The following is a 92,470-nucleotide window of genomic DNA, read 5'->3' as shown; positions in this document are numbered from 1 at the left end:
TGAAATTCAGCAGTAGCTTGAAGTTCTAAAGAAAATTCAGACATAAAAAATCGGTCCCAGATACATATCTGGGACCGATTATGAAGACTATTAAGGATCGTTCAAGAGTCTTAAACGATCGGCATTAGCACTTAGGCTCGGTTCTTATCCAACAAGGTCACGCTTACAGTTCGGCGTTGTGGTAAACCTGTTGTACGTCGTCACATTCGTCTAGCATGTCCAAGAATTTTTGGAATTTCTCAGCATCTTCACCCGCGACTGGCGTGTGCGTTTGTGGGACAAACGTGATTTCTTCTACATCCAGTGTCAAATCAGGGTAGGCACCCGTCAGAGCCGTCTTTGTTTTGAAGAACTCAGTATGAGGGGCAAATACCGTGATCACACCATCTTCAAGTTCAACGTCGGTTACATCCACATCGTCCATCATGAGTGTTTCTAGGATAGCTTCGTCATCGTCGCCTTTGAACTGGAATACGGCTTGGTGATCGAACATGTGAGAAACAGAACCTTCCACCCCAATTTTTGCACCGGTTTTCACAAAGCATTGTCGAATATCTTGGAAAGTGCGGTTACCGTTATCGGTTAAACAATCTACGATCACGCTAGTCCCGCCCGGTCCGAAACCTTCGTAACGCGCGGGCTGGTAATCTTCACCACCACCGCCACTCGCCTTATCAAGCGCTTTATCGATAACGTGTGCGGGCACTTGGTCTTTTTTCGCTTTCGCAATCAGGTGCTTAAGCGACAGATTCATGTCTGGGTCAGTACCGCCGTTTTTCGCGCATACGTAAATTTCTTTACCGTATTTGGAATAAACTTTAATTTTTGCGCCTGCAGTTTTCGCCATAGAGGCTTTGCGCACTTCAAAACTTCTTCCCATCGGGATGTTCTCTCTAATTCAATAAATGCGAAAGATTGTAGCAAAAACAAAAACCAATTCAATTTGACCTTGATGGATTTTGCTTTAGGGCAGCTAAGCCACCCCCATCACTCTTTTATATTTTGCTACCGATTGTTCGAATAATTCGACTTCTGATTCCAACCTCAGTTTGGATTTGTGCTCAACCAGCACCTCAGGTCCCGCCTGAGCTTGCTTGATTTTCCACACCAAAAACGAAGCTTGCTTGTCGATTTCTATTTCATTTTTCTCTTCGGAAGGAAGGAGCGAAAGGTTAAACGACATCGTAAGACCTGCATCGATAGTTTGAAAGGGCAAGAATATATCACAGCCTAAGCCATTAGGTAGAGAGCTACGGAAGAATTCAAAAAAGAAAAGTGACAGGAATCAAGAATGGTGACGTAAAAGGAATTTCGCGATATGAGTTGCCCCTCAAGCCATTGGTTGACTGCTATTCAGTCGAATCCATGATCTGAAGGGAGAGAACAAGAGGTATAAAGTAGAAAGAAAAGTAAGAGAAGAGAGCCATTTAAATTGCACGCAATTTATTTACTTTTAGATTGTGCGCAATTAATATACGCCTAAAATAAACATTGCGCACAACTTAAATTTAACACATCGAGGACTCCTATGTTTGCTGAACTTTTTTCCCAATACGCTTTCACGCTATGGGGCTTGTGGTTGATTCTATTCACGGTATTCGTTCAAGCCATTGTCGCGTCCGTGGCTCACCGTAAGCAATCTCATTATGTCCCCGGAATTGTCGACAGCAATCTGAGCCACGAATCCTTTGTCTTTCGGAGCCATCGCACCCACCAAAACTCGCTCGACAACGTCACCGTATTTGTTCTCCCTGCGATTTTGGCGATGTTCGCTGGCATGTCTTCAACAACGCTGGCTGTTTTCGTGTGGATTTACGCCATCGCTCGACTCATTCACATGGTGTTGTACTACGTCATTGCTACAGAGCGTAACCCTAGCCCACGCAGTTATTTCTATATGTTGGGTTTGATGGCCAATCTAGGATTGTTCATCGCACTAGGAATAAACGGCTTCTAACAAGCGCGTATAAATTTTGCTACTCTCTGTTTGCTTTCATATGAAAGGAGAAGAAAGTGCGAGCAGAATTTATTGAAGGACAAGTCCGTTTTCGTCCTCACACCTTTGAGTTGCCATTGGATTACCAAAAACCCGATGGCGACACCATTTCCGTTTTTGCCAGAGAGCTGGTGGACATCAGTAAAGACAGCGAATCACTGCCATGGTTGGTGTATTTTCAAGGCGGTCCTGGCTTTGCCTCACCAAGGGTTGACGGCAGTTCAGGTTGGGTGAAACGCGCACTTCAGCAATTTCGGGTTTTACTGCTCGACCAACGCGGTACGGGTAACAGCAGCGTCATTACGTTTCAAACCTTGGAGGGCCAAAGCCCCGAGCAGCAAGCGCAATACTTAAGCCATTTCAGAGCCGACAACATCGTTCGTGATGCGGAAGCGATTCGTGAGCAATTGGGTATTGAGCGCTGGAGCATTCTTGGGCAAAGCTTTGGTGGGTTCTGTTCTCTGACCTACCTATCGATGTTCCCAGAAAGGCTAGAGCGTTCATTAATCACAGGCGGGGTGCCTTCATTAGTTCGTCACGCCGACGACGTTTACCACGCCACTTACAAGCGAGTGACCGACAAAAACAACGCGTTTTTTGCTCAGTTCCCAGCCGCGCAAGCTCAATGCCAGAAAATCGCAGACTTCATTCTAAACAATGATGTGATCTTGCCAAATGGTCAGACATTCTCGGTAGAACAATTCCAGCTCATTGGCGCAAATCTTGGCCGAAGTGGTGCTAACACGCCGATGTACTATTTACTGGAAAATGCGTTTGTCACGGTTAACGGTGAAGAAACCCTGAGTTTTGGCTTTTTGAATGCCATGCTTCAAGAGCAGGTATTCCACACGAACCCAATTTACGCGTTGTTGCATGAATCCATCTACAACCAACATGAAGCCTCTTCTTGGTCGGCACACCGTGTGAGAGAGGAATACCCTGAATTTCACTACAACACCGGCAAACCGTTCCTGTTTACCGGTGAAATGGTGTACCCGTGGATGTTCGACCAATTCCAAGGATTGCGACCACTCAAGCAAGCCGCCGATTTACTGGCGGAGAAAAGCGACTGGGGAAGCCTGTATAATGTGGACAAACTGGCGAGCAATACCGTGCCAATAGCCTGCGCTGTATACGCGGACGACATGTACGTTGAAATGGATTACAGCCGAGAAACTCTGGCGGGCATTCCAAACAGCAAAGCGTGGATCACCAACGAATACGAGCACAACGGCATAGGCGTCGAGGGTGAACGCATTCTCGATAAACTCCTAGAGATGGCTGACGCGATCGCCAATTTACCGCCATCTACTTCAACTACCTCGATCAGCTAAAATGAAAAACCTCCCCTTTGGGAGGTTTTTTCTTTGTTTATCCCGAATTCCGATTATTTAATAAACCGTGTCGGTCCCACTTTTATGCGTTTTTCGACCTCTTCATTCGGCGTTTCAGAGAGTGGCTGTGACTCTGAATGAGCAAGATAACGAACCACAACGGATTCACTCACATCAAAGGGCTCATCCGTTGCAACATCGACATTCTGAGCGCGATCCGCAATAAAAATGTAATCCAGTTGTTTCACGACTTTTTCATTGTGCATTAATCGGAATAAACCCAAATAATGGAAAACGCCCGTCCCTTGAGTCGTCACCGCATAGGGGGCGACAAACGTCATCGCCTCAGAGGGATCACCATAATTCAATGGGGTGATTTTAAGAAAATTGACGATGACTTCGCCACGCTGGCCATCTACCGAGTAAAACCCTTTTGCTCTCGCCTTTTCAAGCTCACCAACCACTTGGCTTAACTGCGCTTTCGACAAACTTTCAGGCACACTCACCAACCACGGCTGTGCATCTTCAAGTGCAAACAACTTGAGCATAACGGGGTCTGTTTCAGCCGTTTGCTCCGATTTTACGGTTCTACCCTGTTTGGCGTAAATCTCTTCATCCGTCAAACTAAAACGATAAACCGCAGCAATGATGACCACACCCAGAAGCAGTATGGGGATCAGCAGAACCAAAGGGATCGGTAAAATTTTTTTCGACATGTCGGCACCCAGAATTGACAACAACAAAGAGCCCGAGGGCTCTCAATTCACTGGACGGCATTTTACCCTGAAAGACCGTTCACACTTAATGATTTAGTTCTTTAATGGCCACTTTCTGTTTATGCACGGTCATTAAGCGAGCTTGATCGACCGAATACCAAGCTTGGCGCTCGCTATCTAATGGCTCGGAAGCCACCACAATGCCCTTTTCCATCATCTTATAAAACAACGTGGGCGCGTGATCATCAGACGCATATCGAAAGGCCCAAATCGTCTCACCATCCGACCAACTCGCACTGATCCGAAGCGGTTCTTCGATTTTTTCGTCCAGCATCAGGGACTCTATCAGTTCCAATGTTTTGCCTATGGCGGCACTGGGTTCCCCTTCCACCAACCCATTCGCAATCAATAACAAAAACAGCAACTCACTGTCGGTTTGCCCTTGCCTGAACCCATAAATAGATTTCGGGATTAGACGTTCAATGTGCCAGCGCAGCTCGGCGTAGCCACCAATTTGACCATTGTGCATAAACAACCAATTTTTATATCGAAATGGATGGCAATTCGTACGCGCCGTTTGTGTCCCCGTTGAAGCACGAACATGAGCAAAAAAGAGGGGAGACACAATATGTTCTGACAGGCTTTTTAAATTGCAGTCACTCCACGCAGGCAGGACTTCTCGATACAATCCAGGATCCTCTTTCACGCCATACCAACCCACACCAAACCCATCCGCGTTAATCGCTGTAATGGATTTCCTTGCACTCATACTTTGTTGTACCAACGAATATTCGGGCGCAAAAATTAAGTCAGATAGGTACGTTTCTTTTCCTTGATAAGCTAGCCAGCGGCACATATTTACTCCTAGTTCAAATATGGCAAGTTAATATATTCTCCTAATAAACATCATAGTAGATATTGGACGCTACCGTCTTCAACAAAGGTAGCAAAGTCTACCCATTTTTTTTGAATATGACGGAATTGAGCTGAGCGCATACGCAAGTTCATGATGTTCATCACGGGTTTGGAAGACTGACCTGAAGCACTCACTGAAATCGATAATCGAAAGTGGGTGCGTTCCAGTGAGCGCTCTCGTACAGGTAACGGAACGGGAGGGCTTCACCCCGACTTGAAAACTGAGTTCAAGGTGGTCATCGCCATATAGCAAGGCGGTAATACCATATAGAAAAGTGGTCATAACCATATAGAATGTACGCGGTTTATCTACGTCATTAGGGTCTGTTATCCTTTGAGGCGTGTAAAAAGAGCCAGTCAAACTGGCTCTTTTGGTCTTCTTATTCAAACAATGGCGGTCTATTTATGAACCTTATCTGTTGATGAACCGTTATCGGCCGTAGTTTTTGACAATGTAGGCTTCAAAAGCATCGCACATTTCCGCGTCAGAACTCGCATTTGAGGCAAGCTCTTTGTCACCATCGACCACTTTTATTGTGGCTTGCAAGGGAGATACGCTGGCGCGTTCTCGCGAGGCCAAGCCTTTGATTTTTTCTTGCTCTTTTTGCCACGCTTCATCCACCGACAAGTTACACTCGTCGGCTAAGTATTTCGCGTTAAAGCCTTCCCCCGTCAGACTGACAATGGTGTCATTGTGAGACGTGCTGTTGCCGCCGTGCCAGTAATGTTTCGCCAGTAACGGACCAATTTCTGGGTTATCCGTTAGATAGCCGAATGTCTTTGTAAAGTGCGCGCGCGTTTGGTACACCGCCATGTGAGCCAACAGGTATCCCTGATACGCACAAGCGGACTCATCGGATAACAAATGAGGGATTGCCAGCAGCGGACGCGGGCTGCACTCTAAGCCAAGAATGTTCTTTTCACAGTCACGAGCTAACTGAGTGATGTTTTCAGGGGTGAGTTCGTCATCGCTTAACTCATAAAGCGCTCTTTCGAAATACGGCACAACAAGAATGCTGCGTTCTTCATACGCTTTAAAAGGCTGACGGCTATTAATCATCGCCTTGATGAGCTCATCTGGGACGGGGTTGCCATCGTTATCGAGTGCATACTGCTTAAGCCAATCGGCGTCCGTCAATAGGCTGTCACAGAACATGGATTGTGTTTCTGCATACGCCATCGATGTAGGGGCGAATTCCTGTGAAAAACACGGAGCATTCAGTTTCACATTGGCAAAATGAGCGGCGTGTCCCCCTTCGTGGAACAAGGTGTTAATGCCATCGTATCCACTGCCGACTTGGTCTGGCTTTGCGTTGCTGGTGAAGTTCACCTGCGCGGGCACCCAGTTGCCCTGATCGTAAAAAGACGGAACCGGCCCGTGGCAGAAACCATTCGGGTATTTGCCTTTTCTATCCAACAAATCCAGCGTGAGCGCGGCATCGGAATATTCAATGTTCAAACGACCAAATGATTCTACCCAGCGACGCAACGACTTAGAGAACGGGACGTACGGATCCAGATCGCGCATCACATCACCCGAAAATGAGTAGATGAAGTTATGGCCCGCCAGCGCCCCTTCCCCTTTCTCTGCCGCCAAATTCTTTAAGCTGCTGAGGTGGGCATCACGCGTACGGGCTTCAAAATCGTCCAAAATACTGAACAGCTCTTGCGTGGTCATTTTCTCCATTTTTAAGATGGAGTAATCAAAAAAGGTCTGGTACCCAAGGGAACGAGCAAACGCATTCCGGCGTTTCACCAGCTCAATGAAACCATTGTTGAGTAACCATTGCTCTAAATCCAGAAAAGCGGAATGAGCCGATTGTCGAACGTTTTCATTCTCGTTCGCGCGAACCGCCGCACCAACCACAGGCAAGGAGCCTTCTACCGATTTGCCATGCTCATCGATATAAGTCAGGGCATGTTTTTGATTGCGTTCAAACAGGTCGAATTCAAACTTAATCAAATCTGCTTTGAGTTGTTGGCTCTTTTCGCCTTCAATCGCGTGAGCTTTGAACATCGCCAGCCAACCTTTAAGACCCGCGATGGTACTGTGTTTTTCTTGCGAGTCGCTGATGTTTTCGGCAGCGTCTAGCTGCTGATTGATGTCATTGATTTGTGAAGCTTGGCTTAGGAATTGAGTCCATTCCGTTTGTGCGTTAGAAGACCCTTCATGGTCATCACTGATACCCATGTAGGTTTCCCAGAAAAAATCTTCTTTCGTACGATGGATAGCCAGATAACGTTGATTTAAGTCGTTTAGATATGCAGTTGCCGACATGTTGATCCTTCAAGCTGTTGTATTTATTGGCGCGGAATTATCGCATGGAGCGCACCGCTAAAATAGTGAGCCAGACGTGTATTTTAACAAAACTTCAACTAAGAACACTGAACTCAACACCATAAATCATTGAATAATAAGTTTTTGTTTTATACTCATTACTTGAAACCGCCCTTATGCAACACCATTGTTTGTTATTCAGAATTCAATGTTTAAGGGATTAGAAACAATGGCTCCATTCTCCATTCGTCATGCTGTGGCTGAAGATTCCACGCTTATCATTCAATTTATTCGTGAGCTTGCCCACTATGAAAAAGCAGAGCACAAAGTTCAAGCCACTGAACAAAGTATCCGAGAAACCCTTTTTGGCGTAGGCTCCACTACCCATGCGCTTATTTGTGAACTTGACGGCAAAGCCGTCGGGTTTGCTGTGTACTTTTTTAACTACTCCACTTGGGTAGGGAAATACGGCTTATACCTAGAAGATCTGTATGTCACACCCGATGCACGTGGCACGGGAGCAGGAAAACACATTCTTAAGCATTTGGCGCAGGTTGCCTTAGCTAAAGATTGCGGTCGATTTGAATGGAATGTATTAGACTGGAATCAACCTGCCATCGATTTCTATGAATCCCTTGGCGCGAAGCCTCAAAGTGAATGGATAAGCTACCGATTAACAGGAAAAGCGTTGCTGGATCTTGCTGAGTCCTAGAACTTAACCAAACTGAACCACTTTTCCAGCTTTAGGGCACATTAACCTTTCACTTGCTACATTTTAGCCCTAAGCAAACACAAAGCACTTGCCTCATAATGCGTGTAAATTCGTTTATGGCATATAGCAAATCTGTGCTTGCTTAGGCAAGGTAGTGAAAAAGTCAGTAAGGGTATTAACGTGCGCATTCAGTCCATCGATATATTACGAGGGATCTCGATTTTAGGGATCCTATTCATGAACATCTATTACCACGGCTTATTTGCCACCGGATACGTTTCTCCCGAATTTCCTCCCATCAGTGACACTTTCATTAATTTGTTCAGCGGTGTTTTTTTTGATGGGCGCTTTCGAACCTTGTTCTGCCTGCTCTTTGGTGTTGGTTTAGCCATTCAATATCGTTCTTATAAAAGAAAAAACATTGCCCCCAAAGAAGCCATAAAGCCAAGGGTGAAATGGCTGATGCTGTTTGGGGTATTACACGGGCTGTTTATTTTTGGTGGTGACGTGTTACTGCTTTATGGGGTATCGGCGCTGTTCGTTCTTAAATCGCTTGATCTTCCGCTCAAAAAGCTTCTTAAGAAATCTTACCGATATTTGATCATCGGTGGAGTGCTGAACTTCAGCATTGCCTTCGCATTTCTTTTCTTAGAAGAGCCACCACTGGTTCAAGGAACGCCAGAGTTCATGGAAGTGTATGACTTATGGTTCAGTTCTTACGGCATACAAATGCTCATTCAGGGTGGGGTGGCACTCGTTATTGTATTCACGTCTCCTCTTTGGGTATTTTGGCAGATAGCTGGCTTGATGATGCTCGGTGCTTTCTTATTTCGAGTCGGTTTTTTCTCCAAAGGTTTCGACAAAAAAACGTTCCGCTTGGTCGCACTGGGGGGCATAGGCTTTACGGCATTAGACTTGGCGCTACGCATATACCTTCCAAATCAGACGGCAGAACTTGGATCGATTGTCGCCAGTGTCTCTGCAATTTTTGTCGCACTGATCTACGCCCATGCCATTGTCAAACTCGTCGCCAACCAAAACACTGTGGTTTCGTTATTTGCGGCACCAGGTAAGCTGGCGTTTAGCCTGTATATTTCGCAGTCCATTGTGATGGCCATACTGCTGCGCTGGACGTTCACTGAGTTCCACTTAACGGCCACCCGATGGGATTACATCCTCATTGCCCTTGCGTACACCGTTGTACAAATTGTTGCCGCTCACCTGTATTTAACAGCCTTTAAACAAGGACCGTTGGAATACATTTGGAGAAAAGCATACACTCGAAGCCAAGTAAAAAAGCAGTTAATCCCTACGCATCGTTAAGGAAGCATCATGAGTTTGAGTTTTTGCCTACCCTAATGATTCTGGCTTTGGAACGATTCCAGCAACGTTGTCGCCATTGAAAAGTCATATCTTTCAATCGCTAAGACTAACGCTTCTAGCGTTTCTTTATTTTGCGGAGAAGCATCTAACAATTGCTGGGCGAGTTGCACAGCGTCGGCATCGTAACCTTCGATGGCTTGCGATAACTGGCTTAATAGCTGATCTATATTGGCATGAGGCTTATCCGCTTTTTTCCCTAAGCTGCGCGTTGACCTATACGCTTCCAACTCTTTTTGAATGCCAGAAATTCGCGCTTTCATGGTATCAATCCACTCTTGAGGTATGGTCTTTCTCTCTTTAGCATTCCACTCCATTCGCTCGGCGATCTCCACCAACGCAGGGACTCTCAGGTTCCCTGCGGAGCCACGAATCGTATGAGCAAACCTTTCCATATACTCCCAGTCTTCCCCCGCCGACTTTTCTTCGAATTCAGCAAGATCTCTCGAAGTGTTTGAAAGCATAGAACCCAATAGCCTGAGATACTTATCTTGCGTTATTCCTATCTCTTCAGATGTATCATTGATATTGATGCCCCCAATGTCATCGGTTTTAGGGACATTTGACGAACTATTACTTTTAGCGGATTGAACGGGAGATTTAGCGGATTGAACCGGAGATTTAGCGGATTGAACAGGGGATTGAGAAGAAGGCAAAACGGACGTTTCTTCGGAAAGTACAGGGGCATCCAAATAGTGCTTAAGCACTTTGTAAAACACGGAAACATCAATCGGTTTGGTGACATGGTCATTCATTCCGGCATTAGAACAGGTTTCAATATCTTGCGCCATCGCGTTGGCGGTCATGGCAATAATCGGTAAAGTATACCCTTCTTTTCGCGCTTGTTTTGTTGCTGTCACACCGTCCATCACTGGCATTTGCATGTCCATTAACACAATGTCGATATTGTTTTTCGAAAGGGCGTCTAAAGCGATTTTACCGTTTCCAGCAATAATGACTTCAGCTCGTGTTTTTTCTAGCAAGCCCATCGCCACTTCCTGATTAATCTCGTTATCCTCGACCAATAGAATGGTCTTACCCGTTAAGTCTGGCGTTTCAATGTTCGCTCGGTTTCGTTTGATGAGGTTCTTGGCTTCAATGCCATACGCATCCATGATGGCATCGAGTAACGTAGAAGGGTTAACGGGTTTGAGTATGAACCCGTCGATTAACGGCGAAACTTCTTCATCTATCCCCACTTCCCGCCCATAAGCGGTAACCAAGAAGCGTTTCAAGTCGGTGAAACGTTCATCTCTCGGCAAACGCTTTAACAGCTCAATTCCGTTAATGCCCGGCATGTTCCAATCGACAAACACCATATTAAATTGGTCGGTATTCAGCTGCTCAATAGCGTCGTACCCATTGGTGACCGACGTGACACTGAACTCCATCGCTCCCAACAAATTTTCCATGATGCTTCTGGCAGTATCGTTATCATCGACCACCAACGCTTTGCGCTCTTTTATGGGTTTCAAAGGGGCGGAGATATCGCGCATCTTGGCACTTTGCAGGCCGCATTGAATGGTGAATATAAAGTGAGAGCCTTCACCTACTTTTGAAGTGACGGTGATGTCACCCCCCATCAATTCAACGAGCTGTTTACTGATATTCAAGCCTAAGCCCGTTCCCCCATGTTTGCGGGTCGTGCTCGCGTCCGCTTGAGTAAAGGCTTCAAATAATTTCGTTAACTTATCTTCTGGAATACCTTCCCCTGTATCGCTCACCACAAAACGAATCTCGGCATGTTGCTCATCCTGTTTATTCAGGCTGGCTTTGACAATGATTTCGCCATCATGAGTAAATTTCACCGCATTCCCACACAAATTAACAATCACCTGCCCAAGCCTTAGCGGATCGCCAATCAAGTTGATCGGCATGGTTGGATCAATGTCTAACACCAGTTCGAGATTTTTCTCTTGTGCTTTAACGGAGACAATAGACACCACATTTTCCAGCACATCGTCCAAACAGAAATCAATGTGTTCAATATCCAGTTTGCCGGCTTCTATCTTTGAGAAGTCCAGAATGTCATTAATGATGCCCAGCAAATTTTTCGCGGAATCATTTATCCGATTCACATATTTTTCTTGAATGCTATCGAGATCGGTATTCAACGTGAGGTGTGCCATGCCCATGATGGCGTTCATTGGCGTACGTATTTCGTGGCTGATGTTGGCAAGAAACTCACCTTTGGCCTGGCTCATCGCATCAGCGGTCTCTTTTGCCTCAACAAGTGCATTCTCCATTTGCTTGCGTTCTGTTTGATCAAGCAAGAGACCCACAATGCCGTTCACATTGCCATGGCTATCCAAGAAAGAGGCTTCATACACCAGCATTTCTAACTGTGTCTGGTTGGCAGGGGTAACCTGAACTTCGTAGTTGGCGTTGCTTTCTTTTTGGAACAAAACTTGGTGATACTTTTCGAATTCTGGCGCGGCTTCTCCAAAAATCAAGCTAGGAGTCGACCCTAATATTTGCTCCTCACTTAACCCCATCAGCATTCTGAACTGGCTATTTATGGTGATAAATTGCCCTTTGTTATTTAGGCAATACATTGGGTTTGGCGTGGCATTTAAAATTTCCTGATTCAGCTGAGACTGTTCCAGTGCTTTCTGCTCGGCTTTGCGTTGCAATTCTAAATTACGACTCAATTGAATACTGATGGAGAGATCATTCAGCATTCGTTTTAACCATTGCAAATGAAGGTCATCGAGGCGATGTACTACCCCAATTTCCATCACGGCAATCACATTTTCCTTCACCAACAGGGGTAAATAGTACATTTCATTCAAAGACAATTGCCCACCATTGTATGGCACCACAAACGCCCCCTTTAGATCTCGTATCACCACCGGCTCTTTACTACGAGTCACCCCCATCAGCGTAGAGCTTTCCTCTTTAATCACCGAATTTTGGCTTTCTCCATAGCCCGCCCCCGATATTCGTGTCAGCGCATCGTTTTCGAATATATATATGCCGACCATTTCAACAGGGAAGTGCTGCATTAAGAAGTGTGTCACGCGGTCGCACAGTAATGAGGTCGATTCATTGTTGCGTAATACAATGTTGAAGTCTTTGACCAACGTATTGTTGCTAAGCTGTTCTGAAATATGATGAAAAACCACATTTAGGCTATCAATAAAATACTGCAAATCTCCGTAAGCGCGTTGGGTTAAAGTGAAGGAGAAATCTTTATTTTCTACTTTTTCGACGACTGTTTGAGAGAGCTTGCTGAGAGGGCTGATATAGAGGCGCCAAAGCAAAATAAACGACAAACCAATCGCTGTAATTAACACCAAAAACAGGATTAGGCTGGCTTGCTCATTGGAACGTATGTTGGCTTCATTTGCGACGATCTCAGAGTTAAGCCGATCAAGAATGGAATGGTGAGCAGAGGATATCGCCGCCATTATTTTCGCTTTTTCAGAAAAATACTGATCGCTGTACAACAATGAACGGGCACGATCTAAGTCCTCGGTTCCTGTTATACCCCATTGCCCATACTGGTCTTCTTCTCGCCCTTCAATCGCGTTAAACGCTTCAACTTCAAGCCCAACCAATGCGTTCGATAACGCCAGCGCATTACTCAATTCGCTGAATTCAAATGCCTCAATACCCGACTCTTTTATCCTTTGTACTAACGTAGGACCACTAAAACCCAACTCGGATGAAGGTAATTGTTCTTCCATGGACACAATATCCCAATACTCGTATTGATTCCCCTCAGGTATAGGGACCTTGCCATTTCGCACGTCTAAGACACGGTTGAAAAGCCGTTTCCACTTCGGATTTCCTGTCGCACCGTAGGCTCTAGCAAACTTGGTTAGGTGATCCGAGCTCCCTTTTAATTCCATTGATAACCGATAAAAGTTTGCCAATTGAGATTGCAAACTTTGCGTTTTTTTATACAAATACGTGTTTTCTTGATTCAATGAAAAAATCGCAACAGATACAGCCCCCATGATAAGAAATAGCATCGAAAATAGGATTTTTATTGATTTCATAGCTCAAGACCTGTCCAATTTTTTTTAAAATATAAGCTACATTTAATGTAGTAGAGTTTGCTAATATTTTGAAAGGTCTGATATGCCATTAAGAAACTTGGATGATCGAACTATCTTGATTGTCGATGACTCACCAGACAACTTATCGTTTATGGCTCAGTCGTTAGGCGGGAAATACATCATAAAAATTGCAAATTCAGGGGCTGTTGCGCTAGAAATTGTCGAAAAATTTCCGATTGATCTGATTCTGCTCGATATCATGATGCCCGAAATGGACGGATACGAGGTCATTCGCCGGTTGAAATCTTCAGAGAAAACCATGGAAATCCCCGTCATATTTCTTACCGCAAAGTGCTCTTCCGAAGACGAAAGACTCGGGTTTGATTTGGGTGCCGCAGATTACATTAATAAGCCTGTTAGCGTCCCAATTTTGGAATCACGCGTTAGAACTCACCTACAAAATAAAGTCTCTCACGATCTTCTTCATGGTAAGAATGACCTTCTAGAAACACTGGTCAGAAGCCGTACAGAGGAATTGGAAGAAGTCAAAGACTCTATCGTTATTGCCATGGCAAGCCTTGCCGAAACTCGGGACAACGAAACAGGTAACCACATTCTTCGAACCCAATACTACGTAAAAGCCCTAGCGGAATATTTGGCCACCACTCCTGAATTTAGTGCTTTGTTAACACCAGAGCTCATTAAAATCTACTACAAAGCAGCGCCACTGCACGATATCGGTAAAGTCGGCATACCCGACAATATCCTACTCAAACCAGGGAAGTTAACAGATTCCGAGTTTCAAATCATGCAAGAGCACACAACACTTGGGCTCCAAACGTTGCAAAAAGCCAAGGAACACTACAACAACCCGAATGGCATCGTCGATGCCGCGATCGATATTGCTTATTGTCATCATGAAAAATGGGATGGTTCAGGCTATCCGCAAAAATTGGCGGGAGAAGACATTCCATTAAGTGCGAGATTAATGGCTGTGGCTGATGTTTATGATGCGCTGATTAGCAAACGTATCTATAAAGATCCTATGGAACATAGCGTTGCCAAACGCATTATTGAGGAAGGTAAAGGGGGACACTTTGATCCCCAAGTCATCGATGCTTTTATAGCATGTGAACAACAGTTTATTGATATAGCGAAAGAGTACTCAGATTAATCAAAAATCTAAAGGATTCAAGGAAGAATACTCATGTTAATAAGTTTATAAGCATTGGCGAACGGATAGTCCGATATACAACTGCCTTCTCCATTTACCCAAACTCTTTTGTTGCTCATTTGAGCCGCTAGCAGCATCGACAATAGAGCCCGATTGTAATCGGTGTCTGGTTTAAAATAGTATCTATTGCCGCAGCTTTGGTTACTCCCGCTAAGAGATACGATAATGTTACCAGCTGTGGCATATAATTGAACCGTTCCACTTGCTTCTCTGCCTGCTGCATGTACAGAAATAGATAAAAACGCGATAAATACAAAAATCAATATTCTCATTGGTGACTCCTAAGTCGATTAAAAGCTAATATTCAGCTCTAGTTAAATTGAGTGCTTATTAACATATTAAAGAAGCTCGGTGGTTAGCTGAGAAACCAGCATTCAACAAGCGATACCAACACTAAAGGGACAGCAACCATCTGGTTTTCGGTTACCTGATAGCTAATGCTCCCTTCAAGCTAGACAACACCCCACAAATTCTTAAACCAATCCCCACTTTAGCGGTTTTACGTACCTAAAAAAAACCATGAAGATAAGGGATATTTGTCAGTTTCTAGACAGATACCTCACATATTGAACCTAATTTTATCGATACGAATAGAGCTTGGTATGAGCGACAAGAAGACACTTCAAGACTTTTCTAAAAGTGCCTGTCCTATTTTTAGATTATAATACTGATAAGCAATTCGCCAAAATGTAAAATACAATTGTAGACATGATAGAATATAATGTGATTTTTTTATTTTTACTGAATTTATTATTTATCTTTAACTTATTTACTCTAGGTAGAAAAACAAAAATAAAGACACCTAAAATAAATAAGTAAAAAGACATATGAAATCCGCTGGTTACATATAAAAAAACCCTTTTAAAGCTGGAAGAAAAACTAGAAAATATTATACAAAAAGAAAATATATGCATAACAAAAATAAAAGAAACCAAAAATCGAGCTTTCCATATGTAATCACTTACTTCTTTATTTTCATAATATCCAACAACTGAAAAAAATATAGTGTGAATAGCTTTAATCAACATAAAAATTATTCTCTATTACGTCAAGCGTTTCTAAAGTGTCTGATGTCCGACTTATTTTTCTTAAGCATTATCACTTAAATAGCTCGAGAAATCTTCATCTTGGTTAAAAGAGAGAGCAACCATGCCAACATCACTATCAAGAGATGCAGTATTGATTGAGGATGATGCTGCAACTAAATACTCACTAGGTATCTCGTAAGACTCACCCCCAACTACAAATTTCTTTTGAGGTTCTGCACAAGCCACTAGACTAAAAGAAAGCAGTAACAATCCAAAACTATTTAACTTTATCATCGAATCCTCTCCCCCGTATGATCACAACCAGTACACCATAATAAGAAGGACAGTCACTGAGGGATCCCCACAAATTCTTAAACCAATACCCACTTTAGCGGTTTTACGTACCTAAAAACCATGAAGATAAGGGATATTTGTCAGTTTCTAGACAGATACCTCACATATTGAACCCAATTTTATCAATACGAATAGAGCTTGGTATGAGCGACAAAAAGACACGTCAAGGTTTTCTAAAAGTGTCCCCTCTTATTGATCTGTATATCGAGCAATACCGAGTTATTGTTGCGCTCTAAAACGCTTGGGGGTTGTGCCTGTATGCTTTTTAAACGTGAGCGTAAAAGCGCGCTCCGATTCATAGCCAACTTGCTCAGCCACGTCATCAATCGACAACAACGATTCACGCAATAGCTCCTGTGCCCTTCCCATTCTGAGATTGGTTAAGTATTCAAACATCGGTTGTCCAACCAAAGCGGAAAAGCGGCTAGCAAACGCAGCGCGAGACATACCAATCTCGCCTGCAACCGACTCCAACGTCCAACTCCTGTCAGGATGGTCATGCAACAGTTGCAGAGCACGAGAAATACGTTTGTCGTTCAGCGCTTCTAAAAACGGGCTTTTTTGCTCTCGCCCAAAGTTAATTCGGATCAGTTCGACCAAGATAATTTCGGTCAGCTTATTGACGATCAGCTCCGAACCTGGTCCTTGAGATAGGTACTCTGAACTCAACTGATCAAAAGTGCTTCGCAACCAAGGATATTGCGCTAAGTCTTGATCACGCACTATCGTCACCCGAGGAAAGATCTCCAATAACGGCGTTGTCACTGTTCGCGTATAGCTAAAAGAACCACAAAGTAACAGCGTTGGTTCTTCTAAGTCTGGCTGGTCTCTATCCGGAGATTGACTCGACAATACGTGGTCTTGTCCTGGCCCTAAGAAGATCAAATCTCCCGCTTCCAATCGTTCCACTTGACCAGCAATAATCGCCCAGCAACCACCGCGTCGAATCAAATGAAAACTGGCGTGCTCTAGGTCGTTAAAGGTTTTACTCCACGGCGCTTCCACCTGACTGCAAAAGTAGACGCTGCCGACGACACGAATCGCACGCAGCATGTCGCTCATCACTTCCATATTTAGCCCCACCCTAAACTAGACGATCTATGTATTAAATCAAGATTATCATGCATAGATGGTATTTTCCGCAACAGTTAAATTAACCCTACAGACAACAAGCGGAGAAACACCATGGCAAAAATCGAAATTTATACCAAACACTACTGCCCGCATTGCAAAGCCGCAAAGCACACTTTAAAGCATTTAGGTTTAACGTATCGAGAAATTGAAGTCAGTGATAACCCAACGCGACTAAACGAGATGAAGAACCGTAGCCAACGACGAACTGTTCCACAGATTTTTGTCGGCAATCACCATGTTGGCGGAAACGATGATTTAGTCGCCAGTATCAGAAGTGGCGATTTTGAACAGATATTAGAGCGCCAAGGCATCACACATACCGCCAATAGCACAAAGAAATGATAAGGAGTAAGACCATGACAACTATCAATAGCAACATCAACCACCGAGTAGCAGGTACACAGTCGCTGACCAACATTTCTGACCAAGCGGTACGTTTTTCTATCATCATCGTCCTAGCATGGATCGGGGCAATGAAGTTTACCAGCTACGAAGCAAATGCAATCCAAGGTCTTGTGGCATCAAGCCCACTGACCAGCTGGTTGTACAGTATCTTCAGCTTACAAGGTGCCTCTAACCTCATCGGATTGGTTGAAGTGGCAACCGCGGTTGCTTTGTTGCTCGCGCCAGTGCATCGATTGTTTGCACTCGTCGGTGCTGCTAGTGCAACGGTTATCTTTGCCGTTACAACAAGCTTTCTGTTTACCGCACCAATCAGCGAAGCAAGCTTAGGTGGCTTCCCTGCAATCTCTGTCGTACCGGGTCAATTCCTCTTAAAAGACATTGTATTGCTTGCGGCGGCGTCATCCTTACTGGCAAAAGTTCTACGACAAGAAGATTAATCACGGTCGTTAAACAGATGTAAGCAACCCAACAATAAAGAGAACTCCGGCTCTAATGCCGTTCACGTGAGATGAGCGGCATTATTTTTTCTAGGATATCGGCTTGGCTTTTTCTTAACGAATCCACGGAAACCGCACGATCATCCACCCTTACTCGGCATTCGTCTTCTCGAAACGCAGTATCTAGCACCCAATGCATCGACTCTATTTGCCAATGAGAACGCGTTAAATCGTGTAACTCTTTCGCACTTAAATCCCAGGAGCTGATATAAAATCTCACCGACCTATCCCGCTCTGTCGCATGCTCCGATTCTTGACGAACATTAACCATTATCCCCATCGTTTTTAAGTCTAGCCACTCATACGCCACATCCCATTCGCTGTCGCAAAGGCATTGACCATATGAATGGCTTCTTACCCTCTCGACTTATCGTAAGAGCCTCGAACCGTCTTTCCATCAATGGCTACCACCTCGCCATCTGTCAGCACATGGCAGGCTTTCATCCAATTAATAAACGCACGTTGGAGTGCATTAGCACTGATCATGCCCACCACTCTCGCCAAGGTATCGGATGAAGGAATACCCTCCTTAAATTCACCGTATTGCTTTAAAAATTCGATTCTTATTCGAACAAAACCTACGATACCTACCAATGATTCATGACCCGACAAAACACCACAAATAGTCAGCAAAATAATGTCTGATAATTTGTGGTTTATTTTCGCTTCTTAGCGATATTTTTTGATCACTTTAAAATGCATAAATGGGTTCGTTAATTCCGCCATAATTAGGCTCTGTTAGGTATAAAGCCATTAGAAAGCAATGAAAGTGCTTTACAAACGGATCCTTTTTGAGTTGCTGGATATGCGATGAGTGTAAAAGAAATATCTGTAGTTAAGCTTACCTAATGCATTTACATAAATTTACAACTGTGAACATTATCAATAAACCTCATGTTCGAGATTTAAAAGATGAGTTTAAACGTTAAAAGAGGTGGTGATAAAAATGTAGCAACAACAATATTTAGTTATATCCAACTTTATGTTTATGTATTAAAAAACGAAGCCATAACGACCCAATCTTATTTTTATTTCTCCTTACTAGATAAAAGAGATATGAAATAAAGTGGGTAGAATGGGGGAATAATATCCATTATGAGTAGCCAAGAATTGGGCTGATTCTCAGGATTTAACGGTGTCAGTTTTATGGTGAATCGGCTCGCCGGACTCACTACCTATTCATTCCTGCTTAAAAAGCCGAGCACTAAAGAGACTCGGCTTGAGAAAGGTGCACTTAGGCAGATCTGAGGTGATATCAGTTCCTCATCAATTTAAAATTGAGCATTTAAATCAATGTCTAGAAACCCATCATCGAAAACAAAATATTCGGTACCCGCGTTAGGCTGGTTAAACCGAGAGAAGGTGTTGCGTTAATTAACAGGGAGCCTGCATCGTGCTTAAAGCGTAAGATGCGGCTCCAGTCCCACAATTAAGATCATAGAGCGTCGAGATCAATTCAACTTCTCAATCGCTTCACTTCATCCATAAATTCCTTCACACGGGCTTGATCGACAAACAGATTGAAATCGCCTTCTTGTTTAAAGGTCGTCCCTACCACTGCACCGTCTGCAATACTCAATTGTTCATTCACGGATTCAAGCCGAACCCCAGTGTTGGCAAACACTGCTGTATCAGGAATCGCATTTTTTACACGGCTTAAGATATTTGTATCTGTCGGCGCTCCAGCATTCATCCCCGACACACACACGGCATCAGGTTTACAGTTAAATACCGTGGTTTTGGCAACGCTTTCAATGTCTCTCGGGGCCATGTAGGCGGCCGCTTCTGGAACAATATTAAACAGTGTTTTCACCTCGGATGCCGATATGCGGTGTTGATGCCTAATCGTTTCCCCACAGTTGGTATTCCAAACACCAAAATCACTGGCGTAGGCTCCGGTAAATATCTCTCGGATAAATTTGGCCCCTGTTGCCGCTGCTAAGTCCAATGACTTTACGGGATCCCAAAGTACGTTTACACCAAAGGGAACATCGATTTCATTCATCAACTCGCCAATAATACGCGCCATAGAGGCCACTGTTTCGGTTTTCACATTGGTTAAGTAAGGTAACGAGAATTCGTTGGAAAACATTACCGCATCCACCCCTCCAACTTGCAGAGCGTGTAAATCTTTACGCGCCATTTCAATCACCCACTTCATTCCTGCTGCTGAATCGTAGTCAGGATCCCCCGGAAGCGCACGTAAATGGCACATCGCAATGATCGGTTTTGTCGTATTTAATGTTTCTTGTATCCAATTCATTTTCATTATTCCTTTTTCATGATTATCTTTATTTGATGCCAGATTTCAGATTCAGCGATGCCCTTCCAAAAAATGGACATTTCTATCAGTCGATATTTTTTATTTGCCTACGTGTAACAGTGATGCGCTATAACTGCTATGTACCAAAACTCTTTGGTCTTTATATTTTTCGGCGTCGAAAACGTCGTATTCTAATTACGTGTCAAAAGGTTCTGGGTCTAAAAACCGTTTCAGTACATTGAATGTCAACTTAGAAACATTATTGTCGTAATGATTCCATGCCAAAGACCCACACCAAGAAATCGAGCCTGTTGAAAATACTGCACCTCCCGAAGGGGTTTCATAAAACGCAAGATCCGCACGAACTTTTTCATTCTCATCCCCACCCAAATTGGGGGGAACAACGCCGAATTCTTCGTTGACTAATCTAACATTCCGGCTGTGTGCTTCCGAGCTGGCAAGGCGTAAGATATTCACTGGCGACCCCAACGAAATATCGATAGCATCTAACTCCAGCCCTGCTGCTCCACCACCAATTAAACCAAAGTCCCCAATTTTTTCGTCATCAATGCCTTCAAAAATAAAGGCAGATCTCGGGTCATATGAATCCGGTCCTCGGCGGTAATAACTACAAATATCAAAACCTTGTGCCATAAAACCCAACCCACACATCGTGTTTGGCGTGCGCCCTATTCGTCGCCACAACCCCCCAAATTCACCCGAGAACGAATTGAAATATTCGCCCGGCTCCGCAGCCCAAGTCCGAATGCCATCTTCGGCACGTCGCACTTCAATGACACCCGGCAATTGAGTGTGAAAAGCAATACGCCAGTAAAACCCATTCGCTCCCAGATACATCAAGCGTCCCCCTTGATCTATCCAAGTCTTGAGCCCATCCCACATTTCTGTCGAATAGTATTCTGGGTGTGTTCCCGTCATGATCACATCGTATTGTTCAAGGTAATCCGCGCCTTGCTCATGAAGATCTTCATCCGTGATCACATCGAACTCAAAATTATGATGATGCAACCAGCCAAACAAGTGGGTGTCTGCGTTGTATTGCCATAGGGCAGAGCCATGCCCCCCCAGCCACGACCGATACCTTGCCGAGAAATTCAGAACAGGCCTCAACCGCGACGAATAGCACACCCCCGATCCGTCTCGGTGGCTGTCATACAGTGACCCCCCCAACTCAGGATGCTGGTACATATATACATCGTGATGACCAAATTCCAGTAAACGACCGATGCTTCGCTCTGCCTCGCGAGCGGTAATGTGCTCACCATGGTTAGCGTACGCAATGTAGGAACAGGTGGGAGCCAGAAACGCCAGCTTGGTCGCTCGCCTTTTGGACTTATCCTTATGGGGGGTCACAAAAAAGGGAACGTAGTCTTCACAGGTCATGTCTGGCGTTGTCTCACCATTCTCGATATGAATGGCATACGCGCCACTTGGCAAAGAATCTGGCACCACAAACGTAAACGTTGTTTCCCAATTGGCGTCATAAATATCGTCGTGATGGAAATGAACGGCACCGTAATGTTGCGGTCCTGAAAGAAAGCTGTGAAAACTGCCATCCCAATTCCACCCCTTCATGCCGCGGGTTGGTAGGTGATGAAAACAGAAATGAACCGAATTAGCCGAAAGATCTTTACCTTCAACCGTATCGATAGCTTGGCTAAAGTCCCAGCAGAATTTGGCTTCTTCTCTGCGCTGCCCCGCTTTTAGATTTTGCAGAAAATCCTCACTCGACATCGATTGAGAGTAGATGGTTAAGCTGTCGACTTTTCCGTCCATATGAAAGTCAACGCGGTCACCTTCTGCTGGCGCACCTGCAAGCCATAAAGGCGCATCCTTAGGAGAAGTCAGCGGTAAATCGAGTTCAAAAACCTGACAAGACGCATCCCGAATGGTGGCGTAATCGATGAGAGGGGTTTGAGATAACACGACTTTTCCCTGTGCGGAATCGATCTCACAGGATATGGCGTACCACTGTCGTTCAAGCATAGAAATCGGTAACTGGTATTCCTGCTTTCCAGAAGCGGTGTAAAGGATCAATGTAAGCCGTCCCGAGTCGGTGAACATTAGGTGGAATCCGTTACCCTGCCCGTCTCTTTGGCACAAGATGGTCTGCTCATCACGGCGGATCAGAGTCGGCCAAATCATGGCAGAAATGGTGAGGGTACTTTCGGAAAGGAGATGAGGAATAGGCTCCGTTACCCCATAGGAACCCGCGTCTATCGTTTGCTTTTTGACTGGGTAAGTTCCGTCAATATCCGACGATACTGGCTTGAACTGAACTCCGGGACCTTCAGGGTTGCAATCGCCATGGCGAACCTCAACCAACTGCGCCGTTACGTCACTGCCATCTTCTGACGATATTTTGAACTCAATACTCTCCCCAGGTGACGCCGAATAGACGCTGGGATAAGCCAGTATATTTAACATGTCTGATTTCCTATCTTTGTTGTTAGGGCGCTCATAACCTATTCGCTTAACTGCGCATCCAGATCCTTTCCGGTCAGCGCTTTCCATCTCATTTTGAACAGCTCAACCTCGGCTTCCTCTATCGAGGAGAATTGAAATTCTTCCATAAACACCAAGGGTTTCTCGCGCTCTGGCGGCATTTCAGCCAAAACAAATTCCTTAAAGGGGACTTTGGTAAAAATAAACAGTTGATGCCCCGTTGGGTCATACCGCAAGCGGTTAAGAACGCGGCTTAAACCCGGGCTGGGCGAGCCCAAAGGTTTGTCCAAGAATTCTCTGGCAAACATAAGATCCTTCTCAGGATCAATTTGATACAGCATGGTCACCTCCGTGATTGACCTCTTGAATGATTGTCAGAATCGAAGACAACTCTTCCACGTGATAACGCGCATTTTGGTGCGCATCGAAAGACGCTGACCTAAGCTGAACGACACGGCCACCAGATTGAAAGCCAGACACAATCCCCGAGTGACTGTCTTCAATGATCAACACTTGATCCGTCGAAATACCCAGTTTTTGAGAGGCTTGAATATAGGGAAGTGGATCGGGTTTGCCTCTTGCTACATCATTTAGGCTAAGTGAAAACTGGATTAAGTGACCAACGCCCAGAGCCTTTAAATTGGCATCCACAACTTCACGGCATGAATTGGATACGCACACCTGCTGAATCCCCAGATTGGCGATGTTTGTTACCACCTCTTTGGCTCCACTCACTGGTGTGAGCGCATCCCAGTGCGCGATGTAATACTCATTGATTTGAGCCAGCCAAATGGAATACGTAACACCCGTAGGAACATAAGGCAGAATGGCTTGCCATACATCTTCCATATGCACGCCGATAAATTCATGTTCATCAAACATGGCAATGTCGATATCCAGCTCAGTACAAACCTGAACCAGCGCTTTGTAGTGCATTGGCTCGCTGTCTATCAGCGTGCCATCAATGTCCCAAGCAATAGCTTTAATCATGTTGCCCCCATGCTGAAAAAATGGGTTGTAACTGCTGATATAACGCCTTGTAAGACTCATAACCTTGTTGGTAAACCAAGTGGTTTTGAGCGTTCGGCTCTATCTTTTTTGAGTAGGAGACGTAATCAGAAACGGCCGTAAAATCCGAGCTCAGTCCACAGCCTACCGCAGCCATCCAAGCCGCCCCTAAGCATGAGCCAGGGTGCCCTTCTAACGTTTGAAGTGGTTGCTGGATAACATCCGATACGATTTGCATCCAAAACTCGCTATTTGAACCGCCATCGGATACCCAAAATCGTTGTGTCGAGAAGCCCATGTCTTGAAAGACTTCAATATGGTGACGAATCGCGTAGGCAAAACTCTCCAATAGCGCACGCCACAGATGAGGTACACCATGGTTTAGACTCAACCCAGAAAAAACGCCCCTAGCCAGCGGATCATGAATCGGTGTCTTTTCCCCTAATAAATACGGTAAGGCGTACACACCTTCGCAGCCTGCGGGCACTTCCTCGCTTAATGAATCCAAAAATGCATGCGGCGTGACTTTTTTTCGTTCCGCCAACTGAGCTTCATATTTTGCGAATTCTCGGACAAACCAGTTAAGGCCTGAACCGCCAGAAGCCATACAGCCATTGGGCATATAAAGACCAGGAAGTAGGTGGTAATCCAGATACATCCTTTCGTCTGGGACGGCGGTATCACTCGAAATAAGAACATCAACAGAGCCGCCAAACTTGAGCAACACGTCTCCGGGCTGATGAACGCCCGCACCATAAGCTGACGCAATATGATCGGCACTGCCGCCGACCACCATTGTTCCTTCGCACAAACCTGTTTGCTCGGCGGCACATCGGCTGATCGTTCCTAACATCTCATGGGACAGAGACAGTTCAGGAACAACATTCGGTTCAACATGCGCTAGCCGAATCAAGTCTGGGCAAAGTTGACCTGTATAGACATCGATAAACCCTGCCTCTAGCGCCCAATTCCGATCAACCGCCTTTTTCTGCGTTAACCGCCAATTGATGTAGTCGTAGGAGCCAAATACGGTATTAATGCGTGAAAAATGATCGGGTTCGTGCTGTTCTAACCATCTGAGCTTGGCGGCAACAAGTTGCTGATTAATGCCATTTCCGGACTTCAAAAGGAAATCTCGTTCGTCTATCTCTTCTTTGATCGCGACCACTTGCTCTTGGCACCGCCCATCGCTTTGCTGAATGGATCGTCGTATTAACTGCTCATTTTGGTCTAACAACACCACAGCAGGTAACATGCCCGTCACCCCAACACTGGTAATTTCACTGCTTCGAATCCCAGACGCTTCAAGCAACTCTTGGCAAATGCTGCAAACATTTTCCCACCATTGCATGGGGTTTTCTTCTGCCCAACCAGAGTGTTCAGAATAGAAACTGACAGCACGAGAAGCGGTATATCGGAAACTAGGCTCTCCAGGTTTAATGAGTAAACCAATCGTTGATGTGGTCCCGATATCCAATCCAATTACGTATGCCATTATTCAATCCTTCCTTGGTTTATTAGCAACTGTGTTTATTAGCAATTATGGTTTTTAGCAATAGTGTTTTTTTTTTACTGGCAACGGTGTTTTTGTTTAACAACGGTGCCGCACTAGCAACGGTGCTGCGTGTCTGTCTGCACGAATACTACTTAGTCTCTGTCTGCACAAATAATATTGACATTGGCGGCTTGCAGCGCTTCTAACAAAGCCCCCGTTGGCATTTTATCCGTCACAATTCCACTGATGTTTTCAAGCGTGCCAATGTGAACGACCGAGATATGACCAAACTTAGATGAATCGCATAGGACGATGACTTCTTGAGCATTCTCCATATAAAGACATTTGGTCTCTGAATCCTCAATGCTGTAATCAAATATCCCTGCTGGGTTTATCCCCGATACCCCGATAAAGGCGATATCAAATCGAAAGTTTCGGATTTGCTGAGTCGCTAATGGCCCATTGATTGAGAGCTCTGGCGTTCTCATTTGCCCCCCTGATAGATAAACGGGGTAAGTCGCTGGCGCTAAGGCAATAGCAGCATGCAAGTTGTTGGTAAACAGCTTAATGCCCTCTAGCGTACTCAACTCTTTAGCCAACAAGCTGGCGGTAGTCCCGACATCCAATGCCACTGTCGCATTAGGAAAAACCAATTCACGTGCCAATTTTGCAATTTTGACTTTTTGAGTTTGGTTCTTGTTCATGCGCAATGAAAAATCCGGCTCGATAATATCAACCGCAACTTGGGACTCCTCTTCTAGCGTCATCGCACCACCGTGTGTACGCATCAACAAACCGTCGTTGTCTAACTGAACCAGATCTCTCCTTACTGTCATGTCAGAGACTTTTAAATGATCAGCGAGATCATTAACCGACACAAAGCCACGCTGCCGAACAATATCTAGAATCTTTTCATGGCGCGTACTCACTGTTTTTCTTTTTTCGTTTTGGCTTGGGGTTGTCAAGCTGATCTCCTGTTCACCTAGCGAACACTCATCATTTAATTAATGTTCGTTTTGTTTGTAATTTAATCAAACCTCGTTCACATATCAACAAATTTATCAAAAAAAAGTTTGATTTGTTGAAAATAATGGTTGAATGTTAATCCTAAGTTTCAAATCAACATAATGCAAATATCGATAAGGAGCACATAAGATGCCTTCATATCACAATGATTTAAAAGGAAAAAAGGCATTAATCACAGGTGGGTGTCACGGAATTGGTTACGCAATTGCACATGAACTTATCGAACAAAATGTCGATGTAATGATTGCAGATATCGATCAATCAACCGCAAAACAAGCTGTAAATCGACTCAACAAGACAAACAAAGGTCGCGCGCACACCTGTTATATGGATGTATCGCAGCGACAATCTGTTGTCTCTGGGTTTGATGAAATGTTTGAAATGTTTGAATCGTTCGATTTTCTAATTGCCAATGCCGGCATATCAACCATGAATCATGCCACCGCGCTCACCGATGAAGAATGGGACGCCAACTTTAACGTTAATACCAAAGGCGTTTTCCTTACCAACCAAATGGCGGCACGCCATTGGATCAGCCAGAAGAAGCCGGGAATCATTGTGAATACGGCTTCATTAGCGGCTAAAGTCGGTGCGCCCTTACTCGCGCATTACTCGGCAAGTAAGTTTGCGGTAGTCGGGTGGACACAGGCAAGTGCACGGGAATGGGCAAAGCACGGCATTCGCGTCAATGCCGTCTGCCCTGGCTTTGTGGAAACAGGAATGCAGGAAAGAGAAATACGTTGGGAAGCAACACTAAGAGAGATGGAACCTAAAGCGGTTATTGATGAATACATTCAACAAACACCTTTAGGTCGATTGGAAAAACCACAAGACGTCTCCAAGGTTGTCGCTTTTCTTCTTTCGGAGGCTTCAGCGTTCATGACAGGTCAGGCAGTCAACGTGACTGGCGGTGTTTACATGGGCTGATTTTCGAAACAATTTCGGAGCACTTTTCCGAACAACATTTCGCAACATAGACGTTACGAGACTAAGTATATAAGGACGAGGTATATCATGATTAGGACAAAAACATGGCTTGCCAGCACACTTCTGGCAATGGCAAGCGGATACAGTATTGCTGATGACGAAACGTATTTCCGAGGTTGGCAATATAAGCCCGAAATTGTTCAAGACAATGTAGATACGTTTAATAAAATCAACAAAGCTAACGTAGATTACGCCACGGTCACGGGTGATTACCCTGCACTTATGGAAAAATCTCTGATCGCAAAAGACAAACTCGACATCCTTTACGCTAACCCTCCGACAGCCGTTCGGTTTTATGAGGCAGGCTGGCTTAAGACCGTGAATGAACTGGATGAGTTTGAAGCCATAAAGAAAGACATTTACCCCAACGTGTTAGACGCATGGACGTACGATGGGAAATTGCTTGGTCTTTCCTACTTCCTTTCCGTTCGTGGGCTTGTTGCCGTTAACAAAATCAAATTGAAAGAGCTTGGCCTAAGCGAAAAAGACTACCCGAAAAATTGGGACGAGTTTTATGACCAAGTGATCTCACTTCATGAAAAAGGGGTGAAAGGGGTTTATTTACCACACTGGTTCAACGAATTTTATGGCATTTCTTGGGCCTTTATTTGGGAAGTATTAAACCGTGGAGAGTACTTGATCGATCCCAAAACAAAGAAACCGAATCTCTCCTCAGATGGGGTCGCGGCAGAAACCTTGCGAGACTGGAAAGCGCTATGGAAATCGGGGGCGGTACCAGAAGAAGTGTTAAGTTATACCGAATCGGGCATTGTGGATGGCTTTGCCTCGGGACGATACCTCTACTCAGCACAAGCTGCCTATAACATCGCGTATTTTAATAATCCTCAATTCTCGTCAATGGCTGGTAACGTGAGCTTCTTACCGTATCAAGGACAAAGCTGGGGCTTGCTTGATAGCGCTCTTTACTTAGCCACCAATCGTGAACGCAGCGCGAAGCAAGAATCACAAACAAAGGATTTTTGGTCGTGGTATGGCTACAAAAACCAAGACGACAAATTCTACGTTGCGCAACGCTGGATGAACGAATCCATGCTGTTTTCTGCTTACAAACCTGTGATGGAAAGCGCTGAAACTCAAGCCGCCATGAAAGGGTTTTTAGCAAGCGAATCCGATTACCAAAACATGGTTGATCTATACGCAAAAACACCCAACCCAAATGGAGTGTGGAAAGTGCTGTGGGCAGAAGAATTTAATTCCTGGCTACGCAAGCGCCTCAGTCAGTTCCTTTTGGATGACCAACCCGTCGACGAAACACTCGCTGACATGCGCAAGCAAATAGAAAAATTAAATAAGAAATACGGAATCTAATATTTTAGTGCGGTCAAGGCTGACCGCACTCTAAGGAACACTTTCATGAACAGCAATAAATCAACAAAAACAACGGAGCTGTCCAACCTGCAATTTGCCTTGTTGCTGACCTTACCCGTATTACTGTTTTTGTTAGTCATTATGGCCTATCCCATGGGGTATGCCGTATGGCTTAGCCTCCACGATGTGCAATTCTTATTTGGAAAAATGCGGTCTCAGTTTGTCGGGCTGGACAATTTTTCTAACGTTTTGCAATCCAGCGAGTTCTGGCATGCTACAGGGGTATCCATTCGGTTTGCTTTAGAAGTCGTGGTGCTCACCCTCGCTGCGGGGCTTGGTCTCGCTATGGTGATGAACTCAGTAAAAAGAATGAGTAACCTGCTTCGCACTTTAATCATGATGCCTTGGGCAGTATCTCTATACGGTACAGGGGTAATGTGGTTTTATTTAGCGCGTGGGCAATCCGGTGTCGCGACCTCCTTGTCCTTTATGTTTGGAGGGGATGAACCCATTAATTTCATCAGCCGAGATTGGGTAATAGAGGTGCTGGCTCTAGGCGCTGCGTGGAACATGGCTCCCCTCGTCGCTTTTTTCCTGCTCGCTAATTTAAAGACTATACCTAAAAGTTTATACGGATTAGCCTCGATTGATCGGTTCAACCCGCTGCAAACGTTCATTCACGTTACGTTACCCCCACTCAGGTTCACGCTGTTTGTGTTTACCTGTATTTGTACCGTGCTGAGCTTAAAGATGTTTGATTTCATTTATATGCTCAGTCGAGGGGGACCAGGGGATACATCAACCGTTTTGCCGTTCTTGCTCTACGACATTAGCTTTAAGCAGCTGCAACTGGGGTACGGAAGCGCCATGTCCTTCTTCTTACTCTTTCTGATTGTGGGTTCAACCCTTCTTTTATATGCCATTTGGGGAGTCAGGGAGGAACGTGCATGAGCCGGTTTTCAATTCATAAATGGATATCGATCGTAATTGCGGTTATCTGGAGCATATTCCCATTATATTGGCTCTTAAAATATGCCTTTTTAACGCCCGCAGAAATTGCTGCGTATCCACCCCCGTTTTTCCCCGAGAGCATCAATGTCGCGTCGTTCTACAATGTGATTGGCTTGGATTACACCATGCCAGACGGAACCGTAATTAAAGCCTCAGGGCAGGCAAATCAAATCTTAGCTGGGCTCTGGAACAGTGCGGTGGTTTCTTTCTGGAGCATGATCATCACACTGATCGTTGTTATCCCTTTAGCGTACGTATTCGCGCGATTGGAATTTCGGTTTAAAACCCCGCTCTTGATGGCCGTATTGCTCTCTGTCGCCATTCCGCCGGTTTCAACCTTGATTCCCTTTTACGTGATGTTCACCAAACTTGGGTTAACAGGCACCAAAACTGGCTTAGTGATTGTTACGCTCACGATCACCATTCCCTTCGTGACTTGGATGCTGATTGGCTATTTCCGCAATTTACCGCAAGTAGAGAAGCTAGCCAGAATCGATGGGTTTTCTCGCTTAGGTACCTTTATAAAAATCATCATTCCTTTGTCAAAAAGCGGGATTGCAGTCGCCGCCGTTATTGCCTTTCTGTTTTCGTGGAACGAATTTGTCTTTGCGACGATTTTAGCCAACGGCACCCCTGCTACCACGCTGCCCGCTGCTGTTTCTGGCTTTCTATTTCAGCAGCCTCAACCCAGCCACATGGCAGCAGCAATATGGATTACGATTTTACCCGCGGTGTTGGTGGTCTATTTTCTACAACGGCATATCACTGAAATGAACATCGTGGACCCAATTTAAGGAAGTACCAATGTCAGGAATTCAATTAAAACAGCTCATCAAGAAATACGATGGTAAAACGGCAGTGAAGGGAATCGACCTCGATATTCCCGATGGTACGTTCTGTGTATTTTTAGGTCCATCAGGGTGTGGAAAATCCACCACTCTCAACTGTATCGCAGGGCTAGAACTGCCTTCGGGGGGCACAATACAGATCCAAGGGCAAGATGTTACACAGCTACCTCCACACCAACGCGACATTGCCATGGTCTTTCAATCGTCTTTGTTATATCCCCATCTTACTGCTCGAGATAACATAAAAATGAGTTTAAGAAACATAGATATAACCGAAAAAACAATGGAAGAGCGCATTGTGCACGCCGTAGACATTCTGGAAATAGGCAAATTATTAGATAAGAAGCCTGCCCAGCTGTCTGGTGGCGAAAGGCAAAGGGTCGCAATGGCAAAAGCCATTGTTCGTAGCCCCGCCGTTTTTTTGATGGACGAACCCTTAGCCGCACTGGACGCATCACTCAGGCAAGTATTGCGCTCAGAATTAGTGCATCTCCAAAAGAAACTTAATGTGACGACTATCTTTGTGACTCACGACCAAGTAGAAGCCATGACCATGGGCGATCTGGTGGTTGTGATGAACGAAGGAAATATAGAGCAAGTGGGCACGCCGACTGAAATCTATAACCACCCTGCATCTCGCTTTGTCGCTCAATTCATTGGTTCGCCCCCCATGAATTTCTTCCAAGGGCAGTTACGAGAGGAAGGGGGGAAACGTTACTTTCATGGCAATCAACTCAAAATTGATGTCACAAATGACACCAAATTTGATCATTTGAGTGACCAATCAAACTGTGAACTCGGTATCAGAGGTCACCATTTGTGCGTCACAGATGATCCCGATGCAATAAAAGGGGAAGTATACGGCGTCGAAAACTTAGGCAGAGAAAAAATCTTAATTGCCAAAGCACCAGATGGCACCAGCATCAACATCGTGACCAACACGTCGAACAACCACCAGATTGGAGACCCGATTTCGATTGGCTTCAGTTTGAACGATGCTTATGTGTTTTAAGATTTCCACTCAATTTTTGAACCGTCCATAAACCATAAGGGGCATTCAAATGCCCCTTATCATTTTCATGCTTCGGGGAATGTTGCCCCTTGATCATTACGGTTGGCAGGTCACCATACGCGCTTCATTAAGGCTTTCCACATACTTAAGGCTTTTTACATACTTAAGACTTTTCGCATACAGAAGGCTTTTCCAATACCGCGAGCACCGATTCAATTTCTTGAGCGGCTTTGCGGAGTTTGTCGACAGAGGAAATCAGATGGTCGAGCGTTTTACGAGCAATCGGGGCATGGCAAAACAAGCAAGCAATAAGGCGACCATCAGAACGTTTAATGGGCACCGATATCGCATTCATACCATCTATAAACTCTTCATTATCAATACCAATCTGGGTTTGATGAATTCCGAGCAAAGATTGCTCTAACGCGTCTGGATCCAAAATGGAGTTTTTCCCCATCGGGTTGAGATCGAACTGCTTGAACATGGCACGGCGACGTGCTTCGGGAAGGCTACTTAGGTAAAGTTTCCCACTGGATGAACACCAAGCAGGTACTCGGGTTCCTACGGGAATGTGCACTCTTAAGGGGTATTCGCATTCCACTCTGTCGAAATAGATCATTTCCGTGCCATCGGGAATGGCGATGCCACAAGTTTCATCCAACTCTTTTGCAACCCGTTCAAGGATGGCGCGCCAATGCGTTTTATGAACACTGGTATGCAGAACGTTCAGAGCGATATTATGAAAATGATCACCGGGTACAAGCTGGCCTTTCAGATCGGTGTATAACCACCCTTCTTTGAGTAACGTATTGACGATTCGGTGAGACGTAGGCTTGGGGATATCCAGCCTTACCCCAACTTCGGTAGGTGATAGCGGTTGCTCGCTGGAAGCCACTTCTTGCAGGATTTCTAACACACGGAGGATGGTAGAACCTTTTTCACGTTTATTACTGGTCGTCATAGTGCCCTGATACGTTTTTTCGTTATAGAAGCAGTATATACACAATCTACCTCAAGATAAAAAGCAGCCCAAGCAGCTGTCACGCCAGAATAATTTTCTGAAGATAACGTCACACTACTTGGGTAGGCTTTCCTTCTTTATTTCTTTATTTCTTTATTTCTTTATTTCTTTATTTCTTTATTTCTTTATTTCTTTATTTCATCGTTGGCATCGAAAACTCTGCACGCAAGCCATCCGATTCAGGCCAACGTGAAGTCACCGTTTTCATTCGGGTAAAGAAGCGAATACCATCCGGACCATGCATATTCAGTGGTCCAAAGATGGAGCGTTTCCAACCACCAAAGCAGTGAAACGCCATCGGAACAGGAATCGGCACGTTCACGCCAATCATGCCAACCAATACGTTTTCTTGGAACAGACGAGCCGCTCTGCCACTTTCAGTAAAGATTGCCGTACCGTTACCGTATTCGTGATCGTTGATCAGTTTAATGGCCTCTTCTAGCGTATCCACACGCACCACCGACAAAACAGGACCGAAGATTTCTTCTTGGTAAATGGTCATATCAGGGGTCACTCGGTCAAACAAAGTCGGCCCGACAAAGAAGCCGCTTTCTGCCCCTTCAACCTGATAATTTCGGCCATCCACAAGCAATGTCGCCCCTTCTTCCACCCCTTTATTGATATACCCAACCACTTTGTCTTTGTGTGCTTGGCTGATCACCGGTCCCATATCCGGCTCATCGGCTCTATCACCAGGGCCCACTTTGAGTTCAGATATGGCCAATAATAACGATTCAATGGTGTTTTGGGCGGCTTCTTCCCCCACACACACGGCAACCGAGATCGCCATACAACGCTCACCGGCAGACCCATACGCCGCCCCCATGAGTGCATTGGTGACTTGCTGGGTGTCTGCATCTGGCATCACCACCATGTGGTTCTTCGCCCCTCCCAGTGCTTGGCTACGTTTCCCATGCGCAGAAGCCGTAGAATAAATGTATTCCGCAATGGGGGTTGAACCAACAAAACTGACCGCCTGTACGTCAGGATGAGTCAGCAGCACATCCACAGCGGTTTTATCGCCATTCACCACATTGAACACACCGTCGGGCAATCCAGCTTGTTTAAGCAATTCCGCCAAAAACATCGCGGGCGTGGGGTTTTTCTCTGATGGTTTCAGCACAAACGTGTTTCCACAGGCGATCGCAATGGGAAACATCCACATCGGTACCATTACGGGGAAGTTGAAGGGCGTAATACCGGCACATACCCCCAATGGCTGCATCATGGAGTGCGAGTCTACCTGACGACCAACATTCAACGAGTGCTCGCCTTTTTGTGCATGCGGAATACCGCAAGCAAATTCGACCACTTCCAGCCCGCGAGTGATCTCCCCTTGCGCATCGCTCAGGACTTTTCCGTGTTGCTCTGTGATGATTTGAGCCAATTCATTACGGTGCGTTTCGACCAGCGCTTTGAATTTAAACATCACACGCGCTCTCACCACCGACGGTGTTTTCGACCACGCAGGGAAGGCTGCGGCCGCGGCTTCAACCGCTTGCTCGGTTGTTTGAACAGAAGCCAGCGCTACGTCAAGTATGTGTTCGCCCGTTGCTGGGTTGGTGACTTTCGCTAAATCTGAACCTTGGGATTCAACAATATTGTTATTAATAAAATGTCCGATACGTTCCATTGGGATCTCCTTATGCCCATAACTGATGATAAAGTCCGACGATTTCTTGCTGGCTTGGTACTCTAGGGTTATTTCCTGGTGATCCAGACGCCAGTGCTTGCTCCGCCATCACCTCGCAAAGTGAAAAATACTGTTCTTTGTCGATACCAAACTCAGACATGGTCGGCACAGACAATTCTTGGTTAATCGCAATAAGTTCTTGCACGAGTGAATGGCATGCCACGTCATCACTGGCTTCTTGCAACACAATGCCCATATGTCGAGCACAATCCGCGTAGCGCGATTTCGCACTAGGGATAGAAAACTGGGTAATGGCAGGCAAAAGCATTGCATTCGATAAGCCATGAGGTACATGGAAAAACGCGCCAATTGGGCGACTCATCCCATGCACGAGTGCCACAGAAGCAGCGGAAAAGGCCATGCCCGCCAGCGTCGAGCCCAGCATCATGGCTTCTCTTGCTTCATGGTTATTCGGCTCGTGATACGCTTTTCTTAAGTTGGGGGCAATCAGCCTCATGGCCGCTGTCGCCTGCGCATCGCTAAACAAATTCGCTTTTTGGCTCACGTACGCTTCGATTGCGTGAGTGAGGGCGTCGATTCCCGTATCCGCCGTCACCCTTGGAGGTACACTGGAGGTCAACTCATAATCCACCAAAGCGGCATCAGGCATAAAACCTAGCCCAAGGCACAACATTTTCTCGTCGGCTTCATCATCGGTGATGATGGTGAATCGTGTCACCTCCGATCCCGTTCCAGCGGTTGTCGGAATCGCAATTAACGGGACACCCGCTTCTGTTACCACGCGAGGAAACTTGTAATCGCGCATCGCGCCGCCGTGTGTGCCCAAAATGTTGATGGCTTTCGCGGAATCAATAGGGCTGCCGCCGCCTAACGCGATAATGGCGTCGTACTGACCCTGTCGAAAAACATCGACACCTTGCGATATAGAAGACACGGTTGGTTCAGGCACGGTATCGGAAAACACCGCGCAGTCCATCCCTGCCTGTGACAGAGACTGAATGATTTTGTCTGGATAACCCAACGACACCATAACGTTGTCCGTCACCAACAAGGGGGCTTTACAACCAAAACCGGTCAAGACCTCCGCTATTTTCTGGCTGGCACCCGCCCCGATCTCCATAACCCTTGGAAGTTGAACCTGATTGCTCATTTTTACATCCTTATCTCTTGCCCTTCGTTTTTAGCCTGCTGAGTTAGTCAAACACAAATACCACTCAGTGATACTTTTTGTATCGTTTTTAATATTAGAGCGAAACAAACGACATTGTAAAGATAAAAATGAGACTAAAAGTATCATTATGATAGTTAAGGATGATTTTGTTCCGCCTTGAAAGATGAAAAGAAAATCTCTAAATTGCCTACTGGAATCCCGAAAGGTATGGTGTTTTTGGGTAGAAATGCAGAATGAGAGAACGACGGTAATGTTCACAAAAAAGATTGACGATGAAATCCAGCTGGCACTGGTACAGCCCTCATTTGCCAAGGATTTTCTAAGAATTCGCAACGATAATTTAGACTATCTCTCTCAATGGCTAGCGTGGCCGCCACATTGCGATAACGAAGACGCTTTTTTGAGTTTTATTCGCACGTCTTTACAGCACTACGCGGAAGGCAAATCGCTGACCTGCGTCATTATTTATAAAGGCAATTTGGTGGGTGCCGCTTCGCTCAATTCGATTGACCACAATTTGAGCCGCGCTGAAATTGGTTATTGGCTTGAAGCGTCTGCTCAAGGAAACGGGATCGTTACCCGTGCATGCCTTGCCCTGTTAGACATCATTTTTGAAGAATTGAAATTAGAGAAAGCCCAACTGCGTGCGGCCGTAGACAATCGAGCAAGCCGCGCGGTTGCAGAAAGACTAGGCATGACATTAGAAGGCGTTATCACGCGCAATGAAAACCTCAATGGGCGAGTCGTTGATCACGCAGTGTATGGCTTACTGAAAAGCCATCAGTAAGCACCCACTCACCGCCGTACAACTCAACGCAACTCAAAGCAAAATGGAAAACGCCCCCTCATTGAAGTGAGGAGGCGTTTTTGTGTTTTTATCTCGTTTTGTTGCTATCTCATTTTATCGCCATGAGATGCCCTAAATTTATTGAGCTTGGGGGAAATCACCATTTGGCAATACCGACCTTCAGGGTGAGCACGGTAATAGTTTTGGTGTTTTTCTTCCGCTTTATAGAACTGCTCATAAGGTACTATTTCAGTCACTATTGGGTGTTCAAATTCCGGTGACAACGTGGTTATCACGGCTCTGGCGGTTGCCTCTTGTTCATCGTCATGAGTCAGAATGATACTGCGGTATTGGGTGCCTCTGTCTGCCCCTTGGCGATTCGGCGTGGTTGGATTATGAGTGGTTAAGTGAATGTCAACTAAGTCTGCAAAGCTGACTTCATCGGAATCAAACTCAATTTGCACCACCTCGGCATGCCCGGTTGTGCCATTGCACACTTCGCGGTATGCAGGGTTTTTGGTGTGCCCGCCGCTGTAGCCACTGGTGACCGACTGAACACCACGGACTTGTTGGAAGAGCGCTTCGGTACACCAAAAGCAGCCACCGCCAAATGTTGCTACTGACCTAGTCATAGTAGTTACCTCTCTTATTCCGCTTTCTTTAACGCGACGGCGTTCATGCAATAACGCAGCCCACTGGGAGGCGGACCATCAGGGAACACATGCCCCAAATGCGCATCACAGGCATTGCAGGTGGTTTCAATGCGGCGCATACCATGAGTTTCATCCATATGATAAGCAATGGCGTTGGCTTTGATTGGCTGAGTAAACGATGGCCAGCCAGAACCCGATTCAAACTTCACGCTGCCATCAAATAGCGCGGTATCGCAGCACACGCAATGGTATATCCCAGGCTCAAACAAACTGCACGATTCACTGCTGAATGCCCTTTCGGTGCCTTTTTGCCGAGTGATCCGAAACTCTTCAGCCGTCAGCTGCGCTTTCCATTCCGATTCCGGTTTGTGGATCACTCTGTCTGGTTTCAGATTGCCGTTGTTTGCATATTCAATCACACTTTGCCAATTCAACATGTTGGATACCTCGTGTCGGAGCTCTGTTTGTTTTGTTATAGCCCATATGAAAGGAATACGATCATAACGCACTCGCACTATGAACGAGAACAAATGAGAGAACTAGGGTTAGGGTCTGCTGACCAAGATAAGGCATTACCCGCCCCGAGATTTGGAGCAGGTAATGGCTATATTATTTGGGAATAAGACCGAGGGGGTTAAGAATACATTTCAGCGGTTTTTTGGATGCTGGCAACCATGGCAGACAACCCTTGAGAACGGGTGGGTGTGATGTGCTTGTGCAGTTCAAGCGCCTCAAACCATTGGTTGATATCGAAGTCTAAAATTTCCTTCGATGTTTTGCCTTCAAACGCAATCACCGTTACGGCGATGAGCCCTTTCACGATGGCGGCGTCGCTGTCGCCAAAAAAATGGAACGCGCCCTTTTCGTCTTGCACTTGATCGAGCCAAACTTGGCTTTGGCACCCTTTAATCACATAGTCGTCTGTGCGTTTGTCGTCCGATAGGGTGTTCAGGCGATCCCCCAGTTCAATAATGTACAGGTAGCGCTCTTCCCAATCCTGACAACGGTGAAAGTTCTTCACGAGCTTTTCTGGCGTCATGTTTTATCCTAACAAAAGATGGATTCGTTTAAGCCCAGCTATGAGGGCATCAATATCGTCGCGTGTTGTATACATGGCAATGGATGCACGGCATACCGCAGATAGATTCATTGACGCGAGAAGGGGCATGGCGCAATGATGACCCGTGCGAATGGCGATGCCATATCGGTCTAAAAACGTCCCCACATCGTAAGCATGATGATGGCCTAAATTGAACGGAATCACCCCTGCACGATGGCTCGGGTTACCGTAAATTTGAATGTTTTCAACGCTTGCCAATTGCGTTAATGCGTAATCCATTAATTCGTTTTCATGCTTGGCAATGGCATCCAACCCCGCCTCTTGAACATAATCAATGGCTTCACCTAACCCCAGAATGCCGGCAATGTTCGGCGTACCCGCTTCCAATTTCCAAGGGGCTTGATTGAACGTCGTCCCCGATGGAAGGCAGACCTTGTCGATCATCGCGCCGCCCCCTTCCCACGGCTCCATCGCATCCAACAACGTCTTCTTGCCGTACAGAACACCAACGCCAGTCGGGCCGTAAAGCTTATGGGCAGAGAAAACGTAGAAGTCACAGCCCAATGCTTCGACGTTCACGGCTTCATGCATGACGGCTTGTGCGCCATCTAGTAACACCGGAATGCCGTTTTTGTGCGCCAACGTCGTGACGGCTTCAATGGGCGTTCTCGAACCGAGTACATTCGAGATGTGTGCCACGGCCACCAGCACAGTGTCTTCCGTCAGCAGCGACTCCAATGCCGCGATGTCGAGCTCTCCGCGTTCATTGGCTTCCCAAACCTTCACGGTTAAATTGAACTGCTCTGCCAACATTTGCCAAGGCACGATGTTGGCGTGATGCTCCAAGTTAGAAATCACAATCTCACTCGGCTGCGTACCCTTGCGGCGCAATAGCGGTTTCAAAAAGCCGTTGGCCACCAAATTAATGGCTTCCGTTGTGCCTTTAGTGAACACGATTTCATCACGAGATTGCGCACCAAGAAAAGCACGAGCTTTGTCGCGAGCCTGTTCCATATTATCTGTGGCATTGGCGCTGAGTTGGTGCACCCCGCGATGAACCGACGCATATTCGTCCCGATAGAATCGAGACATTCGGTCAATCACTTGGTTGGGCGTTTGGGCACTGGCTGCCGAATCAAGATACACCAACGGTTTGCCGTCGATGTTCTGTTCCAGCGTTGGGAAGTCTTTGCGCCATGGGCTGGTATCTTGGGTGAATTCCGTGCTCATGACCGATCCAATTTTTGCTCAATACGACGAATGATGTGTTTGCGAACGTTTTCATTTTCAATGGCATCGGTCAATTCACCTGCAAAGGCAAAGGTGATCATTTTCTCTGCTTTGGCTTTAGGAATGCCGCGAGCCTGAAGGTAAAACACTTGGCTCTGGTCGATTTGCCCCGTGGTGGCACCGTGGCTGCATTTCACGTCATCGGCGTAGATTTCGAGCTGTGGCTTGCTGTTGATCTGCGCTTTTTCACTTAGAAGCAGATTGTGATTGTCCATCTGACCGTCGGTTTTAATGGCGCCTTTATCGACATAAATCATGCCGTTAAAGACGCCAACACCGTTGTCTTTACCAATCACTTTATGGGTTTGATGGCTATTGCAATGCGCTGCTTGGTGGCGAAGATACGTTCTGGTGTCCAACACCTGATCCGCTTTCGGCAAGGTTAAACTGTTCATTTCCACTTCACCGCCTTGCCCTTTCAAGAGGCCACTGGTGTGATGCCTAACCAATTTACCTTCCAGCAAAAAAGTATGGCTCGTCGCACGGCTGTCGCGATACAAGGTGATGTCGTTGTGACCAAAGTGATGCTGCTCGGCACTTTCTTCAATTACCTTAATGTGCTTGAAGTTTGCGCCATCACTGACATTCGCCGTCAGCCTTGAACACGTCACGCCGCCACCTTGCTTCAGAGACACGTGGTGTTCGTACACATGGCATTCCGCTAATCGGCTAATCTCGATGTGGTGTCGGTAGCTGCACAGCTCGCCTTCACCGCCCGAGTTCAGGTGAAACAGATAAATCGGTTTATCAAGCTGAGTATCGTTGCCCACTTGAACATAAATTCCGGCGGTGGCCGTTGCGTCCGTCAGGGCTGAGAAGGCTTCTTGATTGATGTTGCTTGAAAGTAGGTGCTGCGCCGAGTCATCCAGTTCGTTGATCGCTTTTATCACGGTATTCGGGATGTCGTCAGACACTTCCGATACCAACTGTCCATCGAAGAACACCAAACGGTAGCAATCAAAACTCATACTGATGCTTTCAAATGAAAGGCTGTCAATGCTGCTTTGTGCTGGCGCGCGGTGCGATAACGCTAGGAAGTCATCCAAAGGTGTGTACTTCCAGTCTTCATGCTTGGCGTTCGGGATCCCCCAAAGCGCCAAAGACTGCCAGCTATTTTCTTGCCAACAAGACTGACCCGCAAGAGCGCGAAGACGCGTTAACGCCATATCTCTACTCTTCTCCGATAATCCAACCATAACCTTTGTCCTCTAACTCTTTCGCCAAGGTGTGATCGCCAGATTTCACAATTTTGCCTTTGTACAAAACATGGACAAAGTCAGGTTTGATGTAATCCAAAATACGCTGATAGTGGGTCACCACAATGAAAGAACGGTTGCCATCACGTAGGGCATTTACGCCATCCGACACCGCTTTAAGGGCATCAATATCCAGACCCGAATCCGTCTCATCAAGAATGCAAAGCTGTGGCTCTAACACCGCCATTTGTAGGATGTCGTTGCGTTTTTTCTCGCCGCCAGAAAACCCTTCGTTGACAGAACGGTTAAGCAGATCAACCGGCATTTTCAGTAATGCGGCTTTTTCTTCGAGCAAGTCTTCAAAATCGAAGCGATCCAATTCAGGTTCACCACGGTATTCACGAATGCCGTTCAGTGCCGTTTTTAGGAACAACTTGTTGCTCACACCCGGAATTTCTACAGGGTATTGGAACGCTAGAAAGACACCTTCACCGGCACGCTCATCGGGATCGAGCTCCGCGAGATCTTTGCCTTTGAACAGGATTTCGCCATCCGTGATTTCGTAATCGTCTTTTCCTGCCAGCGTCGAAGACAAGGTACTTTTGCCTGAACCGTTAGGACCCATAATGGCGTGTACTTCGCCCGGTTTGATGGAGAGGTTAATGCCGTTAAGGATCTGATTCTCCTCAACACTGGCTTTTAAATTTTTAATTTCTAACATACTGGGTTAGCCCACGCTGTGTTCTAAACTGATGGAAAGGAGTTTTTGCGCTTCAATCGCAAATTCGAGTGGCAGCTCTGAGAAGACGTCTTTACAGAATCCGTTTACGATCATTGAAATGGCGTCATCTTCACTGATGCCTCGCTGCACACAATAAAAAAGCTGATCTTCACCGATTCGAGATGTCGTTGCTTCATGCTCAACCTGTGCGGTCGAATTTTTCACTTCAACGTAAGGGAACGTATGTGCGCCACAATCGGCACCAATCAACATGGAATCACACTGGGTAAAGTTTCGAGCCCCTTCCGCACTTGGCAATACTTTCACCAAACCGCGGTAACTGTTTTCACTTTTACCTGCTGAAATGCCTTTAGAAATGATGGTCGACTTGGTGTTCTTACCAATGTGGATCATCTTGGTGCCCGTATCGGCTTTTTGGTCGCCATTGGTTAAGGCCACCGAGAAAAACTCACCAACAGAGTTGTCCCCTTTCAGAATAACGCTTGGGTATTTCCAAGTGATCGCAGACCCTGTTTCCGACTGCGTCCAAGACATTTTACTGTTTGCGCCTTCGCACACCGCTCGCTTGGTCACGAAGTTCAAGATCCCGCCTTTGGAACCTTCCACCCCAGAGAACCAGTTTTGTACTGTGGAGTATTTCACTTCGGCGTCTTTGTGAATGATGACTTCGACCACCGCTGCATGCAGCTGGTAGGTATCACGCACAGGCGCAGAACACCCTTCGATGTAGCTCACGTACGCGCCTTCATCCGCCACTAGGATGGTGCGCTCGAACTGGCCGGTCTTCGCTTGGTTGATTCTAAAGTACGTCGATAGCTCACGCGGGCAACGCACCCCTGGCGGGATGTAAACAAACGATCCATCAGACGCGACGGCGGCATTCAACGCCGCAAAAAAGTTATCTTTGGGTGGGACAACCGTGCCTAAATACTGGCGAACCAATTCTGGGTAGTCGTGAATCGCTTCACTGAATGAACAGAAAATAATGCCCTGCTCTTTCAGCTCATCACGGTACGTTGTGGTGACCGAAACGGAATCGAAAATGGCATCCACCGCCACTTCGGAGCCTTCACGAACGGGCACGCCTAACTGGTCAAACGCCTCTTCGACTTCTTTGGTCAGAAATTCGTTTGAACCGTCGGATTCAAGATCGCTTCCTTCACACTTGCCACAGCTCGGTGCAGAGTAATAGCTGTAGTTTTGGTAATCCAAAGAGGGGTATTCCGCTTTCAGCCAATGCGGCTCTTCCATCTCTTTCCAAAGCCGATAGGCTTCCAAACGGAACGCTAACATCCACTCTGGTTCATTCCTTTTGGCTGAAATGGCACGAACCACTTCCTCATTAATGCCTTTTTCTAAGGTGTCGTTTTCAAGCTGAGTATAAAACCCTTCTTTGTATCCTTCCTTATTCATTGCCTTTTGGACTTCAGGCTGAATTTCAATTGCCGTCATTTGCTAAATACCAAAGCTCTCACCACAGCCACACTCGGCTTTGACGTTAGGATTTTTATAGGTAAAGGTCTGATTCAACCCCTCGCGAACGTAGTCCACTTCAGTGCCATCCAGAAATGGCATCGCATTCAGCGCAACAAAGAGTGTTGCACCATGAGATTCAAAAGAAAGGTCACCGTCCTGAGGTTCATCAATTTGATCGAGAACGTACGCGTAGCCTGTGCAACCCGAAGATTTCACCGACAAATGAATGGCCTTTCCATCCATTGAAAGCTGCTGTACACGTTTCGCCGCAGCGGGAGTTAATGTAATGCCTTGCCATTGAGCGTCCTCAATTGAGAACGACTCAGTTCCGTCAGTATGAACGGTTCCTTCGGAAGGAGATGCCATAACCACACCTTAATTGTAGTAAAGATGCGCACATGATAATGATTATCATTAGCAGGTCAACCTTACGCAAATAAGGGTTAAGGGGATAAGTATAAGAAATAATAGGTTACGACCAGAAGACGAAACGAAACATTGACGATCATCCAGTGAAAAAGACCATGTTACGCTTCGACTTCTTGTATCGCTCTGATGAGGATCTGTTGACCTTTATAGGCAATGTTTATCATAAGCGACATTTATCACAAGCAACGTTTATAACCGTCACTGAAGACGCACTTTAGCTTTGCTGACCGTACTTGCAAGGCCATTGATGATGTCAATCGGCTTGGTGAGAATCGCTTTGTCTTCTAAGAAAGCACTGACACTTCACCGATCAGCTCAACCACCTCTGTTCCCGTTTTGGCTCACTGGCATTGCCCCTTCAGTCGTAGCGCAATCAAAACAGAGCCCGCTTTTTCCTTCATCTTGGAAAAGCATTTTCAACACAAATAACATTGGCTGGAGTTATTGCATTCCGTTCAGCAAATAGAAAGTGCCATCCTAATGCTAATGGTTCTTGCGGAAATGGGCCGACCAGTAAGATACCCTTGGAAGTAATCTACCCCTAATGCCATCATCCTTGCTTTTTGTTCTTTTGTTTCAATGCCTTCTGCCACCGTTTTGATGTTTCTGGATCGACAATATTCTAATACTTCCAAAAGCTGAGCTCGGTTTTCATCGGCATTTTGAATGAGCGTTTTGTCAATTTTCACAATATCCACTTGTTGCCGTTTCACTCTAGCCATGTCACAGTGCATTGAACCAAAATCATCCAATGCGACACGGATATTGACTTGTTTTAAGTTTTCAATACCTTGTGCCATTAACGACATTTCTGAATTGCTGTCTTCCATAATTTCATACACCACATTTTCTTGTGGGATCCCCAATATTTTTAGGCGTATCAATAATTGTTCGATAGCGCCAGATATGTTCCCTAATGTATTAAACACACTAGGAGGAGCGTTAACGAAAAGGGAGACGTTATCGGAAAAAAACTTAGAGAAATTGATAAAGTGGATCTTGCCTGTAATGAGAAAAAACAGCAGCAAGCTTTTGTGATCTTGTCGAATCGGTCTTAGGTATTCTTCTGGACTGATGGCTGCCCCATTCATATCGGTTATTCGAGCGAGCCCTTCATAGGCGACAATGTACCCCGCTCTGTCAAATATGGGTTGGTATACCCCTCTAAAAACAAACCCATCGTATTTAATGAACGCCCATCCATTGAGGTCCGTCCTGACCAGTTCTTGGACTGAGTCGTCTACCGTGTTGTAAGTTACCTTCATCTAAAGCCTAGAGAGTTAAATTTGTTATAACGCTAACGTTGCCAAACACTGCGATATGTTCTCGCTTTTTCCTATTCAAGTGACTTTTGTGCTCAAACGACCACATTGAGCAACTAACAATCAATATCGAGCAACTATATGCCATGAGGAATCATCTAGCTTGAAGCTCAATTCAAGGAAACATCAGGAAGTGCATCTAGAAACCGTACCAAATAATCAACATGGAGTATCAGAGTCCGATATCCAGTTAATAATGCGAATCATATCAATTTAGATTAGGGATCTGTTTCATATATCGAAGGATTTCCTGTCAAATTTAGTGAAAATCTCTAACCCGTTCCTATTTTTAGACGTTTATATTTGCGCATCCAAAACACCCGTGAATCACTGTCACAAAAGTGAAACGGAAGTCTGCGTGTTTAACCCAAGAAGGATCCTGCGTGGTATTCGATGATGAAGGTCGGGGGATCACTAAATATGAGCCCGATAGCGAGATTGGGGAAAAATGAAAACAAAGCGACATAGAAAAGAACATGAGGACAATCAAAACCAGCGATTAAGGAAACAATGCCAGCACTGTGATGCTGGCATTTTTCAACATCGAAAACCACTAACGGTCATGTAAAAAACAATAAAATCAATAATATAAAACTTAGACATCGACTGTATAACTCTTAACTTTGGTAGATAGATTCTTTATCAAGAGGTAAATTTCATTCATTTTATTTAACGGAGTTGTTATGAGTAAATATATCAGCCAATCAGTTGGAAAAAATGGTGTCAATAAACAAAAAGACGTAGAGTTAATTCAAGTACTTTTAAACCATGTCGCCCAGTTATCTTCTACTCAAGCTCTGAGTCTTGATGGGAAAATAGGAAACAAAACAATTGAAAAGATAAGGTTATTTCAGTCAAAAGTTGTGAAGATGAGCGCACCTGACGCAAGGATAGATCCAAAAGGAAGAACAATAAAAGCACTGTTAAGTAAATCAAACGTTTGTATTATTAATACGCCACCAGCAATAAAGAAAACTCATATATTAAGCCAAAAAGCAGTAACCTTACTAAAAGGAATAGAAGAGCTTGCAACAGAAACGTATGATGACCAAACAGGCAAAAAAATAACACAATGGGTAAAAGGTGCCACAATCGGTTATGGTCACTTGATCAGCAAAGCAGAGTGGGATACGTATAAGAATGGAATAACCAAGTCATCCGCTGAAAAATTATTGAATCAAGACTTAAAACCTTTTGTAAATGCGGTTAATTCTGCGGTTAAAGTCGCTTTATCACAAAATGAATTCGATGCCTTAGTCATTTTTACTTTTAATACTGGTATAGGGGGATTTAGGAACTCATCAGTGCTGAAGCTGATTAACGACCCATCAGCAAAAACACCATATAAAAGTTTAGAGTTAGCATGGAAAGCATGGAACAAATCTCAGGGAAAAGTAATGAGAGGATTGAAGAACCGGAGAAATTCCGAATGGAATATTTTCGAAAATGGATTATATAAAAGATGGTAAAAATGTTTAAAACAACCCTATTCGGATCCGCACTCTTTTTTTCGTTCTGTACATGGGCTTTAGATAACCCCGACAATACAAACAAGGCGGCTGAGTTAGCGTCTAATTCCGCCGTTTACCTCAATAAAATAACCAATGCGACAGGGTACCGCTCGACACTTTTGGCATATACCGAATATCACGAGTTTCTTTCAGATGAGATCAAAAGCACGTACGTCGATATTGCCAAGAAGTTGACGGAGAAAGAAAGAGACGCATTTAAAGCATCACATACCGCATGGGAAAGCTTTCTGCATTCTCAATTCGCTTTCATAGAAGAGGTGTGGTCAAAAGATAATTTTGGTTCAGCCTCTGCAATTGACCGAGGACAGTTCAAAGCCAAGCTACTTAGAGATAGGCTACTTGAACTGCAATATTACCAAATGACTTTCTGATAATAGCTGACTCCTAGAGACGTCCTACCGATCAAGTTGAGTCATTTCGAACCACCAATGCCAGCACTGTGATGCTGGCATTTTTTGTTCTAACTGCCGTGAAAACCTCCACTTACGTTACCTGTGACAAATAATTACTGAAAGATACATATTGTTGCATAACAAAAATAGAACCAATTTGGTAAGTATCAGAAATTTAACGGAATTTAAATAGTAATTCGTCTACTAGGTTCTACCATCAAATCTTATTCATTTGATTAACTTTTGCACAGAACCAAACATGACTCCTAGGCGTTTCGACTTTATTCTTATCCACTTGCTTGTCTCTATTTCAGCATTACTGAATTTGCTTACAGGTTTGCGGATTCATTTGGTCTCAGATCGAACTTTACATTGGCTTTCTCCAATATTACCGCAGGGTAACCTGCACGATCTGCATTACGTAAGCGGGGTTGTCCTTTTTTCTAGCACATTGGGTTACGTTTTCTATGTGCTGCGCCGGAAGAAACGCGCGACCAAACCCTCATCACAATACCATCTCGGGGTTCAATACTTTGGCTATGCCATCACTCTATCGGCTCTGATATCTGGCGCACTCTATTGGTGGCAGCTGGATTTCATAAACCTTCAGGCTTGGCACTTTTGGTCTGCCATTGGCATGTTGGTTTTTTTGATACTGCACAGTTTGGTTTACATCATTCAATATGGGGCAAACGTGTTAAAAAGGGTGGTGCCCTTTCGAACGCTAAAACAAGCACGGCTCTCATTGACGCTGCTTCTCTCACTTGGCGCCACAGGGGCTGGATGGGCATGGATGTATTCCGGTAGCCAGCTTCCTTTAATGGTGAAAAAGATCAGCATTGATGAACTGGTTAATGTGGATGGCGAACCCAATGAAGCCTTTTGGCAAGAAGCAAACGAACTCTCCGTTCTTACCACGGGGGGCGCCAACTTCGATGATGGGGCAACGACTGTCTCGATCAAAGCAGCCGCCAACGCATATGAGACATACTTTCTCTTTCGCTGGAAAGACGCGACCAAAAGCCTCGCCCACTTGCCTTTGTTTAAACAGAACGGAAAGTGGGTGGTCAGGCAAAATGGGTTCCATCACTTTGATGAAACGACCTACTACGAAGACAAGTTTGCCGTGATGATCTCCAGCACCTGCGGCTACGGTGCAGACGGCACGGCATACCTTGGTCGCAACCCCATTAAAGGCAAACCCGAAAACTGGCACGGCAAAGGCTACCACGCCAGCATGGACAATCGGATCCGCGATTTGTGGCATTGGAAAGCGGTTCGCACCAACGATATGTTTCAAGCGGACGATAATTTTTTTGGCCCTGCCAGTACACCCCGATTTGGTGAGCGCCGATACACGGCAGGTTACCTTGCTGACGGCAAAGACAGTGGCGGATACAAAATGAATTGGAAATGGTATTCCCAAGATTCCGTCACCCCCAAACGGCTCCCTAAAGAACCTTCCGTCGTTACTCGCCCTCTCGCTTGGTTTGGCAGCCAACCTTATCAAAAAGCACACGACACCTTACCGGAAGGCAGTGAAATTCCCTCGGTATTATACCGTTCCAACCAGTTTGAGGGCGACAGAGCCAACGTTCGCGCCCGAGGAAAATGGGAAAACGGATATTGGACATTAGAAGTTTCCCGCAAACATGACACGGGCTCCCAACATGATGTTGCACTGGAAAATGGCACCTGTATTTGGGTGTCGGCCTTCGACCATTCTCAGGTTGCGCACACACGCCACCATCGACCCATTCAGTTGGAGTACGCACAATGAAGCTCAGAATACTGGCAACGCTCCTTATGATCGCTGCAACGGCTCTTTATAGCTACCTCAGCTTGAACATATTGCCGGTTCAATTGAGTCACCCTCGCTACGCGAAAGTCACGCAATCAGGTGAGCGATTGATGCCTTGGCAAGGGCCGTGGGCGTGTGTCGCCGATGAAAAAACAGGGCTGCTATGGGAAGTGAAAACCGATGATGAATCCATTCACGATGCCGATTGGACCTACTCTTGGTTCAATGGGCAATTAGGCGCTCCCGATAAAGGGGACTGTTTCTATCAAGACGGGCGATGCGACACGCAAGCGCTGATCAAACGTACCAATGATCAAGGGTTATGCGGCACTCATAATTGGCGATTGCCAACACCAAAAGAGCTCATGTCACTGTTGCAAGACAACGACAGACCGAATCAGGCTCAGATCGCCGCTGACTTCTTTCCGCGCATTAAAAACAGCGATTATTGGACGATAAGCGCCAATAAATCGCTAGCCCAACAGTACCGCCATTTGAAGCACGGAGCGCTGGCAATCAACCTTTTTGAAGGCAAAGAGAACGCTTTGCCTTATCGCAATGCCGCCTTTGTGGTGCTGGTTTCAGAGCCTCACCGCGAGAGGCATACCTCGCAGATGACATTAACGTCAATTAATCAAAGAAGTAATGAATAATAAAGGACTAATAACATGAATTACCTCAGAACAAGCATTCTGATCGGACTGTCCGCTATGGCTTGTCAAAGCTTCGCTGGAAGTGAATACCATCGTTTGGTTTGGGATGGTTCGCCATCATCAAAAGCCACCATCGGATTTTCACCAACAACAAGTACCAATCACCATGTGAAATATGGTTTTACGACCAGCGAACAAGAATGGAAAACGGCCAATGTGTCTTTTAGCCATACGTTCGCAAGTTCACTGAAAAGCAGCTTTGTGCAGTTAAGTGGTTTGCCAGCCAACTCTCCGGTCTATTATCGAGTGTGTGATGATGCAGGGTGTGGCGATCGCCTTTGGTTCAAAACCGCCCCTACCGACAACTCCCCATTTGTCGCAATTGCAGGGGGGGATACCCGCACAGGTTGGACAACTCGCCGAGCAGGTAACAAGCTGGTTGCGAAGATTCGCCCATTATTCATCATGCACGGTGGCGACTACACCAACCAAAACTCCGCCTCGGAAATGCGTGAATACCTAAAAGATTGGCAACTGACGTTTTCAAGCGATTTGATCGATGGTGTCAACTACAAACGCATTTACCCATTCGTCCCGACACACGGTAACCATGAAGACGACAATTACAGTACGGTATGCCAAGTGTTTGGCGTCGATTTTGATGGCAATAAAACCTGTAACCCGAAAGACACCTACGGGGCATTTAACATTTCGCCTCTGATGCGCGTCTATACCCTTAATAGCCAGTTTAAAGACAGCGGTTGGTCTAGCTACGCCACAGCGATGAATAACTGGCTAAGCCAAGATCTTGCATCAAGCGCCGCTTCGGCAAAATGGCGTGTGGCACAGTACCACAAACCCATGTACCCGCATTATTCAGGCAAGCGCGATAACACCATTTTGGTTTCTTGGTGGGCGAACTTGTTCTACCAGCACAAAATGAACTTGGTGGTGGAATCGGATACACACATCAACAAAGTCACAGAAGCATTGAAGCCGTCTGGCTCGAACTTCAGCGCGACCACAACTGGTGGTACGGTTTATGTGGGTGAAGGCAGTTGGGGAGCCCCCGCTCGAAGCGCCAATGACCCGAAAAGCTGGACCATCGACTTAGCCAGCATTCAGCAATTTAAAGTGTTGAGCGTAAGCCCAGCGACACTGGAAGTGCGCACTGCCCAGTTTGGTTCTGGTGCAGAAACATTAAGCCGCGAACAACGTAATGCGAACCCACTGGCACTGCCAAGCGGCGTCAACTGGTGGTCGGCTTCTCAAATTGGGGATGTGCTTAAGCTGACTCAGGCTGCAAACCAATTGTCTGTGATTGATAAAGGCACAACAACGCCTGATCCTGATCCAAAACCACCAACGGGCAGTCAGCTTCAAAATGGGGTTCCTGTTACTGGTATTTCGGGGGCTGCCAATCAAACCATTGCCTATACATTGGATGTCCCCGCTGGTGCCACGAATCTGAACATCGCAACCAGTGGTGGTTCGGGTGACGTTGACTTGTATGTCAAATTTGGTTCAACGCCCACGTCAACAAGCCACGACTGCCGTCCATTCAAAAATGGAAACAACGAATCGTGCCCATTTGAGGCACCGGAAGTAGGGACTTACTACATCAACCTAACGGGGTACGCCTCGTTTTCTGGTGTCACGCTCAATGCCAGCTTCACCAACAGTGGAACTGGTGGCGGTGGCGGTGGTGGTAATGACGGCACAACCTGCGATACAACGGGGATCCATGTTTACCCTAACTGGCCTCGAACCGATTGGGCAGGAAACCCTAGCCATGCCGACACGGGCGATAAGATCGTCTATCAAGGAAAAATCTACCAAGCCAAATACTGGACGAACTCCATCCCAGGAAGTGATGACAGTTGGGTACTGGTTTGTGGGCAGTAAGTTTACAGTGTAAATAGCATGAGAGTCATTATCGATGACTCTGGCTTTTGCAGTAAAAATCCCTCGATTTTCATCGAGGGATTTTTTATACCTAAACGCCACCGAAGGGAGGGTAGGAGCGTCTCTCTATATAGGCACAGGTAGCCCCTGAGGTTCCTAACCATTCACCAAACGGCTTATTCCTTTAACCTAGGTAACTGATTTTACTAGGTAAAGCCGTTTAGAGCACTTCGTCCCACGCTAAATACCAATGAAGCCCAACACCCGGTTCAAAGTTGGTTCGCCTCGGTCCCCATTGCTTACAGTAACCCGCCTGTGGGAAGCCTTTACACTGATAAACGCGTCCATTTTGAGAAAGTACTCGAGTTCCAGAAGTGTATCCTTCAAGACCTTCAGGAAACACAAAGTCGTAGCTGGCTTGGGTAATTTCTCCATTTTCTGCCTTTAAGAGAAAATCAAATGTCTGTTGATTAATAACGCTACCTTGCTGATCTTTGATCACCGCAACCAACATGTGATGCCCAGGTTCAGATTTTGACAACGTTAGCGAAGCACTCGAATTTTGACCATCAGCAAGCTGCATGGCATGAGTCGCTAACGCTTCTTTATGATGGTTGTAGACCGTGAATTCGGCACTGACGCTTCCCGTTGCATTCAATGCAAAGTCAAGTACTGTCGGCTGTTCACCTATCAAGTACTCGGATTTCAACCCCGTAATATCGAGATCGTAATTCTGTACAGGTGTATTGATCTTATAGCCAATCTCAATGTTTTTCAGCCCTGAGCCTGCTTTGATGAAGATAGGGTTAACACCATAATTGGGTGTAAACTCGCCATTGCTTTGACTCTGACCCGCTCGAATTTGCGTTTGCTCTTGGTTAATTTTGCTTGCAAGTGCATGTGACCAGTTTTTCGCGCTTTTTTGGGCCTCATTCTCGATGACCAGTTCTGTGCTGTATGACGCCGCCTCTCCCGACTCGTCAAAAACACGAGTAAATACGGAATCGCCTACATTCAGGTCCATCGATGGGCTAATTTGACCCGTTTGTTCCCACTCTTTTACCGGAGCGGGTTGAGATGAACCGTCACCTTCAAACTTAACGTCTATAACATTATAAAATGACGCCCCTGTATCGCCGACATCCCAGACACTCAGTATGACATGGTAACCCTCACGCTCAGGCACATCACACAGGTGATTTACGTGTCTTGGTGGCGCCGACATTCTCCCATTGATGACACAAAATGGTGTCAAATCGAAGGAGCTACGTGCCAAAGGTTGGTTCGGATTCCAATCGGTCTTGGTGATGTAATATTTCCAGTCTTTGGTGACATGACTAGCCGTAAATGTCCATTCAAAATATTGGCTTCCCGCCTTGATAGGGCGCTTAACCCATCGATCAGCCGTTTGCTCATCGAGTGCTGCCGCAAGACCCGTCTGTGCACTGGCGATTCTGCCATCTGCTGGTCCATAATTAGGGAATCCATCTGGGCCTTCAACACTTTGGGGCTCGTACCGAATAGCGCCACACCCATGGTTTCTTTCCCCTGTTCCTTTTGCAGCATACTTACATAGCGTCACTCTTCCTTCAACAACCCCTTTTTCATGCGTCGAAATGTATCCATGGCTATAGCAAGCCCCGCTAACACCCAGTAAAGCAATAGTCAGCAGCGAATATTTAGAATATTTATTCATTATTTTTCCTAGATTATGTGGAATAAAACTCACTCTAGGGCCGGTTTTCGGTAAAACCCCCTACCGAACATCAAACCATAAACCCGAAACTTAGAGATCGAACGGGATTAAACACCAAAAATAATCTATAAATGCAGATACAACTGATAATTTGACTCGAAATCAAAGTGAAATAAACCGTTTTCATGATTTTTTACAAGTTGAGACACTTCGATAAGACTGATTGAATACAGAATTTCTGACACTCAGGAAACATTGAAAAAAGGGGGAGGATGTTCGAAAGAACCACACAAAGTCGACCTATCCACCACCAAGGCATTGACTTTATGATTCAGGTGAAATGATGAGATGTGAGCAAGATTACTGGCAAGACGTTACCCAGCAAGAGGAGTCAACACCCTGACATCGACCGAGCGAGTACTCAGCCATTTACAGTGTTGAACGTGGGCTCACCTACCTTAGAAGTACGTACCGCATGATGTGTTCTGGCGCATTGATGTCTAGGGGGAGCCTCCATCACCTCATTAGAGCGACAGGCTGCTCGCCCACAGAAACACCGTGTCGCATGCACATCCATCAATATGACTACTTAAACAAGCTAAACTTCCCTGTGAACTCCTTCAGTTCAGAAGTATCGCCAAACATACAAACACCAAAGTACTCTAAGTCTTGCTCCGATTTTTCTGACGTTGCTTTTAATTGCTCTGCGGATGTTCCAACGATCATTGTGTCCGTAAAATCCGTAAATGGGATGTGTCGCTGAAGCAGTTCTCCGCGAACTTTTCTAATCTTATTCGAGTTATCAGCCTTGAGAACAATAAATGGGTAGTGCGAAATCGATGGGTGAATCCCCCCTTCCTTGTCTCGATACGGTAAAAAACACAGGCTATCGACATCTTCTATTTGGGCAACCAGCCCCGCGGTCATATGACCAAGAGCATTAAAAAGCCGTCCCATATCAACTTTTTTATTTAATACAGCAACAAATCTCTTCGAGTTTTCATCTGGGAATGTAGATAAATCAAGCATAACAATCCTTTATTCTTTAAGGGGAGATACTTGGTTAAAGGGGGCGGGGGCATCACTGACTCTCATCAGCACCACCGCTTTAGACCCCAAACCAATGGCTCTCTAGTTCACACTTTTCTGCGGGAATATACAAGCCATTGATATAGTTACATTTCCATTCTATATAGACCACCACGCAACCCGTGAGTTAAATAGGCGCAAACATGCCTTGATTGGTATGGTTTATGGGTTATGGATCGCCATGTTGATGGCTAATGACGATACTTACGCGTTCACCTCAAGAAAAATAAGGCGTCGTTCGACTGCATTCGCCTCGGGGGGCACATCTTGAGTTATCTTGGGAACAGAATACTGAGGGCTGCCTGATGCAGTTCTCTGGACGCGGCGGCGACCGCTAAGCCATTCCAGTTTTCCTGAATAGGGTTACCTTCCCAATCGGTAATAACGCCCCCAGCCTCTTCGACAATCGGAATCAAAGCCACCACATCGTAATACTGCAAGCTCCCTTCCACCACCAGATCAATATGACCGGAAGCCAAAAGCCCATAGGAATAACAGTCTCCACCGAATCTTCGCAAACTGACTTCTGAGGCCAGCGCTTCAAATCTTTCCAGTTCGTTGCTCGAAAACATATCAGGTTCCGTGCAATACAAAGACGCCTTCTCTAGGTTCGTGGAACCGGATGTATGGCATCTGACGTCACCTTTGAACGTCCCTTTGTTCAGAATTCCCACCCAGCATTCTTTGAGAATGGGCATGTCTATCACACCAATGAAGGGTTGATTTGATCGCGTTAACGCAATCAAAGTACCAAATGTAGGCATGCCTGTTATAAAGCTCTTCGTACCATCTATTGGGTCGATAATCCATTTATAGTCAGACTGCTTGTGCAAAAGACCGTGCTCTTCACCCAAGATATTATGATCAGAGTGGCGCGAAGCGATCACCTCTCTGATGACAGATTCCACTTCTCTGTCGGCTATCGTAACTGGACTCTGATCGCTTTTATTTTCAACACGAAAAGCCGTACGAAAGTATTTCTCTATCAACCTTCTGGATTTATCCAATGCTAAATCGATCGTTACCAAGTAATTATCCATAAAGTGATCTCACTCGCTTTTGTTGAGTTGTAATAACGCCTTTTGACCTTTTTCATGAATTGGCATACCCACGAATTGGTATCTCCATGAATTGGTATCTCCATGAAACCACTCGTTCACGGTCAATTGGGTTCAATAGAGAACCCCGACCCAACAATGATCTGTTGTTCACACAGGGAAAGCGTTGCGTTGCGTCGCTCTCTCCATCGTCGTCGGAATTTCCGGTGCTCTTTAATCGTGTTCATTATTTTAAGGGGTTCGCCGAGCTCTACTCCCAAATTCAGGGTTACTAGAGTATACGCAACCAATGGTTCCAGCGAGGATCATCCATAACGGTTCTCGCACGTGCGTATTTCCAAATACCGTACTTTTGATAGTCAAAATCCCAATCCGACAACTGGCGCTGCTGAACTGCCCAAGACCCCCATTTGATGTCCGCCACTGCCCGCATCACCGTCACTCGGGCAAAAAGGTCGTCCCGACATTCCCCGTAATAACGTTCAATCATTTCAAGGGTGGTCGGTTCATCAACAAAGACCTCCCCAAGGAAGACGCCCAGTTCGTATGCGCGATCATTGTTGGACGCAAACTCAAAATCGATAAGCTTCATATCTCTGATGTGATCGTCGTCCGACATGTCGACCATAAAATTTCCCGGCATTGGATCATTGTGGCAAGGGACAATATCCAGCCCCGATGCCATAAACGCTTCTTTGGCTCGCTTGTATTGATACAACAACCAGTCAAAATCAGCGGGTCTGACGGCTCCCAGTGCATTGCCCTGCTCGATGTGCTCGTCCGCCATGTCAAAGACATGCTTTGTCACTGGTAAATCCTCACATGAGTTGAATTTTTTGTAGAGGTCGATCACCGAACCTAGGAAATCTTTTCTTGAAAAATCCGCATTGGTTGACGCTCGATACCCACTGAGAAATTCAATCACTTCCGCGCCTTTTTCTGGGCTGAAAAACTCCACCTTTGGCGAGATCCCCAATGTATGGGCTTTGGTGGCGGCATCGTGTGACAACTGCCGATCAATAAAATTTTCAGAGCCGATACCAAACACTTTGAGGAAAAAGTCGGTCCCCGCGTGAGTGACCAACCAATTAGAATTGAGCAGCCCACCGACCAAAGGTTTTTTCGACACTTTAGAGAGGTCCCAATTCGGGATAGCGGCAATGGCAGCATCAACTTGTTCTTCTGTGGCTATGGACATAATGATGACCTCTTTTTATGACAGACAACGCAGGCGATCTGCGACGAGAGAACGTTGGGAATGTTGCTCAAAACGCATAAAACGCCAAGAGGCGTATTTTGAAAACTCAAGCGACACCCTTTGAGAACTGGCCGACATTGACGCTGCGATCAAGCCCCAGCGCAGATCGTCTAACACACCGTAGATGTATGCTCGCTGGAATAACCCTTCATCGAACTGTCCGTACCACTGTTCGAACCCAACTCTCGCTTCAGGCTCTCTTTCGAACACTTCCATCAAATAACACCCAATATCTTCGAAAGGATCCGTATTGGCCGACAAATCAAAATCGAGGAGCTTTACAATATTGTTAGGGCCAATCATCAAGTTTGCGGTATTGCCGTCTCGATGGCACGGGATGCTGTCAAAGCCGTTGGCGGATATCGCTTGGTTGGCTTGTTCATTAACGGTCATAAAGGCATCGATGTGGCGAGGCAAGATCGCATGGTGGCTCAGGCAAAACTCATAGAGCGACTGTATTTCAGCGAAAATAGTCGCATCGCGCGGCATCTTGGGGCCGGACTGAAGGGTCTTTTTCGCCTTGATAACCTCAGCACGAACGTCCTCTTTTGTCGTATCGATCAATCCACCTGCATGCCACCCTTCACCAAGATACTCCATAGCAAATAAGCCGTCGTCTAGCCAAGTATCCAAAACCAACGGTGCAACGCCAAGCTCCCCCGCTCGAACAGCAATCTCTATTGCTTGAGGAGGATGAACATAGTGGTGAGTGTCGGCGTGGTAATGCTTATAAATCTCACGCCCGTCTTCACTTTCAGCTAACCACATATCCGCTTCAACTCCCCGCCATGCAGGTGAAGCAAGAACAACTAATGGGTTTTCAAACTTGGTCAGGGACCCGAGTCTCACCTTTGCACGCGCTTCCACGACACCCTGTCCGCACACATTCGACATAGCAAACTCCTAAATTATTCATTGGGTTCTAGAGGCCAACGGTTATCGAAAGGTCCTTCAGACCACAACGCCTTTTCAAGCGCTTTGGCAAGCCGAACCAGCCGGATATCATCAAAACGTCTGGCTGCAATCTGAATACCGACAGGTAGCCCCCTCCGATCCGTTCCCGCAGGCATAGACACAGCAGGGTGCCCCGACTGATTAAAGGGGGCGGTAAAAGTGCAATGCCTTAATGGCATTTTTTCATCGATCCCTCTCGAATCGGCGGGAAAACTTACAATGGGCATTACCGGCGACAAAATGAAATCCGCTTGATCAAACAGTGCGTTCGTTTGCTCAACGCCTTTTGCGATGCCAATCTCCATGTCCGCAATTCGGCTGGCGGACCAATCTCTCGCCTCACCGAACCATTCCAACATCTGTGGAGGGGTCTTGGATCTGTCTTGTTCACTTTTTGCAGAGTATTCGCGCCAACCACGCCATTTAAAGCTGTCGTCGATTGGGAGATAAGCATCAAAATCATACGACAGCGAGCCACGCTCCACATTCGCTGAAATGGTTTTTATCGCTTGTTCAGCTTTCTCTAGTATGTCCAGTACATCCGCTTCAACAGCCGGACCAAAACCAAAGGAACGATACACGGCAATTTTTGCGGTGGAGAAATCGTGTCCACCACTTGGCTCAACAACGGGCACGGATAGGCGATCCTGCCTATGCACCCCTCCCAGCCCTCTTAGCCACGGTTCGAGGTCAGCGGCGCGCCGAACTATCGGCCCCGCCGAGCGAACATCCGAAGCGGGAAGGTGCGATATCATGCCTTGAGTCGGCTTCAGTGCCGACAGCCCACAATGACACGCAGGCAGCCGTACAGACCCAGCAATATCGGTCCCAACCGACATCATACCGATGCCAGCAGCCATAGACGCGCCATTGCCTGCACTCGATCCACCTGGGCTCCATTTTAGCCCCCAAGGGTTTCGTACAATACCGTGCAGTGAGCTAACACCCGATCCCGATAACCCAAAGTCTGGCATGGTGCCCTTACCTACGATGATCGCCCCTAACTGTTTGAGCTTTTCCACCGGAGGAGAGTCCGACTGGGCCACGTAGCCCTGACCATGAATTTTGGCACCATGGTTCCAAGTCATACCAATTGCATTAACCGAGTCTTTAATCGTAACAGGCACGCCCTCAAACCGTTTGGTCGCTTGCCCCTTACGAAACCGTTCTTTCGCTGCCTGAGCCTGAATCATTGCCGCATCGGTCTGAACTTGGTATAGCGCATTGATTTTGCCGTTGACCTTATTAACTTGGTTCATTGTGACTTCCATGACTTCCACGGGATCGATGGTGCCTACACGATAGCCCGTCATGAGTTCATCAACTGTTAAGTTGGTCAGATCAGAGATATTCATTTGGTTATTCGCCATATTTTACTGCCTTCTCAGCTTGCGCGTTTAGTTCGAATCAAATCCAAACCAGCCGCGAATATCAGTACCGCTCCCGTAATCATCAGGCTCATCTCCGTTTGCACGTTCATAAGAACCAAACCATTGGCCAGCATTCCCAGCAATAGCACAGCCAGAGCGACACGAAGTACCGAACCTTTGCCCCCCGTAAACGGCACCCCACCTAACAAAATCGCGGTGAGGACGGTCAACTCGACACCAACACCCAGTGTTCCCGAAGGCGCACTGTTGATTCTTGCGATACTCATCAGTGCTGCGACGGCCGTTGCAAACCCAACTGCGGCATACAAGAGAAGCCCTGTTAGTTTGACTCGCACCCCCACAAGAAAGGCCGCACGCTCGTTGGTACCAATCGCGATGATCCGGCGACCAACAGGCAGGAATGTCATGACAAACAGACCAATGAGAAGAGCGACGATCATGATCCAAGTAAGGTAAGGCAGACCAAGCCAGCGACCGTAGCCAATAATGACAAAAGATTCAGGAAAGCCGAATAAGGGGTTAGGTGCCAACCATTGAGCCAATCCACGCATGAGCGTTAAGGCACCGAGCGTTACGATGATGGGCGACATACCAAGGACCGATACCAGCACCCCATTGATCGTCCCCGCGACCACACCCACAATAAGGGTGACAAAGATCGTTGCTGGTACGCCAAGGCTTTCAAAACATAAGGCCGCCACAACGCCACACAATGCAAGCATTGAACCCACACTCAGATCCACTTTTCCTGCCATCAAAAGCAATGAGCATGGAATTGCTATTGTCATCAGCGCGGCAATTTGAACGGATATATTTACCCAGTTTCTCACACTGAAAAACACCGGTGAGTTGAGATAAAAGAACAGGCTAAGCAGTATCACCGCAATAGGCAGTGCTGCCGCGATGGACTTTTCTACCCAGTCTACTTTTTGTTTGGATCCTTCCACTAGACCTCCTAATTGAGCACTACCTGCGTTTGTGCCTTTGCTATCCTGAGTGCTTTGCTATCCTACGTGCCTTACTAGCCTATGCATCTTGTTCCCATATGCACCTTGCTCGCCTAACTCATTGTTATCCTGAGCCATTATCACCCTAGGCAATTGGCTACCCTGATCAATGATTACTCTGAGCAATGATTACCCTAGACAATTGGCTACCCTGAGCGATGGCTATGGATGCTTGACTCCGTTCGATGCGCAATCTCGACCAGTTTTCTTTCATTTTTCGGGTTATCGATCAATTCAATCTGTTTGCCATAACCCAGTATCAGAACACGATCGGCAAGCGTGATGATTTCAGTTGGATCTGAAGAAGCGAAAATGAGCCCAGCCCCCTGAGCCATTACCGCTCTAAGTGATTCGTATAATTGAAATCGAGCGCCAATATCGACCCCCTGCGTTGGCTCATCCAACAAGATGATTTGTTGCTCCTCTTGTTCGTTTAACAGCCATCGACCCAGTACAATTTTCTGAGCGTTCCCTCCACTGAACTGCCCTGCGGCAAGCCGTGGGTTGGCAGGGTGAACCGCCAGTCGCTCTGCAATTCGCATGAAAAGCTTCTCTTCAAGCTTTGAATTGCGGAGCCACTTTGGTAGCAACGCCCCACCAAAATGTGGCATCAAAAGATTTTCCGTTGCCGATAAGTTGCCAAAAAGACTTTGCTCGGTTCTGTCGCTAGCAACGAGAGAAATACCATGCTCAAAGGCAACGGAAGGGGACGTAATGTCTACAGCCTTCCCTTTGATACGAATTCGCCCCCCCTTCTTGGGTCGAGCGCCAGAAATGGCCTCCAAAAGATCGGTTCTTCCCGCCCCTAATAACCCATATACGCCGATTGCCTCCCCACTATGAAGATTCAAATTGACGGGGCCGGTAAAAGGAGATTGGTAGTCCTCAAGTTGAAAAAGAGGCTGGGTGGACAGCTTGGCCGTTGATGTGAATATTGACTTTGTAATTGAAGACGGTGCAATCGCTTCCGCCATTTCACGAGTGTTCGTTTTTTCCTTTGGTCTGGTCCAGACCACGCTCCCATTTCGAAGTACGGTCACGGTGTCTGCTATTGCATCAATCTCATCCAGAAGGTGCGTCACGTAAACCACGCCAATGCCTTCCTGATGTGCAACCTGGCGTACCACATCATGCAATACCGCCATTTCATCTTTCCCCAAAGCCGCTGTGGGTTCATCCAAAATAAGTAGCCGTGGGTTTAGAATCAGGGCTCTTGCAATTTCAACGATCTTTCGTTCACCCGTACTTAGCGTTTCTAACGGGGATCTAGGGTCTATCGGGACTTTCAATCGGGCCAGAACCCTTTCGGCTTCTTTAATTTGTTTTGACTTGTCAATACACCCGAACGCTCGCAATTCGTGGCCAAGAAAAATATTCTCGGCCACGGTAAGCCCCTCAAAGACTTGAAAGTGCTGGTAAATGATCCCTATGCCAAGATTCAGCGCCTGACGGGGCTGGAGGCAGTTGAACGTTCGACCTTCAATATGAATGTGTCCAGACGAAGGCTCTACCGCACCACTCAAGCACCCAAGAAACGTCGACTTTCCTGCACCATTAGCCCCCAGAAAGGCATGAATCTTCTGTGCCTCAAAGTCCAAACTCACACCGCAGAGAACTTCAACGTCGGCGTACGATTTGCGAATATCGGAAACTGAAACCAGAGCATTTGACATTAGCTTTACCCACTTACATCAGACTAGTTGTAGTTTGCGATCAAAGAATCAAGTTGTGCTTGGTTCTCCTTGGAAGCCCACACGGTGGGGGTATAAGCCGACGTTGGACCATTACCGTTTATGGCATTCAAAGCCTGATTAACAATATTCGCGCCAAGAGTACTGATTTGAATGGCGGAAGAGCCGCGATAGGCTTGACCTTCGTTGGTCGCAACCAGCCCTTCAAGAGAGCCGTCTTGTCCGCCAATGAAGAGGTTGTTCATATCCAGACCCGCCACTTTCACCGCACGATACGCCCCCACCGCAGAATCATCGTTCAACCCAATGATAATATTCAAATCGGGGTGCTGACTGATGACGGTTTCCGCAATTCTCAGCCCGCTTGCCTGATCCGCTGAATCTTGCTTGGACACAATCTCAATGCCATTGTCGGCAAAAATTCGTTCGACTTCCGTCCACCGAGGAGAAATCAGGGGAAGCCCCGTTAATGTCGTCACAAGCGCCTTTGGCTTGGCAATGTTGTTCGCTTTCACCCAATCCACTGCTGCATTGGCGATAAGCTGGCCAGATTGACTGTGATTAAAACCAACAAACCCATCGCTGTTTTCCATTTCACCGAGGTAAGTCAACCACTTAATGCCCGATGTCTGTGCTTGCTTTTGCAAGGGAGCCAACGCTTTAGGATCGATCGGCGTCACAACGATGGCATCAACATTGAGTGTGATCCAACTCTGAACCGCATTTAACTGACTTTCGAGGTTGTTGGCTTGAGTGTTGTCGTGAAGCACCTTGATGCACCCCAGCTCTTTGGCTCTGAGATCGGCAAATCGACGCACCTGCCGAACGATCTGAGCTTCAGAGAGAGAATGGCTATAGGCGATGGTATATTGACGACCAGTAGAACAGGCTTTGGAGGCAGGCAAGCTGACTTCTTGCATGGTTATCGACTGAATGTCTTTCTCGGCCGCTGAGGCAGACGCCGTGAAAGACAACACCAATACTGCGGTTGAAACAGTAACGAATCCTTTCCGAATACTATTCATTGAAAACTTAAAACTCATAATTTACCTCCTGTAAATGTAAGATGAGACGTTTTCTTTGCCGCGTCTAGGCTGGTTCTGAGGCTTTAAATTCCACAAAATGCCCGACAATGGTCATTAAAATGACCGTTTACTGGTTACATCTTGACCAGCAGCGATACTATTGGCAAGTACATTTTTTTCTGATAGTTTCCTCTCTGAGTTCACTTTATATGTAAGAAATGAATCTTTTGCGCTGTTTTCATTGATTTTTTTGCCAAAAAGATGAACGACTAAAATCCAATTGAATAAATGATGTCTATCGTCAATTATGTGAAGTCGGGCAGAATGGTCAGAAAATGACTGAAGATACACATTTTGCTTTTGTGCTAACGTAGACCTACTAATACTGGAAATAATGAGATGTTGGAAAAAACGCTATCAAAAAAAGAAGCTCGCCAAGCTAAAATCGTTGATGAGCTCCACCTTTTTCCTCAAATAAAAGTCCAAGAGTTGGTCGAAAGCTTGAATGTTTCACCGGAAACAATCCGGCGAGATTTGGCTGCACTTTCGAAGCAGGGGAAAATTTCTCGAACGTTTGGGGGCGCCGTCAGCCTTAGCGCTGCGGTACCCGGTATCAGTGAACGCCAATCACTCATGATCAAAGAGCGCGATCAGATTTCTGAAATGGCGACGAGTCTTATTCGACCAAACGATTTGCTGATGGTTGGCGGCGGCTCGACGACGATGCGATTTGCGTTGAAAATAGCGGCTTTGAAATTCCCCATCACGATTGTCACTCATTCCCTTCCATTCGCGACGACGGTTTCAAAAAACCCGAATGTCAGTGTTGAAATATTGCCGGGAAAGCTGAATGCCAGTGAAGGGTTAACCGTGGGTTCAAATACCATCAATACCATTCGAAAATTCTCCGCACACAAAGCATTTGTCGGGGCATCTGGGGTAAACGAATCTGGGCTCTATGCCCTGATGGAACCCGGTGAGATCTATTCGGCCATGATTGATAGCGCAGAGAAAACCTACCTTCTGATTGATAGCAGTAAATACGATGCGACCTCTTTGGCACAGTATCAAGAGTGGAACCCTAAACTCACTGTCATTTCAGACAAAGGACCAAGTGACAATATTATGTCTGCCATGCAGGCAGCATCCGTTGACATTTTGCTTCCAAAAACACCGTCATAGATCCTGTGAGTGCGGCTTCCCAAAGCCCAGCACTGGATCTCGGGTCAGTCGGCCAAGAGCTCTACAAAAGGGCTCAATAAGATCAAGATCGCGCCACGGATTGAAATACGGATAGCCCCATTCGTATCCTTTCAGTTAAGTTGTCAAACCAATGAACCCTGCAGACACAAAGCCGTGACGGTTCTCCCATACCGTCTCCTGCGGTTCGAAAGCCGTTTTCCAACCTTAGGGTATGTTTAACATTCTCTATTAGCGCTTTGTTCACTCTCTTCATCTTCATCTTTCCCTTCATCTCCCCTTTCCCCTCTTCATCCCACTTTTCATCCCACATCCTTGATGTCAAAAATCATCACTTAAATGTCAAGCCGCTGCGCATGGATTGCATCATGCTAGAACCACTTAAGACGAATCAGTGTTGAACAGTCCGGCAAAATTGACCAACGTCATAACCCATAGTGCCTCACAGAAGGTCTGTTCTAAGAGGATTAAGAAAGCGTGGAGCATGCGATGACGCAGTCAGCAACATCAACGTCAACTTCAAGAGAAGCCTATGCATCCAGTTCTCATTGGGATGAAATGGCAGACTCGGTTCTCAACCGTGCTCATTGGGCAAGCCAAATATATCGTCAATATTCCAAAGAGCAGGTTCAGCGTATTGTACATTCTGTCGCTGACGCGGCTTATGAGAAAGCAGACCAATACGGTGAGTGGGCTGTTCGGGAAACCGGATTTGGAGTGGCAAAAGACAAAACGTTGAAGAATCAATTCGCGAGTAAGCACTTTCTGGAACACTACCATGACCACGATTTTGTTACCCCTAGGGTTTGCGCCCAAAATAAGATCGTTGAAATACCGAAGCCTGCGGGGGTGGTCTTTGCACTTATCCCATCGACCAACCCTATTGCGACCATCAACTTTAAAGTGCTATCCGTCCTGATGACACGAAGCGTGATTGTGTTAAGCCCCCACCCCGCGGCCAGAGAATGTTCGATGCATGCGATCCAGTATCTGGCCAAAGTGGCGGAAGCGGCCGGGGCTCCGGCAGGCACCATTCAAGTGATTGAAGAGCCATGTTTACCTTTGGTCAATGCCTGTATGCGCTCAGCAAAAACCGATGTCATTTTGGCAACCGGTGGGACGCCCATGGTTAGGGCGGCGTACTCTTCTTCTAACCCAGCCATTGGTGTTGGACCGGGCAACGCACCCGTTTTTGTCGATTCATCGGCCAATATTGAACGCGCAGCGCACTACATCGTAGACAGTAAATCGTTCGATAATTCCGTGTTATGCACCAATGAATCCGTCATCATTACACTGCAAGAGTGTGAATCCTCTCTTCGTGATGCGCTATCAGAGTCCGGAGGTTACCTCTGTTCGCCGCAGGACAGCCAGCGACTGCGACAATTCCTGTTTCATGACAAAGGGTTTAACACCAAAGCCATCGGTAAAAGTGCGAGGTGGATTGCATCCGAAGCTGGCATCTGTGTTCCTGATGGCACGTTGATTCTGGTCACTCCAATAGAATGCATTGGTCATGAAGAGGTGCTTTCAAAAGAAAAACTCTGCCCAGTGATCGGCTTCTTTGTCGCCAGCAGTCGTCGCCAAGCCATTGCTCAGGCAAGAGGACAATTGCGAATGACAGGCGCTGGTCACTCGGCAGCACTGCACGCCACAGATGAAGCGCTTATTTTGGAATTCGCCGAAGCCGTCGATGCGTATCGAGTGATTTTGAACGCCCCTTGCAGCCAAGGAGCCGCAGGATTTCAGACCCATTTGAATCCCTCTTTTACCATTGGGACAGGGTATTTTGGGCGCAGCTCCATCGGAGAAAATATCGGACCTCAACATTTGGTGCACTGGACTCGAATAGCCTACAACCAAGATGCCTGTGAAAAATTTGGTGATTTCGAACACCTCATTTCGGGATTGGAGTTCGCACCCGTGTTCGCATCCAAGTTGGATAACGCAATATCGGGATCTCAGGTCGGCCCACTTTTGTCGTCGCCCCCCACTACCCCACCTCACTCGGCATCACAGCTCTCACCGTTACCCAGCATGGACATGAGAGAGCAGATTCGACGGATCATTATTGAAGAACTCAGCAATTCGCTGAAGCATTAAGGGCACAAGGTATGGCGGAGCTTAGATCTTTTATATTCATCGACCAATTTCAACCCCAGACATTAAGCTATGTCAGCACATGGATGCGAGGCTCATTGCCGAGGAGCAACATGTCTGCTCAGATCATTGAAGTCGCACCCGGATTAGACATCGAACCCTTAACGGACGTGGCATTGAAATACTCTGAAGTGGGGGCGGGTATCTTGGTTGTTGAACGCCAATTCGGCTATTTAGAGGTTCATTCTCGCTCGCCTTCTCAAGTGAAATCTGCGGCTGGGGCTGTGATTGATGCTTTGGGTGCGAACGCCGACGACGCGCTCAAACCCAACATTCTGGCATCAAAAATTATTAGCCGTGTAGATACTCAACACGCTTTTTTGATAAACCGAAACAAAATGGGATCCATGATAATTGGCGGCGAATCCCTATTTGTCCTCGAAATGCAGCCCGCATCGTACGCACTTTACGCCTGCAATGAAGCCGAAAAGGCTTCAAACATCAAAGTTATTGATTGTCGAATGATAGGACCAAATGGTCGATTGTATCTGTCTGGTGATGAAGCCGAAATCCGCAATGCCCGAGAAGCCGCCGAGCAAGCGCTTCGACAACTTGGTGCCGAGTAATGGAGAAAACGATGCCATCAGACGAGCTGCGCCAATTCATACGAGACGTCCTGACAGAAGAGATGACCAAACGTCACCAAGAGACCGGTGCCTTTGCTGCAACGTCGCCTAGGCCAAGAGTTCGACAAGAACACGTTAGCATCAACAACGATAAGGATTTAATGGCGTTTGTTGAGCGACTTCTAACGATAACCAAGGACGGAAAATCTCGAAGCGAGATAGAGCAAGGTCGATGGATATTTTGTTTAACACGACATGCTGAGCCCAACCCCGTAAGTGCATCGTGCGATCCAGCGGTAAGCGAAGTCAGCCAGCCAAAAGGCACCACGGTGTATGTCGAAACCGGGTTGGTAACGGAAAGACAAGTCGACTCTCTAGGGGCAAACACGCAACGCCTTGTCGTCGGTAAACGAGTTCGTTTTACGCCACTTGCCAGCGACATCTTACGCCGACGAAATATTTCTGTTGAAAGGAAGGCATCATGTTAAAAGGTCGAGTTATTGGTCACATATGGTCAACCAAGCGAATTGACGCCTTACCCTCAGGCGCACTGCTCGAAGTTGAGTTGGATGGTGGAAATCACATGATTGCTTACGACCCGTTGGGTTGTGGCAAGGGAGAATCGGTGTTGATCGCTCAAGGGTCTGTTGCTACTGAATATTTTCAGCAAAATCAAGCAATTGTAGATGCGATCATCATCGGTACGATAGACAACGACAACATGGCTTGACTGAATACGACGTCTGGCTACGCGTTCGTTGTCAAGACACGGTAAACCAAACAGTTTGAACATCATTGGAGAACATTATGACACAGCAAGCAATTGGAATGATTGAAACCAAAGGGTATGTCGCAGCACTGGCTTCCGCTGATGCGATGGTTAAGGCAGCCAATGTCAGTATCGTGACGCGTGAAGAGGTGGGCGATGGTTTGGTGGCCATTATCGTTAATGGTGAAGTGGGCGCAGTAAAAGCGGCTACTGAGGCTGGAGCAGAAGCCGCAAACCAAGTTGGAGAGCTTATTTCTGTGCACGTTATCCCACGGCCTCACCCGGATTTAGCCGCTCATTTCAAGGCTGTTTCACAAAAATAACTAAGGCGACGGTCTGTTACCCAGATACAGAATGAAGATGGGTACGAGTCACCACACCTGCTAAACACGAAGAAGAATGGACTCATGACTGAACTACGTGTGTATCTACCGATAATGGATCTGCAGCCCCAGTTTGCTGCCTATTTAAGTACGCCGATTAGAGCAAGAGGCTACCCCCCTTTTCAGGGCGAAAATAGTTTGTTCATTGAAGTGAAACCCGCACTCGCCATCCATAGGATTGTGGATCTGGCGCTAAAGGCAGCACCGGATATGGAGCCTGGTATTCTTTACACCGAGCGGGAATTTGGTTTGCTGGAACTGCATTCAACGGATTGCGATCTCTTGATGCAAGCTGGTCAAGCCATTTTAGAGGGCATTGGTGCCAAGCCAAATGATCAGCTTGCCCCCAAGATCCTGTTCAGCGACATCATTGACAACATTTCCGACCAACATTCTGTCATTTTAAACCGTTCTCGCTCTGCATCCATGATCGTTCCCGGCGAGTCATTGCTGGTTTACGAGATGATGCCCGCTCTTTTTGCTTGTGTCGCCGCGAATGAAGCAGAAAGAGTGGCACCAAATACCACAATTGTCGACGTACAGATGATGGGGGCAACGGGTCGGATTTTCATGTCTGGGAAAACGGCAGACCTTCATCAAGCCCGAAACCAAATTACCGAGGTACTCAATCGCATCCGGAGTCGCTCGATCTGAATATCGCCTTTCCTACAGACAGTACTTTCCTAAAAACAGTACTTTCCTACAAACAGTAAAGGGTAGATACGTATGCACTGCCCTTATCCCGCCCCTGCCCCTGCCCCTGCCCCTGCCCTCCAGCAAAATGAATCACGGTTCAAAAAAGAGCAAGATCTCACCATGAGACACATTCGCTAGAAATTCTTAATATTAAAGTTATAAATAGAAAAACAAGTCGAACAGTGAGGAGCGGTTATGCGAAGGAGTGCAGGTAACGAAAGGCTTGTTCCAAAAGTGCTGGCTTCCGCCGCCGATGGAGTAGTCAACTTAATTGATCGCTATGGTGGCGATATCGAGTCGATATTTTGCCGCGCAAACATTTCACCGACGGTTCTTGAGGATCCCTTGAATGAATTGGGGTTACGAGAATACTGCAATTTGTTTGATACGGTTGCGATGCAGGTAGGAGAGGACCATTTTGGTTTACTCTTTGGCGCCTCTTTCAAACCTAATCGGCTGGGAGGCATTGGGTATCTTGCCGTCAATTCCCCCACCCTTCATGCAGCACTGAACAACTTTGTCCACTATTTCCCCGTCCATCAAGACAGTACCTACCTCAATGTGGTTGAAGATAGAGGCATTTATCGGCTCGACTATGAAATATTGGATCCGAACATCACTAACGCAACACAAGATGCCGAGCTTTCGATAGGCATTTTTTTAAATATATTAAAACACGGTTTGGGATCCCATTGGGGCCCACTGGAAGTGCATTTTTCACACCGTAATTTTCACCATAGCGCCTCAAAACACGAAGCCATTTTTCAATGTCCGGTTCGGTTTAATCAAGCCTCTAACTCCATTTTGTTTCACAAAAGCGCACTCAATGCGATCATGCCGGATTGTGACCCCTATCTTTACACGGTGATTGAGTCCACCTTAAAACGCAGTAAAGAAGTCAAATCTGAAACCGAAAACCTAGTGGATGAAGTGAAACATCAAATCAAAGTGAGCCTTGGTGGCTCAGTGCCTAAAGTCAGTGAAATCGCCGCAACGTTCAATTTAGACGTCGCGCACGTGAAAAGAAAACTTGATGCACATGGCGTTCGATACAGCGACTTGCTTCGAGCCGCCCGACAAGAGCTCGCCATAAAGTATCTCGCCCAAACCGACATGCCACTCACCGAAGTCGCCTTCTCACTCGGGTACTCTGAGCTCTCCGCGTTTTCTCGTGCATTTAAAGCGTGGAGCGGAATGTGCCCACAACGCTATCGAAATTCACATTTGCTTTCCTAAGACGGTTCGATGTCACCCTCATGCTCCTGTGTTGACTTTGCTCCTGCGGTAACATCGCTCCTGATAGCCCGCATGGATCCCCTACTTCAATACGCCGAATACTGTCAAATCGCCGCCCCTAAATGTCAAGCACGTGCTGGTTCAATAAGCGATGCTAACGAACCTAATCTAAAAAGCCGAAACTTAAGACGACCGATCGCTTGCGAATGGGGCGGCGAATCCCTTATCCCGAGTTCAGGTTAAAACGCTCCGTGAAACGGGTCTACACGCGTGCGGACCATTCACAGATGACAACGGTCATTGACTATACGGCGATATAGTTGAATACACGACGATATAGTTGAATACGCGGCGATATAGCTGAATACACGACGATATAGTTGATACACGGCAATCAAGAAGCACTCCTATGAAAAAAGCCAATAACATACTAGACAACAATGCATTCGATCTCACCTCCAGTGACAACCTGGATGCAAAGATGGCCAAAATGGTAAAGCGAAGGCTCAACACAGTTGGCCCTACCGCGATGCTCTTTTACCAAGAACCTTTGCACATTGTGCGTGGCAAAGGGGCTTGGCTGTATGACAGCAATGGCTCGCAATATCTTGATGTGTACAACAATGTGCCTTCCATCGGGCACTGCCATCCCAAAGTGGTTAATGCCATTTCCAATCAAGTACGAAAGCTCAACATTCACACTCGATACTTACACGAGAATGTTCATGTATACACAGAAAGGCTACTGGGGACGTTACCCGATTCGATTGACCGGCTAATAATGACTTGCACAGGAAGCGAGAGCAATGACTTGGCGTTACGGCTCGCACGATCATATACAGGCAAAACAGGGATCATAGTGACCGAAGCCGCTTACCATGGAAACACCAGCGCTGTAACTGAAGTGTCTCCCTCCGCCCTGAAAAGCCGCGCCCTGCCTGATTACGTTGCGACCGTTGCAATCGACAATTTAAATCAGACCAATCAAACCCCAGAAGACGTATTTTTACACAACGTACAATCGGCGATAGCAAAACTGAATTCTAAGGGGTACGGCTGCGCGGCTTTACTTGCCGATAGCATTTTTTCAAGTGACGGAGTCTACAGCCACCCTGTCGGCTTTTTGAAGAAAGCCGTGGAGGAAGTTCAGCGTCAGGGAGGGCTGTTCATTGCCGACGAGGTGCAACCAGGATTTGGCCGTACAGGCGAGAGCATGTGGGGCTTCGAACGACACGACGTTCTTCCTGACATAGTCACAATGGGAAAACCGATGGCGAATGGTTACCCCGTTGCTGGCGTTGCTGCTCGCTTAGATCTATTGGAAATATTATCCGAAGAGGCAGGGTATTTTAATACCTTTGGCGGCTCCCCTGTCGCAGCGGCAGCCGGATTGGCCGTACTGGACGTGATTGAAGAGGAAAGGCTCATCAGTAAATCGTTGAGCGTTGGCCGCTACCTAAAAGACGGATTGGTTGATTTACAAAATACCTACTCGGAAATCTCTGAAGTTCGGGGATCTGGCTTGTTTATTGGCGTAGAATTTTGTCGTGACCAAGATAAATCCAATCCCAATACTGAACTTGCCAACACAATCATGAACCTATTAAAACACAACAAAGTGCTCATTGGTGGCGCTGGGAAATATGGAAATACGCTGAAAATCAGACCACCTCTGTGCTTTAACAAAACGCACGCCGATCTGTTTTTAAAAAAAATGAACTCCGCGCTTAAACAGGCTCGTTGATCGTCGGTAGACGAATGAGAAACCTTGAACCGATCCCCTATTAACGATGGGTGATTGAGTGCGTTCTTCTTATCTTGCCAGCAGCTTACCCCTTAGATCGTCTAGTGCTACTTGCAACACATCATCATACCCCTTCAAGATGCGAACTTTATTGAGTGCAATAGCCACATCCGGCTTTATGCCTATCCCCACAAACTCTTCACCATTTGGGAAAAAGTCGTGCTTAACACATATGATGCCTTTTCCGCCTCCGGGCAGATCAAAACTGATTGGTTGCCCTGTGCTGGAGTTTGTTGTTTCGCCATATTTGGTAAACAACTCCAATCCATTGAGATACACAAGAAAATCTAAAGCGGCCGAGCCAGTATTTCGCCCTATTAACACGTGAGTAGGAATATTGACTGCTTTTTCATGGGGCACTAATGTTTTCCCAGTGCCACTGAGCCAGTGTTCGGAAATGCGACCTTTTCTCGCCTCGTTATATGAATTGCTGATTCTCGTTCTCCAAGAAGCGCTTTGAACGTCTTGATCTATCAAATAAGGAATGATTTGATTCACAACAGAAGTGTCGCCTCCGCCATTCGCCCTTAAATCAATAATCAACCCTTTTGCCTTCGTTATGTCTTCAAAGACAGACAGAAAGTTTGAAAATACTTCATCATTTCTCAAGTGATTAATGGCAACATACGCGATATCATCATCTAACATTAAAAACTCTACAGACTTCCTCTTGGGTTTAAATATATCTAGATGTTCCAATGTGTCATCCGTCGATTTTGAATTTCGAATGAGATCAGCCTTTTTCGTTTCTCCTGTTGGCAGCTTATAAGTCACCTTTACCTTTGAACCTGCTAACCCCATAAATGCATTCGAAACCGATAAGTGCCATCGATCACGGTAAGAAGAACCATGGGAATAAGGCAATACTTCCGTTTTCAAGTACTCCTGAACAGGTATGCCCTCAATGTCTATCATCGTAGAGCCTAAAGGAATGGCTTCTATGTATGATTGACCTACGCTGGTCACCAACACTTCACCTTCAATATCTTGGAGGTGAAGATCTGGCCAATCCATATTGTCTTTAAAATGGTGAAAGGGTGGGAAGACCTTCGTATGACCATCGTTCAGCAAAGCGGAAAATCTGGACAAAACTCTATAGTAATCATGTATGTTGTCCGCACTCGCAACCTTGCTGAGATAGTCTTTGTATGATTCATCTAAATCCGACGCGACGTCATCGTCTAAAAAAACAAAATGCTCTTTCGCATTACTCCATAATAATGACAACCCATAAATTCTCTCTTCTAAAGAAAGGCGGTCATTCTTACCATAAGCAATGACGGGAAATAACAACAGTATAAAAACAAGGGCTCTACTTGCAGTGAAAATATTCATATCTGTATTACTTAAATATTAACAACATTAATCGACTTGTATTTCTTTTTAAGACCTAAGAGAGGACACCGCATCGATTCCCAATCTAAATTTAACAAGCTCTCATGCCATTCATTCGCGAGCTTTACATTCAAATTGAGCTTTCCATCACTACTGAGATAACCGACATGGTTCGCTTTATTTTCTAAAGCAACGGTGCATTTAGAAACGATTGATCGAGGGTTAATAACCCAATGATTGGGTTTCGCCGCATAACATATGTATCTGTTTCTCTCTTCTTGACCGATGACTTCTTCAAACTGCTTACGAGACTCAACCATATTTTCATCAGAAACAATGGTTTCTTTTTGGTTAACTTTTGATTTAAAGATGGTGTGATAATCCAACTGGAATCGAGAATCCTGCCCAAATGAGCGATCAAATTTCTCCTTAAAACTCTTAATACTCTCAGAGTTTTCACCATTTAAGTGGAGTCGAATTTTTATGGTAAAAGATTCATCCCGTTCTCGGTACTGAAGTAAGTTCTCCCATATGTCACGAAAACTGCCTCGTCCATTCACATAATATCTTAATTTATCATGCGCTTCTTCATCACCATCAAACGTAATTTGAAAATACTTTACATTTTTCTTTAATAAGTTGGTGAAAACATCAACGTTTAATAACGTCGCATTTGTCACAATAGAGCTTGAAAATTTAATGTCCTTTTCTTCACAAATTACATTAACCTCATCCAAAAGCTTATGTAAGATTCTAATTTTTAGGAGCGGTTCTCCCCCAAACCACGTTATATGAAGTTTACTTAGCGTATTAGCTTTTTCTTTAATAAATTTTACAATATTGCTAATATCTGAGTCCGAAATATGAATATTTTTATGCTCTTCATAGCAATATACACACCTTAAATTGCATTGCATAGTAGGGATAATAGTAAGGCTTAGGAACGAATTATTCACCGCACGTGTTAATTCAAATTTTTCTTGATCAGATAGCATTCTTCACTCCGAAATATGGCTCCCCTATTAGAAGAGCCAATGATATTATAAATTAGTATTGTGAGAAGAAATCACCAGCGCCTGGCAGAATCAGGTCGTCGATGCTGCCAAGATCCATCCCATCACAGCCGTTATTTGTACACGTATTGCACGTATTACATTGGTTAAGCTCAGGGTCGATAAGCTTTCCAAAAGGATCAATACCGATTTCCGATACAAAGGCGTCGTCTACCGTCACAAGGCCCGATCCCCACCCTGTTCCTCCTGAGATTTCTTTAAGTAGTGGTGAATCCGATAACTCGATAAAGCCGTTTTCATCGATTTTAATATTACTCATTATTTTTCCCTTAATTTAATTGTTAAAATCATAGCGTAACTATTTTACTTGCAGAATTTATAACCTCCTTTCTATGTGCAATAATTACTTTGGCAATGTTGATTTTTGATAAATTTTCTAAAATTAACGTTTCTGTTTTCAAATCCAAATTTGAACTAAATTCATCAAGGAAGATTATTTTAGGATTGGAATACAGTGCGCGAGCTAAATAAATTCTTTGTTTTTGACCTTCTGAAAACACACTCCCAAAATCGGATATTTGAGTGTGATACCCCATAGGTAAACTGACGATATCATCATGAATACATGCGATTTTTGCGCATCTAACCACTTGATCAAAATCTATATCTGATGAAAATCTGGCGATATTTTCCTGAATAGATCCGGAAAACAGTAAATCACCTTGCATTACCGATGATGTTTCATATCTCAATTTATCTATGTCATATTTATTGATATTTATACCATCGATCAGCACTTCCCCTTCTGTATGAGGATTCAATTTCAATATGGACTTAATCAGGGTGGTTTTTCCACAACCTGAACGACCAACAATGGCGATAGTTTCGCCCGGATTGGCTACAAAGCTAATGTTTTTAAAAATGTAAGACTTATCACCTGAGTATTTGAAGGATAAATTCTTTACACTCAAGTGGCCTTCTAACTGACTAGGGGTTTCAACGCCTAAGTTCTGCTCTGATTCGCTTAGATAGATGTCTGAAACCCTATCTAGGTCTATATCTAACATTCGGATTTGAACTAACTTGTCGACCAGCGATGCCGCCGTTCCAGTAAACTGACTTTTATACGCGATAAACGCCGTTAGCATACCCAACGTAAAAATATCATTTCCGTTTGATGACAATATGTAGTCTGTTGAAATATATATAATAGCTATGTTTTCAATACCAAATATAAACGTTCTTCCTAGGGAGAAAAAACTGTTCATGTAGGTCACTTTAGTGGACAAGTTTAGTGAATCAATAAATAGGTTATGCCATTTATTCAGCTTATATCCACTCATAGACAGTAGCTTTATCGTCTGTACCCCTCTTACATTCTCCATAAACTCGCTATTCTCTGAGGCAGACTTAATAATCAGTTCTTCGTTATTTCTTTTAAGTGGTATATACAAAAGCAACCTAAATGATATATACATTGATAACGATATTAAAACTATCATCGTCAAAATAGCATCATAGGAAAACATTAAGAGCAAAGTAATGATAGACATTATGCTATCGAGTATAATTTCCACCAGCTTAGATGTAGCGACTTGTTTGATATTATTTAAAGATTTAAATCTCGAAACCACATCACCTAAATGCCTTTTAGAGAAATACTCAATAGGGAGTGAAAACAAATGTTTATAGAGATTCAGTGTTAAAACATCACTTAGATAATAATTAAGCCTAATTGATATAAAGCTCCTCATAAGCTTAAACATGATATTAAACAACAAGACCAAAAAGAAAGCAAAAGACAATATAAAAGCTAAGTTTCTGTCACTGGAAGGAATAACTTCATCTAAAGTAATCCTCATATAATATGGCGTAACTAGAGAAAACAGCATCAATACTATCGATATTATAAACATCTTTAATATTACGCTATATACTCCATGGCAATCTTTAAATAACTCTAGTATTGATATTCTATCACTGTTACTTTTTCTTTCGAATTTCTTAGTAGGCGTTAACTCCAAAGCAATACCTGTAAAGTGCTTTCCTACTTCATTTATTTTTATTTTTCTTTCACCAAGTGCAGGATCACTAATCGTACATACATTATTTTTCACTTCATTAAGAACGATAAAATGATCTAAATCCCAATGTAATATACAGGGTGTCTTAAGCTTATCGATAGACTCTAACTCAATCCGAACCGCTCTCGGAGATAAGTCGTGCTTTTCACATATGGAAAACAAATTTTCTAAATTGGTACCATTTAAGGATTGTGGGTGTTTTTTCCTTAGCCCACTTAAGCTAATATTATTTCCATGATAATTTAAAATCATGCATAGGCATGCGAGCCCACATTCGGACTTCTCTGATTGATATATCATATTTAACCTTCGCTTCTATGTATAGCTTCGTGAAATGGAGCTAATAACCAATCGAGTATTTTCTTTTTTTCAGTAACAATGCTGACTTCAACTATCATCCCTGATTTAATTGAGTAAGATTCATTTTTCCTAGTCACGGTTTCCGATTCTAGAGACGCCACAACTCGGTAGAACCCCTCGCTGGCTTCTATAGGCGTTTTAATTTCTCTAGGTAAGGAAATCGTATCCGACTTTGTTTTTATTTTTGCTTTTATTGTTCCATGTTTTTCATAAGGAAAAGCTCTAAATCTTATATCGACATCATCTCCTACTCGAATGTACCCATAAGCGTTAGGAGGAACCATTAAAATGACTTCTAGTTCGCTTTCAGAAGGTAAAATTGACATTATATAGTCATTTTTCTTAACTTCCTGACCTACTTCAAAGTTTATATCTGATACATTCCCATCTACATTAGATTTGATTTCAATATTTTTCTTAGACTCTAAATCTATTATTTCCAATTGTTTTTTTGAATATTCTAAATTTAGCTTATTTATATTCTTCTGATGTTCAATTTCTCCAAGAGTGATCTTGTCTTTTAGTTCATCGTTGACGTTTTTAATTCTATCTATTTCTTCAATTAACTCTTCGATAGACTTACTCGCCTGTAGTAACTCTAATTTGTTTTTAATTATTATTTCATTACTCATGAAACCTTTAGAAAACACCTTGTCGTACTTATTGTTTCTCTCTATGATCAGGTCTCTTTTCTCTTCTTCTATCTTTTTTTGTTTCTGTATACTACTTATTTTATTTAGGTTTCCATTAATTGAATTTACTTTTAAATTTCCCTCCACTTCTTTTGATTCTATTTCTTCATTGATCATATTCTTTATATATTCAAGTTGACTCCTTAGTATTTCCACATATTTTTGGTGATTATTTCTTCCCAAAATATTAGAATCATAGGATTCAACTTCTGCTAAAGGAACTCCGTCATAAACTTTCTGCCCTTCCTTTATGTACTTAAAGCGGATGTACCCATCGTTTGGAGAATATACTTTCACTATTCCAGAACTTGGGTTTACATATCCTGAAATTTTAATTTTGCGACCATATTCAAAAAAGCAAATAAAAATAAGTATGGATGCAATTAGAAACATGGAAATATATAACACATACTCATGCCGTTCGGTAAGGACTTCTCTACTTCCTCCATAGTTTATATATTTTTTCTCTTCTATTACTTCTTTCCTAAATAGATTCACGACACTCCTCCATTTATTCGAATACTAGCACTAACCTATTGTTTTATTTTGATCGCAATCAAAATAACACTCTTAATAATTAGCTGGAGAAATATAACCAATTTTATTATTCAGATTACAAATAAAAATATCAAACAACCCAATTTCAGTATTTATTATTAATATTAGATGGAGTTCTTATTTTTTATTAAAGATGCCTTAAAAAGGCAAAGAAAATGAACGCTTCTTTTACACGAATACCAACATTCCTTAACAAGTGCTCAAGCGTTCTCTTTTCTTCGAGTTTGCTGCCTAATTCGATGAATAGACAAATTTGCTCCACGCTAGACAAACTTTAAGCAGCATGACGAGTAGCAAGCCCGCAACAAACGGTATCTCAGCGCAAAAATCATATCCGCACAAAAATCATATCCACGAAAAGTCACGCACGAAAAGCCACGCCAGAAAAAACCATGCCGACACAAAATCGCGGGCTTTTGAGTTGCCTTCAACGCTGACTCCTCGTTCTTAGCAATCAACCAACTAACCTGCACACTTTGGATACCCGCATTCAATTGTGGATAGAGATCGAACCGATCTAGAAGGATGATGGTATTGCCAACAGGTAGACCAATCTAGAGATCAAAACCAAGGAGAGGGTCGATGAAAGGATTAGAAGGAAAAGTTGCCATCGTAACCGGTGGAGTCACAAAAATTGGGCAAGGGGTCGTGAATACTCTGCTCGAATATGGTGTAAAGGTGGTGGTATTTGATATTGCGCCAGCCCCTCACACGGACAATCAAAATTTAAGCTACGTCGAAATTGATATCACAAGCGATGAAGCGCTCAACAGCGGCATCGAAGCCACCATGCGAACTCACGGCAGTCTCCATTTCCTTGTGAACCTAGCGGCAACTTACTTAGATGAAGGGAAAGAGTCCAGCCGAGAAGATTGGTTACAAGCGCTCAATACAAACCTCGTCAGTGCCATTATGGCGTCCAACGCCGCCCGCCCCCACATGATGGCTTCAGGTGGTGGCGCAATTGTGAATTTTACCAGCATTTCCTCTTCCATCGCGCAAACTGGTCGCTGGCTCTACCCCGCCTCCAAGGCGGCGCTACTGCAAGCCACTCGCAGTATGGCCATGGACTTCGCCCCTGATGGTATCCGCGTCAATTCCGTTTCACCGGGTTGGGTGTGGTCGAGAATCATGGACGAATTAACCGATGGAAATCGAGAAAAAACCGATTCCGTCGCCGCCGACTTTCATCTCGCCGGTCGAGTCGGCACACCAGAAGAAGTATCCCACGTTGTGGCATTTTTGCTGTCCGATTTATCCAGTTTTGTCACGGGTTCGGATTATTCGGTGGACGGCGGCTATTCCGCAATGGGACCAGAACAAGCCAAACCCGCCATTCCTCGCTTAGCAGAATAATGCATCGAGTGAGGGATCACGGACAAATGAGACATCTTATTATCAAAGGAGTGAGAGTATGAGAAGCATCGCCATTGTAGGTGGAGGACAGGCAGGTCTTCCTTTGGCTATTCGCCTGTTAGACAATGATTACCGCGTGACCGTGGTGACCAACCGAACACCAGACAGCATTCGAGAAGGAAGCGTCTTGTCCAGTCAGTGCATGTTCGATGATGCGCTTCAAATTGAGCGCGACTCAGGTTTAAACCTATGGGAGACAAATTGCCCGAACGTGGATGGCATCGGTTTTTCCGTTCCTCATCCAGAAATGGCAGGGGAAAAAGCCATCAATTGGAGCGCCACATTAGACAAACCAGCCCAAGCTGTCGATCAACGCGTCAAGATGCCAATTTGGATGGAACTCTTTGAATCCAAAGGCGGCAACTTGGTTATTGAGGACGTAGGTATTCCAGAGTTGGAAAACCTCACATCCACCCACGATTTAGTGCTCCTTGCGGCAGGAAAAGGGGACGTCGTTCGGCTTTTTGAACGCGATGAAACTCGCTCTGCATTCAGTAAGCCACAACGGGCACTTGCGCTTACCTACGTCAATGGCATGAAAGAGCAGGACGACTTCAGCCAAGTCGCGTTTAACTTGATTCCGGGGGTGGGCGAGTACTTTACCTTCCCAGCGTTCACCACCTCTGGCCCATGCGACATCATGGTGTTTGAAGGGATACCTGGCGGCCCGATGGATTGCTGGAACGATATCCGTACCCCACAAGATCACCTTGCCACCAGCAACAAAATCTTAGAGACCTTTCTCCCATGGGAAGCCGAGCGTTGCCAACACGTAGAGCTCACCGATGAAAATGGCATTCTAGCCGGTCGCTTTCCTCCAACCGTTCGCAAGCCCGTGATGACATTACCTTCGGGCCGATTGGTATTCGGTATGGGCGACGCGGTGGCCACCAACGATCCTATTACTGGTCAAGGCTCCAACAACGCCACCAAAGCCGCAAAAATTTATGGTGATGCCATTCTGGCGCATGGAGATCAGCGTTTTACCGCCGACTGGATGAATCAGACCTTTGACACCTTCTGGGAATACGCGAGCGATGTGGTGAGTTGGACCAACAGTTTGTTGCTTCCTCCCCCACCTCATATTCTTGAGCTGCTCGCTTCGGCACAAGAAATCCCATCACTCGCCTCCACCATCGTCAACGGATTCAACCATCCGCCCAATTTTTATCCTTGGTGGGAAGACGCCAATTTGTGTAAACATTTTATTGAATCCCACTCGGCTAAAAGCGCGTAGGAGGCCAGTTTATGAAGCACAATTCAACCACGATTCATGAAGAATCAACGCAACAAGAAAACGACACTTTGCTCCCTAAAGTGCTGCGGAATGCATTAGGAAAATACCCGACAGGGGTAGCGATTGTGGCGACTCGTACCGTGACAGGCGTGCCAATTGGGTTAACGATCAACTCCTTTGCCTCACTCTCTCTCACACCACCTTTGGTACTTTGGAGTTTGGGAACGCAGTCTCCTAACCTAGCGAACTTTAGTGATTGCACTCATTTCTCAATCAATGTGCTTTCCGGCGATCAAGAAGATCTCGCGATGCGATTTGCCAGTTCAAAAATAGAGAACAAATTCGATGGGGTTGAGTATCACTTAAACTCGCATGGTGTGCCTATGATTGAAGGAGCCATCGCAACACTGGTTTGTAAAAATGTCGAGCAGAACGCCGCAGGTGATCACCTACTTTTGATTGGTAACGTCCTTTCAATCGATTCTACAGAGCGGTCCCCTCTGGTTTTCCATCAAGGGAAATTTACTTCTCTAGTAAACGCTTAGGGATCATTAGATCAAGAAGCGGAATACGTGTCCCTTTCGAATGGGTATGACCTTCGGAAGGGGCTTTTTTATTAAAACTCACTTAAAACTTAAAACTTAAAACCGTTTTAGGCTCTCGCTTGGGCTTTCACCATAACGATGTTTATACGCGACGCTGAACCGCCCCATATGAGAAAACCCCCACTTCATCGCCACCCCTGTTACGCTTTGCGCCTGCCCACCTTGCAGCTCTGTATGCACCTTTTCCATTCTAAGGTTTCGCAAGTACTGCATGGGGCTAATACCAAGAAAGTCTTTAAACCCACCATATAAGCTGCGCACGCTCACGCCCGCGACCCCTGCCAGTCTTTCTGCGGTAATGTCTTCGTTCACGTGCGCATCAATGTACGATTGGGCAATTCGAACATGGCGAGGTCGAATAGAGGGCTTACTTTTTGCGGCGTAAGCAGAGTAATTGTGGGAATGGCAACTGAGCAAACACGTTGCGACCAACTGTTCGAGTTGACCAAGGATCAAGCTGTTCTGACTTTCAACAGGGGAAATCTGAGCGGCGTACGTCAACAAGTACCCCAGTAGACTCGTCCACTCTCGGCTTCTTTGCCATTCAAACCCCAAATCAAACCGAACCGCTTCGTGCAAAGCATGACCTGTAATGCCGACCACGGTACGCTCGATCAATGATCGGGGAATTTTGATCATCAATTGATCAACCTTTGGCTTCCACTGCATACTTACACTGTCATCAGGGCTAAGGACCGATGCAAGGTTTATCGTGGAATCCACGACACTGTACGGGCTTTCAATCACCGCTCTGCCAGACAAAGGCATTTGAACCAGAAAAAATTCCTTCATCGCACCGGGCTCTATGTCCACACCCGCTCCATATTGGAGACGACTCACGGAGATTTCACCCAGCTGTAAGAAATGCATTTTTGCGTCCAACTTGGTGCGATCTTCTTTTACTGAAAGCGAATGAGATTTCATGACTTGCCCAACGGCGTCACACACTTCGGCTACATTCCCAGAGGAAAAAAGTAGCCTTTCCGATTGGCTGAATTCCTGATCGACCAAGCGAAACAAAGAGTTATTTATTCTGGAGTCATGCATCCGTCACTCCTCACTATATTGCGTCAAACGGCGTTTCGTAATGATGTCTTTAATCTGTGAGGGCTTAACATCACCCATCACCAAACTCGATTTTTAACATTCTATTTACATATAGACCTCAAGATAGTCTACACGTACCCAGCTCTATATCCGAATTGTGCAAAAATTATCCAAAAGTGGTATTAATTGGCTACTGACAGGGCAACAGATTGAACAGTGACAAGGTGAATTTACATTGTAAATCTGCCAGATAGCGCGTATCTGGCAGACACCCCATTAGGATGACAACAAGCGATACTGTTTGGCTTTGTTTCTTAAGAACCTCAACCCATCCGTCATCACCTCTTCTGGGCTCTCGGCAACGGGCCGCCAAACGGATCGACACCGCCAAGAAAACACGCCAACACGGTGATCAACAAATACGACTCGCCATGACCCACGCGCACCACCATCTTGAAGGCATAGGGCGAAACCCCTAGCAAGTTGAGACCGTTTTGCGTAACCGCCCCTTCCTTGCCTACGTTCCCTACAACGCCTTTATGGTCAGGCAAAACGTGAAAGAGATGATCCATTGAGCATTCGAACTTTGGGAGCGTGGCGATACAGGTCATCGCATTGTGAAGGTCAACCCCGAGTTGGTTATCAATGGAACATAACCCTTATCCCCCCTAAGCTTTATCAAAGTTAACACTGTTTTTTTGAAATGAACGCCGTGTTTTCTGAAATGAACCCTGCCGTTTCTGAAGTTGAGACCATCGCTTTGAAGCCAAGACGATCGAAAAAGCAGCCACATGTGCTGCCAAAAGGCTTTATGGTAGTGAAATAAATATGTAGCTATGCAAGAAAACGGACACAGGTCAGAAGTCGCCCCACCAATGCTTGCGATTCACCACCGACATACACATAATCGGGCTCAACCATTTGTTTCACTTTTATTTCTCAGCCGTTAGGGTCCGCTGACCTAGACAGACAGGTACAGTTTCATGAACATCATTTTGAATACCGACTCGTACAAAGCCTCCCATTACCTTCAATATCCGCCAAAAACAGAATTCGTCTCAAGCTACATTGAATCCCGTGGTGGAGAGTACCCACAAGGTGTGTATTTCGGATTACAAATGTTTCTTGATCAATATCTGTCACACCCCATTTCTCAGGAAGACATTGATGAAGCAAAAGCGGTATTAACGGCACACGGTGAACCTTTCAATGAAGCTGGCTGGCAGTATATTTTGGAGACGCACAAAGGCTATCTGCCCATTGAAATCCAAGCGCTGCCTGAAGGCAGTGTTGTGCCTGCGCGTACACCTTTGGTACAAATTCAAAATACGGATCCAAAATGCGCTTGGTTAACCAGCTACCTTGAAACATCCTTATTGAGAGCGGTTTGGTACCCAACCACCGTCGCCAGCAAATCGTTCGCCATCAAATCGATCATTCAGCGCTATCTGGAAGAAACCGCAGACAACCTAGACGGATTGCCTTTTAAGCTTCACGACTTTGGGGCTCGTGGCGCAGCAAGTAATGAAGCGGCCTCCATCGGTGGGTTAGCTCATCTATTGAACTTTATGGGGACAGACACCGTTTCTGCGTTGGTTTACGCCAAACGCTACTACAACGAAGACATTGCGGGTTACTCTATTCCCGCCGCAGAACACAGCACCATAACGGCGTGGGGGCAGAAAAACGAATCTTTAGCCTACCAAAACATGCTAGACCAATTCGCGAAACCCGGAAGCTTGGTGGCCGTTGTCAGCGACAGTTATGACCTGTTCCACGCCATCGATCATATTTGGGGAGACGAGTTAAAAGCTAAAGTCGAAAATAGTGGTGGAACCTTGGTGGTTCGCCCTGATTCGGGCAACCCAGTGGAGATTGTGGCGCAAACCATCGAGCGCTTAATGGCTAAATTTGGGGAATACAGAAACAAAAAAGGATTCCGTATGTTGCCAGATTGCGTTCGGGTCATTCAAGGCGATGGGATCTCTCAAACCACCATCGAACATATTCTCTCTGAACTTAAATCCAAAGAAATCAGTGCCGATAACTTAGCGTTTGGCATGGGTGCTGAACTGCTGCAAAAGGTAAACCGAGACACCATGAAGTTTGCCATGAAAGCCTCGGCCATTTGCATTGATGGGAAGTGGCACGATGTATTCAAAGATCCGGCGACCGATCCTAATAAAGCCTCTCGAAAAGGTCGCTTAGCCGTTATCGAAGCATCCAGTTGGGAAACAGTCCGTGAAGACGAGTTAAACGGGCGTGAAAACGCGCTTCAAGTGGTGTTCAAAGACGGGCAAGTACTTAAACGCCATACGCTACAAGACATCCGCGATCGCATTCAAACTTACGCCTGATTGCTGTTTCAGTATCTGTATTGACCATTTGTGGTTATTTAATTGCAACCGAGCTTGAGAAGTTCGGTTGCAATTGAAATCACATTTTCAGTTAAATACTGACCAACTTTATCGACTCTGAAACAGAGTCTTTTTCGTTTTTTCTAACTTTCTAATAATATTCGCTACTGGTGCACCTTCTTCTTGAAGTAAATTCAAATCAGCCAAAGAAGAATCAATAAAATCAATAGCTGAATCAAATGTTACATATCTGAAATCTTGTTCTTTTATTGAAATAACGGGATACAAGTTTTCAATCCTTTCTAAATCATACCCCTCATATACAACAACTTTAACAGGATAATTCCTCGGCTTAGAGTCTCCATGAGATTGCCATTGAAACCATTCAACACCCAACAGTTTTCCACTTAGTGAAGGGGGACCGAAGTCGTGATAGTTCATGACGGTAATAGAAGAATTCGCATTTATGCCAGTAGAAAATACGAAAAAGAGCATGAGGAATAAAAATCGTCCTATTATGAAGTTCATTATGTCCCCCAACAATTGAGCGTTTTTAGCTTATATTTACTTTCAGTATCGGCTGGAACAACAATTAGGCTAGACAACCAATCAAATTGTTTTAAAGGCACCTTGCTATAAAGCCCTTTACCCACTTTGTCCCAATGAACTTCATAAACATAACCTTCTGAGAATAGCCAACAATGGGTCCCCCCTCTAGATAGACCAAATGCAAAGGGTATTTTCTTTAGCTCTTTATAACCCAAGATTTTTAACTTTCTAGCAGGTAGATTGGGATATAATTTCTGAAACTCTGGATGAGATTCCTTGGTAGGAGAATAGTCTGCCACTAGATATTTGACTGGGACTTGATCTGGGCTATAGACACAGCGTCGCTTTGCCATGACAGTCGCGTAAGTATGCTCCTCATCACCATCTTCAGGGTGAATGGAGTCTGGAGTAGCAAAAATACTTGACCAACCGTAGTTGCTTACTAACTTCTTAGCTAAGATCGTTCCTCTGAAGTTACTTTGCTTATCTTCTCGCCCCATAAGCCATATCTCTTTAGAAAGCTGCACATTACCAATTTTCTTATATGAGTGAGACAAAACCTTAAGCACATATGTAATACAGTCTGTTGCCTCTAAATTTTCGTATTTTTGGGGATTATTTTTCTTCAACTGAGACCCAACTTCATGAGTATGATTGTTGTATAGGTCTAGCATTTTATTTTTTGCATATGTAGAGAAGCTAGTCATCTTTTCTCTCATATTCCTTTGGCATGAAATTCAAATGAGTATCATAAATCAGAGCCAATTTTCTTATACATTCCAATACGTTATTTTTGGAAGTATTTCAATACAAAATGTAATCTACAAACAAATAGATTGCGATTAACGTTTAATAAGAAGTAGGTAAAAAAATCAATATGTGAATTAGGCAAAAAACATTTTTAACAATGTCCAACCCGTCGTATAGACGAGTAAAGCTAACCTTCAAGCTACCTGCATCGGCACTTTATAAACATAAATTGAGGGCGAGTTTTCAGCCTTTGGTATCTCTCTTCCGATAGCGCTTTTACTTTTTCAGTCACCTCCCCTTCTGAAAACTGGGCGACGACTAAGCCACTTTGAGTAATGGCGTTGAACGTGTCGGTAAGTGAGCGGCGATAGAAAGAGACTTCCACAGGCTGGCTGAGTGTATTCCATTCCTCTTCAATCAATTCACATCGGAAATAGTCACCAGAAGGCGATGATTTGAAATCCACCATGGGGTGATGGGTAGAAAAAACAAAAACACCTCCCCCGCTTCGTTCGTTCAGATCCGTGACATTACCCTGTCGGGTATGATGTTTGTTTTATTTAACCTAGGCACGGGAGTCAAAAGTATCGATCTACGTCGAGGATACGGCTCCGAATCTGCTCAAAATGTGGACTGGAATACCCTCGGTCTTTTACTGCGATTTTCACTTGGTTTAACGTTTATTATGCAATTGGAAATCGCCAGCGACTCTCCAGAAGAGATCGCCCAGTATCTCAATCGGCTGGATTTCTCTCTTATTGCCTCACAACAACTTCCAGCAAAGGAATGGCAATTGCTGGGGCGCGATATTGCAGTATTGAAGGAAAAATTGCCGCGAAGATAGGCGTCAAAAACCGAGAAATCAATCAAATTCATACGCTTTATCAAGCGCAAAAGCCCGACGGTATCACCCCGAATATTGAGCAGTGCCAAGCTAACGTAGACGGCGTGAGCGTAACACTTTGGGAAAGAAAACGGGTTGTTGATTGGTTTTGACCAATTAAATAACCCAAACTTGGGTAATAAATGGCTTTTGAAATGAAAGTTACAAAGGAAACACTTTTTCGAACCTTTCCAGTACTAACTCTGACGACGCATTAAACTCGGCACCGATTTCCTTGGCATATTGAGTAAAAAAGTTCACATGCGCGGTATGCCACCATTCATAGGTGCCGTCTCCTTCGCCTTCGGCTTTTGCAAACTCTTCGGTTACCTCCTCAAACGGACAAAAAGAAACGTCTGTTAGCTTCACGATACAAACGGGTTCTTCTTTCCAGTTTAAGACTAGGGTCAATCGCCCAACAACGGGCAAGGGTTCATCTTCGATATCGTAGCCTTGTTTCAAGCTACATGAAGCAGTTTTAGTGCCTTCATTAATTAAGCGCGCGCATTCATTGGCGTTGTATTCGTCGGCACAAAAATACTCAGCGGTTATCTGGGGAACAGTGTCTCTTTCGCTTTGAGGCAAGGTATCAAGATATTGATTTAAGAAAGCGTGTTGAGTCGGTGTCATTGGGTACCTTTAATAATGCAGAAACGAGCAGCAGACTCAGTCTCACTGCCACTCGCCTTTCTTGTTGATTAATCATTTCACTGATTCAGAAGCCCCTAATTCAGCGACCTCTGTTAGCCATTGCCGTCTTTGAGCTTCATCAGAACCAATTATCGATCCAAACAAATTAACTTTTGCCGGTGACATTCCGCTGAATTGGAATGTGAATAGATCGAGTTGATCCAAAACGGGTTTCGCTTGATATTCCAAATACTCTTCCGGTGCATCCATTGTGAGTATGAGTCGAACCGTCTTTCCTGTTAGAAGTTGAGCCGGCTCTGCACTGCCCTTTTCATACTTGAACGCAAAGCCAGGTAGGATGGATCTATCTAGCAGCCCTTTAAACTTAGCCGGAATGCCTCCCCACCATATCGGGGAAATAACCACGATATGATCCGCCCAAGTGATCGCTTGCTGAAAGGCGTCCAAACTTGGTTCTAGTGGCTGCTCACTATCGTAGCCAGTGTCCAAGCTGAGATTAAACTCCATCTCTGACAGGTTCATTCGACGAACTTCTGCTTTCTCTCTAGCTTCAACTTCATAAGAATCGGCCAGCAGTTTAGCAAAACTTGATGACTTCGGGTTGGCATTAAGTAACAGTATTTTTTTCATTGTCTGATTTCCATTTAACTAAGCAGACAAGCATTACATCTTTGCCCTTAGGGTCAGAGTCAACGACTTTTTGGGCAAGAATCCATAGATTCGATGCAATTATCTATTTTTTCTATATTTTTCAGCACCCTATCAAGTTCAATTTGTAGATTCTTTTTTACTTCTAACAAAAATTGATGCACTTTTTGCCAATCCACTTCACCATCTCGATAAGTAATCACGCCTTTCAGTTGCGCTAATGTCACGCCAAGTGACTTTGCTTCGACAATCAATTGAAGCACATCAAGGTCTTCTTCAGAGTAGACTCGATAATGACCTCGACGAGCGGGAGGCTGAATAAGTCCCTTTTCTTCATAGAGTCGAATCGCTTTGGTGGTTAAGCCAGTGGATTGAGATACTTGTCCGATAAGCATTGAGTTATTCCTTTCGTTTTACATCGATTGTCATTTGCACTTCAATGGCAGGGCTACCATCAGTAAGGATTAAGATATTAGATTCAATACGTTGCGCGATATTGAAGCCTATTTTCTCAAATACGGATACATTGCCCGTTTGTTCGACACACCAGAGCGAAACGCTTTGGGCAGAAGCATACGCCCCCATTACTGCCTTGATCATCTTTCCGGCAATACCTGGTGCGTCGCATCTTCCGAAGAAATAGGAACGACATCAACGTTATTCATTCTTGTTTTCAATGTCGTAGTTGAAAGGGGTTGTGACAGCGAGCTGCTGAAACCCGTGTTTTTCGACAATGGGTTTGCTCATATCAGATGCATCAATGGTGAGGTAACGTATCCCGCGGCGTTTAGCGTCATTGATTCGTTGGTGCAGAAGGGCGGTATAACAGCCCTTCCCTCGGTACGCTTCCAAGGTACTGCCACCCCAGATGCCCGCGAATGGGCTATCGCCATTATAGGTTATCCAGCCAGAGCTCACTGGTTCATTGTTGTCGTACACCACATAAATGGTGATTTGATCCGGTTGGGTGCGCTTGAAGTTACTGAGGTAATCGAAGTGCCCACTGAGATCGGTTTTCCAAACGGCTTCTTGAACGGTAACCGCATCTCGAATGCCTGCCTCATCACTGACTTCGACAACACTGCCAGACACAGGGAGCTGATCCTCAATGGCGTCGAGATCCAACACCATAAAGGATTCGGGATCGTCTGCCACAAATCCTTTGTTCTCTAATCTTTCCCCCATGTCGCTCGGGGAATCAAAATCGTAAACTTTCCACTCAACATTGCGCTGTATTGTTTTGAAGTAATTCACTTGCGCATCAATGGCGGCGTCCACGTTGGCATCACTTAAATGAAAATATGAGATGAGGCTGCCATGTGTGCTCTCTGACACCAAACGAACCACTTCCTCTGTTTGGTGCCTCTGGTAACCCGTTAGGTTAATGTTGATTCGCTCAAACTGATTGTATTGTGTTAACACTACTTTTTTGTTCATTGCCTTCCCTATTTATTTGAACACCGAATACGACTCAAATTTACAATGTAAATCCTATCCACTGGGTTTGATCACCACTTGCGTGAAGTCTATCCACCCATTAGGTAACAGTGTGGTTGTAGTCAGTTTCTCGGAGACACTCATATGCTGTCGAATATGAAAAATAGGCTGATATAAGCCTTTAGCAACCAGTGATTGTTCGGTTTGCTCTAATTGTTTTAGTCTTTGAGGTTTGTTGGGGAGTTGCATAGCGCGCACGACTTTATCTTTTACCCAGTCCATATATTTGGGCACCAAGCAGGCGTTACTGGTGTTGGTACTGAGGAACCAAGACATCCAAGAAAGTTCGATATCTTCCGCAAACACTTCTCCGCTCACAATGATGTCCGCTTTCACCAAAGTCTCGACCAGATCAAATTTCGGAAATGCATACACCATCAATTCACACTCGACACCTCGCGACGATAACGCCTCGTAGATCTGTTGGGCAGTAGCAATATGAATACCGAGCTGATAAGTCACTATTTTCAATGGCTCTGAAGGCAACACCTCTGGCATAAGCGGCTCTCTACCTAGGTTCACTTTTTCGAGTACAGGCGACTTCGTCATGCCTTCTGCGTACGCAACGTCTTCCCCCCAAGTCACCTCAGGTAAAGGCATGGAGCGAATCACATATTGAAGCCACTTTCGATGTGACCGCTTTTTCATCCATGCAAAGCGATTCGGGTTGAGTTGGGCATAAATGCACCCTTGCTCCCACTGTGTTTTCTCTTCAAAGCCGTCTCTGGAGCGGTTTTGGAGATGGACACCATGCACAACATCACTGTTGAGCTCAAAGTCTTTGGCTTTGTCGCCCACGTTCCAAATCTCAACACCATCGATCCAAGGGCGATGTCCGTGATAATACGGAAAGACATTCAATAGCGTTCGCCATTCCGTTTGTTCTTGCAGCATAAACGGTCCCGACCCAATAATGCGCCCCTTGTCCTTTTTGGCAATGCCCATCACACAGGAAGAAAGCAAGTTAGGAATCAAATCGGGTAAGGCTTTACTCAAAAATTCAATGCGCCAGTCATCATGTACCGCGACGTGATCGATAAATTGATATATAACCTTGGTTGAATAAGAGGAGCTCATCAAGCGTTCAAAGTGCCGTCGAATGTCATCCGCTAGAATGGGGCTACCATCATGAAAGCGCAGCCCTTTTCGCAAATAAAACAACACACCTTGCTCTGTTTTTTCCCAATAATGAGCGAGATCACCTTTGAACTCTTGAGTACTGTTATCCCAAAAAACAAGGCGAGCATACAAATGATTAGCAATGTGTGATTCTGAACGCCGAGATATACCAATAACATCGAGGTTGTGAGTTCCCCGATAAAACGGCACTTGGAGAATATGCTCGTCCCCAACGCCTGTTTGGTATTGCGCCACGAATTCAACAATAAATTGATCGCGTTCACTGGCAGGAACAAGAGCAATGGCTTGTTCCGTTTTTCCTTCTTTCATCAAACGCTTAGCGTGACGCTCAACCCGTTCATTGACCGATTTCAACAGTATTGCTTGAGGCAAATTCCCACGCCCTACTCCAGGCTTCCACCCAATATTGCCTTCTTCTGTTAGCCGTTTGATGACCAGCTGCGCATTACGACGAGTACAACCCAATGCCTGAGTAATATCGTCTAGTGATACGCTCTTCCATTCCTCAGTCACCAATGTATCTCGACAATACGCCAGAGCTTTCCAGTAACGCATAAAGGTGAAATCCTTTTATTTTATTTCTATTTTTCTTCATCTTTTCGTCTTGATAATAAAAGAATCCGTTAGAGAGTAAAGATCTGAAAAATCAATAAAGGAGCCACATATGAGTCAGTCTGTGTACATTCGTTTGGCGTTTTGGCTAGTGAACGCTGAATTGAAAAGAGAAGAGAAAGCTTGGAAGAAGAAAGTGCGCCAACAATATGCGGAAATTCCTTACCAAAGCCAGCATATGCTCAAAGATATAGGCATGAACTACGAAGGGGTGGCCGCTATCCCAAGTGAATCACGAGAGAACATGGCAAAGCGCAGGATGCGAACGCTTAAACGATTAGCGACTCTACAATGCTCACACTAATTCGATCTAGGTTTACCTACCATGGATACACAACTCAGACTATGACTTGAAGAACAAGTGCTCGAAGAACAATACCCAAGTAACACAGAATCGGTTACTTGGGTACAAACACAGACAAATACTTTCCTTTAAAAGAGTGCCCGCTTCGTTGGGTTTAAGGATGTTACGAATACCTTAAAATACTAATGAAGCAAACCAAGCTCTTCTGCCTCCTCCAAAGTTAAGCCGCTTTCTTTAATATCGCGAAGCATTTCAATCCGACGGCGCGCTTCTGCCTTTTTGCGTTTGTTGTCTGATTGCGCTTCAGTGACTTCATCCTTCAAATCCCACTTTTCAGCTATTGTTGAAATCTCAGAATGATCAATAGAATTAATGGACATAATTGCCTCCAGAACACCTTGTATATCAGGTACGCATAATCTTTAACAAAGGCCTTTGAGCTTGTTAAGACAATTAAAGACAGAATGTGACAGAGACAAAATTTCCTATAATATGTCCCTGCATTTACAATTAATATTTTGATAATTTATCTTTCCAGTATTAGTTTTAAAAAGTTATTCGCTGCAATTTATGCCCTCCCCTTTCTGATCATGACTGTCGAAAAGTGAGAGACTGCTATTGCCCTTTAGGGTAATGAGTACGTATCCACTATATCGAGCCCATAAGTTGATTCTTCTCACATTTTGCAAACCTTTCTCCCTATAGATACATGACCGTTATCACTCTTTTTCATTTGACTTATTTTTTAATGCGAATTTATAAGTAATGATAACAAATATCATTTCTATCTCGGAAAAGCTGTTATGAGTGAGTCAAAACACCCTCAGGCGTTTCACCCTGAACCCATTCTCCAGATACGCGATTTGTGTGTCGATTACATTACTGACAACGGTGACTTTAATGCGGTTAAGTCCGTCAGCTTTGATATCGGGAAAGGCGAGATTTTTGGTCTTGCAGGTGAGTCCGGCTGCGGTAAGAGTACGATTGCTTTTGCTATTAACCGCCTTCACAAGGCACCTGCCTTTATTTCTGGTGGACAAATTTGGTTTAAGGGCAAGGACATTCTTCGCCTGTCGGATGACGATTTAAGAGTGCTGCGCTGGAGCGAAATTGCCATGGTTTTCCAAAGCGCAATGAACTCGCTCAACCCAGTTTTGACGATACAAGAGCAGTTTGCGGATGTGTTGCGTCACCACAAAGGCTTTAGCGATGCAGAGGCGAAATCACGGGCTGAAAAGCTACTGGATTTGGTCAACATTCCCCGTGAACGCCTCACTGAATACCCACACCAATTCAGCGGTGGTATGCGTCAGCGTTTGGTGATTGCTATTGCACTGTCTCTCAACCCTGAAATGATTGTGATGGACGAACCAACAACGGCATTGGATGTCGTCGTACAACGCGAAATCCTTCAACAGATTTATCAACTTCGGGAAGAGTTTGGATTCTCTGTACTTTTCATTACTCACGATTTGGCCTTAATGAGTCAACTGTGCGACCGTATTGCCGTCATGCGCCATGGTGAGCTGGTGGAAGTGAATACGTCGAAAGAAATTCGCAACAATCCACAACACCCATACACTCAACAGCTTTGGGCGTCGTTCCCGAACATTCATGAAGCACGGCACAAGAAAGCGCAAGGAGAGCCAGTATGAGCGAACCCATTATCCAACTGAACAACGTGACCAAAGAGTTCAATATTGGCGGCGGCTTTGCAAAAGTCGATTCATTTAAAGCGCTACAAGGCGTGAGTTTTAGCCTGTACAAAGGCAAAACTTTGGCCCTAGTAGGCGAGTCTGGTTGTGGTAAGAGTACGTGCGCTCGTCTGATGACGAAAGTGTACCCAGCAACCGAAGGTGAAATCCTTTATCGCGGTAAAAATATCGACGACATAAAGAGCCGGAAAGATGTGCTCGCCTACCGCAGCAAAGTACAAATGGTTTTCCAAGACCCGTTTGGTTCATTAAACCCAACACACACCATTGAGCACCACCTTACACGTCCAATCAAGATTCATAAGCAAATCGCGGACAAATCTAAGATCCCAGCAAGGCTGCAAGAACTCTTAGATTTGGTGGAGTTGCCAGCAGATACGCTTAAAAAGTTCCCACACGAGCTGAGCGGTGGTCAGAGGCAGCGTGTTAACCTAGCGCGAGCACTGGCCGTTGGTGCTGAAATGATTTTGGCTGACGAACCAACATCCATGCTCGATGTGTCCATCCGCCTAGGCGTA

At 45.4% G+C, this 92,470-nt stretch carries 88 protein-coding genes and 2 pseudogenes (1 of these 90 running past the window's edge); 37 read left to right on the top strand and 53 right to left on the bottom strand.

What is annotated here, in order from left to right; translation table 11 throughout:
- Positions 1-163: 163 nt before the first annotated feature.
- Both HC752_RS14825 and HC752_RS14820 read right to left on the bottom strand, forming a co-directional pair.
- On the bottom strand, positions 164-880 hold the full coding sequence (locus HC752_RS14825) for a YebC/PmpR family DNA-binding transcriptional regulator (protein ID WP_190335948.1): 717 nt from the start codon (positions 878-880) through the stop codon (positions 164-166).
- 93 nt (positions 881-973) lie between these two features.
- Positions 974-1,183 (bottom strand): DUF3283 family protein, encoded by a 210-nt coding sequence (locus HC752_RS14820; protein WP_104398728.1) that lies wholly within the window; start codon positions 1,181-1,183, stop codon positions 974-976.
- Positions 1,184-1,528: 345 nt separating this feature from the next.
- Here HC752_RS14820 and HC752_RS14815 point away from each other — a divergent pair, with 345 nt between their 5' ends.
- Both HC752_RS14815 and HC752_RS14810 read left to right on the top strand, forming a co-directional pair.
- Positions 1,529-1,957 (top strand): MAPEG family protein, encoded by a 429-nt coding sequence (locus tag HC752_RS14815; protein ID WP_190335947.1) that lies wholly within the window; start codon positions 1,529-1,531, stop codon positions 1,955-1,957.
- Positions 1,958-2,013: 56 nt separating this feature from the next.
- Positions 2,014-3,330 (top strand): alpha/beta fold hydrolase, encoded by a 1,317-nt coding sequence (locus HC752_RS14810; RefSeq protein ID WP_190335946.1) that lies wholly within the window; start codon positions 2,014-2,016, stop codon positions 3,328-3,330.
- Between the two features lie 53 nt (positions 3,331-3,383).
- Here HC752_RS14810 and HC752_RS14805 read toward each other — a convergent pair whose 3' ends face one another.
- The 3 genes from HC752_RS14805 to HC752_RS14795 form a co-directional block, all read right to left on the bottom strand.
- Positions 3,384-4,046: a hypothetical protein gene (locus tag HC752_RS14805; protein ID WP_190335945.1), complete on the bottom strand. Its 663-nt coding sequence runs from the start codon at positions 4,044-4,046 to the stop codon at positions 3,384-3,386.
- Positions 4,047-4,131: 85 nt separating this feature from the next.
- On the bottom strand, positions 4,132-4,902 hold the full coding sequence (locus tag HC752_RS14800; protein ID WP_190335944.1) for a class II glutamine amidotransferase: 771 nt from the start codon (positions 4,900-4,902) through the stop codon (positions 4,132-4,134).
- A gap of 489 nt (positions 4,903-5,391) precedes the next feature.
- A complete protein-coding gene (locus tag HC752_RS14795) occupies positions 5,392-7,239 on the bottom strand; it encodes a M3 family metallopeptidase (protein ID WP_190335943.1) in 1,848 nt (615 codons plus the stop codon).
- A 229-nt stretch (positions 7,240-7,468) separates the two neighbouring features.
- Here HC752_RS14795 and HC752_RS14790 point away from each other — a divergent pair, with 229 nt between their 5' ends.
- The gene (locus tag HC752_RS14790; RefSeq protein WP_190335942.1) at positions 7,469-7,951 is read left to right on the top strand and encodes a GNAT family N-acetyltransferase; all 483 of its coding nucleotides are present in this window, start codon (positions 7,469-7,471) and stop codon (positions 7,949-7,951) included.
- Between the two features lie 237 nt (positions 7,952-8,188).
- Positions 8,189-9,274 (top strand): DUF418 domain-containing protein, encoded by a 1,086-nt coding sequence (locus HC752_RS14785; RefSeq protein WP_194717376.1) that lies wholly within the window; start codon positions 8,189-8,191, stop codon positions 9,272-9,274.
- A gap of 32 nt (positions 9,275-9,306) precedes the next feature.
- On the opposite strand, the gene HC752_RS14780 is transcribed toward HC752_RS14785, so the two are convergent.
- Positions 9,307-13,335, bottom strand: coding sequence for a response regulator (locus HC752_RS14780; protein ID WP_190335940.1), 4,029 nt, complete (start codon positions 13,333-13,335; stop codon positions 9,307-9,309).
- Between the two features lie 82 nt (positions 13,336-13,417).
- Between HC752_RS14780 and HC752_RS14775 the strand changes: the two genes are divergently transcribed.
- Positions 13,418-14,509 carry an HD-GYP domain-containing protein gene (locus tag HC752_RS14775; RefSeq protein WP_190335939.1) on the top strand — a complete coding sequence of 364 codons (1,092 nt, stop codon included), beginning with the start codon at positions 13,418-13,420 and terminating at the stop codon, positions 14,507-14,509.
- Between the two features lie 17 nt (positions 14,510-14,526).
- Here the strand turns inward: HC752_RS14775 and HC752_RS14770 are convergent, their stop codons facing one another.
- The 3 genes from HC752_RS14770 to HC752_RS14760 form a co-directional block, all read right to left on the bottom strand.
- Positions 14,527-14,841, bottom strand: coding sequence for a hypothetical protein (locus tag HC752_RS14770; protein ID WP_190335938.1), 315 nt, complete (start codon positions 14,839-14,841; stop codon positions 14,527-14,529).
- A gap of 816 nt (positions 14,842-15,657) precedes the next feature.
- The gene (locus HC752_RS14765) at positions 15,658-15,891 is read right to left on the bottom strand and encodes a hypothetical protein (protein WP_190335937.1); all 234 of its coding nucleotides are present in this window, start codon (positions 15,889-15,891) and stop codon (positions 15,658-15,660) included.
- A gap of 279 nt (positions 15,892-16,170) precedes the next feature.
- Positions 16,171-17,022, bottom strand: a complete 852-nt coding sequence (locus HC752_RS14760) for an AraC family transcriptional regulator (protein WP_190335936.1) — start codon at positions 17,020-17,022, stop codon at positions 16,171-16,173.
- 114 nt (positions 17,023-17,136) lie between these two features.
- On the opposite strand from HC752_RS14760, the gene grxC reads away from it, so the two are divergent.
- Together grxC and HC752_RS14750 are read left to right on the top strand one after the other, a co-directional pair.
- Positions 17,137-17,427 (top strand): glutaredoxin 3, encoded by a 291-nt coding sequence (grxC, locus tag HC752_RS14755; RefSeq protein WP_190335935.1) that lies wholly within the window; start codon positions 17,137-17,139, stop codon positions 17,425-17,427.
- A gap of 14 nt (positions 17,428-17,441) precedes the next feature.
- Entirely contained in the window at positions 17,442-17,927 is a 486-nt protein-coding gene (locus HC752_RS14750; protein WP_190335934.1) for a YkgB family protein, read from the top strand.
- 133 nt (positions 17,928-18,060) lie between these two features.
- Here HC752_RS14750 and HC752_RS14745 read toward each other — a convergent pair.
- Positions 18,061-18,713, bottom strand: a pseudogene (locus tag HC752_RS14745) (ISAs1 family transposase); the annotation flags it as partial.
- 411 nt (positions 18,714-19,124) lie between these two features.
- On the opposite strand from HC752_RS14745, the pseudogene HC752_RS25465 reads away from it, so the two are divergent.
- Positions 19,125-19,235, top strand: a pseudogene (locus tag HC752_RS25465) (IS982 family transposase); the annotation flags it as partial.
- Between the two features lie 208 nt (positions 19,236-19,443).
- On the opposite strand, the gene HC752_RS14740 reads toward HC752_RS25465, so the two are convergent.
- The 6 genes from HC752_RS14740 to HC752_RS14715 all read right to left on the bottom strand — a co-directional run bounded on the left by HC752_RS14740 (position 19,444) and on the right by HC752_RS14715 (position 26,184).
- Positions 19,444-20,250, bottom strand: a complete 807-nt coding sequence (locus HC752_RS14740) for a BtpA/SgcQ family protein (protein ID WP_190335933.1) — start codon at positions 20,248-20,250, stop codon at positions 19,444-19,446.
- A 195-nt stretch (positions 20,251-20,445) separates the two neighbouring features.
- A complete protein-coding gene (locus HC752_RS14735) occupies positions 20,446-22,698 on the bottom strand; it encodes a N,N-dimethylformamidase beta subunit family domain-containing protein (RefSeq protein WP_190335932.1) in 2,253 nt (750 codons plus the stop codon).
- A 38-nt stretch (positions 22,699-22,736) separates the two neighbouring features.
- Positions 22,737-23,057 carry a hypothetical protein gene (locus HC752_RS14730; protein ID WP_190335931.1) on the bottom strand — a complete coding sequence of 107 codons (321 nt, stop codon included), beginning with the start codon at positions 23,055-23,057 and terminating at the stop codon, positions 22,737-22,739.
- A complete protein-coding gene (locus HC752_RS14725; RefSeq protein WP_190335930.1) occupies positions 23,041-23,706 on the bottom strand; it encodes an HAD family hydrolase in 666 nt (221 codons plus the stop codon). Before HC752_RS14725 ends, HC752_RS14730 begins: the two co-directional genes overlap by 17 nt.
- Positions 23,699-25,219, bottom strand: a complete 1,521-nt coding sequence (locus tag HC752_RS14720; RefSeq protein ID WP_190335929.1) for an FGGY-family carbohydrate kinase — start codon at positions 25,217-25,219, stop codon at positions 23,699-23,701. The genes HC752_RS14725 and HC752_RS14720 overlap by 8 nt, the downstream gene beginning before the upstream one ends.
- 152 nt (positions 25,220-25,371) lie before the next feature.
- Positions 25,372-26,184 carry a DeoR/GlpR family DNA-binding transcription regulator gene (locus HC752_RS14715; protein WP_190335928.1) on the bottom strand — a complete coding sequence of 271 codons (813 nt, stop codon included), beginning with the start codon at positions 26,182-26,184 and terminating at the stop codon, positions 25,372-25,374.
- 190 nt (positions 26,185-26,374) lie between these two features.
- On the opposite strand from HC752_RS14715, the gene HC752_RS14710 reads away from it, so the two are divergent.
- From HC752_RS14710 to HC752_RS14690, 5 genes are all read left to right on the top strand, one after another.
- Positions 26,375-27,172, top strand: coding sequence for an SDR family NAD(P)-dependent oxidoreductase (locus HC752_RS14710; protein ID WP_190335927.1), 798 nt, complete (start codon positions 26,375-26,377; stop codon positions 27,170-27,172).
- Positions 27,173-27,259: 87 nt separating this feature from the next.
- Entirely contained in the window at positions 27,260-28,561 is a 1,302-nt protein-coding gene (locus HC752_RS14705) for an ABC transporter substrate-binding protein (RefSeq protein ID WP_190335926.1), read from the top strand.
- A 45-nt stretch (positions 28,562-28,606) separates the two neighbouring features.
- Positions 28,607-29,512, top strand: a complete 906-nt coding sequence (locus HC752_RS14700) for a carbohydrate ABC transporter permease (RefSeq protein WP_190335925.1) — start codon at positions 28,607-28,609, stop codon at positions 29,510-29,512.
- Positions 29,509-30,366, top strand: a complete 858-nt coding sequence (locus tag HC752_RS14695) for a carbohydrate ABC transporter permease (protein WP_190335924.1) — start codon at positions 29,509-29,511, stop codon at positions 30,364-30,366. The genes HC752_RS14700 and HC752_RS14695 overlap by 4 nt, the downstream gene beginning before the upstream one ends.
- A 10-nt stretch (positions 30,367-30,376) precedes the next feature.
- On the top strand, positions 30,377-31,432 hold the full coding sequence (locus HC752_RS14690) for an ABC transporter ATP-binding protein (RefSeq protein ID WP_190335923.1): 1,056 nt from the start codon (positions 30,377-30,379) through the stop codon (positions 31,430-31,432).
- Between the two features lie 163 nt (positions 31,433-31,595).
- Here the strand turns inward: HC752_RS14690 and HC752_RS14685 are convergent, their stop codons facing one another.
- From HC752_RS14685 to HC752_RS14675, 3 genes are all read right to left on the bottom strand, one after another.
- Positions 31,596-32,393, bottom strand: a complete 798-nt coding sequence (locus HC752_RS14685; protein ID WP_190335922.1) for an IclR family transcriptional regulator — start codon at positions 32,391-32,393, stop codon at positions 31,596-31,598.
- A gap of 193 nt (positions 32,394-32,586) precedes the next feature.
- On the bottom strand, positions 32,587-34,086 hold the full coding sequence (locus tag HC752_RS14680; protein ID WP_190335921.1) for a CoA-acylating methylmalonate-semialdehyde dehydrogenase: 1,500 nt from the start codon (positions 34,084-34,086) through the stop codon (positions 32,587-32,589).
- A gap of 10 nt (positions 34,087-34,096) precedes the next feature.
- A complete protein-coding gene (locus HC752_RS14675) occupies positions 34,097-35,257 on the bottom strand; it encodes an iron-containing alcohol dehydrogenase (RefSeq protein ID WP_190335920.1) in 1,161 nt (386 codons plus the stop codon).
- Positions 35,258-35,528: 271 nt separating this feature from the next.
- On the opposite strand from HC752_RS14675, the gene HC752_RS14670 reads away from it, so the two are divergent.
- Positions 35,529-36,065 carry a GNAT family N-acetyltransferase gene (locus tag HC752_RS14670; protein WP_190335919.1) on the top strand — a complete coding sequence of 179 codons (537 nt, stop codon included), beginning with the start codon at positions 35,529-35,531 and terminating at the stop codon, positions 36,063-36,065.
- Between the two features lie 104 nt (positions 36,066-36,169).
- On the opposite strand, the gene msrA is transcribed toward HC752_RS14670, so the two are convergent.
- The 9 genes from msrA to HC752_RS14625 all read right to left on the bottom strand — a co-directional run bounded on the left by msrA (position 36,170) and on the right by HC752_RS14625 (position 44,176).
- Entirely contained in the window at positions 36,170-36,697 is a 528-nt protein-coding gene (msrA, locus tag HC752_RS14665; protein ID WP_190335918.1) for a peptide-methionine (S)-S-oxide reductase MsrA, read from the bottom strand.
- 14 nt (positions 36,698-36,711) lie between these two features.
- Positions 36,712-37,155 (bottom strand): peptide-methionine (R)-S-oxide reductase MsrB, encoded by a 444-nt coding sequence (gene msrB, locus HC752_RS14660; RefSeq protein WP_190335917.1) that lies wholly within the window; start codon positions 37,153-37,155, stop codon positions 36,712-36,714.
- A 197-nt stretch (positions 37,156-37,352) separates the two neighbouring features.
- Entirely contained in the window at positions 37,353-37,757 is a 405-nt protein-coding gene (gene sufE / locus HC752_RS14655) for a cysteine desulfuration protein SufE (RefSeq protein ID WP_190335916.1), read from the bottom strand.
- 3 nt (positions 37,758-37,760) lie between these two features.
- Positions 37,761-39,008 (bottom strand): SufS family cysteine desulfurase, encoded by a 1,248-nt coding sequence (locus tag HC752_RS14650; protein ID WP_190335915.1) that lies wholly within the window; start codon positions 39,006-39,008, stop codon positions 37,761-37,763.
- Positions 39,005-40,264: a Fe-S cluster assembly protein SufD gene (gene sufD / locus HC752_RS14645; RefSeq protein ID WP_190335914.1), complete on the bottom strand. Its 1,260-nt coding sequence runs from the start codon at positions 40,262-40,264 to the stop codon at positions 39,005-39,007. Before sufD ends, HC752_RS14650 begins: the two co-directional genes overlap by 4 nt.
- On the bottom strand, positions 40,239-40,985 hold the full coding sequence (gene sufC / locus HC752_RS14640; protein WP_190335913.1) for a Fe-S cluster assembly ATPase SufC: 747 nt from the start codon (positions 40,983-40,985) through the stop codon (positions 40,239-40,241). Before sufC ends, sufD begins: the two co-directional genes overlap by 26 nt.
- A 6-nt stretch (positions 40,986-40,991) precedes the next feature.
- Entirely contained in the window at positions 40,992-42,458 is a 1,467-nt protein-coding gene (sufB, locus tag HC752_RS14635; RefSeq protein WP_190335912.1) for a Fe-S cluster assembly protein SufB, read from the bottom strand.
- Positions 42,459-42,461: 3 nt separating this feature from the next.
- Entirely contained in the window at positions 42,462-42,848 is a 387-nt protein-coding gene (sufA, locus tag HC752_RS14630; RefSeq protein ID WP_190335911.1) for a Fe-S cluster assembly scaffold SufA, read from the bottom strand.
- 518 nt (positions 42,849-43,366) lie between these two features.
- Positions 43,367-44,176 (bottom strand): EAL domain-containing protein, encoded by an 810-nt coding sequence (locus HC752_RS14625; protein ID WP_190335910.1) that lies wholly within the window; start codon positions 44,174-44,176, stop codon positions 43,367-43,369.
- Positions 44,177-44,916: 740 nt separating this feature from the next.
- Here HC752_RS14625 and HC752_RS14620 point away from each other — a divergent pair.
- The 5 genes from HC752_RS14620 to HC752_RS14600 all read left to right on the top strand — a co-directional run bounded on the left by HC752_RS14620 (position 44,917) and on the right by HC752_RS14600 (position 50,516).
- Positions 44,917-45,702 (top strand): lysozyme, encoded by a 786-nt coding sequence (locus HC752_RS14620; RefSeq protein WP_202987902.1) that lies wholly within the window; start codon positions 44,917-44,919, stop codon positions 45,700-45,702.
- Positions 45,703-45,704: 2 nt separating this feature from the next.
- Positions 45,705-46,136 (top strand): lysozyme inhibitor LprI family protein, encoded by a 432-nt coding sequence (locus HC752_RS14615; protein WP_190335909.1) that lies wholly within the window; start codon positions 45,705-45,707, stop codon positions 46,134-46,136.
- A gap of 280 nt (positions 46,137-46,416) precedes the next feature.
- On the top strand, positions 46,417-47,937 hold the full coding sequence (locus HC752_RS14610) for an ethylbenzene dehydrogenase-related protein (protein WP_190335908.1): 1,521 nt from the start codon (positions 46,417-46,419) through the stop codon (positions 47,935-47,937).
- A complete protein-coding gene (locus HC752_RS14605) occupies positions 47,934-48,611 on the top strand; it encodes an Lcl C-terminal domain-containing protein (RefSeq protein WP_190335907.1) in 678 nt (225 codons plus the stop codon). Before HC752_RS14610 ends, HC752_RS14605 begins: the two co-directional genes overlap by 4 nt.
- 15 nt (positions 48,612-48,626) lie before the next feature.
- Positions 48,627-50,516, top strand: coding sequence for a cellulose-binding domain-containing protein (locus HC752_RS14600; RefSeq protein WP_190335906.1), 1,890 nt, complete (start codon positions 48,627-48,629; stop codon positions 50,514-50,516).
- Between the two features lie 220 nt (positions 50,517-50,736).
- On the opposite strand, the gene gbpA is transcribed toward HC752_RS14600, so the two are convergent.
- The 9 genes from gbpA to HC752_RS14555 all read right to left on the bottom strand — a co-directional run bounded on the left by gbpA (position 50,737) and on the right by HC752_RS14555 (position 61,703).
- Positions 50,737-52,212 carry an N-acetylglucosamine-binding protein GbpA gene (gene gbpA, locus HC752_RS14595; RefSeq protein ID WP_190335905.1) on the bottom strand — a complete coding sequence of 492 codons (1,476 nt, stop codon included), beginning with the start codon at positions 52,210-52,212 and terminating at the stop codon, positions 50,737-50,739.
- A 585-nt stretch (positions 52,213-52,797) separates the two neighbouring features.
- Positions 52,798-53,241, bottom strand: coding sequence for a DUF2000 domain-containing protein (locus tag HC752_RS14590; RefSeq protein ID WP_190335904.1), 444 nt, complete (start codon positions 53,239-53,241; stop codon positions 52,798-52,800).
- 332 nt (positions 53,242-53,573) lie between these two features.
- Entirely contained in the window at positions 53,574-54,341 is a 768-nt protein-coding gene (gene hisN / locus HC752_RS14585; RefSeq protein ID WP_190335903.1) for a histidinol-phosphatase, read from the bottom strand.
- 289 nt (positions 54,342-54,630) lie between these two features.
- Entirely contained in the window at positions 54,631-55,557 is a 927-nt protein-coding gene (locus tag HC752_RS14580) for a choline kinase family protein (protein WP_190335902.1), read from the bottom strand.
- 15 nt (positions 55,558-55,572) lie between these two features.
- Complete coding sequence (locus HC752_RS14575; RefSeq protein ID WP_190335901.1) at positions 55,573-56,511, bottom strand: aminoglycoside phosphotransferase family protein; 939 nt, start codon at positions 56,509-56,511, stop codon at positions 55,573-55,575.
- Between the two features lie 14 nt (positions 56,512-56,525).
- Positions 56,526-57,941: an amidase gene (locus HC752_RS14570; RefSeq protein WP_190335900.1), complete on the bottom strand. Its 1,416-nt coding sequence runs from the start codon at positions 57,939-57,941 to the stop codon at positions 56,526-56,528.
- Between the two features lie 14 nt (positions 57,942-57,955).
- On the bottom strand, positions 57,956-58,909 hold the full coding sequence (locus tag HC752_RS14565) for an ABC transporter permease subunit (RefSeq protein ID WP_190335899.1): 954 nt from the start codon (positions 58,907-58,909) through the stop codon (positions 57,956-57,958).
- 206 nt (positions 58,910-59,115) lie between these two features.
- Positions 59,116-60,642, bottom strand: a complete 1,527-nt coding sequence (locus HC752_RS14560) for a sugar ABC transporter ATP-binding protein (RefSeq protein ID WP_190335898.1) — start codon at positions 60,640-60,642, stop codon at positions 59,116-59,118.
- Positions 60,643-60,665: 23 nt separating this feature from the next.
- A complete protein-coding gene (locus HC752_RS14555) occupies positions 60,666-61,703 on the bottom strand; it encodes a sugar ABC transporter substrate-binding protein (protein ID WP_190335897.1) in 1,038 nt (345 codons plus the stop codon).
- 381 nt (positions 61,704-62,084) lie between these two features.
- Between HC752_RS14555 and HC752_RS14550 the strand changes: the two genes are divergently transcribed.
- The 9 genes from HC752_RS14550 to HC752_RS14510 all read left to right on the top strand — a co-directional run bounded on the left by HC752_RS14550 (position 62,085) and on the right by HC752_RS14510 (position 70,439).
- Positions 62,085-62,867, top strand: coding sequence for a DeoR/GlpR family DNA-binding transcription regulator (locus HC752_RS14550; RefSeq protein WP_190335896.1), 783 nt, complete (start codon positions 62,085-62,087; stop codon positions 62,865-62,867).
- 507 nt (positions 62,868-63,374) lie between these two features.
- Positions 63,375-64,988 (top strand): aldehyde dehydrogenase family protein, encoded by a 1,614-nt coding sequence (locus tag HC752_RS14545; protein WP_190335895.1) that lies wholly within the window; start codon positions 63,375-63,377, stop codon positions 64,986-64,988.
- A gap of 110 nt (positions 64,989-65,098) precedes the next feature.
- A complete protein-coding gene (locus tag HC752_RS14540; RefSeq protein ID WP_202987901.1) occupies positions 65,099-65,611 on the top strand; it encodes a BMC domain-containing protein in 513 nt (170 codons plus the stop codon).
- Positions 65,612-65,622: 11 nt separating this feature from the next.
- Positions 65,623-66,099: a hypothetical protein gene (locus HC752_RS14535; RefSeq protein ID WP_190335893.1), complete on the top strand. Its 477-nt coding sequence runs from the start codon at positions 65,623-65,625 to the stop codon at positions 66,097-66,099.
- Complete coding sequence (locus HC752_RS14530) at positions 66,093-66,341, top strand: EutN/CcmL family microcompartment protein (RefSeq protein ID WP_190335892.1); 249 nt, start codon at positions 66,093-66,095, stop codon at positions 66,339-66,341. Before HC752_RS14535 ends, HC752_RS14530 begins: the two co-directional genes overlap by 7 nt.
- A gap of 77 nt (positions 66,342-66,418) precedes the next feature.
- Positions 66,419-66,703, top strand: coding sequence for a BMC domain-containing protein (locus HC752_RS14525; RefSeq protein ID WP_190335891.1), 285 nt, complete (start codon positions 66,419-66,421; stop codon positions 66,701-66,703).
- Positions 66,704-66,787: 84 nt separating this feature from the next.
- Positions 66,788-67,417: a microcompartment protein gene (locus tag HC752_RS14520; RefSeq protein WP_190335890.1), complete on the top strand. Its 630-nt coding sequence runs from the start codon at positions 66,788-66,790 to the stop codon at positions 67,415-67,417.
- A gap of 237 nt (positions 67,418-67,654) precedes the next feature.
- Complete coding sequence (gene qhpR / locus HC752_RS14515; protein ID WP_190335889.1) at positions 67,655-68,695, top strand: AraC-like transcriptional regulator QhpR; 1,041 nt, start codon at positions 67,655-67,657, stop codon at positions 68,693-68,695.
- A gap of 409 nt (positions 68,696-69,104) precedes the next feature.
- Positions 69,105-70,439: an aspartate aminotransferase family protein gene (locus HC752_RS14510; protein ID WP_190335888.1), complete on the top strand. Its 1,335-nt coding sequence runs from the start codon at positions 69,105-69,107 to the stop codon at positions 70,437-70,439.
- Between the two features lie 69 nt (positions 70,440-70,508).
- Here HC752_RS14510 and HC752_RS14505 read toward each other — a convergent pair whose 3' ends face one another.
- The 5 genes from HC752_RS14505 to HC752_RS25295 are packed head-to-tail and all read right to left on the bottom strand — an operon-like array spanning position 70,509 to position 76,481.
- Complete coding sequence (locus tag HC752_RS14505) at positions 70,509-71,834, bottom strand: S41 family peptidase (RefSeq protein WP_190335887.1); 1,326 nt, start codon at positions 71,832-71,834, stop codon at positions 70,509-70,511.
- Positions 71,835-71,845: 11 nt separating this feature from the next.
- Entirely contained in the window at positions 71,846-72,829 is a 984-nt protein-coding gene (locus HC752_RS14500) for a radical SAM protein (RefSeq protein ID WP_190335886.1), read from the bottom strand.
- A gap of 52 nt (positions 72,830-72,881) precedes the next feature.
- A complete protein-coding gene (locus HC752_RS14495) occupies positions 72,882-73,166 on the bottom strand; it encodes a hypothetical protein (protein WP_190335885.1) in 285 nt (94 codons plus the stop codon).
- A 28-nt stretch (positions 73,167-73,194) separates the two neighbouring features.
- Positions 73,195-75,183, bottom strand: coding sequence for a peptidase domain-containing ABC transporter (locus tag HC752_RS14490; RefSeq protein WP_238930525.1), 1,989 nt, complete (start codon positions 75,181-75,183; stop codon positions 73,195-73,197).
- 50 nt (positions 75,184-75,233) lie between these two features.
- Entirely contained in the window at positions 75,234-76,481 is a 1,248-nt protein-coding gene (locus HC752_RS25295) for an HlyD family efflux transporter periplasmic adaptor subunit (RefSeq protein ID WP_190335883.1), read from the bottom strand.
- A gap of 642 nt (positions 76,482-77,123) precedes the next feature.
- Here HC752_RS25295 and HC752_RS14480 point away from each other — a divergent pair.
- The 3 genes from HC752_RS14480 to HC752_RS14470 are packed head-to-tail and all read left to right on the top strand — an operon-like array spanning position 77,124 to position 79,739.
- The gene (locus HC752_RS14480) at positions 77,124-77,897 is read left to right on the top strand and encodes an SDR family oxidoreductase (protein WP_190335882.1); all 774 of its coding nucleotides are present in this window, start codon (positions 77,124-77,126) and stop codon (positions 77,895-77,897) included.
- A gap of 58 nt (positions 77,898-77,955) precedes the next feature.
- Positions 77,956-79,194, top strand: coding sequence for a styrene monooxygenase/indole monooxygenase family protein (locus HC752_RS14475; protein ID WP_190335881.1), 1,239 nt, complete (start codon positions 77,956-77,958; stop codon positions 79,192-79,194).
- An 11-nt stretch (positions 79,195-79,205) separates the two neighbouring features.
- On the top strand, positions 79,206-79,739 hold the full coding sequence (locus HC752_RS14470; RefSeq protein ID WP_190335880.1) for a flavin reductase family protein: 534 nt from the start codon (positions 79,206-79,208) through the stop codon (positions 79,737-79,739).
- Between the two features lie 96 nt (positions 79,740-79,835).
- Here HC752_RS14470 and HC752_RS14465 read toward each other — a convergent pair whose 3' ends face one another.
- Positions 79,836-80,846, bottom strand: a complete 1,011-nt coding sequence (locus HC752_RS14465) for an AraC family transcriptional regulator (RefSeq protein WP_190335879.1) — start codon at positions 80,844-80,846, stop codon at positions 79,836-79,838.
- A gap of 983 nt (positions 80,847-81,829) precedes the next feature.
- On the opposite strand from HC752_RS14465, the gene HC752_RS14460 reads away from it, so the two are divergent.
- Positions 81,830-83,203 (top strand): nicotinate phosphoribosyltransferase, encoded by a 1,374-nt coding sequence (locus HC752_RS14460; RefSeq protein WP_190335878.1) that lies wholly within the window; start codon positions 81,830-81,832, stop codon positions 83,201-83,203.
- A 108-nt stretch (positions 83,204-83,311) separates the two neighbouring features.
- Here the strand turns inward: HC752_RS14460 and HC752_RS14455 are convergent, their stop codons facing one another.
- The 3 genes from HC752_RS14455 to HC752_RS14445 form a co-directional block, all read right to left on the bottom strand.
- Positions 83,312-83,731 carry a hypothetical protein gene (locus tag HC752_RS14455; protein WP_190335877.1) on the bottom strand — a complete coding sequence of 140 codons (420 nt, stop codon included), beginning with the start codon at positions 83,729-83,731 and terminating at the stop codon, positions 83,312-83,314.
- Positions 83,731-84,471 (bottom strand): hypothetical protein, encoded by a 741-nt coding sequence (locus tag HC752_RS14450; RefSeq protein WP_190335876.1) that lies wholly within the window; start codon positions 84,469-84,471, stop codon positions 83,731-83,733. Before HC752_RS14450 ends, HC752_RS14455 begins: the two co-directional genes overlap by 1 nt.
- A 230-nt stretch (positions 84,472-84,701) precedes the next feature.
- On the bottom strand, positions 84,702-84,971 hold the full coding sequence (locus HC752_RS14445) for a hypothetical protein (RefSeq protein ID WP_190335875.1): 270 nt from the start codon (positions 84,969-84,971) through the stop codon (positions 84,702-84,704).
- Between the two features lie 6 nt (positions 84,972-84,977).
- On the opposite strand from HC752_RS14445, the gene HC752_RS24690 reads away from it, so the two are divergent.
- Positions 84,978-85,346, top strand: a complete 369-nt coding sequence (locus tag HC752_RS24690) for a hypothetical protein (RefSeq protein ID WP_202987900.1) — start codon at positions 84,978-84,980, stop codon at positions 85,344-85,346.
- Positions 85,289-85,498: a hypothetical protein gene (locus HC752_RS14435; RefSeq protein ID WP_190335954.1), complete on the top strand. Its 210-nt coding sequence runs from the start codon at positions 85,289-85,291 to the stop codon at positions 85,496-85,498. Before HC752_RS24690 ends, HC752_RS14435 begins: the two co-directional genes overlap by 58 nt.
- Before the next feature lie 49 nt (positions 85,499-85,547).
- Here the strand turns inward: HC752_RS14435 and HC752_RS14430 are convergent, their stop codons facing one another.
- The 6 genes from HC752_RS14430 to HC752_RS14405 form a co-directional block, all read right to left on the bottom strand.
- Complete coding sequence (locus tag HC752_RS14430) at positions 85,548-86,015, bottom strand: ASCH domain-containing protein (protein ID WP_190335874.1); 468 nt, start codon at positions 86,013-86,015, stop codon at positions 85,548-85,550.
- A 72-nt stretch (positions 86,016-86,087) separates the two neighbouring features.
- Positions 86,088-86,666, bottom strand: coding sequence for an NAD(P)H-dependent oxidoreductase (locus HC752_RS14425; RefSeq protein WP_190335873.1), 579 nt, complete (start codon positions 86,664-86,666; stop codon positions 86,088-86,090).
- A gap of 59 nt (positions 86,667-86,725) precedes the next feature.
- The gene (locus HC752_RS14420; RefSeq protein ID WP_190335872.1) at positions 86,726-87,079 is read right to left on the bottom strand and encodes a MerR family transcriptional regulator; all 354 of its coding nucleotides are present in this window, start codon (positions 87,077-87,079) and stop codon (positions 86,726-86,728) included.
- Positions 87,080-87,083: 4 nt separating this feature from the next.
- On the bottom strand, positions 87,084-87,284 hold the full coding sequence (locus tag HC752_RS14415) for a hypothetical protein (RefSeq protein WP_190335871.1): 201 nt from the start codon (positions 87,282-87,284) through the stop codon (positions 87,084-87,086).
- Between the two features lie 57 nt (positions 87,285-87,341).
- On the bottom strand, positions 87,342-88,121 hold the full coding sequence (locus HC752_RS14410) for a GNAT family N-acetyltransferase (protein WP_190335870.1): 780 nt from the start codon (positions 88,119-88,121) through the stop codon (positions 87,342-87,344).
- A gap of 54 nt (positions 88,122-88,175) precedes the next feature.
- A complete protein-coding gene (locus HC752_RS14405; protein WP_190335869.1) occupies positions 88,176-89,876 on the bottom strand; it encodes an ABC transporter substrate-binding protein in 1,701 nt (566 codons plus the stop codon).
- Positions 89,877-89,985: 109 nt separating this feature from the next.
- On the opposite strand from HC752_RS14405, the gene HC752_RS14400 reads away from it, so the two are divergent.
- Positions 89,986-90,237, top strand: coding sequence for a hypothetical protein (locus HC752_RS14400; protein ID WP_190335868.1), 252 nt, complete (start codon positions 89,986-89,988; stop codon positions 90,235-90,237).
- Positions 90,238-90,419: 182 nt separating this feature from the next.
- On the opposite strand, the gene HC752_RS14395 is transcribed toward HC752_RS14400, so the two are convergent.
- Positions 90,420-90,617, bottom strand: coding sequence for a hypothetical protein (locus HC752_RS14395; protein WP_190335867.1), 198 nt, complete (start codon positions 90,615-90,617; stop codon positions 90,420-90,422).
- 423 nt (positions 90,618-91,040) lie between these two features.
- Between HC752_RS14395 and HC752_RS14390 the strand changes: the two genes are divergently transcribed.
- Positions 91,041-91,892, top strand: coding sequence for an ABC transporter ATP-binding protein (locus tag HC752_RS14390; RefSeq protein WP_190335866.1), 852 nt, complete (start codon positions 91,041-91,043; stop codon positions 91,890-91,892).
- Positions 91,889-92,470, top strand: partial view of an ATP-binding cassette domain-containing protein gene (locus HC752_RS14385; protein WP_190335865.1) — the 5' portion only. Its footprint extends 351 nt past the window's final position; only the first 582 of its 933 coding nucleotides appear in the window; it begins with the start codon at positions 91,889-91,891; its stop codon lies off the right edge, out of view. Before HC752_RS14390 ends, HC752_RS14385 begins: the two co-directional genes overlap by 4 nt.

The sequence above is a fragment of the Vibrio sp. S9_S30 genome, from assembly GCF_014694455.1.
Taxonomy (GTDB): Bacteria; Pseudomonadota; Gammaproteobacteria; order Enterobacterales; family Vibrionaceae; genus Vibrio.
The sequence above is the reverse complement of the archived record's forward strand: the minus strand, read 5'-3'. Positions and strand labels throughout refer to the sequence as shown.

What these genes read in the sequence shown, in the direction of transcription:
- HC752_RS14825 (WP_190335948.1), bottom strand. Translation starts at nt 880, where the DNA reads ATGGGAAGAAGTTTTGAAGTGCGCAAAGCCTCTATGGCGAAAACTGCA.
- HC752_RS14820 (WP_104398728.1), bottom strand. Translation starts at nt 1,183, where the DNA reads ATGTCGTTTAACCTTTCGCTCCTTCCTTCCGAAGAGAAAAATGAAATA.
- HC752_RS14815 (WP_190335947.1), top strand. Translation starts at nt 1,529, where the DNA reads ATGTTTGCTGAACTTTTTTCCCAATACGCTTTCACGCTATGGGGCTTG.
- HC752_RS14805 (WP_190335945.1), bottom strand. Translation starts at nt 4,046, where the DNA reads ATGTCGAAAAAAATTTTACCGATCCCTTTGGTTCTGCTGATCCCCATA.
- HC752_RS14800 (WP_190335944.1), bottom strand. Translation starts at nt 4,902, where the DNA reads ATGTGCCGCTGGCTAGCTTATCAAGGAAAAGAAACGTACCTATCTGAC.
- HC752_RS14795 (WP_190335943.1), bottom strand. Translation starts at nt 7,239, where the DNA reads ATGTCGGCAACTGCATATCTAAACGACTTAAATCAACGTTATCTGGCT.
- HC752_RS14790 (WP_190335942.1), top strand. Translation starts at nt 7,469, where the DNA reads ATGGCTCCATTCTCCATTCGTCATGCTGTGGCTGAAGATTCCACGCTT.
- HC752_RS14785 (WP_194717376.1), top strand. Translation starts at nt 8,189, where the DNA reads ATGAACATCTATTACCACGGCTTATTTGCCACCGGATACGTTTCTCCC.
- HC752_RS14780 (WP_190335940.1), bottom strand. Translation starts at nt 13,335, where the DNA reads ATGAAATCAATAAAAATCCTATTTTCGATGCTATTTCTTATCATGGGG.
- HC752_RS14775 (WP_190335939.1), top strand. Translation starts at nt 13,418, where the DNA reads ATGCCATTAAGAAACTTGGATGATCGAACTATCTTGATTGTCGATGAC.
- HC752_RS14770 (WP_190335938.1), bottom strand. Translation starts at nt 14,841, where the DNA reads ATGAGAATATTGATTTTTGTATTTATCGCGTTTTTATCTATTTCTGTA.
- HC752_RS14765 (WP_190335937.1), bottom strand. Translation starts at nt 15,891, where the DNA reads ATGATAAAGTTAAATAGTTTTGGATTGTTACTGCTTTCTTTTAGTCTA.
- HC752_RS14760 (WP_190335936.1), bottom strand. Translation starts at nt 17,022, where the DNA reads ATGGAAGTGATGAGCGACATGCTGCGTGCGATTCGTGTCGTCGGCAGC.
- grxC (WP_190335935.1), top strand. Translation starts at nt 17,137, where the DNA reads ATGGCAAAAATCGAAATTTATACCAAACACTACTGCCCGCATTGCAAA.
- HC752_RS14750 (WP_190335934.1), top strand. Translation starts at nt 17,442, where the DNA reads ATGACAACTATCAATAGCAACATCAACCACCGAGTAGCAGGTACACAG.
- HC752_RS14740 (WP_190335933.1), bottom strand. Translation starts at nt 20,250, where the DNA reads ATGAATTGGATACAAGAAACATTAAATACGACAAAACCGATCATTGCG.
- HC752_RS14735 (WP_190335932.1), bottom strand. Translation starts at nt 22,698, where the DNA reads ATGTTAAATATACTGGCTTATCCCAGCGTCTATTCGGCGTCACCTGGG.
- HC752_RS14730 (WP_190335931.1), bottom strand. Translation starts at nt 23,057, where the DNA reads ATGCTGTATCAAATTGATCCTGAGAAGGATCTTATGTTTGCCAGAGAA.
- HC752_RS14725 (WP_190335930.1), bottom strand. Translation starts at nt 23,706, where the DNA reads ATGATTAAAGCTATTGCTTGGGACATTGATGGCACGCTGATAGACAGC.
- HC752_RS14720 (WP_190335929.1), bottom strand. Translation starts at nt 25,219, where the DNA reads ATGGCATACGTAATTGGATTGGATATCGGGACCACATCAACGATTGGT.
- HC752_RS14710 (WP_190335927.1), top strand. Translation starts at nt 26,375, where the DNA reads ATGCCTTCATATCACAATGATTTAAAAGGAAAAAAGGCATTAATCACA.
- HC752_RS14705 (WP_190335926.1), top strand. Translation starts at nt 27,260, where the DNA reads ATGATTAGGACAAAAACATGGCTTGCCAGCACACTTCTGGCAATGGCA.
- HC752_RS14700 (WP_190335925.1), top strand. Translation starts at nt 28,607, where the DNA reads ATGAACAGCAATAAATCAACAAAAACAACGGAGCTGTCCAACCTGCAA.
- HC752_RS14695 (WP_190335924.1), top strand. Translation starts at nt 29,509, where the DNA reads ATGAGCCGGTTTTCAATTCATAAATGGATATCGATCGTAATTGCGGTT.
- HC752_RS14690 (WP_190335923.1), top strand. Translation starts at nt 30,377, where the DNA reads ATGTCAGGAATTCAATTAAAACAGCTCATCAAGAAATACGATGGTAAA.
- HC752_RS14685 (WP_190335922.1), bottom strand. Translation starts at nt 32,393, where the DNA reads ATGACGACCAGTAATAAACGTGAAAAAGGTTCTACCATCCTCCGTGTG.
- HC752_RS14680 (WP_190335921.1), bottom strand. Translation starts at nt 34,086, where the DNA reads ATGGAACGTATCGGACATTTTATTAATAACAATATTGTTGAATCCCAA.
- HC752_RS14675 (WP_190335920.1), bottom strand. Translation starts at nt 35,257, where the DNA reads ATGAGCAATCAGGTTCAACTTCCAAGGGTTATGGAGATCGGGGCGGGT.
- HC752_RS14670 (WP_190335919.1), top strand. Translation starts at nt 35,529, where the DNA reads ATGTTCACAAAAAAGATTGACGATGAAATCCAGCTGGCACTGGTACAG.
- msrA (WP_190335918.1), bottom strand. Translation starts at nt 36,697, where the DNA reads ATGACTAGGTCAGTAGCAACATTTGGCGGTGGCTGCTTTTGGTGTACC.
- msrB (WP_190335917.1), bottom strand. Translation starts at nt 37,155, where the DNA reads ATGTTGAATTGGCAAAGTGTGATTGAATATGCAAACAACGGCAATCTG.
- sufE (WP_190335916.1), bottom strand. Translation starts at nt 37,757, where the DNA reads ATGACGCCAGAAAAGCTCGTGAAGAACTTTCACCGTTGTCAGGATTGG.
- HC752_RS14650 (WP_190335915.1), bottom strand. Translation starts at nt 39,008, where the DNA reads ATGAGCACGGAATTCACCCAAGATACCAGCCCATGGCGCAAAGACTTC.
- sufD (WP_190335914.1), bottom strand. Translation starts at nt 40,264, where the DNA reads ATGGTTGGATTATCGGAGAAGAGTAGAGATATGGCGTTAACGCGTCTT.
- sufC (WP_190335913.1), bottom strand. Translation starts at nt 40,985, where the DNA reads ATGTTAGAAATTAAAAATTTAAAAGCCAGTGTTGAGGAGAATCAGATC.
- sufB (WP_190335912.1), bottom strand. Translation starts at nt 42,458, where the DNA reads ATGACGGCAATTGAAATTCAGCCTGAAGTCCAAAAGGCAATGAATAAG.
- sufA (WP_190335911.1), bottom strand. Translation starts at nt 42,848, where the DNA reads ATGGCATCTCCTTCCGAAGGAACCGTTCATACTGACGGAACTGAGTCG.
- HC752_RS14625 (WP_190335910.1), bottom strand. Translation starts at nt 44,176, where the DNA reads ATGAAGGTAACTTACAACACGGTAGACGACTCAGTCCAAGAACTGGTC.
- HC752_RS14620 (WP_202987902.1), top strand. Translation starts at nt 44,917, where the DNA reads ATGAGTAAATATATCAGCCAATCAGTTGGAAAAAATGGTGTCAATAAA.
- HC752_RS14615 (WP_190335909.1), top strand. Translation starts at nt 45,705, where the DNA reads ATGTTTAAAACAACCCTATTCGGATCCGCACTCTTTTTTTCGTTCTGT.
- HC752_RS14610 (WP_190335908.1), top strand. Translation starts at nt 46,417, where the DNA reads ATGACTCCTAGGCGTTTCGACTTTATTCTTATCCACTTGCTTGTCTCT.
- HC752_RS14605 (WP_190335907.1), top strand. Translation starts at nt 47,934, where the DNA reads ATGAAGCTCAGAATACTGGCAACGCTCCTTATGATCGCTGCAACGGCT.
- HC752_RS14600 (WP_190335906.1), top strand. Translation starts at nt 48,627, where the DNA reads ATGAATTACCTCAGAACAAGCATTCTGATCGGACTGTCCGCTATGGCT.
- gbpA (WP_190335905.1), bottom strand. Translation starts at nt 52,212, where the DNA reads ATGAATAAATATTCTAAATATTCGCTGCTGACTATTGCTTTACTGGGT.
- HC752_RS14590 (WP_190335904.1), bottom strand. Translation starts at nt 53,241, where the DNA reads ATGCTTGATTTATCTACATTCCCAGATGAAAACTCGAAGAGATTTGTT.
- hisN (WP_190335903.1), bottom strand. Translation starts at nt 54,341, where the DNA reads ATGGATAATTACTTGGTAACGATCGATTTAGCATTGGATAAATCCAGA.
- HC752_RS14580 (WP_190335902.1), bottom strand. Translation starts at nt 55,557, where the DNA reads ATGTCCATAGCCACAGAAGAACAAGTTGATGCTGCCATTGCCGCTATC.
- HC752_RS14575 (WP_190335901.1), bottom strand. Translation starts at nt 56,511, where the DNA reads ATGTCGAATGTGTGCGGACAGGGTGTCGTGGAAGCGCGTGCAAAGGTG.
- HC752_RS14570 (WP_190335900.1), bottom strand. Translation starts at nt 57,941, where the DNA reads ATGGCGAATAACCAAATGAATATCTCTGATCTGACCAACTTAACAGTT.
- HC752_RS14560 (WP_190335898.1), bottom strand. Translation starts at nt 60,642, where the DNA reads ATGTCAAATGCTCTGGTTTCAGTTTCCGATATTCGCAAATCGTACGCC.
- HC752_RS14555 (WP_190335897.1), bottom strand. Translation starts at nt 61,703, where the DNA reads ATGAGTTTTAAGTTTTCAATGAATAGTATTCGGAAAGGATTCGTTACT.
- HC752_RS14550 (WP_190335896.1), top strand. Translation starts at nt 62,085, where the DNA reads ATGTTGGAAAAAACGCTATCAAAAAAAGAAGCTCGCCAAGCTAAAATC.
- HC752_RS14545 (WP_190335895.1), top strand. Translation starts at nt 63,375, where the DNA reads ATGACGCAGTCAGCAACATCAACGTCAACTTCAAGAGAAGCCTATGCA.
- HC752_RS14540 (WP_202987901.1), top strand. Translation starts at nt 65,099, where the DNA reads ATGTCTGCTCAGATCATTGAAGTCGCACCCGGATTAGACATCGAACCC.
- HC752_RS14535 (WP_190335893.1), top strand. Translation starts at nt 65,623, where the DNA reads ATGCCATCAGACGAGCTGCGCCAATTCATACGAGACGTCCTGACAGAA.
- HC752_RS14530 (WP_190335892.1), top strand. Translation starts at nt 66,093, where the DNA reads ATGTTAAAAGGTCGAGTTATTGGTCACATATGGTCAACCAAGCGAATT.
- HC752_RS14525 (WP_190335891.1), top strand. Translation starts at nt 66,419, where the DNA reads ATGACACAGCAAGCAATTGGAATGATTGAAACCAAAGGGTATGTCGCA.
- HC752_RS14520 (WP_190335890.1), top strand. Translation starts at nt 66,788, where the DNA reads ATGACTGAACTACGTGTGTATCTACCGATAATGGATCTGCAGCCCCAG.
- qhpR (WP_190335889.1), top strand. Translation starts at nt 67,655, where the DNA reads ATGCGAAGGAGTGCAGGTAACGAAAGGCTTGTTCCAAAAGTGCTGGCT.
- HC752_RS14510 (WP_190335888.1), top strand. Translation starts at nt 69,105, where the DNA reads ATGAAAAAAGCCAATAACATACTAGACAACAATGCATTCGATCTCACC.
- HC752_RS14505 (WP_190335887.1), bottom strand. Translation starts at nt 71,834, where the DNA reads ATGAATATTTTCACTGCAAGTAGAGCCCTTGTTTTTATACTGTTGTTA.
- HC752_RS14500 (WP_190335886.1), bottom strand. Translation starts at nt 72,829, where the DNA reads ATGCTATCTGATCAAGAAAAATTTGAATTAACACGTGCGGTGAATAAT.
- HC752_RS14495 (WP_190335885.1), bottom strand. Translation starts at nt 73,166, where the DNA reads ATGAGTAATATTAAAATCGATGAAAACGGCTTTATCGAGTTATCGGAT.
- HC752_RS14490 (WP_238930525.1), bottom strand. Translation starts at nt 75,183, where the DNA reads ATGATTTTAAATTATCATGGAAATAATATTAGCTTAAGTGGGCTAAGG.
- HC752_RS14480 (WP_190335882.1), top strand. Translation starts at nt 77,124, where the DNA reads ATGAAAGGATTAGAAGGAAAAGTTGCCATCGTAACCGGTGGAGTCACA.
- HC752_RS14475 (WP_190335881.1), top strand. Translation starts at nt 77,956, where the DNA reads ATGAGAAGCATCGCCATTGTAGGTGGAGGACAGGCAGGTCTTCCTTTG.
- HC752_RS14470 (WP_190335880.1), top strand. Translation starts at nt 79,206, where the DNA reads ATGAAGCACAATTCAACCACGATTCATGAAGAATCAACGCAACAAGAA.
- HC752_RS14465 (WP_190335879.1), bottom strand. Translation starts at nt 80,846, where the DNA reads ATGCATGACTCCAGAATAAATAACTCTTTGTTTCGCTTGGTCGATCAG.
- HC752_RS14460 (WP_190335878.1), top strand. Translation starts at nt 81,830, where the DNA reads ATGAACATCATTTTGAATACCGACTCGTACAAAGCCTCCCATTACCTT.
- HC752_RS14455 (WP_190335877.1), bottom strand. Translation starts at nt 83,731, where the DNA reads ATGAACTTCATAATAGGACGATTTTTATTCCTCATGCTCTTTTTCGTA.
- HC752_RS14450 (WP_190335876.1), bottom strand. Translation starts at nt 84,471, where the DNA reads ATGAGAGAAAAGATGACTAGCTTCTCTACATATGCAAAAAATAAAATG.
- HC752_RS14445 (WP_190335875.1), bottom strand. Translation starts at nt 84,971, where the DNA reads ATGGTGGATTTCAAATCATCGCCTTCTGGTGACTATTTCCGATGTGAA.
- HC752_RS24690 (WP_202987900.1), top strand. Translation starts at nt 84,978, where the DNA reads ATGGGTAGAAAAAACAAAAACACCTCCCCCGCTTCGTTCGTTCAGATC.
- HC752_RS14435 (WP_190335954.1), top strand. Translation starts at nt 85,289, where the DNA reads ATGGCAATTGCTGGGGCGCGATATTGCAGTATTGAAGGAAAAATTGCC.
- HC752_RS14430 (WP_190335874.1), bottom strand. Translation starts at nt 86,015, where the DNA reads ATGACACCGACTCAACACGCTTTCTTAAATCAATATCTTGATACCTTG.
- HC752_RS14425 (WP_190335873.1), bottom strand. Translation starts at nt 86,666, where the DNA reads ATGAAAAAAATACTGTTACTTAATGCCAACCCGAAGTCATCAAGTTTT.
- HC752_RS14420 (WP_190335872.1), bottom strand. Translation starts at nt 87,079, where the DNA reads ATGCTTATCGGACAAGTATCTCAATCCACTGGCTTAACCACCAAAGCG.
- HC752_RS14415 (WP_190335871.1), bottom strand. Translation starts at nt 87,284, where the DNA reads ATGATCAAGGCAGTAATGGGGGCGTATGCTTCTGCCCAAAGCGTTTCG.
- HC752_RS14410 (WP_190335870.1), bottom strand. Translation starts at nt 88,121, where the DNA reads ATGAACAAAAAAGTAGTGTTAACACAATACAATCAGTTTGAGCGAATC.
- HC752_RS14405 (WP_190335869.1), bottom strand. Translation starts at nt 89,876, where the DNA reads ATGCGTTACTGGAAAGCTCTGGCGTATTGTCGAGATACATTGGTGACT.
- HC752_RS14400 (WP_190335868.1), top strand. Translation starts at nt 89,986, where the DNA reads ATGAGTCAGTCTGTGTACATTCGTTTGGCGTTTTGGCTAGTGAACGCT.
- HC752_RS14395 (WP_190335867.1), bottom strand. Translation starts at nt 90,617, where the DNA reads ATGTCCATTAATTCTATTGATCATTCTGAGATTTCAACAATAGCTGAA.
- HC752_RS14390 (WP_190335866.1), top strand. Translation starts at nt 91,041, where the DNA reads ATGAGTGAGTCAAAACACCCTCAGGCGTTTCACCCTGAACCCATTCTC.